The 103416-nt window shown below is 73.1% G+C and carries 99 protein-coding genes and 2 pseudogenes; 51 read left to right on the forward strand and 50 right to left on the reverse strand.

Going from position 1 to position 103416, the window contains the following annotated elements; all coding sequences use genetic code 11:
- Positions 1-428, reverse strand: a pseudogene (locus OO62_RS38330) (hypothetical protein); the annotation flags it as partial.
- 162 nt (positions 429-590) lie between these two features.
- Here OO62_RS38330 and OO62_RS26695 point away from each other — a divergent pair.
- The 4 genes from OO62_RS26695 (at position 591) to OO62_RS26710 (ending at position 3271) form a co-directional block, all read left to right on the forward strand.
- On the forward strand, positions 591-908 hold the full coding sequence (locus OO62_RS26695; RefSeq protein WP_033270150.1) for a hypothetical protein: 318 nt from the start codon (positions 591-593) through the stop codon (positions 906-908).
- 151 nt (positions 909-1059) lie between these two features.
- Positions 1060-1284: a hypothetical protein gene (locus OO62_RS26700; protein WP_051733620.1), complete on the forward strand. Its 225-nt coding sequence runs from the start codon at positions 1060-1062 to the stop codon at positions 1282-1284.
- Positions 1285-1381: 97 nt separating this feature from the next.
- On the forward strand, positions 1382-2629 hold the full coding sequence (locus OO62_RS26705; protein WP_033270151.1) for an SPFH domain-containing protein: 1248 nt from the start codon (positions 1382-1384) through the stop codon (positions 2627-2629).
- Between the two features lie 222 nt (positions 2630-2851).
- Entirely contained in the window at positions 2852-3271 is a 420-nt protein-coding gene (locus OO62_RS26710) for a PPOX class F420-dependent oxidoreductase (protein ID WP_033270152.1), read from the forward strand.
- A 13-nt stretch (positions 3272-3284) separates the two neighbouring features.
- Here the strand turns inward: OO62_RS26710 and dacB are convergent, their stop codons facing one another.
- The 3 genes from dacB to OO62_RS26725 form a co-directional block, all read right to left on the reverse strand.
- A complete protein-coding gene (gene dacB / locus OO62_RS26715) occupies positions 3285-4904 on the reverse strand; it encodes a D-alanyl-D-alanine carboxypeptidase/D-alanyl-D-alanine endopeptidase (RefSeq protein ID WP_051733621.1) in 1620 nt (539 codons plus the stop codon).
- Between the two features lie 153 nt (positions 4905-5057).
- Positions 5058-5489 carry a hypothetical protein gene (locus OO62_RS37110; protein WP_051733622.1) on the reverse strand — a complete coding sequence of 144 codons (432 nt, stop codon included), beginning with the start codon at positions 5487-5489 and terminating at the stop codon, positions 5058-5060.
- A gap of 158 nt (positions 5490-5647) precedes the next feature.
- Entirely contained in the window at positions 5648-6271 is a 624-nt protein-coding gene (locus tag OO62_RS26725) for a TetR/AcrR family transcriptional regulator (RefSeq protein WP_078617367.1), read from the reverse strand.
- Positions 6272-6387: 116 nt separating this feature from the next.
- Here OO62_RS26725 and OO62_RS26730 point away from each other — a divergent pair, with 116 nt between their 5' ends.
- Positions 6388-7578, forward strand: a complete 1191-nt coding sequence (locus OO62_RS26730; protein ID WP_033270153.1) for a cytochrome P450 — start codon at positions 6388-6390, stop codon at positions 7576-7578.
- Between the two features lie 6 nt (positions 7579-7584).
- Complete coding sequence (locus tag OO62_RS26735; RefSeq protein ID WP_033270154.1) at positions 7585-7800, forward strand: ferredoxin; 216 nt, start codon at positions 7585-7587, stop codon at positions 7798-7800.
- Between the two features lie 128 nt (positions 7801-7928).
- On the opposite strand, the gene OO62_RS26740 is transcribed toward OO62_RS26735, so the two are convergent.
- The 4 genes from OO62_RS26740 to OO62_RS26755 all read right to left on the reverse strand — a co-directional run bounded on the left by OO62_RS26740 (position 7929) and on the right by OO62_RS26755 (position 12394).
- On the reverse strand, positions 7929-9092 hold the full coding sequence (locus tag OO62_RS26740; RefSeq protein ID WP_051733623.1) for a serine hydrolase domain-containing protein: 1164 nt from the start codon (positions 9090-9092) through the stop codon (positions 7929-7931).
- Between the two features lie 207 nt (positions 9093-9299).
- Positions 9300-10562, reverse strand: coding sequence for an APC family permease (locus OO62_RS26745; RefSeq protein ID WP_033270156.1), 1263 nt, complete (start codon positions 10560-10562; stop codon positions 9300-9302).
- A gap of 49 nt (positions 10563-10611) precedes the next feature.
- A complete protein-coding gene (locus OO62_RS26750) occupies positions 10612-11133 on the reverse strand; it encodes a universal stress protein (protein ID WP_033270157.1) in 522 nt (173 codons plus the stop codon).
- Positions 11134-11137: 4 nt separating this feature from the next.
- Positions 11138-12394 carry an SLC13 family permease gene (locus OO62_RS26755; RefSeq protein WP_033270158.1) on the reverse strand — a complete coding sequence of 419 codons (1257 nt, stop codon included), beginning with the start codon at positions 12392-12394 and terminating at the stop codon, positions 11138-11140.
- Positions 12395-12520: 126 nt separating this feature from the next.
- Between OO62_RS26755 and OO62_RS26760 the strand changes: the two genes are divergently transcribed.
- The 5 genes from OO62_RS26760 (at position 12521) to OO62_RS26780 (ending at position 15693) form a co-directional block, all read left to right on the forward strand.
- Complete coding sequence (locus tag OO62_RS26760) at positions 12521-13465, forward strand: threonine/serine dehydratase (RefSeq protein ID WP_033270159.1); 945 nt, start codon at positions 12521-12523, stop codon at positions 13463-13465.
- A gap of 205 nt (positions 13466-13670) precedes the next feature.
- Complete coding sequence (locus tag OO62_RS26765) at positions 13671-14126, forward strand: cyclic nucleotide-binding domain-containing protein (protein ID WP_033270160.1); 456 nt, start codon at positions 13671-13673, stop codon at positions 14124-14126.
- Positions 14127-14374: 248 nt separating this feature from the next.
- Complete coding sequence (locus OO62_RS26770; protein WP_033270161.1) at positions 14375-14656, forward strand: peptidylprolyl isomerase; 282 nt, start codon at positions 14375-14377, stop codon at positions 14654-14656.
- A gap of 208 nt (positions 14657-14864) precedes the next feature.
- Complete coding sequence (locus tag OO62_RS26775; protein ID WP_143686405.1) at positions 14865-15215, forward strand: hypothetical protein; 351 nt, start codon at positions 14865-14867, stop codon at positions 15213-15215.
- A gap of 163 nt (positions 15216-15378) precedes the next feature.
- Complete coding sequence (locus OO62_RS26780) at positions 15379-15693, forward strand: GatB/YqeY domain-containing protein (RefSeq protein ID WP_033270163.1); 315 nt, start codon at positions 15379-15381, stop codon at positions 15691-15693.
- Between the two features lie 44 nt (positions 15694-15737).
- On the opposite strand, the gene OO62_RS26785 is transcribed toward OO62_RS26780, so the two are convergent.
- The 3 genes from OO62_RS26785 to OO62_RS26795 all read right to left on the reverse strand — a co-directional run bounded on the left by OO62_RS26785 (position 15738) and on the right by OO62_RS26795 (position 18000).
- The gene (locus OO62_RS26785; RefSeq protein ID WP_033270164.1) at positions 15738-16238 is read right to left on the reverse strand and encodes an anthrone oxygenase family protein; all 501 of its coding nucleotides are present in this window, start codon (positions 16236-16238) and stop codon (positions 15738-15740) included.
- 444 nt (positions 16239-16682) lie between these two features.
- Complete coding sequence (locus tag OO62_RS26790; RefSeq protein ID WP_033270165.1) at positions 16683-17594, reverse strand: helix-turn-helix domain-containing protein; 912 nt, start codon at positions 17592-17594, stop codon at positions 16683-16685.
- Between the two features lie 169 nt (positions 17595-17763).
- Positions 17764-18000, reverse strand: a complete 237-nt coding sequence (locus tag OO62_RS26795) for a DUF397 domain-containing protein (protein ID WP_033270166.1) — start codon at positions 17998-18000, stop codon at positions 17764-17766.
- A 214-nt stretch (positions 18001-18214) separates the two neighbouring features.
- Here OO62_RS26795 and OO62_RS26800 point away from each other — a divergent pair, with 214 nt between their 5' ends.
- On the forward strand, positions 18215-18784 hold the full coding sequence (locus OO62_RS26800; RefSeq protein ID WP_051733624.1) for an ATP-binding protein: 570 nt from the start codon (positions 18215-18217) through the stop codon (positions 18782-18784).
- 22 nt (positions 18785-18806) lie between these two features.
- Here OO62_RS26800 and OO62_RS26805 read toward each other — a convergent pair whose 3' ends face one another.
- A complete protein-coding gene (locus tag OO62_RS26805; RefSeq protein WP_033270167.1) occupies positions 18807-19649 on the reverse strand; it encodes an SAM-dependent methyltransferase in 843 nt (280 codons plus the stop codon).
- Positions 19650-19894: 245 nt separating this feature from the next.
- On the reverse strand, positions 19895-20056 hold the full coding sequence (locus OO62_RS39720; RefSeq protein WP_157850169.1) for a hypothetical protein: 162 nt from the start codon (positions 20054-20056) through the stop codon (positions 19895-19897).
- Positions 20057-20388: 332 nt separating this feature from the next.
- On the opposite strand from OO62_RS39720, the gene OO62_RS40030 reads away from it, so the two are divergent.
- Together OO62_RS40030 and OO62_RS26810 are read left to right on the forward strand one after the other, a co-directional pair.
- On the forward strand, positions 20389-20544 hold the full coding sequence (locus OO62_RS40030) for a DUF6131 family protein (RefSeq protein WP_099873229.1): 156 nt from the start codon (positions 20389-20391) through the stop codon (positions 20542-20544).
- A 169-nt stretch (positions 20545-20713) separates the two neighbouring features.
- A complete protein-coding gene (locus tag OO62_RS26810) occupies positions 20714-20953 on the forward strand; it encodes a DUF6480 family protein (protein ID WP_033270168.1) in 240 nt (79 codons plus the stop codon).
- A 52-nt stretch (positions 20954-21005) separates the two neighbouring features.
- Here the strand turns inward: OO62_RS26810 and OO62_RS37115 are convergent, their stop codons facing one another.
- Together OO62_RS37115 and OO62_RS26820 are read right to left on the reverse strand one after the other, a co-directional pair.
- Positions 21006-21443: a hypothetical protein gene (locus OO62_RS37115; RefSeq protein ID WP_051733625.1), complete on the reverse strand. Its 438-nt coding sequence runs from the start codon at positions 21441-21443 to the stop codon at positions 21006-21008.
- 99 nt (positions 21444-21542) lie between these two features.
- Positions 21543-21980, reverse strand: a complete 438-nt coding sequence (locus OO62_RS26820) for a cupin domain-containing protein (protein ID WP_033270169.1) — start codon at positions 21978-21980, stop codon at positions 21543-21545.
- A 128-nt stretch (positions 21981-22108) separates the two neighbouring features.
- Between OO62_RS26820 and OO62_RS26825 the strand changes: the two genes are divergently transcribed.
- Complete coding sequence (locus OO62_RS26825) at positions 22109-22555, forward strand: RrF2 family transcriptional regulator (RefSeq protein WP_033270170.1); 447 nt, start codon at positions 22109-22111, stop codon at positions 22553-22555.
- Positions 22556-22600: 45 nt separating this feature from the next.
- Here the strand turns inward: OO62_RS26825 and OO62_RS26830 are convergent, their stop codons facing one another.
- Positions 22601-23017 carry a winged helix-turn-helix transcriptional regulator gene (locus OO62_RS26830; RefSeq protein WP_033270171.1) on the reverse strand — a complete coding sequence of 139 codons (417 nt, stop codon included), beginning with the start codon at positions 23015-23017 and terminating at the stop codon, positions 22601-22603.
- Positions 23018-23126: 109 nt separating this feature from the next.
- Here OO62_RS26830 and OO62_RS26835 point away from each other — a divergent pair, with 109 nt between their 5' ends.
- Positions 23127-24071, forward strand: a complete 945-nt coding sequence (locus OO62_RS26835) for an NADP-dependent oxidoreductase (RefSeq protein ID WP_033270172.1) — start codon at positions 23127-23129, stop codon at positions 24069-24071.
- Positions 24072-24157: 86 nt separating this feature from the next.
- On the opposite strand, the gene OO62_RS26840 is transcribed toward OO62_RS26835, so the two are convergent.
- Positions 24158-24886, reverse strand: a complete 729-nt coding sequence (locus OO62_RS26840) for an HAD family hydrolase (RefSeq protein ID WP_051733626.1) — start codon at positions 24884-24886, stop codon at positions 24158-24160.
- Positions 24887-24933: 47 nt separating this feature from the next.
- On the reverse strand, positions 24934-26157 hold the full coding sequence (locus OO62_RS26845; protein ID WP_051733627.1) for a PucR family transcriptional regulator: 1224 nt from the start codon (positions 26155-26157) through the stop codon (positions 24934-24936).
- A 120-nt stretch (positions 26158-26277) separates the two neighbouring features.
- Between OO62_RS26845 and lysA the strand changes: the two genes are divergently transcribed.
- Positions 26278-27642 (forward strand): diaminopimelate decarboxylase, encoded by a 1365-nt coding sequence (gene lysA, locus OO62_RS26850; protein ID WP_051733628.1) that lies wholly within the window; start codon positions 26278-26280, stop codon positions 27640-27642.
- A 144-nt stretch (positions 27643-27786) separates the two neighbouring features.
- Positions 27787-28557, forward strand: coding sequence for a hypothetical protein (locus OO62_RS26855; protein ID WP_033270174.1), 771 nt, complete (start codon positions 27787-27789; stop codon positions 28555-28557).
- A gap of 323 nt (positions 28558-28880) precedes the next feature.
- Here the strand turns inward: OO62_RS26855 and OO62_RS26860 are convergent, their stop codons facing one another.
- Positions 28881-29180, reverse strand: a complete 300-nt coding sequence (locus tag OO62_RS26860; protein ID WP_033270175.1) for a zf-HC2 domain-containing protein — start codon at positions 29178-29180, stop codon at positions 28881-28883.
- Between the two features lie 49 nt (positions 29181-29229).
- On the opposite strand from OO62_RS26860, the gene OO62_RS26865 reads away from it, so the two are divergent.
- Positions 29230-29841, forward strand: a complete 612-nt coding sequence (locus OO62_RS26865; RefSeq protein WP_033270176.1) for a sigma-70 family RNA polymerase sigma factor — start codon at positions 29230-29232, stop codon at positions 29839-29841.
- Between the two features lie 213 nt (positions 29842-30054).
- On the forward strand, positions 30055-31527 hold the full coding sequence (locus OO62_RS36610) for a serine/threonine-protein kinase (RefSeq protein ID WP_157850170.1): 1473 nt from the start codon (positions 30055-30057) through the stop codon (positions 31525-31527).
- A 23-nt stretch (positions 31528-31550) separates the two neighbouring features.
- On the opposite strand, the gene OO62_RS26875 is transcribed toward OO62_RS36610, so the two are convergent.
- On the reverse strand, positions 31551-32789 hold the full coding sequence (locus OO62_RS26875; protein ID WP_033270177.1) for an FAD-dependent monooxygenase: 1239 nt from the start codon (positions 32787-32789) through the stop codon (positions 31551-31553).
- A gap of 80 nt (positions 32790-32869) precedes the next feature.
- Here OO62_RS26875 and OO62_RS26880 point away from each other — a divergent pair, with 80 nt between their 5' ends.
- Positions 32870-33430, forward strand: a complete 561-nt coding sequence (locus OO62_RS26880; RefSeq protein WP_277753320.1) for a TetR/AcrR family transcriptional regulator C-terminal domain-containing protein — start codon at positions 32870-32872, stop codon at positions 33428-33430.
- A gap of 109 nt (positions 33431-33539) precedes the next feature.
- Here the strand turns inward: OO62_RS26880 and OO62_RS26885 are convergent, their stop codons facing one another.
- The 3 genes from OO62_RS26885 to OO62_RS26895 form a co-directional block, all read right to left on the reverse strand.
- The gene (locus OO62_RS26885) at positions 33540-34166 is read right to left on the reverse strand and encodes a copper chaperone PCu(A)C (protein WP_078617369.1); all 627 of its coding nucleotides are present in this window, start codon (positions 34164-34166) and stop codon (positions 33540-33542) included.
- Positions 34163-36436 carry a heavy metal translocating P-type ATPase gene (locus OO62_RS26890; RefSeq protein ID WP_063739056.1) on the reverse strand — a complete coding sequence of 758 codons (2274 nt, stop codon included), beginning with the start codon at positions 36434-36436 and terminating at the stop codon, positions 34163-34165. Before OO62_RS26890 ends, OO62_RS26885 begins: the two co-directional genes overlap by 4 nt.
- Before the next feature lie 83 nt (positions 36437-36519).
- Positions 36520-36804, reverse strand: a complete 285-nt coding sequence (locus OO62_RS26895) for a hypothetical protein (protein WP_051733631.1) — start codon at positions 36802-36804, stop codon at positions 36520-36522.
- A 269-nt stretch (positions 36805-37073) separates the two neighbouring features.
- Here OO62_RS26895 and OO62_RS26900 point away from each other — a divergent pair, with 269 nt between their 5' ends.
- The 5 genes from OO62_RS26900 (at position 37074) to OO62_RS26920 (ending at position 41217) form a co-directional block, all read left to right on the forward strand.
- Positions 37074-38336, forward strand: a complete 1263-nt coding sequence (locus OO62_RS26900) for a cytochrome P450 family protein (protein ID WP_033270179.1) — start codon at positions 37074-37076, stop codon at positions 38334-38336.
- A 35-nt stretch (positions 38337-38371) separates the two neighbouring features.
- Positions 38372-39349 carry an L-tyrosine/L-tryptophan isonitrile synthase family protein gene (locus tag OO62_RS26905; protein ID WP_051733637.1) on the forward strand — a complete coding sequence of 326 codons (978 nt, stop codon included), beginning with the start codon at positions 38372-38374 and terminating at the stop codon, positions 39347-39349.
- 200 nt (positions 39350-39549) lie between these two features.
- On the forward strand, positions 39550-40287 hold the full coding sequence (locus OO62_RS26910; RefSeq protein ID WP_033270180.1) for an alpha/beta fold hydrolase: 738 nt from the start codon (positions 39550-39552) through the stop codon (positions 40285-40287).
- Between the two features lie 28 nt (positions 40288-40315).
- Complete coding sequence (locus OO62_RS26915) at positions 40316-40708, forward strand: helix-turn-helix domain-containing protein (protein WP_173675844.1); 393 nt, start codon at positions 40316-40318, stop codon at positions 40706-40708.
- Between the two features lie 98 nt (positions 40709-40806).
- The gene (locus OO62_RS26920; protein ID WP_033270182.1) at positions 40807-41217 is read left to right on the forward strand and encodes a VOC family protein; all 411 of its coding nucleotides are present in this window, start codon (positions 40807-40809) and stop codon (positions 41215-41217) included.
- Positions 41218-41303: 86 nt separating this feature from the next.
- Here the strand turns inward: OO62_RS26920 and OO62_RS26925 are convergent, their stop codons facing one another.
- The 4 genes from OO62_RS26925 to OO62_RS26940 form a co-directional block, all read right to left on the reverse strand.
- Positions 41304-42092, reverse strand: a complete 789-nt coding sequence (locus OO62_RS26925) for an ABC transporter ATP-binding protein (protein WP_033270183.1) — start codon at positions 42090-42092, stop codon at positions 41304-41306.
- The gene (locus tag OO62_RS26930) at positions 42089-43168 is read right to left on the reverse strand and encodes a FecCD family ABC transporter permease (protein ID WP_398742070.1); all 1080 of its coding nucleotides are present in this window, start codon (positions 43166-43168) and stop codon (positions 42089-42091) included. The genes OO62_RS26925 and OO62_RS26930 overlap by 4 nt, the downstream gene beginning before the upstream one ends.
- Positions 43168-44238, reverse strand: coding sequence for an ABC transporter substrate-binding protein (locus tag OO62_RS26935; RefSeq protein ID WP_206738462.1), 1071 nt, complete (start codon positions 44236-44238; stop codon positions 43168-43170). Before OO62_RS26935 ends, OO62_RS26930 begins: the two co-directional genes overlap by 1 nt.
- A gap of 153 nt (positions 44239-44391) precedes the next feature.
- Positions 44392-44802 (reverse strand): winged helix-turn-helix transcriptional regulator, encoded by a 411-nt coding sequence (locus OO62_RS26940; protein WP_033270184.1) that lies wholly within the window; start codon positions 44800-44802, stop codon positions 44392-44394.
- Positions 44803-44902: 100 nt separating this feature from the next.
- Here OO62_RS26940 and OO62_RS26945 point away from each other — a divergent pair, with 100 nt between their 5' ends.
- Positions 44903-45760 (forward strand): alpha/beta fold hydrolase, encoded by an 858-nt coding sequence (locus OO62_RS26945; protein ID WP_033270185.1) that lies wholly within the window; start codon positions 44903-44905, stop codon positions 45758-45760.
- Between the two features lie 127 nt (positions 45761-45887).
- Here the strand turns inward: OO62_RS26945 and OO62_RS26950 are convergent, their stop codons facing one another.
- The 5 genes from OO62_RS26950 to OO62_RS26970 all read right to left on the reverse strand — a co-directional run bounded on the left by OO62_RS26950 (position 45888) and on the right by OO62_RS26970 (position 52825).
- Positions 45888-46346, reverse strand: a complete 459-nt coding sequence (locus tag OO62_RS26950; protein WP_033270186.1) for a cyclic nucleotide-binding domain-containing protein — start codon at positions 46344-46346, stop codon at positions 45888-45890.
- Between the two features lie 83 nt (positions 46347-46429).
- A complete protein-coding gene (locus OO62_RS26955) occupies positions 46430-49309 on the reverse strand; it encodes an NHLP bacteriocin export ABC transporter permease/ATPase subunit (RefSeq protein ID WP_033270233.1) in 2880 nt (959 codons plus the stop codon).
- Between the two features lie 10 nt (positions 49310-49319).
- Positions 49320-51608, reverse strand: coding sequence for an NHLP family bacteriocin export ABC transporter peptidase/permease/ATPase subunit (locus tag OO62_RS26960; RefSeq protein WP_033270187.1), 2289 nt, complete (start codon positions 51606-51608; stop codon positions 49320-49322).
- Positions 51605-52411, reverse strand: coding sequence for a biotin/lipoyl-containing protein (locus tag OO62_RS26965; RefSeq protein WP_033270188.1), 807 nt, complete (start codon positions 52409-52411; stop codon positions 51605-51607). Before OO62_RS26965 ends, OO62_RS26960 begins: the two co-directional genes overlap by 4 nt.
- A gap of 201 nt (positions 52412-52612) precedes the next feature.
- On the reverse strand, positions 52613-52825 hold the full coding sequence (locus OO62_RS26970; protein WP_033270189.1) for a hypothetical protein: 213 nt from the start codon (positions 52823-52825) through the stop codon (positions 52613-52615).
- Positions 52826-53588: 763 nt separating this feature from the next.
- Between OO62_RS26970 and OO62_RS26975 the strand changes: the two genes are divergently transcribed.
- The gene (locus tag OO62_RS26975) at positions 53589-54620 is read left to right on the forward strand and encodes a PHP domain-containing protein (protein WP_033270190.1); all 1032 of its coding nucleotides are present in this window, start codon (positions 53589-53591) and stop codon (positions 54618-54620) included.
- Positions 54621-54631: 11 nt separating this feature from the next.
- Here OO62_RS26975 and OO62_RS26980 read toward each other — a convergent pair whose 3' ends face one another.
- From OO62_RS26980 to tdh, 4 genes are all read right to left on the reverse strand, one after another.
- Positions 54632-55984 carry a chloride channel protein gene (locus OO62_RS26980; RefSeq protein WP_033270191.1) on the reverse strand — a complete coding sequence of 451 codons (1353 nt, stop codon included), beginning with the start codon at positions 55982-55984 and terminating at the stop codon, positions 54632-54634.
- Between the two features lie 94 nt (positions 55985-56078).
- Positions 56079-56987: a LysR family transcriptional regulator gene (locus OO62_RS26985; RefSeq protein WP_033270192.1), complete on the reverse strand. Its 909-nt coding sequence runs from the start codon at positions 56985-56987 to the stop codon at positions 56079-56081.
- A 35-nt stretch (positions 56988-57022) separates the two neighbouring features.
- Complete coding sequence (locus OO62_RS26990; RefSeq protein ID WP_033270193.1) at positions 57023-58285, reverse strand: glycine C-acetyltransferase; 1263 nt, start codon at positions 58283-58285, stop codon at positions 57023-57025.
- Positions 58286-58327: 42 nt separating this feature from the next.
- Positions 58328-59356, reverse strand: coding sequence for an L-threonine 3-dehydrogenase (tdh, locus tag OO62_RS26995; protein ID WP_033270194.1), 1029 nt, complete (start codon positions 59354-59356; stop codon positions 58328-58330).
- A 359-nt stretch (positions 59357-59715) separates the two neighbouring features.
- Here tdh and OO62_RS27000 point away from each other — a divergent pair, with 359 nt between their 5' ends.
- Together OO62_RS27000 and OO62_RS27005 are read left to right on the forward strand one after the other, a co-directional pair.
- Positions 59716-61215: a S1 family peptidase gene (locus OO62_RS27000; RefSeq protein ID WP_063739055.1), complete on the forward strand. Its 1500-nt coding sequence runs from the start codon at positions 59716-59718 to the stop codon at positions 61213-61215.
- Between the two features lie 169 nt (positions 61216-61384).
- Positions 61385-64183 carry a type 1 periplasmic-binding domain-containing protein gene (locus OO62_RS27005; protein ID WP_033270234.1) on the forward strand — a complete coding sequence of 933 codons (2799 nt, stop codon included), beginning with the start codon at positions 61385-61387 and terminating at the stop codon, positions 64181-64183.
- 32 nt (positions 64184-64215) lie between these two features.
- On the opposite strand, the gene OO62_RS27010 is transcribed toward OO62_RS27005, so the two are convergent.
- Positions 64216-64995 (reverse strand): VOC family protein, encoded by a 780-nt coding sequence (locus OO62_RS27010; protein WP_033270196.1) that lies wholly within the window; start codon positions 64993-64995, stop codon positions 64216-64218.
- Positions 64996-65153: 158 nt separating this feature from the next.
- On the opposite strand from OO62_RS27010, the gene OO62_RS27015 reads away from it, so the two are divergent.
- Together OO62_RS27015 and OO62_RS27020 are read left to right on the forward strand one after the other, a co-directional pair.
- Positions 65154-67550: a SpoIIE family protein phosphatase gene (locus tag OO62_RS27015; protein ID WP_033270197.1), complete on the forward strand. Its 2397-nt coding sequence runs from the start codon at positions 65154-65156 to the stop codon at positions 67548-67550.
- A gap of 113 nt (positions 67551-67663) precedes the next feature.
- A complete protein-coding gene (locus OO62_RS27020; protein ID WP_033270198.1) occupies positions 67664-67855 on the forward strand; it encodes a hypothetical protein in 192 nt (63 codons plus the stop codon).
- Between the two features lie 62 nt (positions 67856-67917).
- Here the strand turns inward: OO62_RS27020 and OO62_RS27025 are convergent, their stop codons facing one another.
- Complete coding sequence (locus tag OO62_RS27025) at positions 67918-69708, reverse strand: glycoside hydrolase family 15 protein (protein ID WP_033270199.1); 1791 nt, start codon at positions 69706-69708, stop codon at positions 67918-67920.
- Positions 69709-69885: 177 nt separating this feature from the next.
- Between OO62_RS27025 and OO62_RS27030 the strand changes: the two genes are divergently transcribed.
- From OO62_RS27030 to OO62_RS27065, 7 genes are all read left to right on the forward strand, one after another.
- On the forward strand, positions 69886-70692 hold the full coding sequence (locus OO62_RS27030; RefSeq protein ID WP_033270200.1) for an SAM-dependent methyltransferase: 807 nt from the start codon (positions 69886-69888) through the stop codon (positions 70690-70692).
- On the forward strand, positions 70689-72830 hold the full coding sequence (locus OO62_RS27035; protein ID WP_051733632.1) for a putative bifunctional diguanylate cyclase/phosphodiesterase: 2142 nt from the start codon (positions 70689-70691) through the stop codon (positions 72828-72830). Before OO62_RS27030 ends, OO62_RS27035 begins: the two co-directional genes overlap by 4 nt.
- A 393-nt stretch (positions 72831-73223) precedes the next feature.
- Positions 73224-74054 carry a glycosyltransferase family 2 protein gene (locus OO62_RS27040; protein WP_051733633.1) on the forward strand — a complete coding sequence of 277 codons (831 nt, stop codon included), beginning with the start codon at positions 73224-73226 and terminating at the stop codon, positions 74052-74054.
- Positions 74051-75373: a glycosyltransferase family 2 protein gene (locus tag OO62_RS27045; protein WP_078617370.1), complete on the forward strand. Its 1323-nt coding sequence runs from the start codon at positions 74051-74053 to the stop codon at positions 75371-75373. Before OO62_RS27040 ends, OO62_RS27045 begins: the two co-directional genes overlap by 4 nt.
- Positions 75373-76707: a lipopolysaccharide biosynthesis protein gene (locus OO62_RS27050; RefSeq protein WP_051733634.1), complete on the forward strand. Its 1335-nt coding sequence runs from the start codon at positions 75373-75375 to the stop codon at positions 76705-76707. Before OO62_RS27045 ends, OO62_RS27050 begins: the two co-directional genes overlap by 1 nt.
- Positions 76704-79550, forward strand: coding sequence for a glycosyltransferase family 2 protein (locus OO62_RS38335; protein WP_228332384.1), 2847 nt, complete (start codon positions 76704-76706; stop codon positions 79548-79550). Before OO62_RS27050 ends, OO62_RS38335 begins: the two co-directional genes overlap by 4 nt.
- 57 nt (positions 79551-79607) lie before the next feature.
- The gene (locus tag OO62_RS27065; RefSeq protein ID WP_051733635.1) at positions 79608-80432 is read left to right on the forward strand and encodes a polysaccharide deacetylase family protein; all 825 of its coding nucleotides are present in this window, start codon (positions 79608-79610) and stop codon (positions 80430-80432) included.
- Positions 80433-80499: 67 nt separating this feature from the next.
- Here OO62_RS27065 and OO62_RS27070 read toward each other — a convergent pair whose 3' ends face one another.
- On the reverse strand, positions 80500-81330 hold the full coding sequence (locus OO62_RS27070) for a glycoside hydrolase family 16 protein (RefSeq protein ID WP_157850171.1): 831 nt from the start codon (positions 81328-81330) through the stop codon (positions 80500-80502).
- Positions 81331-81438: 108 nt separating this feature from the next.
- Here OO62_RS27070 and OO62_RS27075 point away from each other — a divergent pair, with 108 nt between their 5' ends.
- Complete coding sequence (locus OO62_RS27075) at positions 81439-81945, forward strand: DinB family protein (protein ID WP_033270202.1); 507 nt, start codon at positions 81439-81441, stop codon at positions 81943-81945.
- 137 nt (positions 81946-82082) lie between these two features.
- Here the strand turns inward: OO62_RS27075 and OO62_RS27080 are convergent, their stop codons facing one another.
- The 3 genes from OO62_RS27080 to OO62_RS27090 form a co-directional block, all read right to left on the reverse strand.
- Positions 82083-82913 (reverse strand): GNAT family N-acetyltransferase, encoded by an 831-nt coding sequence (locus OO62_RS27080; protein ID WP_106974903.1) that lies wholly within the window; start codon positions 82911-82913, stop codon positions 82083-82085.
- A 101-nt stretch (positions 82914-83014) separates the two neighbouring features.
- Complete coding sequence (locus OO62_RS27085; RefSeq protein ID WP_033270203.1) at positions 83015-84466, reverse strand: amino acid permease; 1452 nt, start codon at positions 84464-84466, stop codon at positions 83015-83017.
- Positions 84467-84670: 204 nt separating this feature from the next.
- Entirely contained in the window at positions 84671-85627 is a 957-nt protein-coding gene (locus OO62_RS27090) for a serine/threonine-protein kinase (RefSeq protein WP_077191715.1), read from the reverse strand.
- A gap of 908 nt (positions 85628-86535) precedes the next feature.
- On the opposite strand from OO62_RS27090, the gene OO62_RS27095 reads away from it, so the two are divergent.
- Positions 86536-87081, forward strand: a complete 546-nt coding sequence (locus OO62_RS27095) for a winged helix-turn-helix domain-containing protein (protein ID WP_228332385.1) — start codon at positions 86536-86538, stop codon at positions 87079-87081.
- 97 nt (positions 87082-87178) lie between these two features.
- On the opposite strand, the gene OO62_RS27100 is transcribed toward OO62_RS27095, so the two are convergent.
- A complete protein-coding gene (locus OO62_RS27100; RefSeq protein ID WP_033270204.1) occupies positions 87179-88888 on the reverse strand; it encodes a hydrogenase maturation protein in 1710 nt (569 codons plus the stop codon).
- A gap of 351 nt (positions 88889-89239) precedes the next feature.
- Between OO62_RS27100 and OO62_RS40035 the strand changes: the two genes are divergently transcribed.
- The 7 genes from OO62_RS40035 to OO62_RS27130 all read left to right on the forward strand — a co-directional run bounded on the left by OO62_RS40035 (position 89240) and on the right by OO62_RS27130 (position 95315).
- Complete coding sequence (locus tag OO62_RS40035) at positions 89240-89395, forward strand: hypothetical protein (RefSeq protein ID WP_164993248.1); 156 nt, start codon at positions 89240-89242, stop codon at positions 89393-89395.
- Positions 89396-89530: 135 nt separating this feature from the next.
- A complete protein-coding gene (locus tag OO62_RS27105) occupies positions 89531-90766 on the forward strand; it encodes a hypothetical protein (protein ID WP_033270205.1) in 1236 nt (411 codons plus the stop codon).
- A gap of 34 nt (positions 90767-90800) precedes the next feature.
- Complete coding sequence (locus tag OO62_RS27110) at positions 90801-91316, forward strand: glycine-rich domain-containing protein (RefSeq protein WP_033270206.1); 516 nt, start codon at positions 90801-90803, stop codon at positions 91314-91316.
- A gap of 47 nt (positions 91317-91363) precedes the next feature.
- Positions 91364-92635, forward strand: coding sequence for an MFS transporter (locus tag OO62_RS27115; RefSeq protein WP_033270207.1), 1272 nt, complete (start codon positions 91364-91366; stop codon positions 92633-92635).
- 93 nt (positions 92636-92728) lie between these two features.
- Positions 92729-93148, forward strand: a complete 420-nt coding sequence (locus tag OO62_RS27120) for a hypothetical protein (RefSeq protein WP_033270208.1) — start codon at positions 92729-92731, stop codon at positions 93146-93148.
- 92 nt (positions 93149-93240) lie between these two features.
- The gene (locus OO62_RS27125; protein WP_033270209.1) at positions 93241-93843 is read left to right on the forward strand and encodes a carbonic anhydrase; all 603 of its coding nucleotides are present in this window, start codon (positions 93241-93243) and stop codon (positions 93841-93843) included.
- A gap of 17 nt (positions 93844-93860) precedes the next feature.
- The gene (locus tag OO62_RS27130; RefSeq protein WP_033270210.1) at positions 93861-95315 is read left to right on the forward strand and encodes a SulP family inorganic anion transporter; all 1455 of its coding nucleotides are present in this window, start codon (positions 93861-93863) and stop codon (positions 95313-95315) included.
- Between the two features lie 76 nt (positions 95316-95391).
- Here OO62_RS27130 and OO62_RS27135 read toward each other — a convergent pair whose 3' ends face one another.
- Positions 95392-96873: an APC family permease gene (locus tag OO62_RS27135; RefSeq protein ID WP_051733636.1), complete on the reverse strand. Its 1482-nt coding sequence runs from the start codon at positions 96871-96873 to the stop codon at positions 95392-95394.
- Between the two features lie 190 nt (positions 96874-97063).
- Here OO62_RS27135 and OO62_RS27140 point away from each other — a divergent pair, with 190 nt between their 5' ends.
- A complete protein-coding gene (locus OO62_RS27140) occupies positions 97064-97513 on the forward strand; it encodes a nitroreductase family deazaflavin-dependent oxidoreductase (RefSeq protein ID WP_033270211.1) in 450 nt (149 codons plus the stop codon).
- A gap of 30 nt (positions 97514-97543) precedes the next feature.
- Here the strand turns inward: OO62_RS27140 and OO62_RS27145 are convergent, their stop codons facing one another.
- The 3 genes from OO62_RS27145 to OO62_RS27155 all read right to left on the reverse strand — a co-directional run bounded on the left by OO62_RS27145 (position 97544) and on the right by OO62_RS27155 (position 101041).
- A complete protein-coding gene (locus tag OO62_RS27145) occupies positions 97544-99544 on the reverse strand; it encodes an ABC transporter permease (RefSeq protein ID WP_033270212.1) in 2001 nt (666 codons plus the stop codon).
- A gap of 102 nt (positions 99545-99646) precedes the next feature.
- A complete protein-coding gene (gene modA, locus OO62_RS27150; RefSeq protein WP_033270213.1) occupies positions 99647-100444 on the reverse strand; it encodes a molybdate ABC transporter substrate-binding protein in 798 nt (265 codons plus the stop codon).
- Positions 100445-100645: 201 nt separating this feature from the next.
- Positions 100646-101041 (reverse strand): TOBE domain-containing protein, encoded by a 396-nt coding sequence (locus OO62_RS27155; protein WP_033270214.1) that lies wholly within the window; start codon positions 101039-101041, stop codon positions 100646-100648.
- Between the two features lie 213 nt (positions 101042-101254).
- Here OO62_RS27155 and OO62_RS39120 point away from each other — a divergent pair, with 213 nt between their 5' ends.
- The gene (locus OO62_RS39120; protein WP_106974904.1) at positions 101255-101395 is read left to right on the forward strand and encodes a TOBE domain-containing protein; all 141 of its coding nucleotides are present in this window, start codon (positions 101255-101257) and stop codon (positions 101393-101395) included.
- 55 nt (positions 101396-101450) lie between these two features.
- Here OO62_RS39120 and OO62_RS27160 read toward each other — a convergent pair whose 3' ends face one another.
- Positions 101451-101969 (reverse strand): molybdopterin-dependent oxidoreductase, encoded by a 519-nt coding sequence (locus OO62_RS27160; protein ID WP_033270215.1) that lies wholly within the window; start codon positions 101967-101969, stop codon positions 101451-101453.
- A 180-nt stretch (positions 101970-102149) separates the two neighbouring features.
- On the opposite strand from OO62_RS27160, the pseudogene OO62_RS27165 reads away from it, so the two are divergent.
- Positions 102150-102311 (forward strand): annotated as a pseudogene (locus tag OO62_RS27165) (helix-turn-helix domain-containing protein); the annotation flags it as partial.
- Positions 102312-102353: 42 nt separating this feature from the next.
- Here the strand turns inward: OO62_RS27165 and OO62_RS27170 are convergent.
- Together OO62_RS27170 and OO62_RS27175 are read right to left on the reverse strand one after the other, a co-directional pair.
- On the reverse strand, positions 102354-102761 hold the full coding sequence (locus OO62_RS27170; RefSeq protein ID WP_033270217.1) for a TOBE domain-containing protein: 408 nt from the start codon (positions 102759-102761) through the stop codon (positions 102354-102356).
- Positions 102762-102823: 62 nt separating this feature from the next.
- Positions 102824-103416, reverse strand: a 593-nt coding sequence (locus tag OO62_RS27175; protein WP_346009367.1) for a MarR family winged helix-turn-helix transcriptional regulator, incomplete at its 5' end; no start/stop codon positions are given.

The following is a 103416-nucleotide window of genomic DNA, read 5'->3' on the forward strand; positions in this document are numbered from 1 at the left end:
GCGGGGGCCTGGGGAGCGGGGGACGGATGTGCGGGGGCCTGCGGGGCGGGCGCGGCCGGCGCCTGGGCCGGGCCGGTGGGGTGGGCGGCGGCCGGGCCCGCCGGGGGCACCACCGGCTGCGGCGCCGTGGGCTGGTCGACCACGGGAGGCTGCTCGCGGGCCGGCTGCGCGAGCAGACTCTTGGCGACCGCGCGGGCGTCGTCCTTGCCCACCGTGCGGCGGGCCAGGCGCACTTCGCGTTCGTCGAGGCCGAGCAGGTCCGCCACCACCGCGTCGCTGCCCACAGTCACGGCGAAGGCGGCCAGGGTGCGCGACCGGCGGGCCTCCGCCTCGTCGAGGAGCCCCTGGGTCCGGCGGACCTCGTCATCGCTGCTGCAAAACGCCTGTGCGAGTACCGCATGGCGCTCCCACAACTCCCTCGGTTCCATGACAGCCACAACGTTTGTTCGTCCGGATTGAACCGCTTACCGGCAATAGATCACTGCATGAGGTGATATTCGAGGGAGTTGCCCCCATGCCTCCGGGGCGGATGCGGGCGGTGCCGTAAAAATACGCAGTGACCCCAGGCCGGAAGAATCGTTTCTACGTCCATGAGCGCCCCTACCTCCGGCACCGTCGCAGGTCACGGTCAGACTTTCCTCCCCGGGCCCGGGTCCACGCCCCGGTGGCTCACCGCGGAGATCGCCCGGCAGACCCCGGTCTTCGCGGGCCTGGTACGCCTCTGGAGCGAGCGCGCCGCCACCGTCCCCGGCGTCGCCGATCCCGAGTGGCAGCGGCTGGTCTCGTACCACTGTTTCGTGGAGGAGACCGAGACGGCACTCGCCGCGCTCCGGCCGCACCGGGCGCCGGACGTGCTGCCGTCGCGCAAACCCGTCCCGGCCGCCCGGCCGGCCCGCCTGGACATCTGAGCGGCCCGTACGCACCCGGTGCGGCGGCCCCGGGGCCGTCCGCCCCCGACGGCCTGAAGCGGCACCCGGCCCGGAGTACCGTTGAGTTGTCGAGACGTCCCGCTGTCCGGCATGAGCCCGGACAGCGGCTTCGACCAGCGACGGAGCCCGGGTGAGCGCGAGGGATGACACGGACTTCAGCCCGATCGGGTTGATCGGGCGGGTGACCGTGTCGATCCCGGCCGACGGGCCCGGCGAGGTGCTGCTGCCGGTGCGCGGCGGGACCGAGTCCTTCGCCGCCTGGTCCCGGGAGCCCATCGCGCGGCACACGCAGGTCATCGTGGTGGACCACACCTCGGCGCGGTCGGTGATCGTCGCGCCGCTGCCCGCCACCTGACGCGGCCCGGCCGCCTCGGTGGCCGGATGGGCGCCCCTCCTACCCCCGGCCGGCCCCGTACCACCCGGGGCGGCCGCACCGGACCAGGAGCGTTTCCATGCTGTTCTGGCATGTTCCCGCGCCGAACGAGGCGCTGTTGATCTCCGGCTCGAAGCGCCGGGCCGGGGACGCCCAATTCCGTATCGTCACGGGCCACGGCTGCTGGGTCCTGCCCGTCAAACAGAAGGCGAGCCTGCTGTCGCTGTCGCTGCGGGAGACCGAGATCTCCGAGGACTGCGTCACGCAGCAGGGCATCCGGCTCGCCGTGCGGGCGGTCGCGGTCTTCAAGGTCGGTGACGACCAGCCGTCGATCGCCAACGCCGCGCGACGGTTCCTGGACGAGCAGGCCAGCATGGAGGAGCTGGTGGGGCGGATCTTCGCCGGCCATCTGCGGTCGATCGTCGGCGGGCTGACCGTCGAGCAGATCATCCGGGAGCGGGACCGGGTGGCCCAGGAGGTCAAGGACGGCAGCCACTCCGAGATGGAGAAGCTCGGCATCGTCGTCGACGCCCTGCAGATCCAGGAGATCGGCGACACCTCCGGCTACATCACCAACCTGGCCGCGCCGCACGCCGCGGCCGTCGCCAGCGCCGCCCGGATCGCCCAGGCCAGGGCCGACCAGGAAGCGACCGAGCGGGAGCAGCAGGCGGCGGCGCTCAAGGCGGAGTACGAGCGGGACACCGCGATCAAGCGGGCCGGGTTCCGCGCCGAGACCGAGCAGTACAACGCCCGCGCCGCACAGGCCGGCCCGCTGTCCCAGGCCAGGGCCTCGCAGGAGGTCATCGAGGAGCAGACCTCGCTGGCCGAGCGGCAGGCCGCGCTGGCCGCCCAGCGTCTGGAGGCGGAGGTACGCCGCCCCGCGGACGCCGAGGCGTACCGGCTGCGCACCCTGGCGGAGGCCCAGCGCGACCAGGTCCGCTACGAGGCGGACGCCCGCGCGTACAGCGAACGGGCCGTCGCCCAGGCGCGTGCCGACGCGAACAACGCGCTGGCCTCCTCGCTGCGGGACGGCAATCAGGAGCTGCTCGCCGCCAACCGCACCGTCGAGAACCTCCCGGCGCTGGCCGAGGCCGCCGCCGAGGGGATCTCCGGCTCGCAGCTGACCGTCCTCAACGGCACCGACGGCCTGAACGAGATCGCCTCCGCCGTCGTCGGGCAGGGTCTGGCCATCCTCGACGCCCTGAAGAAGTCACCGGCCGCGGCCGGTGGCACGTCGGCCGCGGCTCCACCACTGGCCGACGGCGCCGGCTCGCTGCCCTCGAAGGTGACCAGGCTCAAGCAGGACGGCCCGGCCTCCGGGCCGTAGCGGGGGGGCGCCGACGACGGGCGGGGAACCCCGCCCGTCGTCCTTACGTGCGGAAATCCTGTCCCGGAGAGGTGACCGACGTGTGTGGACCGGGGCGGGCCGCCGCTCGCCTGCCGGGCATTCCGCCCCCGCCGCGTCATGATGCGGTCAGGAGCCGGGGGCGGTGACGGTGCATCACCGTCGCCCCCGGAAGGCAACAGCGACGCAGTGAAGGTGCCTCAGATGTCGAAACCACCGCTCCCCGAAGCCGCGACCGCCATGCTGGCCAAGCCCAACCCGTCCGTCATCACCACGCTGCGGCAGGACGGCCAGCCGGTGTCCACCGCCACCTGGTACCTCTGGGATGACGGACGGGTCCTGGTCAACATGGACGAGGGCCGCAAGCGACTGGAACACGTACGCAACGACCCCCGGGTGTCGCTCACCGTGCTCGACGACGGCGACTGGTACACCCACCTCAGCCTGATCGGCCGGGTCGCGGAGCTCCGTGACGACGACGATCTCACCGACATCGACCGGCTGGCCCAGCGCTATCTCGGGCGGTCGTACCCCCAGCGGGACCGCCGCCGGGTCAGCGCCTGGATCGAGATCGACCGCTGGCACGGCTGGGGCGGTCTGAAGGACAGCAGCCAGGCCGGCTGAGGACCGGCGCCGGTCAGCCGCCGCTCTTCTGCTGAAGGAGGGCGGCGGCATCGGCCACGTCGTCGCCGATGGTCAGCACGCCCTGGATGGCGGCGGTGGGGGTGGCGGCGCCGTTGACCCCGACGAAGAAGACGTCGAAGCGGCCCTTACCGGTCTCCAGGTAGCCGGCGATGGTCTCGGCACCGACGGCCAGCCGGTCGTTGAGGGCGTCGCCGCCCGCCGCGGTGCCGGTCTTCGCGAAGACCTTGCCGCGTGACGGGCAGTGCCGGCAGGAGTCCGCCAGAGTCCCGTCGACGCCCAGGACCGGCAACGCCTCGCGGAAGTTCCGGGCCTCGCCGGTGCGCTGCCAGTACGTCAGGATCTGCGCCAACGCCCGCGGCGTGGTCCGGTCGGCCGGGTTGCCGCCCCGGCCGTCGGCGAGCTGTACGGCCTTGCGGTCCACCTTCGCGGCGTCCAGGAACGCGGCGAGCACGGGGAATCCGTCCTCGCAGTCGGTGCTCCCGGCGGTCGTGGCCATCAGGCACACCCCGAGGTTCGCCCCGAGGTTGTGGCTCACCTTGAGGATGAGCTGGGCGTACTCGCGGTACGGCGGGGAGGTGTAGCGGGCCACCGCGGGCACGCCCCGGTAGGAGCGGGGCAGCCGGGCGACGGGGCGCGGGCCGACGGGGTTCGCGGTGACCTGGACCCCGGCCCGGCGCAGCGCCTCGATCAGGGCGGTCCGGCCGAACGCATCGGGGTCCTTGACCGGGGAGATCCGCAGGACGGGGGCGGAGCCGGCGGCGATGGTGCCGGACAGCTGGATCCGGGTGCCGTCGGGCGAGGTCTGGACGGCGATGGCGGTGGGTTTGCCGGGCGCGACGGTGCGGACGGACGAGGTGACCCGGTAGGGCGCGACTTTCGGACGCACCTCCAGGGCGGCGGGGCTGCCGGCGGCGCGCCCGGGTGAGGTCAGCAGATCGATGACGTTGTCGTTGACGATCATCGGGGTGGGCGTCGGGTCGAGATCCGGGTCGGGCCGGAACAGCCGGGCGTCGACGACGACATCGCCGTCAACCCGCCGGATCCCTGCGGCGCGCACCTGACGGGCGAGGTGGTCGAGGCCGGCCAGCGGGTTCTCCGGGGTGAGGGTGGCTCCGGGGACGTCGTTGGCGTAGGTGTGGTCGATGGGGGTGTAGGCGACGGTGCCGTCCTTGCGGGTCCGGCCGCCGAGGGTCAGGTCGCCCTGGGCGACCAGGACCAGGTCACCCCTGAGCGTCGCGTGACGGCGCTGCCCGACGGCGTACACCGGGGTGACGAAGCGGTGGTCGCCGCCGAGGGTGTGCCAGGTGCCGCTGACGCTGAACAGTTTGGCCGTCGAGCCGGGGATGAAGAACTGGTCGGCGAAGCGGGACTGCAGCACCCTGCCCGTCCGCGGGTTCTGCTGGAACAGCCCCCATTGGGCGTGCCGGTACGCGGGTTTGCCCATGACCGCCGCGAGGCGCGGGCCGAGGCCGCCGCGGGCCGGTGCGGGCGTCGGGGACGGTTGCGGAGCGGCCTGGACGAGGCCGGTGACGACGATACCGACGGACAGCAGGAGCGCCAGCGTGACGACGGCGCGCCGGGGGATCCTCCGGCGCCGGGCGGTTGGTGACATGCGGACTCCACCGATGGGTGTGTTCCCTCGTGCGGGTGCCGCCGCGGGCCGGCCGGTGCGACGCGCGGTGTGCTGCGGCAGGCGGCGTCCGGCGGCATGCGGTGGGCCCGGGTGCGCGTTCCCGGGCCCACCGCCTGATGGATCCGGCGGGCGTCAGAGGAGCCCGAGCAGGCCGAGGCCGAACAGGCCGCGGCCCGCGCCGTAGCCGTCGCGGCCGTAACCGTCGCGGCCGTAGCCGTCACGGCCGTACCCGTAGCCGTCGCGTCCGTACCCGTCGCGGCCGTACCCGTCGCGGCCGTAGCCGTCACGGCCGTAGCCGAAGCCGTCGCGGCGGCCGCCGTCACGGCCGAAGTCGTCATAGCCGTCGCGGCCGTTGCGGCGGTGGGCGTTGTGGCCGCCGTGGCCGGAGCGGCCGTGGGCCTTGTCCTGCCCCTTGCCGTGGTGGCCACGTTCGCAGCCGTGCGAGGAGCACACGGGGGTGGGCGTGCTGCTGGGGGCGGCGGTCGCGGCGCCAGCCGTCGGCAGCACCAGGGCAGCCGCGGTCAGGCCGGCCACCGCGAGGCCGCGAGGGATCGAACGGAGCATGTTTCCACCTTCACTCGACTTTGCAGAAAAGGAATATCCTCTGCAAAGGCGACGATAAGGCCGGTTTTGTCGGTATCGGCGCGACCCGCCGGGGTGTCACCGGAACGCAGCAGAACCACGCCGGCGCGCCGCCGGACCGCCCGTTCGCCGGGCCGTGTTCACCCCTCCGCCGAACCACCCTCCGCCGAACCGCCCTCCGGCAGGCTCTCCAGCAGGTGCCCCAGGGCGCCGGCGACGAGAGCGGAGACCGTGTCGGGGTCGGCGCTCGCCAACGGTTCCTTGCCGACCACCACTCGCATCAAGCCAATTCCCAGCAGCCAGGAAAGCGCCAGATCGGCACGCAACGGGCCGTTGTCGGACGGCGAGAGCGTGGCGAGCACCTCCGCGTACTCCTCCCCCAGGCCCCGCAGCGCGTCCGCGATCTCGTCACTGCCACCGATGGAGCGCAGACACACCTCCAGCGACCGGTCGCCGCCCGTGCGCCCGCCGGCGAGCATGCCGCGCAGCGCCACGTCGAACAGCTGCCCGGCGGGCGTGGTACGCAGCTGCTCCTGCCCGCCGCGCGCCATCACCTCTCCGAACAGGGCTTTCTTCGATCCGAAGTAGCGGAACAGCAGGGCCTGGTTGGCCCCGGCGCGGGCCGCGATGTCGCGCACCGTCGTCCGCTCGTAGCCGCGCTCGGCGAACAGTTCCGACGCGGCGTCGAGCAGCCGCAGCCGGGTGCCCTGGGCGCTGCGGCGGTGCTGTGCACGCACCGTGCCGTGCTGCGAGGTCTCCCCCACGTGTCGTCACGCTCCTCTCTTCCGGGCCGTCACCATGACGGCCGCAATGCGTCGTTGACCAGCCCGAGGGGGCGTCCTACCTTATGTAAGCAGGTGCTTACACAAGGGAGGTCACCTTGACCACAGCCGACACAGCACCCCTCTCCTACCCCTTCAATGTCCCCGAGAGCCTTGAGCTCGCCGACGAGTACGAGCGGGCCCGCAACCGCCCCGGCCTGCTCAAGGTGCGGATGGCGTACGGCGAGCCGGCCTGGCTGGTCACCCGCTACGCCGAGGCCCGCTTCGTCCTCGGTGACCAGCGCTTCAGCCGCGCCGCGAGCGCCCTGCACGACGAACCCCGGCAGTCCGAGGGCCGCCGCACCAGCGGCATCCTGGGCATGGACCCGCCCGACCACACCCGGCTTCGCACGCTGGTGGCCAAGGCGTTCACGGTCCGTCAGGTCGAGAAGCTCAGGCCGCAGGTCGTGGCGCTGACCCACGAACTCCTCGACGAGCTGGAGGCCGCCGGACCGCCGGCCGACCTGGTGGACCGTTTCGCACTGCCCATCCCCGTCGCCGTCATCTGCCGGCTGCTCGGCGTCCCGCCCGAGGACCGGCCGCGCTTCCGGGTGTGGAGCGACGCCGCCCTGTCGACCAGCTCCCTGACGTCCGAGGAGTTCGACGCCAACCAGGAGGAACTCCGCGCTTACATGCGGCAGTTGATCCAGGAGCACCGGGACGCACCGCAGGACGACCTGATGACCGCACTGATCGACGCCCGGGACGTCGGCGACCGGCTCTCCGAGCTCGAACTCGTCGACCTCTGCGTCGGCATCCTGGTCGCCGGGCACGAGACCACCGCCACCCAGATCCCCAACTTCGTCCTCGCCCTGCTGGACCACCCCGAGCAGCTCGCCCTGCTGCGCGAACGGCCCGACCTCATCGGCAACGCCGTCGAGGAGCTGCTGCGGTTCGTCCCGCTGGGCAGCGGCGCGAGCCAGCCCCGCTACGCCACGGAAGACATCGATGTCGGCGGCACGCTCGTACGGGCCGGTACCCCGGTCCTGGTCGCCGTCGGCGCCGCGAACCGCGACGCGCTGCGCTTCGACGCGCCCGGCACCCTGGACATCGCCCGGTCCGGCAACCAGCACCTCGGCTTCGGCCACGGCGTCCACCACTGCCTGGGCGCCCCGCTGGCCCGGCTGGAACTCCAGGAAGCGCTCGGCGCCCTGCTCACCCGCTTCCCGAAGCTGCACGTGGCCGGCGATGTGGAGTGGAAGAGCCAGATGCTGGTGCGCGGCCCGCGGGTCCTGCCGGTGGGGTGGTGAGCCGCAGTGACGTGGAAGGTGGAGATCGACCCCCAGCAGTGCATCGCCTCGGGCTCCTGCCCCGCCATCGCCCCCGACCTCTTCGTCGTGGACGGCGCGCACGCCCGGCCCCTGAAGGACGTGATCGAGGAGGACGAGCGGGCGCTGGACGCGGCCGATCTCTGTCCCGCGATGGCGATCACCGTGCGGGACGGCGAGCGGGTCGTCGGCCCCCGCCCCTAGGGCGGGTCCGCCGGGCGGGGTGACGGGCCCCACGGCGGTCGGCACCGGCGAGGGCGGCGGACGGCACACGGGACCGGGTCCCGCGTGCCGTCCGGGCCGCCGCGGATTCCCGGACGGCGCTGCGTGCTTCAGCGGCACAGGGCGGTGTCCACGACACCGTCCATGAGCTGCTTGGTCGCCCGGCCCGGCTGGACGGTCACGGCGACGGCGGCGGCGCGGCCGTCCTCGGTGGCGCCGCCGCGGGTCTCATACCCCGTCATGCTGCCGCCGTGGCCCCAGTAGACACCGCCGCACGAGAGCGGCGTGCTCACGAGTCCCAGCCCGTAGCGAGCACCGGCGGGGAAGGGGTAACCGGCGGGGACGGTGGTGCGCATCTGGTCAAGCTGAGCCTTCGGGAGGAGGCGGCCGGCCAGCAGCGCGGTGAAGAAACGGTTCAGGTCGGAGTTGGTGGACACCATCTGGCCCGCGGCCCAGGCCCAGGAAGGGTCCCATTCCGTGGCGTCGACCAGCGGCGCGCCTGCCGCCTCTTGGTAATAACCCTGGGGATGGCGCTCCCGGATCGTCACCTCGCCGGGGGCGGGGAAGTAGGTGTGGCGCAGTCCGATGCGCCGGACGACGCGCCGGTCGATCTCCTCGGCGAGGGGGCGGCCGGTGACCTTCTGCGCGATCAGACCGGCCACCAGGTAGTTCGTGTTGCTGTAGGCCCACTGCGTACCGGGGGCGAAGTCGGCCTTGTGCCGGAGAGCGAGGTCGAGGAGTTCGCGGGGGTCGTAGGAGCGGATGTCGTCGCTGAGGTAATTGCTGTAGTTGGGAAGTCCGCTGGTCTGCTGAAGCAGTTGGCGGACGGTGATGCGGCGTCCGTCGATCCCGTCCCCGCGGAGGAGGCCGGGCAGATAGCGTTCGACCGGGGCATCGAGCCCCACCCTGCCTTCACCGACCAGTTGCAGCACGACCACCGCGGTGAACGTCTTGGTGTTGCTGCCGATACGCACCTGCCCGTCCCGGGGCACCTTCGCACCGGTGGCCACGTCACCGACCCCCGCGGTGTAGGTACGCGTCCGGCCGTCACGGCCCTTGACGCTCGCCAGCGCGGCGGGCACGCCGTCGGTGTGCACCAGCGCGTGCAGGCCCTTCCGGACGGAGACCGGCCCGGTGGCGGCGGACGCCGCGGGCGGCGCCAAGGCGCCCGTCGTCAGGACGCCGAGGGCCACCGCGGCCGCCGCCTGCACGGCTCCACGCCGACCGCTCCACCGCCCGGACGAACAAAACGTCGTGCCTGCCTGCTCACGCATCAGCCCACTCCTACGGAAACTTCAGGAAATCAGCGGCATGTGCCGGACCCAGCGTCTCCGGAGGCGACCGCGCGGGACGATCGTGCTACCCGCCCAGCCGCAGGTAGGGCTACCCCCCGGCGCGCTCAGCCGGCGGAGAACCGGGGCCGGGCGCAGTCCCGTCGCGGGCCGGGTGTCAGGCCACGGGCGGGCGCGTACAGCCGTGCGTCATGCGGTGCCGCGCGCCGCGCGCACCCCGTACGCGGCCGCGCCCGCCGCGAGTACGGCGGCGCCGGCCACCACCGCGGTCGCCGGGAGGGCGAAGGCGAGGACCAGGCAGCCGGCCAGGCCGACCGCGGGGACGACGCGGGGCGGGCGGTGCTCCGCCGCGGTGAGGGTGAGGGCGGCCGCGTTGGCGACGGCGTAGTAGGCCAGCACGCCGAAGGAGGAGAAACCGATCGCGGCCCGGACGTCGGCGGTCGCGGCGAGCACGGCCACGACGGCGCCGACCGCGAGTTCCGCGCGATGCGGCACGTGGAAGCGGGGGTGGACGGCGGCCAGCACAACGGGCAGGTGCCGGTCGCGGGCCATCGCCAGCGTCGTACGGGAGACACCGAGGATCAGCGCGAGCAGCGAGCCCGCCGCCGCCGCGGCGGCACCGGCCCGCACCAGCGGCACCAACTCCGGTGTCCCGGCCGCGCGTACCGCCTCGGCCAGCGGCGCGGTGGCGCCGGCGAGCCGGGTGGGGCCGAGCACCGCGAGCGCCGCGACGGCGACCGCGGCGTACACCACCAGCGTGATGCCCAGGGCCAGCGGGACGGCGCGGGGGATGGTGCGCGCGGGGTCGCGCACCTCCTCGCCGAGGGTGGCGATCCGGGCGTACCCGGCGAAGGCGAAGAACAGCAGGCCGGCGGCGCGCAGCACCCCGCCGGCGGTGGCGCCGGCGCCGGGATCCAGGCGTACGGGGTCGGCGGCGCGGCTGGTCAGGCAGACCGTCACCACCACGGTCAGTACGGCGAGTACCACCGCGACCAGGGCCCGGGTGAACCAGGCGGACTTCCGCACCCCGGCGTAGTTCACCGCGGTCAGCGCCACCACCGCGGCCGCCGCCACCGCGTGCGCCTGCCCCGGCCAGACGTACAGTCCGACGGTCAGCGCCATCGCCGCGCACGAGGCGGTCTTGCCGACGACGAACCCCCACCCGGCGAGGTAGCCCCAGAACGCGCCCAGCCGCTCCCGGCCGTAGACGTAGGTGCCGCCCGACGCCGGGTAGCGGGCCGCCAGCCGGGCCGAGGACGTCGCGTTGCAGTAGGCGACCACCGCCGCGCCGGCCAGCGCCGGCAGCAGCCCGGATCCGGCCGCGCCGGCGGCCGGTGCCAGGGCCGCGAAGATCCCCGCGCCGATCATGGCTCCCAGCCCGATCGTCACGGCGTCGAAGAGCCCCAGCCGTCGTTTCAGCCCACCCGCACCGGCCGGGTCCGCCTGCGCCATCGTCCGCTCCTCCCCACGGCCGCCGCCGGCCCGGTCGCCGTCGGCGCGGTCAGTCTGCCGGGTCGGGCGGCGGGGGCGGCAGGGCACCCGTACGGGGAGCGGCGTGCGGCCAGACGAGGAGGACCGGGCAGGGGGCGTGATCGACGACGAACCGGCCCGCCGGGCCGAGGCTGTGCGGCCCGACTCGGGCGCGGTCGCCGTCCCGGGCGAGCACGAGCAGCTCCGCGTCGGCCGCGGCCGCCACGACCTCCCGCTCGACGCGCCCGACCCGCTCGCTGCGCCGGCAGGGCCGCCCGAGGCGCTCGGCCGCGGCGGCGAGCAACTCCCCGGCGGAGTCGGCGGCCAGGTGCTCCAGCTCCGTCCCCGGATCGCTGCCCCAGCGCCCGGCCGGGCGCCGCTCCCGGGGGTGGGCGCGGCCGAGCAGTCCGGCGTAGGCGGCGTGCGCGGCTTCGGGGACCTCGGGGTCGGTGACGTGCAGCAGGACGATCTCGCTGTCGTCGGGCGCCGCCCGGCGCGCCGCGTCCACGCAGGCGGGCCAGGTGCCCTCCACGATCCAGGCGATGACGGTCACGTGATCAGCCTCCGATGGCGGTCAGCGAAGCCCACAGTGCCAGCACCGACAGCACCAGGGCGGCAGGCACGGCCAGCAGGCCGAGCCGGGTGAACTCGCCCAGCTTCACCTGTGCGTCGTGCGCGTGCACCACGCGCCGCCACAGCAGGGTGGCCAGCGAGCCGGCGTAGGTGAGGTTGGGGCCGATGTTCACGCCGAGCAGCACCGCGAGCACGGCGCCCGGCCCGGTGGGGGCGGTCAGCGGCAGCAGCACCAGCACGGCGGGCAGGTTGTTGATGAGATTCGCCAGGACGGCCGCCAGCGCCGCGACGGCCAGCAGCGCCGGCAGGCCCGTACCGTCCGGCACCAGACGGCCCAGGGCGGCACCGAGTCCGTTGTCGACCACCGCGCGGACCACGATCCCGAGCGCCAGGACGAAGCCGAGGAAGGGCACCGCCGCCGCCCGGACCAGGGCCTTCGGGCCGGTACGGCGCCGGATCAGGGCGCGGCCGGCGAGCACCGCAGCCCCGGCGCCGGCCGCCCACGCGGGGTCGACGCCCAGGGCGGAGGTGAGGACGAAGCCGGCCAGCGTGCAGCCGACCGTCACCAGCGCGAACACCGGTACGGCGGGCGGCTCGCCGGGCGGCGGGGCCTGGGCGCCGGCGTCCAGGTCGGTGGCGAAGAACCGCCGGAAGACGACATATTCGGCGCCGATCGCCGCCAGCCACGGCAGCGCCATCAGGGCGGCGAAGCGGGTGAAGCTCAGCCCGCTGGCGGCGAAGGCCAGCAGGTTGGTGAGGTTGGACACCGGAAGCAGCAGTGAGGCGGAATTCGACAGATGGGTGCAGGCGTACACATGCGGTTTGGGACGGGCCCCGAGCCGGGCGGCGGTGGCGAACACCACCGGGGTGAGCAGCACGATCGTGGCGTCGAGGCTGAGCACCGCGGTGATCGCCGAGGCCGTGACGAAGACCTGCGCCAGCAGTCTGCGCGGCCGCCCGGCGGCACTCCGCGCCATCCAGGCCCCGCAGGCCCGGAACACCCCCTCGTCGTCGCACAGTTGGGCCAGCACGAGCACCGCCGCGAGGAAGCCGATGACCGGCCCGAGCCGCTCGGCCTCGGCACGCGCGTGCTCCAGCGTGATCGCCCCGGTGCCGATGACCACCCCGGCGGCCGGCACGGCGACGACCGCCTCCGGCAGGCCCCAGGGCCGCACCACCGCACAGGCGAGCACCACCATGAGCAGGGCGACGGAGAGCGTTTCGGCAAGCGGGGTGTTCAGGGCCGGGCCTTTCGGTGGGCGGGCGGATGACCTGCGGCGATGGTATCCGCCGGGGGCCGGGCGGCCCCGGCCGTAGGATGCGCGCGGACCCGTTACCGCGCGCGACCGTCACGGCAGGAGGCCGCAATGATCACCATGGTGGACGTCGAGGCGGCGGCCCGGCGGATCGGCGCGCGGGTGCGGCGCACCCCCGTCGTCGCGGTCACCCCGGAGGAGCCGGTATCCGACGCCGAGGTCTGGCTCAAGCTGGAGATGCTTCAGCACACCGGCTCGTTCAAGGCCCGCGGCGCCTTCAACCACCTGCTCGCCGCGGCCGAGCGGGGCCGGCTGCCCCGGGCGGGGGTGGTGGCCGCGTCCGGCGGCAACGCCGGGCTCGCGTTCGCCTACGCGGCGGGCCGGCTCGGCACCCGCGCCGAGGTGTTCGTGCCCACGACCGCTCCCCCGGTGAAGGTCGCCCGGCTGCGGTCGCTCGGTGCGGAGGTGGTGCAGGTCGGGGAGAAGTACGCCGACGCGTACCGGGCCGCGATCGAACGGGCCACGGAGCACGGCGCGCTGTTCTGTCACGCCTACGACCAGCCCGCGGTGTGCGCGGGCCAGGGAACGGTCGGCCTGGAGCTGCTGGAGCAGACGCGCGGCGAGCTGGACACCGTGCTCGTCGCGGTGGGCGGCGGCGGGCTGATGGCGGGGGTCGCCACGGCGCTGGAGGGCCGGGCGAAGGTCGTCGCCGTCGAGCCGGAGAACGCGCCGACGCTGCACGCCGCGCTGGCCGCCGGCCGCCAGGTGGAGGTGCCCGTCTCCGGGGTCGCCGCGGACTCGCTCGGCGCGAGCCGCGTCGGCGACATCGCTTTCGAGGTGGCCCGCCGCACCGGCGTGGCGTCGCTGCTGGTCCCGGACGAGGACATCGTGCGGGCGCGGCGCACGCTGTGGGACCGCTACCGGCTGGTCGTCGAGCACGGCACGGCCGCCGCTGCCGCCGCCCTGTTCACCGGCGCCTACCGGCCCGCGCCGGGCGAGCGCCTCGCCGTCCTCCTGTGCGGCGCGAACACCGACCCCTCGGACCTGGCCGGCTGACCGTACGGGCCGTGCCCGGCCCGCGCGCCGGGCCTGCGCGGCGCCCCTGACGCCCGGTGCTGCCGTATGCGTGCGGCGGCCCCCACGGCCCCGGCGTGCCCCGCGCGCCGAGCGCGGTTCCAATGGAAGGAGGTAGGACGGCCGCAGAGGCACCGCGCCCGCCGGCGCGACCCCGCGGCCTGCCGGCGGCGAGGAGGGCTCGGCCATGACCATCGCGACGCGACTGCTGACCGTACTCCCGGCCCCCGACCGTGAGCGCCTGATGGAGCTGGCCCGCGAGGTCTCCTTCGAGCAGGACACCCGGATCTTCGAGGAGGGCGGCACCGCGGACCGGTTCTGGGTACTGCGCTCGGGGTCGGTCTCGCTCGACATCACCGTGCCCGGCCGGCGCCCCGTGGCGGTCGCGACGCTCGGGCCCGGCGACCTGCTCGGCTGGTCCTGGCTGTTCGCCCCGCACCGGTGGGACTTCGGTGCGGAAGCGTTCAGCCCGGTGCGCGCCTACGAGTTCGACGGGGCCGCGGTGCGGGAGCTGTGCGAGAGCGAACCCGCTCTCGGGCTGCGGGTGGTGCGGGCCATCACCGAGATCCTCGCGCACCGGCTCCAGGCGACCCGCGCCAAACTCCTCGACCAGTACGCGGCCCGGCGGGCGGCGTCGTCCTAGGTGTGCTGGACGGCTGCGTCCCCCTCCCGGCGGGCGCACCGCTCGTCAGCTGTCTGGCCACAAGATCGATTACCGGCCGGCCGTGCGCGTGTGATCAGCTGTGAGATTCTGGGTCGGCGCATGCCTGACCTACGAAGGCGGCACGTGGACCTGCGGCGGGTCGGGATTGATGATCGCCACCACAGGCAAGTCCCCCAGGTGCGCGATCCCCGATGGCGTCGATATGGACTCGAAAGGACGTAAAAAAAATGGCTAGGGCTACCGCTCGTCACATCTTGGTCAAGACCGAAACGGAAGCGTTGAACCTGAAGGAGCAGATCGAGAACGGAGCAGACTTCGGCGAGCTCGCCAAGAAGCACTCCTCCTGCCCCTCGTCCCGCGACGGAGGCAACCTTGGATCGTTCGGTCCGGGACAGATGGTCCCTGAGTTCGACCAGGTCGTCTTCTCCGCCCCCGTCGGCGTGGTCCAGGGACCGGTGAAGACCCAGTTCGGGATGCACCTCGTAGAGGTCACCAGCCGCCAGGACTGACGCAAGGTGCCGCGGGGTTGCGCCGTTGCGGCGCAACCCCGTCCTGCGTCATGGCGCGGCCGGCGCACGCTGCGACCGCCCAAGGGCCTGTCCGGCCGGTCGTGCGCTTGTGGGAAGATGCTGCTCATGACTGATATCCGAAGGGGCCGTGCCGCGTAGAACGCCGGCTTCACTTCGATCGCCCGACCGCGGATGGCGGCGCCCCTGGGTGCGCTATCGCGATGTCCCCGGACTGTCAGGGGCCGCGAATGCGGCCGTTCGCACCCTCGAACGGGAACGGTTGACCCCGGGCATCGTGTCGGTCGCCCTGAGCGTGTGGTCTGCCCGCGTCCACGGCACCGAGCGCCGTTGGAAGCGCTGGGAGGCCGAGTTCACCTGTTCCTGCTGCGGTGCGGGCTGGGCTCGGGACAAGCTGCAAGAAGCTCTGAACCTGCTGCCGCCGAGAGCCGCTGCCGAGCTCCGGATGCAGGTCGAGCGCCTGGACGAGGTGTTCCTCGGGCGAACGCATCACGAGCCCATGGCAGATCCGGCGTTGGCGTGGTGGCATCGCAGATGCTGACCGTAATTATGAGTGGCGCCCGGCCATGAGTTGCCGAAGCTCGGCGTTTCAAGGTGGCGGGGAACCTGGAGCGCAGGAATATTCCGTTGGCGGGCCAGGAACACGCCCATAGGGTCCAGGCATGTCCCTACGTGTTCGCATGCGTCAAGCCCTCCCCGAAGCGATGCGCGCCCGCGACAAGGCCGCGGTAAGTGCCCTGCGGGCAACGCTCGCTGAGCTGGACAACGCGGAGGCGGTGCCCGTGGACGAAGCCGCCACCCGCGGCTCGGCCCTCGAACAGTCACCGGTCGGCGTCGGTGCCACCGAGGCACCGCGGCGCGAGCTGAGCGAGCGCGGTGTGGCGGACATCGTGCGCGCCGAGGCCACCGAACGCCTGGAAACCGCGGCGCAGTTGGCTGCGCCCGCGCACGCCGACCGAGTCGAGCGGCTACGCGCGGAGGCCGCGGTGCTGCTTCGCTTTCTCGACGACCACGGGTGAACAACCCGAGACCGCGCCTACGGCCACCGAATCCCTGGCTCGGATCACCAGGACCTGGCCACCCGATCAGGTCCGGCGTGGTCGGCCGCTCGCAGCCCGCCGACAGCGAGGACGATCAGCAGAACGAAGGCCGCGAAGGCGGTGAGCGTGCGGAGGTCGTTGAACAGTTCCCAGCGCCGTAGGGTCTCCGCGTGATCGGCCGGGGCCGAGGTGAGCGCCCACTGCTTGATCCGTCCGTTGATCGGCACATTGCCGAACCTGGTTATCAGGAAGGACGCGAGGGCCAGTAGAGCTGCCGCACCCGCGAGCAGTCGGGCGCGGCCCGCTGTCAGGACGGCGAGTGTCAGGGAACCCAGGATCGACGCACCCATCGCCGCCTGCATGGTGATGCCGTTCATCTTCATCAGTTCGGCGTGGAATGACAGCCGCATCTCCAGCGGTACCGCGTTGAAGGTGGGGACGAGGTTGGCCGCGCCGTAGCCGAACGCGCCGGCGAGGAGGCCGGTGCTCAGCAGGGCGAATCCGTGGACCAGTCTGATGCGCATGTTTGTCGGCTCCGGTGCGTTGGCTCGGTGCGGATGAGTGGCCCGTCGGGTCAGCTCCTCCAGGCGATGAGCCGGGAAACCGAGGCCGGTTTCAAGCGTGGTCGGATATCCACCAGAAGTCCAAGATCCTTCATTTCTGGCATCCAGAACCATCCGTTCTGGAGCATCAGTTGTGTGGCGAAGCGACACGCATGGAACTACCGGAGAACTTCTGACTCGGCGTGGCGGCCCGCCGAGCCGGCGCGTCCGGCGGCGCCGCAGGTCAGCTCCGCACCCGTGAGCCGGAGCGGCCGGCAAGAGCCGCCTCCAGGCCAGCGCGGACACTTGGTCATTGCTCGGGTGCGGTGCGTAATTGTGGTCGCCCCCCACGCCCGCACGCCCGGTCGGCCGTCGTGGCGGCCGGGCCGGGTCGTCGTCCCTCAGGGGCGTGAAGTGTGCGAGCGGTCAGGGCAGTTGGTCGAGGAGTGCCGTGAGGAAGGCGCCGGTCTCCTCCGGCGGATTGGCCGCGGTACACAGCCGTTCCATGATCAAGTTGTACTGGTCGACGGACTCCTGCTTGTCCAGATAGACCGCGCCGGTCAGCTGCTCCAGATACACCTTGTCGGGGAGTTCCGGCTCCCGGAAGCGCAGGATGGTGATCGGGGAGCCGGCGACCGCGTTCGCCCCCACGCTGAACGGGGCGATCTGCAGCGTCACGTTCGGCAGCTCGGCCACCTTCAGAAGGTGCTCCAGCTGTGCGCGCATCACGTCCGGGCCGCCGAAGGGGCGGCGCAGCACCGCCTCGTCGACCACGGCCCACAGCCGGGGCGCGCCCGGCCGGGTCAGCAGCTTCTGGCGCTCCATCCGTAGCGAGACCAACCGGTCGATCTTGGAGTCCGCTTCGTCGGGATACCCCAGACGAGTGACCACGTAGGCGTACGCCTCGGTCTGCAGCAGGCCGGGCAGGAACTGCACCTCGTAGGTGCGGATGACCTCAGCGGCCTCCTCCAGCCCGATGTGCAGTTCGAACCAGTCCTCCAGGACGTCGTTGTACTGGTGCCACCAGCCGGAGGTGTTGGCCTGCCGGGCCAGTTCGAAGTACTCCGCGCGCCGGGCCTCGTCATGCACCCGGTAGAGGGTCAGCAGGTCGGCCAAGTCCTTCTCCTTGAAGCCGACTTGACCGCGCTCCACCCGGGTGATCTTGGCGTGCGAGCCCCGGATCGCGTGCCCCGCGTCCTCCCGCGTGATGCCGCGCTCCTGCCGCAGCTTGCGAAGCTGGGCACCAAGGACGATCCGCACGACCGTCGGGCCGACCTGCGGCTGCTCCAGGTAGTGCCTTATCGACAGCTCGGCGTGCGGCCGCATCATGGCGGACATTCCAACTCCCGTAAGCGACAGTGCGGATACCTGCAGTATCCCATTCACCGGTCGCGGGGTACAGAAAGTCGTCATCACCAGGACGTGGTCAGGGCTCGCCGGTCCCGCGGTCGGCCGCGACGGACAGCAAGCCCTGGATCCAGGCGACTTGGGTACGCCCCGTCCCGGCTCAGCCCACCATCGCGTCGAACTCGCCGTCCTTCACGCCCGCCACGAAGGCGTCCAGCTCCGCCTGGGTGTAGATCAGCGCGGGGCCCTGCGGATCACGCGAGTTGCGGAAGGCGAAGCCGCCGTCCGGCAGCGCGGCGACCTCCACGCAGTTGCCACCCGGAGCGCTGTGCCGGCTCTTCCTCCAGACCACGCCCTCGATCAGATCGGCCTGCACTCCGTTGTCGAGCTGCTGCATCTCAACTCCTCACCTGCTCAAGTGCCTTATTCGCGGCACACACTGGCGCGACCAGGCATCATGCGCCTGTGTAATTGCATCTGTACTTACCGATGCAATTACGTTTCCTCTGACTGTAATTGCGGATGCACTTGCAGCACCAGCGACAGCCGGGGATAGTGGTCGCGAATCACCCGTTCGTGACGCAGGCCCGAGAGGCTCCACGGAGATCGTGATGACACCCCGCCCGGCAGGATCCCCCACCGCCGCCCGCCTGCTCGACGCACCTGCCGGCCACTGGCTTACGCAGGTCTCGCAGGACGCCCTCCGAGACGACGAGCGCAGCCGGGGCCCCGGCGGATGTGCCGTCCGCGCGCTGACCGGGGACCAGCGGGCGGCCGGCGAGGCCCGCCGCTTCACCTGGTCGATGCTCACCTACTGGGAGTTGACCCCGCTCCTCGACGACGCCGCGCTCGTCGTCACCGAGCTCCTGAGCAACGCTCTGCGCCACGGACTCGCGCGGCCCCCGGCCCGCGACGCCTCCCCGCACCCACTCCGCCTGGGTCTGCTGCGCCGCGGAGCCCTCGTGGTGTGCGGCGTCCGCGATCCCAGCAACCGCGTCCCCGTACTGGGCACCCCCGGCCGTCTCGCGGAGTCCGGCCGCGGCCTGCACCTGGTCAACTGCCTCAGCAGGGCCTGGGGTTGGACCGCCCCTACCGCCGCGGGGAAGGCGGTGTGGGCGGCGCTGTCGTGCTCCCCGCCGGCCGTCGCGGGCGGCGCGCCGGGCCGGGAGGCCGTGCACTGACCGCGCCGTCACCGGCGGCGTGTCAGTTCTTCCGGGCGACCCCCGCGTAGAGCGGGATGTCGGTCTCGCCGAACGCGTCCGCCCCCAGCTCCACGGGGTCCGGCCGCCACTGCTGCACCACCTGGAGGCCGGGCTCCACCATCTCCAGTCCGTCGAAGAAGCGCTGCACCTCGCCCTTGCCGCGCGCGTTCACATGTGACCCCTTGGCCTGGAAGTTCTCCGAGACCTCCTCCAGCGCGTCGGGCTCGAAGTCGTCGGTGACGTGGGTCAGGGCGAGGAAGCTGCCGGCCGGGAAGGCGTCGAGCAGCTCGCCGACGATGGCGTAGGGATCGTGGTCCGAGGGGAGCCAGTGCAGGACGGCCACCAGGGTCAGCGCGATCGGCCGGTCCAGGTCGAGGGTCCGGCGCAGCTGCTCGTTGCGGAGGATCTCCCGCGGGCGGCACAGGTCGGCCTGGATGTAGGCGGTCCTGCCGTCGCGATGGCTGGTGTGCAGGGCGCGCGAATGGGCCAGCACGATGGGGTCGTTGTCGGCGTACACGATCCGCGACTGCGGGGCGATGGCCTGCACGACCTCGTGGAGGTTGGGCGAGGTCGGGATGCCGGTGCCGATGTCCAGGAACTGCCGGACACCGGCCTCGGCCGCCAGATAGCGCGCGGCCCGCTGCATGAACGCCCGGTTCTGCCGGGCGATCATGGCGGCGTTGGGGAGGGCGGCCAGCGTCTGTTCGGCCGCGGCGCGGTCGGCGGGGTAGTTGGTCTTGCCGCCGAGGAGGACGTCGTACACGCGGGCGGCGTGCGGCCGGTCCGTGTGGAGTTCGACCGGCGGAGCGGCCCTGACCGCCATCCAGTCCTCCGGCTCCACCATGCCCCGCGCCCCCTCCCCGCCCGGCGGCGAACACCGGACGACCCGTCAATTCCTGTGGTCACATTAGCGGTTGAACGACGGGCGGAGCGCCGTGCGGACACCGACCGCTGCCAACGCGCCGACGCGCCGGCACAGTACGGCAGCACCGAGCATCGCGGGTCGGGGCCCGGCACGGGGAAGCCCCTTCCGCGTCAGGACGTCGCATGCGAGGAGCGGAGTCGCTGCGGGCCGTCGGCCACCATCGGCTACGGAGGCGGGCTTTCCGACCGCCGACCGTCGTGCGGCTTGAGCTTTTCCATCGTTTGCTTGGCTTTCCGTTTCGCCATTTCGGCGATCTTCATCGGTTTCCCGCTTTCGCTTTCCCGGTCGCCGACTCGTGGTTCCTCAGGAGTTTCGGGGCGGTGCATCTCGGCCTCCTCTTCCCTTGTTGCCACACCCCTACTTCACCGCGTAGGGCGGCCGTGCGCGACTCGGGCCGGGGTGCGGCGTACGACGGGGAAAGGCGCCTTCTGACGCCTGGAGAGCGGGCGCCGCAGCACGTACCGACTGGTCGGTACGGAATCCCGGGTCACCCACGACACGGCAGGCCAGGGCCTTCGGACGCCGTCCGCCGGCAATCCGCCGGCAATGCCGCTCCCTCGCGGCTTTCCAGCAGCGGGAGAGTGGCCAGCAGTTGCCCTTGTGCCCGGCGAGGATCACAGTTGAGAAGGAAAAACCGTTTGCGAGATCGGAGCGCATCGTGATCGTTCTCGGAATTATCTTGCTCGTCGTCGGCTTTTTGACCGGCATCGGCATCCTGTGGACCATCGGGATCATTCTCGCCGTGATCGGTGCGATCCTGTGGATCCTCGGCTCGATGGGGCACGCGGTCGCGGGACGACGGCACTACTGGTAGCCGGCGTCGATCGAAGTCCGACGACGGGCGTCGTGACCGTGCGGGGCGGCCTCCCCACACACCCCGGCCACGTGTCACGTCGGGCCGCATTCCGCGGCAGGTGAGCAGCCACGCCGGAGAGGGAGCGGGAAGAGCTGGCTGCTCGGGGTAGCCAAGAGAGGTTTCCGGTATGGGCAACGGCAACCAGCACCCGGCGCCGACCCCGGACGAAACTCCGGGCCTCGGCGCCGCCGGTGGCGTGCCACCGGGCGAAACGCCGCCGGGCGAGGACAGCACGGGCTCCGAGACCGGCCCCCGTGACACGCAGTCGCGCGGCTGGGCCAAGGGCCCGGCCGTCATCCTCGGCATCATCGTCGTGCTCTGCGCGGCCTTCTTCATCGCCTACGCAGTGATCATGGCGAGCCGCTGACGGGCGGCGCGCACGGAAACGGGATCGCCGCGCGCCGGGCACGGAGACGGCGTCACCACTCGTCCGCCGGGCGCTCGTCGGCGCCCGGCGGAGTCTCGTCGGCGTCCGGAAGCGTCTCGCTGCGCAGGAAGCGTTCGCTCTCCCACGACAGGGCGTGCTCGATCTGGATGAAGTTCAGGCCGGTGGCCTGGACGAGATGCTCGTCGTCGAGGCCCTCGGGGTGCGCGCGCAGGGCGCGGGCGATCTTCCCGGACCAGAGTTCCTCGTTGACATAGGGGCGCCGCCGGTAGCGCTGCTGGAGATCGGACAGATGCTCGGGACTGCAGGCCGCCAGGAGCCGTTGACCGTCCTGGTCCGGATCCTCGGGATGGATGACGGAGGAATCCGGCACCAGGGAGAAGATCTGCAAGCTGGGCGGGATGGGGCCGCCGCAGAGATCACACGGACCGGGATCGGGTTCGGGGGCCACCGCTTCGTCGCTGTCGTGCACGCCGCCCTTTGTAGCCGCCAGCCCCGGACCGGGGCGTCCGGCTCGCCGTAGGTCCTCCGCTCCGTTGCCATCCGGCGCAATGCGGTCCCGGGCCCGGCCTCAGCCCCGGCCCTGCTCCTCGTCCCGGCTCCGGTCCCGGGGCGTTCCGTGGGAGCGGATCCGCATGCCGGGGCGGCGGGGGTGGACGGTCATGTACGCCAGGCCGTCCCCGCCCGCGGTGAGGCTGCGGGACGAGCCGCGCGGCAGCCAGAGCAGGCTCCCCTCGGCGAGCGGTACGGGGCCGTCCGTCGCGCCCAGAACACCGCCCCCCGCGACGACGAGGAGCAGGACGTCGAGGTCGGGATCGGTGTGGGCGTCGATGCTCTCCCCCGGTCGGATGTGCACGACATTGGCGTCGAGTTGCCGGCCGGGCTCGGCGAGCCGCCACCGTGCTCCCGCCGGTGCCGGGTCGAGCGCGGCGAGCGCCTTGACGTCGCACAGCAGCCGCGGGACCGGGTCTCCGCTCGCGGCACTGGGGTCTGAGTGTCCGTCGGCCATCGCTTCCACCGTCCGATGCGTACCTGTCACTGCATTCAACACCCCCCGGCACACCCCTCCCGGCACCCCCACGGGAATTCCGGCCCCTCAAATAGGAATCTAACATCCGTATTTGCTAGCGTCGGCACGTGCGGTTGACGAAGTTCACCGACCTGGCGCTGCGAGCGGTGATGCGCCTGGCGGTCTCCACGCAGGACGTTTCCATGACGACGCGTGAGGTGGCGGAGGCGATGGAGGTGCCCTACGCCCACATGGCGAAGGCCGTCACGCGGCTGCAGCACCTCGGCGTGGTGGACGCGCGGCGGGGTCGCGGCGGCGGACTGGAACTGACCGAGCTCGGGCGGCAGGCGTCGGTCGGCTGGCTGGTGCGGGAGTTGGAGGGCGACGACGAGGTCGTGGCCTGCGAGGGCGGCCCGCCGTGCCCGTTGCGCGCCGCCTGCCGGCTCCGCGGGGCCCTGCGCGCGGCGCAGGAAGCCTTCTACGCCACACTCGACCCGCTGACCGTGGGCGAGCTGGTCGCCTCCCCGACCGGTCCGGTCCTGCTCGGCCTCGTGGGCGGCCCCCGCACCCCCTGAGCCGCCTCCGTTCGCCCCGGCGACTGCCGGTCGCGTCCGCAGCATCTAGCGAAGGGGTTCCGGTGCCGTTGCGGCCTGATCGTCGAAGTTCTGGCGGGCTGTCAGGATCTGCTGGGCGTGCACCACGGACCATGCGCCGATGGCGCTGGTCAGCTGTCCGGCCTCGACCCCGAGGTCGGTCAGCCCGTACTCCACGCGAGGCGGAACGGTGGGGTAGACCGTGCGGTGCACGAGGCCGTCCCGTTCCAACGCGCGCAGGGTCTGGGTCAGCATCTTCTGGGTGATCCCGTCCAGCAGTCGCCGCAGTTCACTGAAGCGCATCGGGCGGTCGTGCCGGCGGAGGGCCCCCAGGACGTACAGCACCCACTTGTTGGCCAGCGCCTCGACAACGGTGCGCGAGGGGCAATCGCGGCGGTAGGTGGCGGCCCACTCGTCAAAGGCTTCACTTGAGGTGGTTTCCATGAGGTACCTAGATATCAATCAGGTGCCTACTTCACAAGAGGTACCAGCGGTGTCGAAGATGGTGACCGCAACCCGCCGAGCGAGTCAACACCCCAGGGAGAGAGCTCACATGACCACCCAGATGCGCGCGGTCAGCCAGCGCCGCTACGGCGGCCCGGACGTTCTCGAGATCGTCGAGACCGACCGGCCGACGCCGGGTCCGGGGCAGGCGCTGGTACGCGTCCGGGCCGCCGGAGTGAATCCGGCCGACTGGAAGATCCGTTCGGGAACGGTGCGGAAGTTCGGCGAGCCGCCGATCACCCTGGGGCTCGACCTGTGCGGAGTGGTGGAGGCCGTCGGCGAGCAGGCGGCACGATTCCGGCCCGGCGACGAGGTGTACGGGTGTGCCTTCCCGCCGCACGGCGCCTACGCCGAGTACGTCGTCGTACCGGTGGCGGCGCTTGCCGCCCGGCCTGCGAGCATCGACGACGTACACGCCGCGGCACTGCCGGTCGCGGCCCTCACCGCCTGGCAGGCGCTGGAGCGGGTCGCCGCCGTCCGCCCCGGACACCGGGTGCTCATCCACGCGGCAGCCGGGGGGATCGGCCATCTCGCCGTGCAGATCGCCACCGCACGCGGTGCATACGTCATCGGCACCGCCCGGGAGAGCAAGCACGCGTTCCTGCGCGACCTGGGTGCCGACGAACTCATCGACTACACCACCACCGACTTCGCAGCGGCCGTCCGCGACGTCGACGTCGTCCTGGACCCGATCAGCGGCGGCTACGGGCCCCGGTCGCTGGACACGCTCACACCGGGCGGAATCCTCATCGACGTGCGGGGCACCGGTCCCGACCGGGCCGCTGTCCGGGAGCACGCCGAGGCGCGTGGCCTGCGGTTCGTCGAGTTCGGATTCACCCCGTCCGGCATCGATCTGGAGAGCGTCACCAACCTGGTGGAACGCGGCAGTCTCCGCGTCGCCGTCGATCACGTCCTGCCGCTGGAAGACGTGGCCAAGGCGCACGAACTCAGCGAGACCAACCGCATGAAAGGAAAGATAGTTCTCACTCTCTGATGCCCTGAAGGTGCGCCGGTAGGTGTGCGGGCGGACGCCGGTGGTGCGTTTGCGTACGCGGAGCGGCAGGTGTGGCCGTCCGGGACTCAGTCCCGTCCGGCCAGCCGCAGTACGGCGTCCAGTCCGCGGTGGGCGCCGGGCGCCGCGCCCGCGGGCAGCACGTACGCACGCAGTCCCGCGCCGGCCGCGCCGCCGTCCTTGGCCGGGTGGTCGCCGACCATGAGCGTCTCGGCCGGTGCCACGGCCAGCTCGTGGCAGGCGTGGTGGAAGAGCAGCGGGTCGGGCTTTTCGGTGTGGTGCTCGTAGGAGTGCACCCAGGAGGAGATGTAGGGGGCGAGGCCGTGCCGGGCGAAGGTGGCCCGCAGGTCCCAGCCCACGTCGCTGACCACGCCGACGGCCACGCCGTGGCTCCGCAGGCGGGCGAGGGTGGGCTCGGCGTCCGCGTAGGGCACCCAGTGCTCGGGCGTCTTGAGCTGCTCGTAGAGCACCCCGGCGACCGGCGCCAGTTCGGCGACCGAGGCGTACCAGGTGGTGAAGGCGTGCCGGTGCGCCCGCGCGGAGACGTCCCTTGCGCGCTGTGCCGCCACGACGGCAGGGTCCGAGAGGCCGGCTTCGAGGCCGTCGAGCAGGCGGTCCATCGTCGCGTCGTCCACCGGCCGCGCCAGTGCCGCCCGAATCCTGTCGGCGTACGGGGCGATTTGGAACAGCGTCCCGGAGAAGTCGAAGAGCACGGCCCGTACGGGAGCGGGCGGCGCCGAGGGGGCCGACGGGACACGGAGGGGCCCTTCCGGACCGCAGACAGGTAACTCACGCATCCGGTCTTTCTACCGCAACCCCGGTGCGGGGGTGGGCCGTTGGGTGGCTACGGGGCGCCCACTGGCGGGAGGCGCAGCTGGAGCCAGCAGGAGAGGCGGACGTCGGGGTCGTCCAGGGCGAGGCCGAACAGTTCGCGGGCGCGGCGCAGGCGGTACTTGAGGGTGTTGGGGTGGACGGTCAGCCGTTGCGCGGCTTCGGCGATGTTGCCCACAGCGTCCAGCCAGGCCAGGACCGAGGCGGCGTACGCGGTGCCGCGGCTGCGGTCGTGGACGCGCATGGCGTCGATGGCGGGGTGGCGCAGGGCGGGGCGGCGGGCCAGTTCGTCGGCGCAGTGCAGCAGCAGGACCTGGGCGTGGACATCGGTGAGCGCCGCGACGTCCGGTGCGTCCGGGGAGGCCGTGGTGACCCGGAGGACGTCGTCCACCTCGGCGCGCAGCGCGGGCAGTGCGTCCGGGTCGGTGGCGGGGCGGCTGACGGCGGCGCGCAGCGGTGCCGCGAGGGTGCGGCCGAGCGCGGCCACGGCCTGCTCGGCCAGCCGGCGGGCCTCGTCCGGGCCGGCCTGGGGCAGCAGCGCGTAGACGGTCTGCCCGACGGCGGCCACGGCTGCGTCGGCGCGCACCGCGGCCCAGTGCCGGGCGGCCGCCGCGGCCAGCCGGACGGCGCCGGGGCCCAGCGTGTCGGGTCCGCCGGCGGCCGGTGCGAAGCCGAGCAGGGTCAGCCGGGGCCGGTCGGGCAGACCGAGTTGGAAGCGGATCTCCGACGCCGTTCCGTCGCCGCGCAGCGCGGCCCGCAGGGCGTCCTCGCGGGCCCGCAGGCCGAGCTCGGCCGAGCTGCGGTGGCGCAGCATGTGCAGCGCCGCCAGTCGTGCGCCGTCCAGCAGCGCCCGGTCGCCCGCCTCGTCCGGCCGGGCCTCCCCCTCGATCGCCCACAGGGTGCCCAGCGGCAGGTCGCCGGCCCTGATGGCCGCGGCGGCGCGCGGGAGCTCGTCGGGCGCGAGGACCGGCAGCCGGACGACGCCCCGTGCACCGAGCACCTCGCGGTACTGGCGCAGCTGCTCGGGGTCGTCGGGTACCCGGCGCTCCAGGATGCCGCGACGGCGCAGCTCGTCGATCCGCTGGCCGGGCAGCGACGAGTAGGCCAGCACCCGGTGGTCGAGGTCCTCGATCGCCACCGACCCACCGATCACCGCCGCGACGGCGTTGGCCAGGGCGAACAGCTCCTCGCTGGTGCCGTCGAGGCCGGGCGGGTTCGGCGTATCCGTCAGATCCATGGCCGGACCCTAGGCGATTTCGCCAACGACGAGCAGTGACGTGGGCCTCAGCATGGTGGGACCGCCGGGCGCGATGTGCCCGAACGCCCTCCCCGATGCCGCCCCGCAAGGAGCCCTGCCATGGCCGTCCGGCCCCCTGCCGCCGCACCCGCCACGACCACCGCCGCTTCCCACCCCTCCGCCGACGCCCTGCTGGGGCTCTTCCCGCCGGGCACCTCGACCGCGCCCGACGGTGCGCTGCGCATCGGCGGCTGCCACGTCGGCGAACTGGCGGCGCGCTACGGCACCCCGGCGCTGCTCGTCGACGAGGGGGCATTGCGGGCCCGGGCCCGCCGGTATGCCGACGCGCTCGCCGTGCGCCGGCCGGGCTCGACGGTGGCGTTCGCCTCCAAGGCGTTTCCCTGCACCGCCGTCTACCGGCTGCTCGCCGAGGAGGGCCTGGGCGTCGATGTCGCCAGCGGCGGCGAACTGGCCCTCGCGCTCGCGGCGGGCACCGACCCGGCGCGGGTGATCGTGCACGGCAACGCCAAGACCGACGAGTTTCTCCGGGCGGCCGTCGAGGCCCGCGTCGGCCTTGTCGTCATCGACAACTTCGACGACATCGACCGCCTGGAACGCCTCCTCGCCGCTCCGGCGGCGGCAACGGGCTCCGCCGCCCCGGACGCCGGCACCTACCGGCAGCCGGTGCTCGTGCGCGTCACCCCCGACATCCGTCCCGACACCCACGCCGCGGTCTCCACCGGGCAGCGCGACTCCAAGTTCGGCCTGCTGGTGCCGCAGGCGCGCGAGGCGATCGCCCGGCTGCGCGCCAGCGACCGGCTGCGCCTCGACGGACTGCATGTGCACATCGGTTCGCAGATCCTCGACACCGAGCCGTTCGTGCGGGCCGTGGCCGCGGTGGCCGAGCTCGGCACGTTCCCGGTGTACGACCTCGGGGGCGGGCTGGGCGCCCGGTACACGTACGACGACCGGCCGCCGAGCGTCGAGGCGTACCTGGACGCGCTGACCGCGGCCGCCGACGCCCTGCTGCCGGCCGGCGCGCGGATCGTCATCGAGCCCGGCCGGTCGCTGGTCGCCGGGGCGGGCGTCTCGCTCTACCGCGTGGTGACGGTCAAACGGGCGCACGGCGAGACCTTCGTCGCGGTGGACGGCGGGATGGGCGACAACCTCGAAGTCTCGCTGTACGGCCAGCGGTTCGAGGCGACGGTCGCCACCCGGCCGGGCGGCGGCGCCGACGGCGAGCTGTGCCGGGTCGTCGGACGGCACTGCGAATCCGGCGACGTGCTCAGCGCGGGCGTGCTCCTCGACGACCCGCGGCCGGGCGACCTGATCGCCGTCCCGGTCACCGGCGCGTACACCTACTCGCTCGCCAACAACTACAACGCCGCCCGGCGCCCCCCGGTCGTCTTCTGCCGCGACGGCCGCTCCCGCCCCGTCGTCCGCCGCGAGACCTACGCCGACCTGATGCGCCGTGACCTGCCCTGACGGCGCCTGAGGTCGCTCACCGGACGGCCGGCGGCCCGCGGAGGGAGGGGCGCCGAGGAGCGGCGGCGCCCGCTCCCCCGCCGCCGGCCGGATCGGGTGACCCTCACGTTCCGTCGTCGAGGCGGGGTGGGACGATGGGGCGTCATGGATGCGGGGCGGGTACTCAGGGGGCTGCGCGCCGCGGTGTTCGCGGTGGTGTGTGTGCTGCTCGCCGCGCTGGGGCACGTGGTGATGTCGGATGCCACGGTTCCCGCGTGGATGCTGCTCTCGGCCGGGGCGGCCACCGCGGCCGGTGCCTGGTGTGTCGCGGGCCGGGAACGCGGCCCGGTGCTGGTGGGGTTGCTGACCGTCGGTACCCAGGCGGCCCTGCACAGTGCCTTCTCGCTCGGCCAGGTGCTGGCCGCCGGCGCCGGTGGGCGGGGCACGCAGCTGTCGGTACGGCAGTGGGCGGCCGCCTGGATGTGCGGCGCCCAGGAGATGCCGGTCTCCGGCGGTCATGCGGACCGGATGCTGGAGCTGATGCGTCAGCAGATGGCGGATGTCCAGGGCATGACGAGCATGCCGGGCATGGCGCATCCGGCGCCGCACGGGGACATGGCCGGCATGGCGCAGCACGGCAGCGCGGCCGGCATGGTCGCCGCGCACCTGCTGGTCGCCCTGCTCGGCGCGGTGTGGCTGTGGGGTGGCGAGCGGGCCGCGTTCCGGCTCGTACGGAGCGTGTCGGTGCGGCTGTTCGCGCCGCTGGTGCTCGTCCTGCGGAGGGTGCTGCCCGAGGCGCGGCCCGTCGTGCGCGCCGCCCGGCAGGAGCCGCGGCGCGCGGTGCAGAAGTTGCTGCTGGCCCACGCGATGTCGCTGCGGGGTCCGCCGCGTGAGCCGGCTGTCGGCCTTCGGCTGACAGCAGGGGCGAATACCTGAGCCGAGGACATCTCCTTCCGGGCGCCGCGCGCCGGGTGCGGTCGCGCACCGGGTGCCGTCGGGCGCTGCGCCGGGTGCGGTGGGCTGCGCGCGTACGTGCGTACGTGCATACATGGCCACCTGCTCACGCGCGGCGGAGGGGGCCTTGGCTCCGACGTCACCGGGCGCCGTCGAAACGAGGCGGCGGCCGGCTCATGCGAAGGACTCCAGTGGACTCCAAGAGACTCCAGATGAAGCAGGCTGCCCGGATGCGGGTGGCGCCGCTGACCGCCTCCGCCGGCGGAACCCGCGCCGGTGCGGGCCGGTGCCCGTACGGCGGGCGGTCAGCCGGCCGGCTCGTCGCCGGTGTCCGGCGCGCCGGCGCCGGGAACCGCTGCGGCGGGCCGGGCGGTGGCCGACCGCAGCCCGGCGAGCAGCGCGTCGACGGACGCCGCGGCGTCCTCCTCGGCGCGCGCCGCGGCACGGTCGAGGTGCCTGGTCAGGGCCCGGGCGTGCGCTTCCCAGCGCCGGCAGTCCGGGCAGCCGGCGAGGTGGTCGTCGAGCCGCCGGGCGGTGAGGCCGGGGGGCAGTTCCTCCCCGTCACACCGGGCGGAGAGGGCCGTACGGGCGCGCGAGCAGTGCATGCGTCCATCCTCCCCGAAGCGTGCGCGGGCGGCGAGGGGCGGTCGTGGCATGCGGGATGACGAAGCGGTGACGGGCTGGGCGCTGGCCGCGCGCAGCGGCGACGAGCGGGCCGTCGAGCAGTTCGTGCGGGCCACGCAGCTCGATGTGCGGCGCTATGTGACGCATCTCAGCGGCGACCCCCAGGCGACCGACGACCTGATGCAGGACACCTATGTGCGGGCACTGCGCAGTCTGCCCCGGTTCGAGGGCCGGTCCTCGGCGCGGACCTGGCTGCTGACCATCGCCCGGCGGGTGGTGGCGGACCGGATCCGGTCCCACTCGTCCCGGCCGCGGCTCGCCGCGACCGATGACTGGCAGTCGGCCGCGGAGCGGGTGCAGCCGCGCGGGGTGCCGGGCTTCGACGAGGGCGTCGCGCTGGCCGAGCTGCTCGCGGCGCTGGTGCCGGAGCGGCGGGAGGCGTTCGTGCTCACGCAGTTGCTGGGGCTGCCGTACGCGGCGGCGGCCGGGGTGATGGGCTGCCCGGTGGGGACCGTACGGTCCCGGGTGGCGCGGGCCCGGGAGACGCTGGTCGCGCTGGTGACGGATGCCGAGCGGGCGGAGCCCGGCCGGCCGACGCGGGCGCTGGCGGGCGCGGCTGCCGGAGCGGGCGCGGTGGCCTGACGGATGCCGGCCGCGTTCCCGGTCCGACGACCGGGGCGCGGCCGGCGCCGTGCGGGGCCCGTGGACGGCCGGTGCCGGTGGCCCGGGGGCAGCCCGCCGTGGCCGTACGCGAACGGGCTTGCCACTGGCGTTCGGGGCCGTGGTGGAGGGGCGGGCGGCCCATTACGCTGTCTTCTCGCCGGGCTCGACGTCGGGCGGGGGGACGGTGGCACTGTGACACAGCCGGGGCAGGTGATCGGCGGCCGTTATCGGCTGGCCGAAGAGCTGGGGGCCGGAGGGTTCGGCCGGGTCTGGAAGGCACACGACCAGACGCTCCGCACCGACGTGGCGGTCAAGGAGCTGTGGCTGCCGCCGGCGATGGCGGCCGCCGAACGGTCCGAGCGGCTGCAGCGCGCCCGACGCGAAGCGCTCAACGCGGTGAAGCTGCGCGACCATCCGCACATCGTCAGCGTCTACGACGTCGTCATCGAGGACGACGCCCCGTGGATCGTCATGCAGCTCGTCGTCGGGAGGTCGTTACAGGAACACCTCGGCAGGCGCGGCCCGCTGCCGCCGGACACCGCGGCGAAGATCGCGACGGCGCTGCTGAAGGCGCTCGGCGCGATGCACGCCGCCGGGATCGTGCACCGCGACCTCAAACCCGCCAACGTCATGCTGGCCGACGACGGGGACGTGCTGCTCACCGACTTCGGGATCGCCGTCAGCAGGACGGATCCCCGGCTGACCGCGTCGGGGGCGGTCATCGGTTCGGTGGGGTACCTCGCGCCGGAGCGGGCCCGCGGCGAGAACGGCCGGGCCGCCAGCGACCTGTTCTCGCTCGGCGCGACCCTCTACGAGGCCGTGGAGGGCGTCGCGCCGTTCAGCCGTGACACCCCGGCCGGTTCGCTCCACGCGGTCGTGTACGAGGAGGCTGCCCCGCTGCGGCGGGCGGGACGGCTCGCGCCGCTGATCACCGGCCTGCTGGCGAAGGACCCGGACGAACGCCTCACCGTCGCCGCGGCGCTGGCGCTGCTCAACTCCCCGTCGGGCCCGGCCGGTTCCGCCGCCGACGCCTCTTCCAAGACGTCCGAGGCGCCGGCCGCACCGCGGCAGCCGCAGGTGCCCAGGACGCGGAAGATGCCGGAGCAGCCGAAGCCGGGCAAGAGGGCCGAGGCACCGAAGCCGCGGGCGACACCGCAGGCGCCGAGGCCGCGGAAGGCCGCGTCCGGGGGCGGGCCGGCCGCCGCGCACCGTACACCGCCGCCGAAGCCCGCCAGGCCCAAGACAGCGGCCGGGGCGCAAGGGGCGAAGGCGGCGCAGTCGGATTCCTCCGGGGGCACGCTCGGCCTGCTCGCCGTCATCGCCCTGATCCTCGGGGTCCTCTACGCCGACAACCAGGACTTCGCCAACTGGGTCAGCTCCACTGCGCACGGGGATATCGCCAAGGCCCAGACCGGCGACTGCGTCCACGACATCCCCGCCCACGACAAGGACCCCGGCGGCTGGGTCACGGTCCCGTGCTGGTCGGCCGCCACCCGGTACACCGTCCTCGTCCGGCTCGGCCCCTCGAGCTCCAGGCTCGCCACGGGCTGCCAGCTCATCAGCCCTTCGTGGAAGGTCACCTACGGCCACCAGCAGGTCACCTTCCTCGACGACAGCAATCAGTCCGCCACCCTGTGCGTGGTGCCCAAGCACGACGACGAGTAGGCAGTTTCGTTTGGATCAGCCGATCAGCTGTGTCGTGCTCGGGGGAGCTGCCAGTCGCCGCCGCGGTCCTCCTTCGACCAGCGCGCGACGAGGTCGGGGATGTGCAGGAAGCAAGCCAGTGCGGTGACTGCCTGGAAGGCGTCGATGGCGCGCCGGGTCATCGGCATGCCCAGGCGCAGGAGTCGCGGATTGACCTCGGCCTGGATGTGGTTGACGAAGGGCCGCAGCACGGTGTCGTAGTTCGCCAGTGCGGTCGGGAGATCGTCCGGGTGCCGATTGATCTCGTCGGCCAGGACGTAGGCGCCGACCAGGCCGCCGGAGATTCCCATGCCGCTGTAGGGGGAAGCACAGTGCGCGGCGTCCCCGGCCAGGACCACGCGGCCCTTGGACCAGGTGTCGGTGCGCACCTGGGCGATCTCCTGGGAGTAGAAGAAGGGGCTGGTCCTCATGCCCTCGATGAAGCGCTCGGTCTGCCATCCGGCGTCGCGGAACCTGCTCGCCCAGAACTCCTGCTGCCGCCCGACGGGGTCCCGGTGGATCGCCGAGGCTTCCTCGGATTCTTCCCGCAGCACGAAGTAGACCTGGGTCTCGGTCGGATTGTGGCTGCGGCGCATGATCTGACGGCCGCCCGGGACCATATAGGTGTCCCGGATGTCGCTGTCGGAATCGATGCGCGGGACGAACCAGTACGCCATGTGGATGCCGACCCGCCAATACGGGTCGAAGCCCTCCGGGAGGATCGCCCGGCGGATGCGTGATCCCTGTCCGTCCGCGCCGACCATGAGGTCGAACTCGCCGGACGACCCGTCGGAGAAGTGCGCGACGACCTTGTGCTCGTCCTGCTCGAAACCGTCCACGCTCTTGCCGAAGACGTACGCGGCGTCGTGCCTGGTCGCCTCGTTGAGGATGCGTACCAGGTCGCCGCGCATGATCTCGTACTCGGATGTCAGTGTCTGGCGGCCCTGCCCGGAGGTGTTGGCCATGATCGTCGCTTTGGCCTTGCCGTGGGCGTCGACGAAGGCGACGCCCTTCTCGTCCACGAGCTTGCCCCGGACGGCGTCGAGGAGTCCCATGCGGCGGACGGCCTCGATGCCCTGACCCCGGAGGTCGACCTGGGCGCCGGTGGCCCGCAGGGCGGGGAAGCGTTCGGCGACGGTCACCCGGTGGCCGCCCCGCGTCAGCCAGAAGGCCAGCGCCTGCCCCGCGACTCCGCCGCCGGCGATGAGGACTCGTAAGGATCGCGTTCCCGAACCCTGTGTCATGATCCACCACCTCAAAATCTATCGGTGAATGATTCCTTTCGAGAGTTATCTATCAGCGATAGATTGTCAATGTGACGAAGATGAACCGTGAGACCGTGGTCGCCGAGGCGCTCAACCTGCTCGACGAGGTCGGCCTCGATGCCGTCAGCACGCGGCAACTTGCGAAGCGACTGGGCGTCGAGCAGCCCTCGCTGTACTGGCACTTCCGCACCAAGAAGGACCTCCTGGCCGCCATGGCGCAGGCCGCGATGGCGCCCCATGCGAACGCACCGCTGCCGACGCCTGGGGACGACTGGCGCGAATGGTTCCTGGAGAACACCCGCAGCTTCCGGCGCACCCTGCTGATGCGCCGCGATGGCGCACGCCTTCATGCCGGCTCCACGCCGACCGCGGACCTCGACCGGATCCGCCACAAGATGTCTTTCCTCGTCGACTCCGGCGTGCCCGAGCACGACGCACAGATGGCGATGCTGACGGCCGGCCGCTTCACGGTCGGCAGCGTCCTGGAAGAACAGGCGGACGCCGGCCCCGGCGACGGCCCGGACCTACCGGCCGACACGCCACTCATCGATCCCGAATCGGCGTTCGAGGGGGGACTTTCCCTCATCGTGGACGGCTTGACCCCGCGCATCACGGCATAGCAGCCGCACCTGCCCGAGTCTGCCGCGTCCTGCCCGCGCGAGCCCGCCCTACCTCCGCGGGCTCGCGCGCGGACCCTCACCAGGGCCGCCTCTCCCCGACCCGCAACCCCTAAGGGGCGCCGGGTGGTTCGAGGGCGGGGCCGGGGCGGGTCGCGACGGCTCGGGCGGTCAGCGGGGGGCTGTTGCGGAAGTGGAGGGTGAAGGTGAGCCGGTCGCCGGGGGCGAGGGCCGGTGCGGGGCTGAGCATGAGGTCCAGGGTGGTCGGGGTCATCCGCAGCGCGCCGCCGGCCGGGACAGTGGCGGAGCGGACCATCGCCATGCGGCGGGCGTTGCGTCCGATGTCGACGGTGCGGCTGAGCATCACCCGGTGCCCGGCGGGTCCGGTGACGCCGGTCAGGACGTCGTCCGCGCCGCCGGAGTTGCGGACGGTGAAGAACGCGGCGGTGGCCTCGGTGCGGCCGCCCGGGGCGGGCAGGAGCAGGGCCCGGCCCTCGGTGACGCTGAGCCGTGCGGGGGTCCCGGCGTTTCCGGTGGCGGTCCAGAGGGTCAGCGTGCCGAGGGTCGCCAGGCAGGTGAGGACGGGGACGGCCACGGCGGCGACCGGCAGCCGGCTCCGGCCGTCCCGGCGCGTCGGCGCTCCGTCCCCGCGCGCGCCGTCCCGGCGCTCCCCTTCCCCGCGTGCTCCGTCCCCGCGCGCCCCGTCCGTGCGCTCACCGTTCACGGCGTCGTGGTTCATGCGGTCTCCCAACGCGGCTGGTGGTGCGGGGTGTTCGGGCGGCGGCCGGGTTTCCTCGGGCCGCTGCCCGCTTGCCAGGCACACAGGCGCAGGCTGTTCCCCACGACGAGCAGGGAGCTGACGGACATGGCGGCGGCCGCCAGCATCGGGGTGAGCAGGCCGACTGCGGCGAGCGGCACGGTGACGAGGTTGTAGCCGAACGCCCAGGCGAGGTTGGCGCGAATGGCGCCCAGCGTGCGGCGGGCCAGGCGTACCGCGTCGGCGATGGCCTGGAGGTCCTCGCGTACGAGGGTCACGTCGGCGGCGCCGATCGCGGCGTCGGTGCCGCTGCCCATGGCGATGCCGAGGTCGGCGCGCGCGAGGGCCGCCGCGTCGTTGACGCCGTCGCCGACGACGGCGACCCGGGCGCCCTGTTCCTTCAGGGTGGTGACCAGGGCGGCCTTGTCCTCGGGACGGACCTCGGCGTGCACCTCGGTGACGGCGAGGTGGTCGGCCACCGCGCGGGCGGTGGCGGCGCGGTCGCCGGTCGCCAGGACCGGCCGCAGGCCCAGCCGGCGCAGATGCTCGACGGCGCGGTAGCTGTCCGGGCGCAGCGCGTCGCCGACGGCGAGCACGGCCTCGGGTGTGCCGTCGACGGTGACCTGGACCGCCGTGTGCCCGGCGGTCTCCGCGGCGCGTACGGCGTCGGCGAGCGGCGCCGGCAGGCCGGTGAGGTCGCCTGGGCGGGTGATCTCCACGCGGTGGCCGTCCACCGTGCCCCGTACGCCGTGACCGGCCTCGGCGCGGAAGTCGCTTGCCACGGGCGGCAGTTGACCGGGTTCCGGGTGGCGTTCGCGGGCGTGGGCGGTGATCGCGCGGGCCAGCGGATGCTCGGAGCCCTGCTCGACGGCGGCGGCCAGCCACAGCGTCCGGTCGGGGCCGGGGCCGCCCGGGCGGGCGGTGAGGGCGGTGACGCTCATCCGGCCGGTGGTCAGGGTGCCGGTCTTGTCGAGCACGACGGTGTCGATGCGGCGCAGCCGCTCCAGCGCCTGCGGGCCGCGGACCAGGATCCCGAGCTGTGCGCCGCGGCCGGTGGCGGCCAGCAGCGCGGTCGGGGTGGCCAGCCCCAGCGCGCACGGGCAGGCGACGACGAGGACGGCGACCGCGGCGGTGAGGGCGGCCTGCGGGTCGGCGCCGGCGCCGAGCCAGAAGCCGAGCACGGAGACCGCGACGGTCAGCACGGCGGGGACGAACACCGCCGCCACCGTGTCGGCGAGCCGCTGGATGTGCGTCTTGCCGGTCTGGGCCTCCTCCACGAGCCGGGTGATCCGGGCGAGTTGGGTGTCGGCGCCGACCGCGTCGGCCCGTACCTCCAGCAGGCCGCCGGAGTTGACCGCGCCGCCGACCACCGCCGAGCCGGGCCCGGCCTCCACCGGGCGGCTCTCGCCGGTGATCAGGGAGAGGTCCAGGGCGGAACTGCCGTCGACGACGGTGCCGTCGGTGGCGACGCGTTCGCCGGGCCGCACCAGGAAGTGGTCCCCGGCGCGCAGCCGGTCCACCGGGATGCTCCGTTCGCCGTCGGCGGTCCGTACGGCGACGTCCTTGGCAGCGAGTTCGGCCAGCGCCCGCAGCGCGGAGCCGGTGCCGCGCCGGGCCCTGGCCTCCATACGGCGCCCGGCCAGGACGAACAGCGGTACCCCGACGGCCGCTTCGAGGTAGAGGTGCGCACTGCCGTCGCCCCTGGTGGGCAGCAGGCTGAACGGCATCGTGATACCGGGCGCCCCGGCCCCGCCGAGGAACAGCGCCCAGGCCGACCAGGCAAAGGACGCGGCGACGCCGAGCGACACCAGGGTGTCCATGGTCGCGGCGCCGTGCCGCAGGCCGCGCAGCGCACGGGTGTGGAAGGGGGCGGCGCCCCAGACGGCGACGGGCGCGGCGAGCACGAAGCACAGCCACTGCCAGTTCCGGAACTGCCAGCCGGGCACCATCGACAGGGTCAGGACCGGGAGCGCCAACAGGGCGGTCACCAGCAGCCGGTGGCGCTCGGAACCGGCGTCGCCCTGGTGGGTGCCGGCCGGCTCCCCGGTGGGGCGGGGCGGGTCCTCGGCCGGCGGTGCGGGGAGTTCCGCGGTGTACCCGGCGGCCTCGACCGTGCCGATCAGGTCGCCGACGGACACGGCTTCGGGGTGGCTGACCGTCGCCCGGCCGGTGGCCAGGTTCACCGAGGCCGCCACGCCGTCCAGCCGGCCCAGCTTCTTCTCGACCCGGCCCACACAGGCCGCGCAGGTCATCCCGCAGATGGTGAGGGTGGTGGTGAGGGAGGGCGACGGCTCCGCCGTGGCGTCGTGCGGCCGTGGCCCGGACCGGGGCTGGCTCATCGGGTCGGCGTCCCCTCCGTCACCGGGCGGGGCGCGCCGGCGCCCATGCCGTGCATCCCACCCATGTCCCCGCCGCCGGACGGTTCCGGGCCGTCCGCGGGGGAGCCGCCGGCCGGGCGCAGTCCCGGGGCGACCGGGCCGGCGAGGGATCCGGCGGTGTACGACAGGGCGAAGAGCACCGCCAGCAGCGCGACGAAGCCGAGGACCGGCCGGGCCGGCAACAGCCGTGCCAGGGCCTGGCGGAACGGGGGCCGACTGCGGTCGGCCGAAGAGCTGGTCATCGCGTCATCGTGGCAGGCGCGGACGGCGGGGAACCGGCGATCGGGGGCCCGCCGGTGCGTGAGGTTTGTCCCCTTCCGTCGCCGGAACCGGGCGGCTCCCCGGCCCGACTAACTGGGTTTGCGCCCTGCCGGCGACCCGCCCGGCACTCCCCCGGCTCCCGGCCTTCCGGGCGGGTGGCGGGAACTCGGCGCCCCTCGCGCCCGACCTCTCCAACGCCGCGCCGTTCGACCGCGGTTCGTCGCAGACCAGCGCCGTTTGAGGAGGACGTATGTCCGCACTGCCCGATCCCGTCGAGCTGTACGGGACGGAGTACACCCGCGATCCCTATCCGCTCTACGCCGAGCTGCGGGCACGCGGCCCGGTGCACCGGGTGCGCTTCCCCAGCGGGGTGTGCGCCTGGCTCGTCACCGGGTACCGGGCCGCGCAGCAGACGCTGACCGACCCGCGGCTGGGCAAGCACCATGCGCGGGGCAACGCCGCCTGGCGGGCCCGGGCCTCGATCATGCCGGAGCCGCAGCGCTCCCGGCTGCAGGTGCATCTGCTCCACCAGGACCCGCCCCGGCACACCGTGCTGCGCCGGCTGATCACCGACGCCTTCGCGCCGCAGCGGGTGGCGGCGCTCGCGCCGCGCTTCCAGGAGCGGGCCGAGGCGCTGGCCGACGCGCTGCCGGAGCGCGCGGCGGATCTCGTCGAGGCGTTCGCCGCCCGCTTCCCGTTCGCCGTGCTCGCCGAGGTCATCGGCCTGCCGGCGGAGTTCGCGGACCGCTTCGACCGGGACTGGGGCAAGGTGGTGCAACCCGTGGGGCCCGGCGAGCCCGGCCGCCCGGCGTACGAGGCGCGGCTGCGGGGGCTTCAGCGGTACATCGCCGACCTGGTCGTCCACAAGCGCCGGGAGCCGGCCGGGGATCTGCTCTCCCGGCTGGTGGCCGCGTGCGACGGCGGCGACATCGGGCCGGCGGAGCTGGATTCGATGATCTTCCAGCTGCTGGTCGCGGGCCAGGAGCCGGTCACCCATCAGATCAGCACCGCGCTGGTCGCCCTGCTGCGCCACCCGGAGCGCCTCGCCGAACTGGCCGCCCGCCCGGAGCTGCTGCCCCGCGCCGTGGAGGAACTGCTGCGGTACGACAGTGCCTTCGAGCTGACGACCTGGCGGTTCTTCGCCGAGGACGCCGATCTGCACGGCACCCGGGTGCCAGCGGGCGACTCCGTGATCGTGTCGCTGTGCGCGGCCAACCGCGACCGGGAGCGCTTCCCCGACGCGGACTCCCTGGACCTCGGCCGCTCCCCCAATCCGCATCTCGCGTTCGGGCACGGCATCCACTTCTGCCCCGGTGCCGCGCTCGCCCGGCTCGAACTCCGGATCGCGCTGGAGACCCTGCTGCGGCGGCTGCCGGGCCTCCGTCTGGCCGTTCCCGATGCCGGGCTCCGGTGGATTCCGGCGGTGCTCGCGCGGGGCGTCGACCGGCTGCCGGTGTCCTACGGAGCCGGCGGCGGCTGCCCCGTGGCGGACGGGCCGGTCGCCGCGTGCTGACCACTCCGACCAGCCCGCTCCGCCCCACCGGCCCGATCGGCCCGGCCGGGCCGCGCCCCGGCCCGCCCGCCGGCCACCGGGCCGTCTGCGCCGCGGTGCTCGCCGCGCTGCTCCCGTACCGGCGGGCACTGGACACCGGCCGCGGGGAGCGTCCGGACGCCTTTCCGGTCCAGCTCCGGCAGCTCGCCGGGCCGGTGGCGGCCGGGCAGCCGATCGTGTTCACCCTGCCGGGCTTCCCCTGCAAGTCGCCCAACCCGGCGAAGGTGCTCGGCCACCTCCCCGACGAGGGGGAGCGGCTGGCGCTGCGCTTCCTGGACGCGCTGTGCGCGCGGGTGGCGGCGGTGCACCCGCCCGGTGCCCGGGTGTTGATCTGCTCGGACGGACACGTCTTCAGCGACCTCATCGGGGTGCCGGACCCCGCCGTCGATGCCTATGCGGACGCGCTGCGCGCCCTGATCCGCGCCGAGGGCCTGACCCGGCTGGACGTCTTCGACCTGCGCGAGGTGTACGGGGACGGGCTGTCGTACGACGAGCGTCGGGCGCTGGCCGAGGCACGGCACGCCCCGTCCTTGGAAAGCCTGCGGTCGCTGACCCGCAGCGACGATCCGACCCGCCGGCTGTACCAGGGCATCACGCGGTTCCTCTTCGAGGACACCGCCGCCTTCCCGGGGACCCGTTCGGCGCTGCAGCGCGACTGCCGGCGGCGGGCGTACGGCGTGATGCGGCGCAGCGTCGCTTGGGGCGGGCTGGTGGCCGCGCACCACCCGGGCGCGTTCCGGCTCTCCATCCATCCGCAGCCGCGGGGCTCGGCCAAGTTCGGGATACGGCTGCTCGACGCGCCCGATGTGTGGATGACGCCCTGGCACTCCTGCGTGCTCGAACATCCCGACGGACGGCGGGAGTTGATGCACCGGGCGGACGCCGAGCGGCTCGGCCGGCTGGTGCTGCGCGAGGGCCGGCCGAGCCACTTCGTGGCGGACCAGGGCCTGTCCGACGATTCGCGTGACTGCTGAGCGGTGCTGATCGTTCCGGTCGGCGCGGGGTGGGGTGGCTCATCGAAGCACCCTGACCCCATGGCTGCCGTGCGTCTCTGGCTCCGCCGTGACTCCCGCGTCCCCCCGTGACTGCGCAGCTGGAATCTAGGACAGCTGGTGTCCGCCATCGCGCCTAGCCTGACGTCCGGCACAGCAGACAAGCACGAAATGAGGCGACCATGGCAGAGATCGTTCTGGTTCCCGGGTTCTGGCTCGGAGCATGGGCATGGGACGAGGTGACACCGGCACTGAGAGCGGCGGGACATGACGTCTACCCCCTCACGCTGACCGGCCTGGCCGACCGCGCAGCCGAGGCCACCCCCGATGTGGACGTCTCCACACATACGGACGACATCATCCGCCTCGTCGAGGACAACGGTCTGCGGGAGGTGGTGCTGGTCGGGCACAGTGGCGCCAACCAGCCGGTCACCGGCGCCGCCGACCGGATCCCGGAGCGCATCGCACGGGTCGTGTACGTGGACGCCGGCCCGTTGCCCGCCGGCATGGCCCTGATCGACTTCAACGAGCCCCAGAAGCAGGAGGAGTGGCGCAAGCAGGTCGCGGAGAAGGGGGACGGCTGGCAGTTGCCCGTACCGCCGTTCGACCCGGCAGCAGATCCGGATAACCTGGTAGGACTCACCGGTGAACACCTCGCGCGCATCGCCGAGTTGGCCACCCCCCAGCCCTTCGCGACCGCTACTCGCCCCCTGGACCGTCCCACGCCGCCGCCGGACACGCCCTGCTCGGTGATCGCCTCAACCTTTACTCCCGAACAGGTACGCATGCTGGCCGACAGCGGCAACCCGGTCTTCGCGCCGATGGCCGCGATGGACCTGCGCCACCTGCCGACCGGCCACTGGCCGATGTTCTCCCGGCCGGTCGAACTGGCCTCACTGCTGGACGAGATCGCCCGCTGACCAGGGCTGGCTGTGGTGGGATGGCGTCGTGAGTCGCGCCGCAGAGGAGACCAACCGCCGCATGCTTCGGGCACGGGACGCGATGGACCGTGCCTATGCGCAGCCGCTGGACGTGGCGGCCCTGGCCCGGATCGCCCATGTGTCGGAGGCGCATTTCTCGCGCGTCTTCCGGGCCACCTTCGGTGAGACGCCCCACCGCTACCTGCAGCGCCGTCGGGTCGAGCGCGCGATGTTCCTGCTGCGGGAGACCGATCGCCGGGTGACCGACATCAGCTTCGAGGTGGGCTTCAACAGTCCTGGGACCTTCAGTCGCACCTTCCATGACATCGTCGGCCGGTCGCCGAGGGAGTACCGCAAGCAAGCGGCGGCCACGGGCGTGCCCACCTGCTTCATGATGACGTGGTCGCGACCGAGTACCTGACCCTCCGCGCCGGCCGACGACTCCCCGTGCGCGCGACGTCCGTCGACCGATCAGTTTTGGATAAGTTTTCGCCCCGCGTGCCCAGTAGCGTCAGGGACATGTTCAACGCCATCACGCACTCGCAGATATACGTCCTGGACCAGGACGAGGCCCTCGACTTCTACGTCGGCAAGCTCGGCCTCGAGGTCACCGCCGACGTCGACATGGGTTTCATGCGCTGGCTGACCGTCAGCGTTCCCGGACACCCCGAGCGCCAGATCCTGCTGGAGAGGCCCGGCGCGCCGGCGATGTCCGAGCAGACCGCTGAGCAGGTACGGGAACTGGTCACCAAGGGCGCGATGGGCGGCTGGCTCATCTTCACCACGGACGACTGCCGCAAGACCTACGAGACGCTGCTGGGCCGGGGCGTGGAGTTCACCGAGGAACCCACCGACCGTCCCTACGGAACCGACTGCGGCCTCCGCGACCCCTTCGGCAACCGCCTTCGCTTCACCCAGCCGAGAGCCTGAGCCGCGACCGATGGGGGTGGCACCTCCCGGCGCCGGCCGGGGGGCGTCGCGGGCCCGGGCTGGGCCAAAGGCCCGCCCCGGGTCCCTCACCCGTCCCCGGTGGGCAGCACCTCCCGGTGGTCGTAGGCGATCAGCACCTCGCCGGTGAGCGGATGGTCCGTCACCGCGGCGCGCACCCCGAACACCTCGGCGAGCAGCCGGGGCGTGAGCACCTCGCGCGGCGGGCCGGACGCCACCACCCGCCCGGCGTGCAGCACGTGCAGCCGGTCGCAGAGCGAGGCCGCGGCGTTCAGGTCGTGCAGCGAGATCAGCGTCGTCCGGCGCCGGGCGCGCAGCAGCGCGAGCAGCTCGACCTGGTGCCGGACGTCGAGGTGGTTGGTGGGCTCGTCCAGCACCAGGACGTCGGGGTCCTGGGCGAAGGCCCGGGCCAGCAGGGCCCGTTGCCGCTCGCCGCCGGAGAGTGCGGCGAACCGGCGGCCGCCGTGGCCGGCCAGGCCGACGGCGGCCAGGGCGTCGGCCACGGCCTCCCGGTCGGCCCGGCCCTCTCCGGCGAAGGCCCGCTGGTAGGGCATACGGCCCATGGCCACCACCTCGTGCACGGTCAGCTCGAAGTCGCTGCCGCGCTCCTGGGGCAGCGCGGCGACCCGGCGGGCGGTCTGGCCGGGGGTGAGCGTGCGCAGGTCGGTACCGGCGAGCAGTACCCGTCCGGCGGTGGGCCGCAGATGGCGGTAAACGGTGCGCAGTACGGTCGACTTGCCGCTGCCGTTGGGGCCGACCAGCCCGGCGGTCTCCCCCGCCGCGGCGATCAGCCGCACTCCGGAGACGACGTCACGGCCCGCGTAGCCGACGTGCAGGTCCTCGATCGCGACGTTCACCGGCCCACCGCCGTCCGCCGGTCCAGGACGAACAGCAGCGCGGGCGCCCCGATCATCGCCGTCACCACGCCGACCGGCAGCTCCTGGGTGTCCATGGCCGTACGGCACACGAGGTCCACCACGACCAGCAGCAGCGCCCCGGTGAGCGCGGACAGCGGCAGCAGCCGGCGGTGATCGCCGCCGATGACCAGCCGGCACAGGTGCGGCACCATCAGGCCGACGAAGCCGATGGCGCCGGAGACCGCCACCAGGACGCCGGTCAGCAGGCCGGTCACCACGAACAGTTCCCGGCGCAGCCGGGTGACGTCGACGCCGACGCCGGCCGCGGTCTCCTCGCCCATGAGCAGCGCGTTCATGGGGCGGGCGCGCGCCATGAGGGCGAGCAGCCCGGCGGCGAGGGCGAGCGCCGGCGGCCCCAGCACGCTCCAGGTGGCCCCGCTCAGGCTGCCCATCAGCCAGAACAGCACGCTGCGGGTCTGCTGTTCGTCGCCGGCCTGCAGCACCAGATAGCTGGTGAAGCCGGACAGGAACTGCCCGATGCCCACCCCGGCCAGGACCAGCCGCAGCGGGGAGAACCCGCCGCCGCGCCGCGCGACGCCCCACACCAGCGCGAACGAGCCGAGCGCCCCGGCGAACGCGGCGGCCGGCAGGCCGAGCCCCGACGACCCGCCGGCGCCCAGCACGATCGCGGCGACCGCGCCGAGCGAGGCGCCGTTGGAGATGCCCAGCAGATACGGGTCGGCCAGGGGGTTGCGCACCAGCGCCTGCGCGGCGGTGCCGACCAGGCCGAGCCCGGCACCGACCAGTGCCGCCAACAGCGCCCGGGGGACGCGTAGTTGCCAGACGATCAGGTCGTCGGTGCCGGGCCGGGGCGGTGTGCCGCCGAGGCGGCGCAGCACCACCGACCACACCTGGCCGGGCGCGAGGTCGGTCGGGCCGAGACAGACCGCGGCGGTGAGGGCCAGGACCAGCGCGAGTCCGAGTCCCAGGGCGAGCAGCCCGGCGCGCGGGGTGCGCGGCCCGGGCGGCGCGGCCGGCTCCGCACGTCGGAGCGCGTCCTCCCGCAACGGGCCCACTAGCGGGCCGCCTTGAACCGCGTCGGGTGGAGCGTGTGCGCGATCTCCTCGACGGTCTCCGCGTTACGGACCCCGGCGATCGTCGTACGCTCCGAGCCGATCCGCAGGAAGCGTCCCTTGCGCACGGCCGTCAGCTCCTTCGTGGCGGGGAAGCTCTTGAGGAAGGCCGCGGCCCGGTCGTACGCGGCGTCGTCGGCGGCGGCGTCGCCCCGGTTGCGTACCGCGAGCTGGATCCAGTCCGGATCCTTCGCGACCACGTCCTCCCAGGAGACCGCCTTGAAGTCCCCGTCGCAGCCGTCGAAGACGTTGCGCGCCCCGGCCAGGGTGATCACGGCGTTGGCGAGCTGCTTGCGGCAGACGGCCATCGGCTGCTTGGTCCCGGCGTCGTAGTCGAAGAAGAAGTACGTGGGCCGCTCGTCGGCCGCGAGGCCGCCGACCGCCTCGCGCACCGTGGAGAGCTTCGCGCGCATGCCCGCCACCAGGGCGTCCGCGCGTCCGGCGGTCCCGGTCACCGCGCCGAGCCGCCTGATGTCGCCCTCCACCGCGGACAGGTCGCGCTGCGGCTTCCCGTTCGTCGGGGCGCAGGCGGTGGACGCCAGATAGAGGTGCTTGATCCCGGCCGCGCGGAACTCCTCGGGGGTCGGCGCGTCGCCGGCGCCGCCCATGGCACCCATCGACGCGAAGGTGTCGATGTAGAGGTCGGCGCCCGAGGCGAGCAGTTTCTCCTTGGGGATGATGTGCTTGCCCAGCACCGGCACCTTGCGGGCCCGCTCGCCCAGTTCCCCGGGCAGGGCGCCCTTGCCGGGCGGGAATCCGGTGCCGATGACCCGGTCGCCCGCGCCGAGCCGGAGCAGCATCTCCAGGGCAGCGGCGTTGCTGGTGACGATCTTGCGGGGCGGGGCCGTGAAGGTGGTCGTGTTGCCCTGGCAGTCGGCGATCCGCACCGGGAATCCGGAGCCGCGCCCGGAGGCGCCCGGACCGTCGCCGGGTCCGCTGTCGCGTGCGCCGCCGCAGGCGGTCGCGGCCAGCGCCACCACCACCGCCAGACCGCACAACTTCCCAGGACGCATGGTGCCTCTCCCTACGCATCACCGGCCGGTCCCCCGGCCCGTTCACCGGCCCACTGGCGGGCCGGCGGGGCCGCGGGCGCGACCCGGCACAGGTAGTCGGCCGGGCCCGGGCGGCGGTTCCGGGGCGGTGCGTCCTTTTCCGCCCGCGGCTGCCTACCCCTCGTCGGCCTCCTGGTCGGCTGCTTCGTTGGCGCGGTCGATCTCGGCCATGTGCTCCTCCGCCCAGGTCCGCAGCCCCGCAAGCGCGGATTCCAGGGACAGGCCGAGTCCGGTGAGGTGGTAGAAGACCCGCGGCGGCACGGTCGGTTCGACCCGGCGCGACACCAGCCCGTCGCGGGTCAGGCTGCGCAGCGTCACGGACAGCATCTTCTGCGAGACGCCGGGCATCCGGCGTCTCAGCTCCGCGAAGCGCACCTCGTCCGGTGCGGCATCGGCGAGCGTCTTGACGGCCATCGATGTCCACTTCGTACCGATGCGGTCCAGCAACTGCCGTGTCGGGCAATGGGGATCGAACAGATCGCCGCGTACCCCGCGACCGGCGGCCCGGGCCCCTCGGGTGGTCACCTGTGGCTCACCACCTTCCGTGAAAGTGCCCTCTGGGAAGCGGTCGGGCAGTTACCTATCGTTGTGTGGTCACCAATGGTAACCACCCGGAGGAGCCGTCATGCCCGTCACCACCGCACTCCACCTGCGCCGCATCGCGACGAACGGCGTCCGGCTCAATGTCGCCATCGCCGGGGACGGACCCGCGGTTCTCCTGCTGCACGGCTTTCCGCACACCTGGCAACTCTGGAGCGGCATCATGGGCCGACTGGCCGGGCGGTACCGGGTCATCGCCCCGGACCTCCGAGGCTTCGGTGCCAGTGCACGTGCCACCGAGGGGTACGACGCAGGCACCCTCGCCGCCGACGCCGAAGGGCTTCTCGACGCACTCGGCGAGCCCTCGGCAGCGGTGGTCGGCATCGACGCGGGCACCGCCCCCGCCGTCCTGCTCGCGCTGCGCCGACCCGGCCTGGTCCGGCGCCTGGTCGTGATGGAGGCACTGCTCGGCCGACTGCCCGGAGCAGAGCACGTCGTCGCCGGCGGCGCCCCGTGGTGGTTCGGCTTCCACGCCGTCCCCGGCCTCGCCGAGACCGTCCTGACCGGCAACGAGGCCCCGTACATCGACTGGTTCCTCGACTCGGGGACGCTCGGGCGAGGAGTGCCCGACGCCATCCGTGCCGCCTTCGTCCACGCGTACACCGGGAGTGCGGCCCTGCGCTGCGCGTTCTCCTATTACCGGGCCCTGCCCCTCAGCGCGCAGCAGATCCAGGACGCCGTCGCGACGGCTCGGCTGACCATGCCCACCATGGCCGTCGGCTCTCACCCCGTCGGCACCGGGCTCGAACGCCAGCTCCGTCCCTTCGCCGATGACCTGGTCGGACACCATCTCCAGGACTGCGGCCACCTCATCCCCCTCGACCGCCCCGACGCGCTGTTCGCGCTCCTTGCTCCCTTCCTCTCCGCCGACCTGCCGAAGTGACCGGAGCGGGGCCGGGGGATCACGGTCGGCGGTGCGGGCGTTCGTCCCAGCGGTGACGTCCAGGACCGCCGGGGCGGGCTGCGCACGGTGCGGAGTGCCGGTGTCCGCCGCCTGTCCGCGCGCCCTCTCAGTCGTCGGGCTCGACGCCCTGGGGGCCGTAGAGGTCGAGCAGCCGGGTGCGGGTGCCGTGCAGCCGGTCGGCGACCGTCTCGGCCACATAGCGGTACATGGCCCGGCCGAGCACCGCGTCGGACTCGCACAGCGCGCGGACGAGGGCGGCGTCGAACTCCACCGCCTCGACCGGGCCGACGGTCTGTGCGCCCAGGTGCCACAGGTAGGGCGGGAACAGCCAGGACCAGCCGAGGAGTTCGTCACGGCCGAGGGTCTCCACCACCAGCGCGCGCCGGCCGGGGACGTGCTGGTCGAGCGCGACCTGTCCGCTGCGGATGATCCAGAACCGGTCGGCCCGCCGGCCCTCCTCGAAGAGGCGGGTGGCCCGCGGCAGCGACACCTCGCGGGCGAGGTCGGTCAGCCGTTGGCGCCGGTCGGGTGGCACCGCCTCGAAGAGATTTCTCGCTGTGGCCATCTCATCCTCCGTCCGCTGGCTGCTGTGCAACATATGCGGTGATTTACGGGGACGGTGGGACCGGCTCGGCCGGGCGGGCCGGGTCAGGTCATCTGACGTCGCACCAGGTCGTGCAGCCGGCCGCCGGCGTCGGCGAGCAGCTCGGCCGGTGCGCCCTGTTCGACGATCCGGCCGTCCTCCATGACGATCACCCGGTCGGCGTCCATGACCGTGGACAGCCGGTGGGCGATCACCAGCCGGCTGGCGCTGAGCTGGCGGGTGCTGTCGATGACGATGCGCTGGGTCTCGTTGTCCAGGGCGCTGGTGGCCTCGTCGAAGAAGAGGATCCGGGGACGGCGGACCAGCGCCTGAGCGATCATGAGGCGCTGCCGCTGGCCGCCGGAGATCGCGCCACCGCCGGAGATCATGGTGTGCAGCCCCATCGGCATCCGCTTGATGTCCTCGGCCAGGCCCGCCATCTCGGCGGCCGCCCACGCCTCCTCCTGGGTGAAGGCTTCGGCGCCGCAGATGCAGTCCAGGATGGAGCCGGTCATCGGCTGGGCGTTCTGCAGGACGACGCCGCACTGGCGGCGGACCGCGGCCTGGTCGAGCGCGGCGAGGTCCTGGCCGTCGTAGACGACGCTGCCCGAGGTCGGCTTGTCGAAGCCGATGAGGAGCCGCAGCAGGGTGGACTTGCCGCAGCCGCTCGGGCCCACCACGGCGACGAACTCGCCGGGCCGGACCTGGAAGGAGACGTCGTCGAGGACGAGGGGGCCGTCGTCGGTGTAGCGGAAGGAGAGCTTCTTGGCCTCGATGCCGCCGGAGAGGACGCCGGGCTGGGCGCTGGCGCCGCGGACCTCGGGTGCCTCGTCCAGCACCGGCTTGATCTGCTCGAACATCGGCACCGCGGCGGCGGCCGCGACACAGGCACCGGTGATCTGGGTGACCGAGGTCAGCAGCATGGTCACCGCGGTGTTGAAGGTGAGGAAGGAGCCGGCGGACATGGTGCCGCGGGCCGGCCCGGCCAGCAGCATGAACATGGTGAGCGAGCAGATCGGCAGGTAGACCGCGTTGAGGACGGTGGTCAGGTTCTTGATCCGGCCGGCCTTCTGCTGGAGTTCCCGGGAGCGTGCGAACTCCCTCGCCCAGGCCGCGTAGGCGAAGCTCTCGGCGGCGGCGACCCGCAGTTTGGGCAGCCCGCGCAGGGTCTGGAACGCCTGGTTGTTGAGCTTGTTGCCGAGCTTGACCAGCCGTCGCTGCCAGCGCAGCTCCCACAGTCCCATGGCGAGGAAGACCGCGCCGATGACGAGCAGCATGGCGAGCGCGGCGAGTGCCAGCGGCACGCTGTAGACGAGCAGCAGGACGAGGTTCATCGCGCCGATCGTCGTGGACTGCACGGCCACCGGCCCGATGCCGGACAGCACCCGCCGGATGGCGCTGATGCCCATCGCGGCACTGGCCAGCTCGCCGGTGGAGCGCTCGGTGAAGAACTTCGTCGGCAGCCGCAGCAGCCGGTCCCAGACGGCCGGCTGGAGCGCGCTCTCGATACGGCCCTCCATCCGCAGCACGGTGAGGTTCTGCAGCAGCATGAAGGCGGCCGAGACGATGCTGGTGACGATGACGGCCAGGGACACCTGGACGATCAGGCTCCGCTCGGCGGCCGGTACGTACACGCCGAGCACCTTGCCGGTCGCGATCGGGACGAGCGCTCCGAGGCCGACCGCCACCAGGCCGCTGAGCGCCAGGTTGCGGACGTCCTTCCGGCTGCCGCGCAGGCTGAAGCGCATCAGCCGCCACATGCTCATCGGCCGCTCCGGCAGCGGGCGGTAGAACATCACCGCGCGCGACTCGAACTCGTCGGCGTTGTCCTTGCCGACGCGGATGCGCAGCCCGGACGCGGGGTTCACGGCCTCGTAGCGGCCGCGGCGCCACAGCAGCGCGACGGGGGCACCGGACTTGGCGCGATGGCCCACCAGCGGGCCGGCGTCCGTCCGCCACCAGGAGCCGGTGAGCCGCACCGCGCGGGTGCGGATCCGCGAGCTGACCGCGATCCGCTCCACGGGGCTGACCCGGTCGTTGACGGCCCCGCCCCGCGGGGGTGCGGTGAGCGTGATCCCGGCCGCCTCGGCCACCGCCCGGCAGACCTCGAAGGTGGCGTCGTCACCGGCCCGGTTGGTGGCGTCGCCGCCCCGCCCGGAGCGGTCCTGGCGGCCGATGGACGCCAGCAGGGCCTGGTCGGCGCGCTCGCGGACCGCCTCGCCGGCCTTGATGCCGGCCGCCGCGCGGTCCTCGTGGGCACGCTCCAGCTGCTCGATCCAGCGGTCGACGGCGGACAGCAGCCGGTACTGCTGATTGACCATCCGCTGCCACAGGTCGGGGTCCATCAGCAGATCGGCGGCCGCCTCCGCGCTGTAGGAGGCGCCGTACTGCACGCTGCCGGGCGGGACCGGCATCCACAGCACGTCGTCGTCGGCGACCGCCTCGTCGCCGGGCCGGCCGTCCAGGGGCGCCTCGAACAGCACCCCCAGGCTGCGGGCGGTGCCCAGGGCGACGGCGTGCTCCAGCGCGGAGGGCTGCTCGGCCTGGGTGGCGTACTGCGGGTAGGACCCGGTGTCCCCGTACTCCCCGTAGGCGCCGTAGTCGTGGCGGGGCAGCTCGCGCAGCGGGATCCGGCGCAGCCCGCAGTCCTGCGAGGGGCGGCCGAGCAGGGTGTGCTGGGGGCCGTCGACCGGGCCGAGCAGCAGGGTGCCGGCTTCGAGCCGGCCGAGGAAGTGCCAGTGCCCCTCGGCGGCGGCGTCGACCGCGAAGAGGTCGAGCGCGCCCCCGGTGACGAGCCAGAGCACGTGCGGCCCCTCCAGGGGGACGCTGCGCAGACCGGCGCAGTGGACGGGCGCGCCGAGGCCGCCCAGGGCCTGCGTCACCGCGTCCGTCCCGCCGGGCCCCGCGGCGGGGACCGGCGACGGGGACGACGGGGACGACGACATGGCTGCCACGTCAGTGCTCCTTGACCAGCTCGGCGTACGCGCCCCCGGCGGCGACCAGGTCCTCGTGCCGGCCTCGTTCGACGACCACGCCGTGGTCGAGGACCACGATCTCGTCGCTGTCGCGGACGGTGCTCAGCCGGTGGGCGATGACGACGCAGGCGCAGCCGCGCCGCCGCAGGTTGTCCATAATGATCTGTTCGGTCCGGGCGTCCAGGGCGCTGGTGACCTCGTCGAGGACCAGGATGCTGGGGCGCCGGACCAGGGCGCGGGCGATCTCCAGTCGCTGCCGCTGTCCGCCGGAGAAGTTGCGGCCGTCCTGCTCGACGCGGCTGTAAATGCCGTCGGGACGCCGGGCTATGACGTCGTCGTAGAGCGCGGCGTCCTTCAGGGCGGTGATGACCGCGTCGTCCGGGATCGAGGGGTCCCACAGCGCCACGTTGTCGCGGACGGTGCCCTCGAAGAGGAAGACGTCCTGGTCAACGAAGGACACCGAGGCGGCGAGCGCGCTGCGGGAGAGGTCCTCCAGGCGCCGGCCGTCGATGCGGATGGTGCCTTCCCAGGGGCTGTAGAGGCCGGAGATCAGCCGGGAGACGGTGGATTTGCCGCTGCCGGAGCCGCCGACGAGGGCCACCTGCCGGCCGGGGCCGACGGTCAGCGAGAAGCCGCTGAGCAGCGGTTTGTCCAGCGGGCTGTAGCCGAAGGTGAGGTCCTCCAGCGTCACGTGGCCCTTGAGCCGGCGGGTGTCGGCGTCCGAGCCGGGGCGGGCGTAGAGACTGTCGGCGGGGAAGGACTCGACGTCCTTGAGGCGGGCCACGTCGGCGGCGAAGTCCTGGATTCGGCCGGCGACGCCGTTGAGCCGGGTCAGCGGCGCGGTGAAGCGGGTCACCAGCGCCTGGAAGGCGACCAGCAGGCCGATGGATATGTGGCCCTCGACCGCCCGCATGCCGCCGATCCACAGGATCAGCGCGCTGTTGAGGGTCGCGAGGGTGGGGGCGACCACGGCCAGCCAGGCGCTCGGAACGCCGAGCCGCTGCTGTACCTCCAGCGTGGTGGCGTGCTGGCCGGCCCAGCGGCGGAAGTAGCCGTTCTCCCCGCCGGTGGCCTTCATCGTCTCGATGAGCTGGAGGCCGGTGTAGGCGGTGTTGGTCAGCCGGGCGCTGTCCGCCCGCAGCTTCGCCGTGTGGGTGGCGCGCAGCCGCACCACGATGCGCATCGCGACGACGTTGAGCAGCGCGATGCCCACGCCGATGACGGTCAGTTGGGGGTCGTAGCTCCACAGCAGGAAGGCGTAGAGGACGACGACGATGCCGTCGACGCCCGCCGCGGCCAGGTCGCGGGCCAGGGTTTCGGCGACCGCGTCGTTGGACTGCAGCCGCTGGACGAGGTCGGCCGGGCTGCGCTGGGCGAAGAAGGTGACCGGGAGTCTGAGCAGGTGGCGCAGGAAGCGGGCGCTGGTCAGGGTGGAGGAGATGATCCGGCCGCGCAGCAGGTTGGCCTGTTGCAGCCCGGTCAGTACGGCGGTCAGCGCGACCATCGCGGCCATCGACGCGAAGAGCGGCCCCAGCAGCGACGTCTGGTTGCCGATCAGGAACATGTCGATGTACGTACGGCTCAGCGCGGGCACCGCGGCGCCGACCGCGACCAGCAGCAGGCTGGCGAGCAGGGCGGCGAGCAGGGTGCCGGTGGTGCCGCGCATCCGGGCGGGCACCGCGCTCAGCACGCCGGGCTTGCGGCCGCCCTTGCGGAAGCTCTCGGACGGCTCGAAGACCAGCGCGACACCGGTGAAGCTGGTGTCGAAGTCCTCCGTCGGGACGAAGCGGCGGCCCTTGTCGGGGTCGTTGATGTACACGCCGCGGCGGCCGAAGCGGCGGCCGGTGCCGTCGTAGACGACGTAGTGGTTGAACTCCCAGAAGAGGATGGCGGGGGCCTGCACCTCGGCGAGCGCGGCCGGTTCCATCTGCATGCCCTTGGCCTGGAGCCCGTAACTGCGGGCGGCCTTGAGCAGGTTGCTGGCGCGCGAGCCGTCGCGGGAGACGCCGCAGGCGATCCGCAGCTCCTCCAGCGGCACATGGCGCCCGAAGTGGGCGAGCACCATGGCCAGGGAGGCGGCGCCGCACTCCACGGCCTCCATCTGGAGGACGGTGGGGGTGCGGACGGTCCTGGCCTTCTTGGGCTTGGGGGCGGGCGGCGCGGCACGGCGGGTGCGGCGGGCGCCGGGCGCGGGCTCGGGGCGGTGGCGGCCGCGGCCGGGCGGCGGCAGCTGCGCCTGCGGGGCCGCGGAGTCGTTCGGTGCGGTCACGGCAGCAGCCAATCGATCGGGTGCTGCGCGGCCAGGTGGACGGCGCCGCTGGCCAGCGTCATGGAGTCGACGGCGTAGGGCGGGCCGCCGGAGGTCGACCAGGCGTAGCCGGACTTGTTGTGCGGCGCCGGTTCGAGTTGCACCAGGACCGCGACGGGCGGCCCGGACTTCGAGAACTGCTCACCGAGCTGGCTGCTGCCGAGGTAGGCGCCGATCCGCTGGCGGGTCTGGGCGGTGCGGCCGACGGCCTTAACCCGCCCGCGCAGCACGCCGTACTGCTGGCTGGGCACGGACTGCACGGTGAGGTCGACCGAGCCGCCCACGGGGACGCTGGCGCCGTTGTCGGCGGGGACGTACAGGGTCGCGGTCAGCGGGTCGCCGCGGTGCGCGACGCGCTCGACGGAGGCGACGTCCGCGCCGGTCGTGACGACGGATCCGATGGTGGCGACCATGGTGGTCAGCCGGCCGGCGGCGAGGCTGCGCACGACGGTGGTGCCCCGGTCGGTCCGGACCCTGAGCAGCGGGGTGTTGGCGGCCACCCGCTGGCCCTCTTCGGCGAGGACGGCGGTGACCTGGCCCGCGACGGGGCTCTGCAGGATGTAGCTGCCCTGGCCGTGGGTGAGGATGCCGGGGGCGTTGAGCGTGGAGGAGACGGTGCCGGTCACCGCCCAGAAGGACGCGCCGATCAGCACGGCGACCGTGACGATCAGTACGAGCCAGCCCTGGGGGCGGGCGAAGCGCACCGGAAGATCCATTTCCTCCGGCGACTGCAGCTTGGAAAGGGCCTGTTGACGGAACTGCACGACACTCTTCCCTCAACTGCAACGATCTGTCAGGACACCGCGGACGGGGCGGCTCGCCCCGGTTGCCGCGGTGGAGCCGAGCCTACGGCGGCCTGTCCGGGGCTCGGCAGCCGGGTGCCCCGGAACCCGGCGAAGGCCAGGCGGTTCCGGGGCAGCCGGCCGGCATGTCGGCAAGGAGGGGATGCCGACCTGCCGTGGGTCTCAGAGACCGGCGACGAGGCCCGTGACCTGGCCGGTGTTGACGCCGGTCAGACCCTCGACGGTGCCGGTGACGGTGCCCAGGGTGCCGCCGACGTTGAGGCCGGTGGCGCCGTCAACGGTGGAGGTGGCGGTGCCGGCCAGGTTGCCCACGAGGCCGCCGGCCACGTTGTCGAGCTCGCTGTCAGCGATTTCCTGGGTCTGAATCTCGCGCATGGTGATTCCTTTCGGATACATATCTCAAAATAGCTGCGACCGAGTCGCCCGGCAGGGCGGTCCGGCCGCGGCAGCGGTCGCCGGGACCCTCAAGACTGAGAACCCCAGTGCGACTTCCGCGGTGTGAAGGATCAAAGCATGCAGGCCCGTTGCCCTGCTAATCGGACAACCGTCGATCCGGGTGTCATCGCACCATTGAATTACGTGTCGTGCACGCACATCCATGAATCGGTGGCAGCTTCTTCACAACTTCTTCGGTTTCACTTCCACCAAAGCGTCCCGGCCACCTTCGGCGAACTGGACATTCCCGCACCAAACCGATGAGGCGCAGGTCAGCAGGGGGAACCGTCTCCGACAGCCGTGCCCTGACTGAGCATTCGATGTGGAGGTTTTTTGAAGGCCGTCAATTTTTACGGCACCGATTCACCCGATGGCCGGAAGATCGGCGCGCCCGCTACCCGACGCCCTTCATCGAATGTTGCGGGAGCTTTGCGCGAGTTTTAACCGCGCCCGATTCATCCGAAGTTCCCGGGGCGGTATTACACGCCGTGCACACCTTGCAGGGAATGATCAGCACTAACCGTGCGTCTTTCCGAAGCAATCGGATCGACCGGCCCGAGAACGGACATAACCGCATAACGGCACGGCTTCCGACTCGGCGGAAATAGGTGATTTACCGCCGGTACCACCCCCGGTGGCAGCCGTCCCCCGGCTGGGGCACCGTGAAAGAGACCTGGGCCGGCGCACCGGGAAGGAGCCGCACGTGGAGCCCGTCGAGGCGCTGGAGCGGATCGCCTTCCTGCTGGAGCGGCAGGGGGCGGAGACCTATCGCGTACAGGCGTTCCGTACGGCCGCCGCGGCGATCCGGGAGCTGTCCGACGACGAGCTGCGCGGGCGCGCCGAGGACGGCACCCTCACCCGCCTCAAGGGGCTCGGCCCCAAAACCACCCGGGTGGTCGAAGAGGCGTTCGCGGGAGTGCGCCCGGTGTATCTGGCCCGCCTGGAGGACGAGGCGGGCGGGCCGCTGGTCGACGGAGAGCAGGGGCAGCGGCTGCGGCGGGCGCTGCGCGGGGACTGCCACACGCACTCGGACTGGTCGGACGGCGGCAGCCCGGTCGAGGAGATGGCCAGGACCGCCCGCGACCTCGGCCACGCCTGGTGCGTGCTGACCGACCACTCCCCCCGCCTCACCGTCGCCCGCGGGCTGTCCGCCGACCGGCTGCGGGAGCAGCTGGCGCTGGTCGCCGAGGTGAACGAAGCGCTGGCGCCGTTCCGGCTGTTAACCGGGATCGAGTGCGACATCCTCGACGACGGCACGCTCGACCAGGAGCCGGAGCTGCTGGACCGGCTCGACGTGGTGGTGGCCTCGGTGCACTCCAAACTGCGGATGGACAAGGGCCCGATGACGCGGCGGATGCTCGCCGCGGTGCGCAACCCGCTGGTGGACGTGCTCGGGCACTGCACCGGACGGCTGCTCACCCGCAAACCGCGCCCCGAGTCGCAGTTCGACGCCGACGAGGTGTTCGCGGCCTGCGCGGAGCACCGCACCGCGGTGGAGATCAACTGCCGCCCGGAGCGGCTGGACCCCCCGCGCCGGCTGCTGCGCCGTGCCCTGGACGCGGGCTGCCTGTTCTCCATCGACACCGACGCCCATGCGCCGGGCCAGCTGGACTGGCAGTTCTACGGCTGCGCCCGCGCCGAGGAGTGCGGCGTCCCTGCGGAGCGGGTCATCAATACCTGGACGGAGCGCCAGCTGGCCACCTGGACCCGTACGGGCCGCACCCCGCACGGCTGAGCCCGGACCGGTCAGCCGGCGGACGGCGCGGGCGCGGCCGGTGCCGTCGCCGGGGTGAGCCGCAGCGCGGCGACGTGCGCCACGACCACGGCGACGATGACCAGCGGCATGACGGTCAGTCCGTTGCTGCCCATCAGCAGCGTGGCCAGCAGCACCGAGGTCATCGGCAGTCTGAGCATCGCCGCCCCCAGCGCGCCGACGCCCATCGCGAAGCCCGCGGTGAGCGACAGTCCGGGCAGGTGGGACAGGATGACCCCGCCGGCCGCGCCGAGGAACAGCGCCGGGAAGATCGGGCCGCCCCGGAAGGCGCTGAGCGACGCACAGTAGGCCAGGCCCTTGCACACCACGAGGAGCAGCAGCGCCCCCACCGAGTAGCCGGCGCTGTCCCGGAACAGCGACCCGAGCGCCGACTGCCCCGAGTAGAGCATCTCGGTCGCGGGCTTGCCGGTGGCCAGGGCGAACCCGGCCGCCAGCGCCCCGACCACCAGGCCCATCGCCACCGTCATCGGCACCCGGTGCCGCCCCACCCGCTCCTTCAGCAGCAGCGAGAGCCGCCGTACGCCGCCCCCGAAGCAGGCCGCGGCCAGCCCGATGACCAGCGCCCAGCCGAACTCCGAGAGCGTCGGTCCGGAGGCCCTGGGGATGTCGTGCAGCGCGAGCGAGTACGTACCGAGTCCGGTCCAGTCCCCCAGCCCGGTGAAGATCAGCGCGCCGACGCCGGACGCGAGCAGGCCGGGCAGCAGCAGCGCGCCCAGCATCGGGCCGACCGGCGCCGCCACCTCCATCAGCAGGAACGCGCCCAGCAGCGGGGAGCCGAGCAGCGCGCTGACCGCCGCGAAGCTGCCGGCGGCCGCCACCGCGGCGACGGTCCGCTCCGGCAGGCCCCGGCCCACCAGCCGTGCGGCGCCCGCGGACAGCCCGCCGCCGAGCGCGATCAGCGGCGCCTCCGGCCCGAGCACCGCACCGAAGCTGAGGGAGGCCAGGGCCGCGAGGACGATGCCGGGGAGCGCGGAGAGTGCGGGCGCGCCGCCGAGCGCCAGCCCGTCGGCCGGCTCATGGCCGCCGTGGCCCGGCAGGTGGCGGACCGTCAGCCCGACCAGCAGGCCGGCCACCACCAGCATCGGCACCGGCCACCACCACGGCGTCCCGGCGAAGCCCAGCGCCCGGGGCAGCGCTTGCATGATCAGCGGTTCCAGTTCGTGCACCAGCGCCAGAAAGCCGAACGCCACCGCGCAGACCGGGACGCCGATCACCGCCGCGATCAGCAGCAGCTTCAGATAGCCGCGGGTGCGGGCCGGCGCGTAGGGGTCCTGGGGCACACCGGGAGGTGTCCCGCCGCCCGGGCCGGTGGGGCCGACCGCCATCGCCTCGCCTCCTCGCCGCCGCCACGAGGAGCGTGCCACGGCCGGACCCGGCCGGTGCGCAGGACGCGGTCCGCGCCACCCGAACGCCGTCGCGTCACCCCTGCGGGGCCGCCGCCTCCCGCAGCGCGGCCAGCACCGGGCGGAACAGCGGATGGTCCTCGGCTCCCCGGCGTACCGCGGCGAACACCCGGCGGGTGGGCGCGACTCCGTCGACGGGCCGGACCACCACTCCCGTGAGGTCCACGTCGCGCAGCGCCGAGCGCGGCACGAGCGCCACGCCCGCCGCGGCCGAGGCGAGGGCGACGACCGCGCGGAAGTCGTCGGAGGAGTGCTCCAGCCGCGGCTGGAAGCCGGCGTTCTCGCAGGCCAGGACGACCACGTCATGGCAGGGGTTGCCGGGGTAGGGGCCGATCCAGAGGTCGTCGGCGAGCGCGGCGACCGCTACCTGAGGCGTCGCGGCGAGCCGGTGCCCGGTGGGCAGGACCGCGTCGAACGGCTCCGCGTAGAGCGGGACGCGGGTCAGCCGGGGGTCGTCCGCGCGGGGCGCGCCCCGGTATTCGACGGCCACCGCCACATCGACCTGCCGGTCGAGGACCATCCGCAGGCTGGCGTCGCCCTCGGCGTCCTGGACGCGGACCCGGATGCCGGGCGCGGAACGGGCGAGCGCGGTGAGCGCGGGCGCGACCACCAGGCCGATGCCGGTGGCGAAGGCCGCGACGGTGACCGTGCCGGCCTCGCCCGAGCCGTAGGCGGCGAGCTCGGACTCGGCGCGTTCCAGCTGGGCGAGGACGGCGTTGGCGTGGGTGAGCAGGATGTCGCCCGCGGCGGTCAGCCGCACACCGCGGGCGCTGCGGTCGACGAGGCGGTGCCCGGTCTCCTGCTCCAGCGCCGCCAGCTGCTGGGAGACCGCTGACGGCGTGAGGTAGAGCGCGGCGGCCGCGGCGGTGACCGTGCGGTGGTCGGCCACCGCACGGAGGATGTGCAGCCGGCGTGCTTCGATCATGTGGCTATTTTCGCAGGCCGGCCGCGCGGGTGGCGTCACCCCGCGGCGGCGGCCCCCGTCTCGGCCGCCATGGCGGTCCGCGCGGCCACGAAGGCGTCCACCGCGCGGTTGACGTCCTCGGTGGAGTGCGCGGCCGACAGCTGGACGCGGATCCGCGCCTGGCCCTGCGGGACGACCGGGTAGGAGAAACCGATGACGTACACCCCGCGCTCCAGGAGCAGCTCCGCCATGCGGGCCGCCTCGGCCGCGTCGCCGATCATGACGGGGGCGATGGCGTGGTCGCCGGGGAGGACGTCGAAGCCCTCCGCGGTCATCCGGGAGCGGAACAGCGCGGTGTTGGCCTGCAGCCGCTCGCGCAGCTCGCCGGCCGACTCCAGCAGGTCGAGCACCTTCAGCGAGGCGGCGGCGATCACCGGGGCGAGCGAGTTGGAGAAGAGGTACGGGCGCGAGCGCTGGCGCAGCAGGGCGACGATCTCGGCGCGGGCCGCGACGTAGCCGCCGGAGGCGCCGCCGAGGGCCTTGCCGAGGGTGCCGGTGATGATGTCGACGCGGTCCATGACGCCGTGCAGCTCGGGGGTGCCGCGGCCGCCGGGGCCGACGAAGCCGACCGCGTGTGAGTCGTCGACCATCACCATCGCGCCGTGGCGGTCGGCCAGATCGCAGATCTCGTCCAGGGGTGCCACGTAGCCGTCCATCGAGAAGACGCCGTCGGTGACGATCAGGGTGCGGCCGGCGCCCCCTTCGGTGGCCTCCTTCAACTGGCGTTCCAGGTCGGCCATGTCGCGGTTGGCGTAGCGGTAGCGGCGAGCCTTGGACAGCCGGATGCCGTCGATGATGGACGCGTGGTTGAGGGCGTCGGAGATCACCGCGTCGTCCGGGCCGAGCAGGGTCTCGAAGACGCCGCCGTTGGCGTCGAAGCAGGAGGAGTACAGGATGGTGTCCTCCTGGCCGAGGAACCCGGAGATCCGCTGCTCCAGCTCCTTGTGGACCTCCTGGGTGCCGCAGATGAAGCGGACCGAGGCGAGGCCGTAGCCCCAGCGGTCGAGCGCCTCGTGGGCGGCGGCGACGACCTCGGGGTGGTCGGCGAGGCCGAGGTAGTTGTTGGCGCAGAAGTTGAGGACCTCGCCGGGGCTGCTCTCCCCCGCCTCTCGGCTTCGCTCGAGCAGGGGAGACCCCATCGCGGTGACCGCGACGGTGGCGGACTGCGGGGTGCTGATGACGCGCTCGGGCTTGTGCAGGCCGGCGGCGCGGATCTCGTCGAGGGTGGTGCGCAGTTCGTCACGCACGGCGTCAAACATGGGGTGCTCCTTGGGTGGCGGTAGGGCGAACCGAGCCGGGAATCAGGCGGTCCAGTCGAGGATGATCTTGCCGCTGCGGCCGCTGGCGGCGTCGTCGAAGGCGGCGTCGAAGTCCTGGTAGGAGTAGCGGCCGGTGATCACGGGCGCGAGGTCGAGACCGCCTTCGAGCAGTACGGACATCGCGTACCAGGTCTCGAACATCTCCCGGCCATAGATGCCCTTGATCGTGATCATGGAGGTGACGATCCGGGACCAGTCGACGGGGAATTCCTGCGCGGGCAGACCGAGCATGGCGATCCGGCCGCCGTTGGTCATGTTGGCGATCATGTCGCGCATCGCCTCGGGCCGGCCGGACATCTCCAGGCCGATGTCGAAGCCCTCGCGCAGGCCCAGTTCGCGCTGGCCGTCGGCGATGGTCGCCTCGGCGACGTTGAGCGCGAGGCTGACGCCGACCTTGCGGGCCAGGTCCAGGCGCTCCTCGCTGACATCGGTGATCACGACGTTGCGGGCGCCGGCGTGCCGGGCGACGGCCGCCGCCATGATGCCGATCGGTCCGGCGCCGGTGATCAGGACGTCCTCGCCGACCAGCGGGAACGACAGCGCGGTGTGCACGGCGTTGCCGAACGGGTCGAAGACCGCGGCGATGTCGAGGTCGACGGGGACGCGGTGCACCCACACATTGGTGGCGGGCAGCGCCACGTACTCGGCGAAGGCGCCGTCCCGGCCGACGCCGAGGCCGACGGTGGCGCGGCACAGATGGCGGCGCCCGGCGAGGCAGTTGCGGCACTTGCCGCAGACGAGGTGGCCCTCGCCGCTGACCAGATCGCCGGCCTTGATCTCGGTCACGTCGCGGCCGGTCCCCACCACCTCGCCGACGAATTCGTGGCCGAGGGTCAGCGGGGTGTGCACGGCCTGCTGGGCCCAGCCGTCCCAGGCGCGAATGTGCAGATCGGTGCCGCAGATGCCGGTGCGGAGCACCTTGATCAGTACGTCGCCCGGGCCGACGGACGGCTCCGGCACCTCCGTGAGCCAGAGTCCCGGCTCCGCCTTCTGCTTGACCAGTGCCTTCACCGCGACGGCTCCCGTACGTAAAAGTGACCTGCCGGGGGCGCATACCGGCCACCCGATCTTCGTTCAGGAAATCTTCCGTACCTCGACCGCCAGGTCCATCGAGGTTTTCTTAAATGCGGTCACAGCTGACCTTTACGCCCGTCTCGTGCGCGGGTGGGGAGCGGGCGGGCCGGGAGTGTAGGACGTCGCAGCCGCGAACGACGGAATTCATCACAGCTTGAGTGCCCCTGAGACCGGGGCGGACGGCGCTACGTAGGACTGGATGCAACCTCACACGGGTGCTGACGCGACGCACCTCGGCTTCCCGTGTGCATCGTTCCTGTGCGTCCCTGGAGGTCAGTGAATTGAGCCACCGACATGTGAACAAGCGGACGGGCGCCATCGCCGGCGCGGCCGCGGCCGCCATCGCGGGCGCGGCGATCCTGCTCCCCAACGCCAACGCGAGCACGGACCGGCCCGCGGCCCTGCGGACCTTCAGCGCCCCTGCGGCCACCCAGGTGGCGACGGCTCTCAAGGCCGATCTCGGGGACCAGGCCGCCGGCTGGTACCTGGACGGTGCGAACGGTCACCTGGTCATGAACGTCCTTTCCGAGGACGACGCGACGAGCGTGCGGGCCAAGGGCGCGGTCGCCAAGGTCGTGCACAACAGCTTGACCGCGCTCAAGGCCGGTGCGCGGACGCTGCGGAACAACGCCTCGGTGCCCGGCACGGCGTGGTCGATCGATCCGAAGACCAACAAGATCGTGGTGCTGGCCGACAAGACGGTCACCGGCACCAAGATGGCCACGCTCAGCAAGGTGACCGACCAGATGGGTGCCGGCATGGTCACCGTCAAGCGGTCCCGTGGCGAGTTCAAGCGGTTCGACGGGGGGGCGATGGGCGGCGCGGCGAACGGCGACGCCAACGGCAACGCGAACGGCAATGCCAACGGGAACGCCAACGGTTCGGCCGACTCCAACGGCGGAGCCGGCGGGAGCGCGGCGAACAGCGGCGGCCAGGGCGGCGGCCAGGGGGGCGGTGCGGCGGCCGGGCCGGTGGGCGGCAGTGCCATCTTCGGTGGCAACGCCCGCTGTTCCCTCGGGTTCAACGTGACGGTCAAGGGCGCGCCCGCCTTCCTGACGGCGGGTCACTGCGGCAACGACTCCAAGACCTGGTCGGCGGACCAGGGCGGTGGGCAGCCGCTGGGCACGGTGGCCGACTCCCAGTTCCCGAAGACCGACTTCGCGCTGGTCACCTACGACGACCCGGGGGCCCAGCCGCAGAGCGCGGTCGACCTCGGCAACGGCAGCACCCAGGCGATCACCAAGGCCGCCGAGGCCGCGGTCGGCATGAAGGTGCAGCGGTCGGGTTCCACCACCGGTCTGCACGACGGCACCGTCACCGGCCTGGACGCCACGGTGAACTACGGCAACGGCGACATCGTCAACGGCCTGATACAGACGGACGTCTGCGCGGAGCCCGGCGACAGCGGCGGCTCGATGTTCTCCGGTGACTCGGCCGTCGGTCTGACCTCGGGCGGCAGCGGCGACTGCACCCAGGGCGGCGAGACCTTCTTCCAGCCGGTCACCGACGCCCTGCAGGCCACCGGGGCGGAGATCGGCGCCGGCGGCGGTGGCGGCGGTGACGCGGGCGGCAGCGCCGCGGGCGGCGGGGACCAGGGCGGCGGCGCCGCGGGTGCCGCGGACGGCGGCGCCGGCGACGCGGGTGCGGGCAGCGCGGGCGCCGGCGACGCGGGGGCGGCGAACGCGGGCGCCGGGGACGCCGGTGCCGGCGACGCCGGCACCCAGGACCCCGGCACGGAGGCTCCGGGCACCGGCGCCCAGGACCCCGGTGCGGCGGCCGGCGACTCGCTCAACTGACCGCAGGAAAAAGGAGGTTCGCACTCCGCACGGTCCCGCCCGTCCCCCTGACGACGGCGGGCGGGGCCGGCGGGGAGTACGGGGCCCCTGAGTGCGGCGGAACCATAGCGACCGCCGGCGGAGCGGTGTCAGAATACCGGCCCTACTCCGACCCTTGCTCAGGGGCACCATGGCGTCGAACGAACTCGATTCCCCCATCCCCGTCTTCCGCGGAGCCGGGCATCTGCTCCGTCTGACAGCCGATCTGGTGCGCAGGCCCCGGCGTCGCGAGTGCCCCGAACCAGTGCGGCACCGTGGCGTGGCGCAGGGGCGCGAAGGGCTGCCGGTGGTCTGCCTGGTGGCCGGGGACGACCACACCCGGCTCGCCAAAGGGATCAGCTACTTCCTCAGCCACGCCGACCCCCGCCGGGTACCGCACGTCCTGCACGACCTGGAGTCCGGCCCCGACCCCGCCGCTCCCGCTCCCCCCGACTCCGTCGAGGCGGTGCGGCGCACCCTGGAGCGGCTGGCGCAGGGCTTCGCCCTCGGCGTCAACGGCAGCGACGGGCGGGTCCGGTTCCGCCGCTTCGGCCTGGTCAACTGGCTGACGCAGGTCGGCGCGGGCGGCGGGCCCAGCCACCCCGGCGACGTCGAGGGCAACGACCACTCGCTGCTCCAGGCCCTGCGGGAGCGGGAGTTCCGGCGCCGGCGGCTGTTCGGGCTGCTGCGCTCCCCGGAGACCGAACTCGCGGTGGACGGCAAGGTGCCCTGGTGGGTGTGGCTGTTCGCGGTGCACGTCTTCCCGCTCGCGTGGTTCCGGGTGCGCCGCGGGCTGGGCTGCGCGTACCGCTGGCTGCTCAACCAGCCGTATCTCGCACCGCGCGACCCGGGCACCTTCACCGGGTTCGCCGAGCGGCTGACCACCCCGCACAACCAGGTCGAAGACCCCGAGCAGCTGCGGAAGTTAATGGTCAACGCGTTCCTGGAGGACCTGCGGGTCGCGTTCCGCCGCCGCTTCTGGCGGCCCCGGACGGCCCGCCGGACCGCTTACTGCGTGGCGCTGCTGGACGGTCTGGGCCCCGACAACTGCGGCTATCCGCTGCTGCGGACGATCATCGACGTGCGCAACGAGACCGGCGCCTTCGACCCGCTGCTGGTCATCGCCTGCGGTGCCGAACCGCCCGCCGAGGGCTCCGAGGTCCGTGAGGACTGGGGGCACAGGTCCCTGTGGGAGCTCACCGACCGGCTGTACGGCGGCTGGCGGGAGACCTTCCTGCACCAGGGCCGGGCCCGGAACCGCGCGCCCTGGTACCTGCCGGTCAGCATTCCGCCGCTGATGCCGTCGTCCCATGAGACCTACGAGCTGACGCGGCGGCTGGAGGTCGCCCAGGACGCCCGGCTGCGGATCCCCGAACCGCCGCTGTGGGCGCGCCGGGTGACGTCCGTGGTGGCGGCCTGCGCGGTGACCGTCGCGCTGCTGGGCGCCGCCGGTCTGGTGCTGCGCACCGAGAGCGGCTTCCGGGACGCGCACTGCGGCCTGGGCCGCTTCGACGACGACGCGCAGACCCTGCGCACCGCACCGACCGGCGAGTGCATCGGGGTGGCGCGGTACGGCTTCACCTTCCACTCCCCCGACCCGTCGCTCGACAACACCCTGCAGACCGTCTACGCCCAGAACGCCCGCGCCGACGAGGCCCACAAGGCGTCCCCGGAGCGCCCGTTCGTCACCCTGGTCCACCTCTCCGCGCTGCTCAGCGTCTCGGGGAAGCCGGCCGGCCAGCTCGCCTACGGGCGCGAGGCGCTGCAGGGCGCGGCGAGCGCCCAGTCCCGGCAGCTGCGCAGCACCGGCGCGACCGAACCGATCCTGCGGATCTTCCCCGCCAACGCCGGTTCGGGGATGCGTTTCGGCACCCAGGTGGTGGACATCCTCGACGCGCTCAAGCAGCAGGACCCGTCGATCGTCGGGGTCACCGGGCTCGACCAGAGCCGCGAGGCGACCAACCGGACGATCCGCAAGCTGACCGCGGTGGGACTGCCGATGGTGGCCACGACCCTGTCCGCGGATTCCCTGGTGCGGCAGTCACCCATGTACTTCCAGGTGTCGCCGCAGAACACCCGGGAGGCGGACGTCGCCGCCGCGTACGCCGATCACGTGGTGGCCCGGGACGGGAGGAAACCGGCCCGCCAGGTGCGGATCATCGGCTCGGCCGACCCCACCGACACCTACAGCAGGACCCTCAGCGACGATGTCGCACGGCGTTTCAAGGCCCGCGGGTTCGCGGTGGAGCGGACCCCGTTCACCCCGCCCCCGCCGCCGGGCCGGGAGCCCTCGTCGGACGCCCCGGGGCCGGGGACGGTCGGCCAGCGCAGCTGCTCCTACCGGGGTGTGGTGTTCTTCGCCGGGCGCGCGGAGGACTTCGAGTCGCTGCTCGGCGGGATCAACGAGTCCTGCAACTCCGCTCCGCCGGCGCTCCTCGGCGGTGACGACGTGGCGCGGCTGGCGGCCGACGCGGACCGCCGCGAGCACTACCCCGGGATCCCGTACGACTTCCTGGACTTCACGCTCGGCTCGGCGCGCTGCGACGGCAGCAGCGAGCTGTACGCGGAGCTGAGCCGGATCTTCCACGACGAGTGCGCGAAGATCCCCAACTCCTCGTTGGACGGCCATGCGGCGCTCGGCTTCGACGCGGTCAAGCTGTACGTCAACGCGGTCAAGCAACTGCGGGAGGAGGCCGCGCAGATGCCGCTGACGCCGCCCGCGGTGTGGCATGCGATCAGCGGGGTGCACGGCGACGAGGCGCTCGACGGGGCGAGCGGCATCATCAGCTTCGGCGGGGACGTGGACCGCCAGGTCCCGCTGGACAAGCTGCTGTCGGTGCAGCACATCGACGGGACCGGCCACCCGACGCAGGCCGGGTTCTGCGGCCGGGTCGGCGGGCGGACGCAGTCGTCGTGGTGCCCGCCGCTGGAGCCGGAGAAGGGCCGCTGACCGAGAGGTGACACACCGTCAGGCCGGCGCGGTCAGGTCGAGGTGACGGTGAACAGGCCGCCGTCGGGGTCGCGGACGACGGCCTGCCGGCCCTCGCCGTCGGCCGTGGTGGTCACCGGGGTGACGGTGCCGCCGGCGGCCACCGCCACGGCCGCCACCTTCTCGATGTCGCGGACCGGGAAGTGGACGTCCCAGCGGGGCCGTACCCGCGGGTCGGGGGCGGACTCGACGGCGCCGCCGCGCAGCGTGGCGACGGTGTGCGGACCGTCGTGGACGACCACCTGGTCGTGCTCGTAGGTCACCTCGCAGCCGCCCGGCTCGCCCGAGGCCCAATCGAAGACCTCCGCGTAGAAGATGGCGGCCTCGAAGGCGTCCCGGGTGCGCAGTTCCAGACGGGCGGGGGCATTGCCCTGCCCGACCGACCAGGCCAGCCGCTGGCCCTCCCAGAAGCCGAATGTGGCGCCGTCGCGGTCGGCTGCCAGGGCGGCGCGTCCGGGGCCGAGCTTCAGCGGGCCGACCGCGACGGTCGCGCCGCGCTCGCGGATCCGGTCCGCGGTGAGGTCGGCGTCGTCCACCGCGAAGTACGAGGTCCAGGCCACGGCGATCCGGTAGCTCTGGGCGAGCGCGCCGATGCCGGCCACCGGCTGCCCGTCGGCCACGGCGACGGAGAACTCCTCGCCGAGGCTGGCCGGCCGGAACCGCCAGCCCAGGACGGCGGAGTAGAAGTCCTGCGCGGCCCCCAGGTCACGGGCCAGCAGGCTGACCCAGCACGGAGCACCGCGGCCCGGCGTCGCGAGGCCATGGGCCGACATGACATCTGCCTCCTGTTGCTTCGCCCCCTTCGCGCCCCTCCCACTGTGCCAGCGACCCCGCGGGGCCGCACCAAGGGCGCACCCCGCGGGGCAGCGCAGTTGTGCCGGTCTTGATCAGGATCGATGCTGTACATACGGAACCGGGCTGGGTTGATGCCATGAACGCATGGAACGCGGTGGAGAGCGCCGAATTCCGTGGTCCCCTCGACGTCACCAGGGCGGCCACTGCGGTTCTGGACGCCCATGACGTGGTCATCGGGTGGAGCCCGGCGGCCCGGCAGCTGCTGGGCTACCCGCCGGAGGAGGTCCTCGGACGTCCGCTGCGGACCTTTCTGCCGGCCGCCGAGGTATCCGGTCGGGCGGGGGCCGGACGGCCGCCGGAAGCCTCGCTGAGCGGCATCGAGGTCCGGACGGCCCGGCACCGCGACGGCCGGCTGCTGGAGGTGGCGCTCACCACCTGCCGGCTGAACATGCCGGAGTCCGGTACCGAGGGCGTGCCGGCCCGCATCGTGGTGGCGGCCCCGCTGGCCGAGCAGCAGCTGTGGGAATCCCAGCAGTCGATGCTCGGCGGGCTGGCCACCCAGTCCCCGGTCGGTCTGGGCATCTACGACACCGACCTGCGGCTGACCTGGGGGAATGCCGCGTTCATCCGGGAGATCGGGCTGCCGCTCAAGGACTTCCTGGGCGTCCGGGCCGAGGCGCTGTACCCGGGCGGCGAGTTCGTGACCGAGGGGTATCCGCGGACGCTGGACGGGGTGATGCAGCAGGTCCTGGACACCGGTGAGCCGGTCCTCGATCTGCACTTCGTGGGGCAGCAGCCCTCCGAGCCGGGCCCCGAGCACGTCTGGTCCTGCTCCTACTACCGGCTGCTCGACGCCCGCGGGCAGGTGCTCGGGGTGTGCGAGGACGCCTTCGACATCACCGACCGCTATCGGGCCCAGCGCCGGCTGAACCTCCTGGTGGCGGCCGGCCGCCGGATCGGCACCACCCTCGACATGACCGTCACCGCCCGGGAGATGACCGAGGTGGCGGTGCCGGACTTCGCCTCCCTGGTGGCCGTCGACCTGGTGGAGTCGGTGCTGGCGGGCGAGGAGCCGGGGCCGCGCGACGGCGCCCTGCCCACCCTCGTCCGCGTCGCCACCCGCTCGGCCGGCGACCCGCCGGACGCGTCGCCGCACGACCCGTACCGCCTCGCGTACCCGCCGGGCTCGCTGCCGTACCGCAGCCTGTCGTCCGGGGGGATGGTGCGCGGGGAGAGCACCATGGTCGTGCCGCTGCGGGCGGGCGGCGCCGCGATGGGGCTGGTCACCTTCACCCGCGAGGGAGAGCCGGCGTTCTTCGACAAGGGCGAGATCGCACTCGCCGACGAGCTGGTGACCCGCACGGCGGTGTCCCTGGACAACGCGCGCCGCTTCGCCCGCGAGCACACCGCCGCACTGACCCTCCAGCGCAATCTGCTGCCGCAGCACCTGCCCGAGCAGTCCGCGGTGGATCTGGCCTACCGGTACCTGCCCAGCGACGACCGGGCCGGGGTGGGCGGTGACTGGTTCGATGTGATCGGACTGTCCGGTACGCGGGTCGGACTGGTCGTCGGGGACGTGGTGGGCCACGGCCTGGAGGCGGCGGCGACGATGGGGCGGCTGCGGACGACCGTGCGCGCGCTGGCGCAGCTGGACCTCTCCCCCGACGAGCTGCTGAGCCGGCTGGACGACCTGGTCGGGCAGAGTGCGGACGCCGGCCCGGACGATGTGGCCACCGGTGTGACCTGCCTGTACGCGGTCTACGACCCGGTCTCGCGGCGCTGCACCATGGCGCGGGCCGGCCACCTTCCGCCGGCCGTCGTCGAGCCGGGGGGCGGCCTGTCCTTCCCGGAGCTGCCGGCCGGCCCACCACTGGGGCTCGGGGGCCTGCCGTTCGAGTCGCTGGAGATCGAACTGCCGGTGGGCAGCCTGATCGCGCTGTTCACCGATGGGCTGGTCGAGGGCCGCGACCGGGACATCGAGCGGGGGCTGCGGACGCTGGGCCAGGTGCTGACCGATCACGACAGACCGCTGGACGAGCTGTGCGACCGCGCGCTGGCCGAACTGCTGCCGGACGGGCCGGGCGCCGACGACTCGGCGCTGCTGCTGGTGCGCACCCGCGAGCTGGGCGTCCGGCAGGTGACGGCCTGGGAGCTGCCCGCCGAGCCGGCGGCGGTCGGCCGGGCCCGGGAGCTGGCCACCCGGCAGCTGCGCGAGTGGGGCCTGGAGGAGCTGACGTACACCACCGAACTTGCGGTGAGCGAGCTGGTCACCAATGCAATACGGCACGCGTCGGGGCCGCTGCACCTGCGGCTGCTGCGGGACCGGACGCTGCTGACCGAGGTCTCGGACACCGGGCACACCTCGCCGCACCTACGGCACGCGGCCAGCGACGACGAGGGCGGCCGGGGCCTGTTCATCGTGGCGCAGCTGGTGCAGCGCTGGGGGACGCGCTACACGCCGTACGGCAAGACGATCTGGACCGAGCAGGCGTTTCCGCCGGACTATCCCGGTGCCCCGCGGACGGGCGGCTGAGGGGGTGCACGGGGCCGGGTCCGGCGCACGTCGTGCGGGTGTTCGGAGGCAGTCCCATGATGGAACCAAGCGAGGTCCCGGCGACTCGGCGGGCGCGGACACGAGGAGGACCTGTGACGAGCAATGGCAGGGAGCATGCGGCCGAGAACCGGCCGGCCGAGCTGTACACCGGCAGCGAGCGGCCCTACGACCCGGAGGACCTGGTGAAGGTCTCCGGCCGCGAGCCCACCCCCAGGGCCCTGGAGTGGGCCAGGCGCCTCATGGCGGAGGAAGGCCAGGGCGCCATAGAGCGGTATCTGCCGTGAGGCCCGCGCCTCGGTGAGGGCGGCCGGGCCGGCCCGGGGACGTGCCCCGCGGGGACACGTCCTCAGGCCGGCGTGGCCGCCGCGGTCGTCTCGGTGAGCAGGAACGCCGTGTTGACCAGCGCGACGTGGGTGAACGCCTGCGGGGTGTTGCCCAGTTGGCGCCGCTCGGCGGGGTCCCACTCCTCCGAGAGCAGCCCCACGTCGCTGGCGGAGGACAGCACCTGGCCGAACAGCTCGCGGGCGGCGTCGGTGCGGCCGGTCGCGGCCAGCGCGTCGGCGAGCCAGAAGGAGCAGGCCAGGAACGTGCCCTCGGTGCCGGGCAGTCCGTCGATCCCGGCCTCGTCGGCGTAGCGGCGGACGAAGCCACCGTGGTCGAGTTCGTCGCGCACCGCGTCGACGGTGCGGATCACCCGTGGGTCGTCCGGTGGCAGGAAGCCGGTCTTGGCGACGAACAGGGTGGCCGCGTCCAGCTGCTGGCTGCCGTAGTGCTGGACGAAGACCCCGCGCTCGGGGTCGTAACCGTGCGCGCAGACGTCGGCGTGCACCGCGTCGCGCATCGCCCGCCAGCGGTCGACGGGGGCCGGGAGGCCGGTGGCCCGGGCCATCCGGACCGCGCGGTCCGCGGCGACCCAGGACATGACCTTGGAGTGCACCCAGTGCCGGCGGCCGCCCCGTCCCTCCCACAGGCCCTCGTCGGGCTCCTGCCAGTGCGTTTCGAGGAAGGACATCAGGATCCGCAGCAGGACCCAGACATGACGCTCCATCGGGATGCCGGCCCGCAGCGCGAGGTAGAGGGTGTCGACCACCTCGCCGTAGATGTCGAGCTGGAGCTGGTCGACCGCGGCGTTGCCGAAGCGGACCGGCACGGAGTTCTCGTAGCCCGGCAGCCAGTCGGCGGCGACCTCGGGCAGCCGGCGTTCACCGGCGACGCCGTACACGCTCTGCAGGTCCCGCGGGTCGCCGGCGATGGCGCGGACCAGCCACTGCCGCCAGGCCGCCGCCTCCTCACGGAAGCCGCCGCGCAGCAGGGCGGACAGCGTCATGCTGGAGTCGCGCAGCCAGCAGAAGCGGTAGTCCCAATTGCGTTCCCCGCCGATGCGTTCGGGCAGGGAGGCGCTGGCCGCGGCGACGATCCCGCCGGTCGGCCGGTAGGCGAGGGCCTTGAGGGTGATCAGCGAGCGCAGTACGGCGTCGTGCCACGCCCCGTCGTAACGGCATCCCGCCGTCCAGCGCTGCCAGCCCTCGGTGGTCTCGCGCAGGGCGCGGTCGGGGTCGACGCGGTGGGTGTTGGGCTGGTGGGAGGGCTGCCAGGTGAGGACGAACGGCACCCGGTCGCCGGCCCGCACGGTGAACTCCGAGCGGGTGACGCCGTCACGGCCGTAGGTGTGCACGCCGGGGGCGAGCCGCAGCCAGGCGGAGTCCGGCCCGGCCACCGCGATGCGGTGGTGCTCGGTGCGCCGCACCCAGGGGGCGATCCGGCCGTAGTTGAAGCGCAGCCGCAGGTCGCTGCGCATCTCGACGCTGCCGCGCAGCCCTTCGACGAGGCGTACCAGGCGCGGTGGGTGGTCGCCGCGCTGCGGCATGAAGTCGATGACGCGTACCGCGCCGTCCGGTGTCTCCCAGGTCGTCTCCAGGACCAGGGTGTCGCCGCGGTAGGCGCGGTCGGTGCACGGCCCGGCGTCGGTCGGGGCGATCTGCCAGCGGCCCTGCTGCTCGTCGCCGAGGAGCGCCGCGAAGCAGCTGGGCGAGTCGAAACGGGGCAGGCACAGCCAGTCCACCGAGCCGTCCCTGCCCACGAGCGCGGCGGTCTGCAGATCGCCCAGGAGGGCGTAGTCCTCGATGCGTCCCGGCATTGGTGGCTCCCTCGGACTTCCATTCTGCGAGCGGACGGCGGTCGGCGCGACCGCCGTCGTGCCGGTCCCGTCCCGCGGGGCCCGGGGCCGCCGCCAGCTGGTCCGCTTGCGGCGGGTATGGGATAGTAGGAGGCTTTTTCTGGAGCGTGGGATCCCTCGTGAGGGGAGGACCGCTCGATGTCGCGTGAGCAGTGGGTGCCCGAGGGGACGGACCAGGAGACACCGAACGTCGCCCGGGTCTACGACTGCTATCTGGGCGGTTCGCACAACTTCGCGGTGGACCGGGACCTGGCGCGCAAAGCCGTCGAACTGTGGCCCGACCTGCCGTTGATCATGCGCGCCAACCGCGCGTTCCTGCGCCGTTCCGTGCAGTATCTGGCCGGCGACGGCATCACCCGCTTCCTCGACCTCGGCTCCGGCATCCCGACGTTCGGACCGGTCCACGAGATGGCCCGGCTGATCCAGCCGACGGCCCGGGTGGTCTACGTCGACATCGACCCGGTGGCGGTGCAGCACAGCCTGCTGCTGGTGGCGGACGACCCGCTGTGCGCCGTGGTCCAGGCGGACCTGCGCGACACCGAGACGCTGCTGAAGCAGCCCGCGGTCGCCGAATTGCTGGAACCCGGCGAGCGGGTCGCGGTGTTGCTGCTGGCCGTACTGCACTTCGTGACGGACGAGGAGGACCCGGCGCGGATCGTCCGGGTGCTGCGTGAGGCGATGCCGCCGGGCAGCGCGCTGGCGCTCTCGCACGGCACGCTGGGCGGCCGGCCGGAACTGGCACGTCAGCACCAGGAGCTGTACGCCCAGGCGTCGGCGCCGCTGACCATGCGCTCGCGGGACCGCATCGTGGCGCTGTTCGAGGGCTTCGAGCTGATCGACCCGGGCGTGGTCTACCTCCCGCAGTGGCGGCCGCAGCACCCGGAGTCGGTGGGCCCGCACCCCGAGCTGGTCACCGGCCTCGCGGGCGTGGGGATACGGCCGTGAGCGGCCCGCCGGCCGGCCGGGTGGACCCCGCCGCGGTCCGCTTCCGTGACTCCTGGTCCCGGCTTTTGCGGGACGGTCACGGCACGGTGGTGAGCCCGGCGATCCTGGGCCCGTTGGTGTACCGCACGGCGGAGTTGCTGGCCCGGGCGCACGGCGAGGACCCGTTCGACGCCTCGCTGGCCGAGCAGGCCGGGGCGCTGCTCGTCGATGCCCAGTTCACCGATCCGGTGGTGCTCGCGCGGGCCGTCGCGCTGCTCCAGCAGTGGCCGCCGGCGGACGACCGGGGACCGGCGCTGACCGGGGCGTTCGCCGCGGGCTGGTCGGCCGCGCTGCGCGACCGGACGCTGCGCGAACAGGAGGCGACCCGGCTCGCGGTGGACCTGGCGCGGCGCGGCGCGGAGCGGGCGCTGTACGCGTCGGAGGCACGGTTCCGGGCGATGTTCGAGCGGGCCGCGGTCGGCATCGGGTTCGCCGATCTGGAGGGGAACGTCCTGACGGTGAACAGCGCGCTGCAGGAGATGTTCGGCGCGACCGTCGAGGAGTTGCGCCACCTGAACATCGCGACGATGGTGCACCCCCAGGACGCGCCCCGGATCTGGGAGATGTACCGCGACCTGATCGGGGGGAAGCGCGAGCAGTTCCAGTGCGACAAGCCGTACTACCGGCAGGACGGCGAGGTGATCTGGACGCATCTGACCGTGTCACTGATCCGCGACGAGGACGGAACGCCCCGTTACCAGGTGGCGATGCTGGAGGACATCACCGACCAGCACCGGCTCCAGGAGCGGCTGCGCTATCAGGCCACTCACGATCCGCTGACCGGCCTGTGGAACCGGACGGCGTTCTTCGAACGGCTGGAGGCGCTGTTCGCCGACCCCGAGCCGGAGGCGCGGTTCGGCCTGTGCTCGGTGGATCTGGACGGCTTCAAGAACATCAACGACAGCCTCGGCCACGCGACCGGCGACCAGCTGCTGAGTTCGGTGGCGGACCGGCTGCACTCCAGCCTGGCGCCGCTGGGCCACATGGTGGCCCGGCTGGGCGGCGACGAGTTCATCGTGCTGCTGGAGAACTGCCGCGGGCAGCAGGAGGGCATCGCGGCCGCACAGACGGTACTGGCGGCGCTGGCGCCGCCGTTCCTGATCGACGGCCAGCAGCTGGCGGTCCGGGCGAGCGTCGGGGTGGTGGAGCAGCCACTCTCGGCGACCACTCCGGGTGCCGCGATGCGCAGCGCCGATCTGACGCTGTACCGGGCGAAGAGCGAGGGCCGCGGCCGGTGGACGCTGTTCGACTCCCGGCGCAACGCGGTGGCGGTCAGCCAGTACGCGATGTCGATGCGGATCCCGATGGCGCTGGACCGCGGGGAGTTCTTCCTGGAGTACCAGCCGCTGTGCACGCTCGACGACGGTGCGATGGTGGCGGTGGAGGCGCTGGTGCGCTGGCGGCACCCGGAGTTGGGGGTGCTGGGCCCGGAGGAGTTCATCGCGACGGCCGAGGACAGCGGGCTGATCATCCCGCTGGGCCGGTGGGTGCTGGGGAAGGCGTGCCACCAGGCGGCGCGCTGGTCGGCGCGGTTCGGTGCGGCGGCGCCGCGGATGAACGTCAATCTGGCGGTGCGGCAGGCACGGAACGCCGAGCTGATCGCGGACATCGACCGGATCCTCCAGGAGAGCGCTCTGGAGCCGGGAAAGCTCCAGTTGGAGATCACCGAGAGCGCGATGCTCGGGCCGCGGGACCCGGCGCTCCAGGCGCTGCGGGAACTGGTCGGCATGGGGGTGTCGCTGACGGTGGACGACTTCGGCACCGGCTGGTCGAATCTGGCGTACCTGCGGACGCTTCCGGTGGCCGGACTGAAGATCGCCGGGGCGTTCGTCTCGGACCTGCACTCGGCCGGTGAGGACCCGCTGGGCTGGCGGATCATCGGCGGGATGGTGTCGCTGGCGCACCAGCTGGGGCTGACGGTGACGGCGGAGGGCGTGGAGACCGCGGCGGACGCGGACCGGCTGCGGTCGATGGGCTGCGACTGCGCCCAGGGCTGGCACTACGGGCGGCCGGCGCGGCCCGGTGACATCACCCGCCGGATCGTCGAGGCCGCGGGCGGAACGCGTCGTGGCCCCGACGGGGCGGGTCGCGACACCTAACGGTAAATAAACCGCAAATTGCTGTTTTCCGGACAAATACTCTTGACCTGGCGTTGACGACCTGCCCATGATGGGGCCCTGGCACCGCAGGCAATCGCGAACATCCAGTTCCGCGGCCGCAGCGGAAAGCACATCGCCAGTTGTGGTGGTCGACGCTTCACGCGTCCGAGAACGAACGACGCCTCGCGTCCGAGGCCCGGCGATCAGAGCGCACAGGGGTACCTCTTTCCGTACCCCGCGGCCTCGTTGCACGTTCTCCATTGCCTCGCGGGTGTACCGCGCCTTCTCCACAGGCCCCGACGGCCCGGCCGCCGGTGTACACCCCTACACCTCCCGGGTCTGCCCACGGCCCCGGCCCTGGGCCCCCGTTGCCTCTCGTAAGGCAGTCAGCCCATGAGTACCACCCTGCCTTCGGGCACCATCCAGCGCACCGTGGACGGCGGCCGACCGCTGCGCCGCGCCAGCGACCGCTTCGCGGCCCCGCTGCCGGCCCGGCGCGCCACCGACGTCCCGCCGGTCCGACACTCCGTCAGTTTGGTGATCCCCGCGCACAACGAAGCACGCAACGTCCCCTGGGTCTTCGAACAGATCCCGCCCAGCATCGACGAGGTGCTCCTGGTCGACGGCGCCTCCGACGACGCGACGGTCCGCATGGCGGCGCACTGCCTGCCGTCCGTCCGCGTCGTCCAGCAGACCGGCATCGGCAAGGGCGATGCGCTGCGCACCGGCTTCGAGGCCGCGACCTGCGACTACGTCGTCATGATGGACGCCGACGGCAGCATGTGGCCGGGCGAGATCCCGCACTACGTGCACTTCCTCGACAACGGCTTCGACTTCGTCAAGGGCTCGCGCTTCATCGCCGGCGGCGGCTCGCTCGACCTGACCCCGGTGCGCTCCCTGGGCAACCTGGCCCTGCTCACCGTCGTCAACCGGATCTACCACGCCACCCTGACCGACCTGTGCTACGGCTTCTGCGCGTTCCGCCGCAGTTTCCTCGACGAGCTCGACCCGCACGCCCCGGGCTTCGAGATCGAGGCGGAGCTGATCGCCCACGCACTGCGCCTGGGACTTCGCATCGCCGAGGTCCCGAGCCTGGAACTTCCCCGCCGCAGCGGGCGCTCCCATCTGCACGCCGTCTCCGACGGCCGGCGCGTGCTGCGGACCCTCCTCGCCGAGCGCCCCAACGGCCGGCACTCGGCAGCCGCGGGGGCGGGGAAGCGATGAACGACGTCGGCCGACGCCCCGCAGCGGCCTGCCCCGGTCTTGCCGCCCGCGACTCGCTCTACACCCCCGCTCATGTCGTCGAGCTGGACCTGGCGGTGCCCGGTGAGCTGCGCTCGCCCGGCGGCGCTGCTGCCGGCGCCCCGGGCGGACGCGTGTTGGCGTTGGTGCGGCTGCACGGACACCCGCTCGGCATGGTCAGCGTCCCCGGTGCCCCGGGAGACACCGCGGACCTGTACCGCGCGCTGGCCGACGCCGCACATCGTCAACTGGCCGCCACAGACGCCCGGGAGGCGCCAGGGCCCGGTTCCGGTCCGCCGGGCCGGGCCCCTGGGCGGGGCACCGGGCCCGCGGTCAGCGTCATCGTCGCCACCCACAACCGGCCGGTGATGCTCCGCCAGTGCCTGGACGCCCTGCTGCGCAGCGAACACTCCTCGTACGAGATCGTGGTGGTCGACAACGCTCCGCGCGACGACGCCGCCGAGCGGCTGGTGCGCGCGCACTACCCGTCCCGGGTCAGATATGTGAGGGAACCCAAGGCGGGTCTGGCCCGGGCGCACAACCGCGGGCTGACGACCGCCCGGGGGCGGATCTGCGCCTTCACCGACGACGACACCCTGGCCGACCCCGGCTGGCTCGCCGCGCTGGAGCGCGCCTTCGACGACGGTGCCGCCCCGGACGGCGGCCCGGCGGTCGGCTGCGTCACGGGGCTGATCCTGCCCGCCGAGCTGGAGACCCCCGCGCAGTCCGCGCTGGAGGGGCACGGCGGCTTTGCCAAGGGGTTCGCGCCGCGCAGCTGGTCGTCGGCCGAGCCGCCCGCCGATCCGCTCTTCCCGTTCACCGCGGGCCGGTTCGGGTCCGGCGCCAACATGGCCTTCCGCACCGACGTACTGCGCGGGCTCGGCGGCTTCGACCCCTCGACGGGCACCGGCACCCCGGCGTACGGCGGTGACGACCTGCTGGCCTTCTTCCTCGTGCTGGCCGCCGGACACCGCATCGTCTACCGGCCCGACGCGCTCGTCTGGCACCGCCACCGCCGCGACCTCGACGCGGTGCCGGCCCAGGCGTTCGGCTACGGCGCCGGCTTCGGCGCCTTCCTGGCCGCCGCGATCCGGCACCGCCCGGCCGCGCTGCCCGCACTGCTGCGCCGCCTGCCCGGCGGCATCCGGCACGCCGCGGCCCGGACCCGCGCCCGGCCGGCCACGCCCGGCCGGTGGCCGGACCGCCTCGCGCTGCTGGAACTCCGCGGCCTGCTCTACGGACCGGTCGGCTACCTGCGCAGCGTGTACGACACCCGCCGCCACTCCCCGAGCGTGACGTGATGGCCTCGCAGACCGCCGCGTCCGGCACCGTGACACTGCCCGCCGCGCCCTACACGGTCGTCCTGCGCCGGCGGCTCAGGTCGCTGTGCTCGTACGAACCGCTGCTCCGCAACGGCCATGTCCTGGTGGCGAGTTCGGTGATGACGGCGGGGCTCGGCGCGGTCTACTGGGTGCTCGCCACGTCCTGGTACCGCCCGGAGACCGTCGGCCGCAGCTACGCGGTGATCTCCGCGGTCACGCTGCTGGGCGGGATCGGGCAGCTCAACCTCGCCGACGTGCTGATGCGGTTCGCGCCGTCGGCCGGCCGGCACACCAGGCGGCTGCTGCTGCGCAGTTACGCCGCCTCCGGGCTGTGCGCCGGCGCGGGCGCGGCCGCCTTCCTCGCCCTGGTCCCGCTCGTCGCCCCCGGCCTCGGCTTCCTGCGCGGCCCCCTGGTCGCTCCGTTCTTCATCGCGGGCACCATCGGCTACGCGTGGTTCATCGTGCAGGACGGGGCACTCACCGGCGTACGGCGGGCCAACTGGGTGCTGGGCGAGAACACGATCTTCGCGGTCGTCAAGACGCTGGCGCTGGCGCTGGCCGCCGCCTGGGCCCTGAGCTCCGGGATCCTGCTGTCGTGGGCCGGGGCGCTGGCCGTCTCGCTGACCGTCGCCAACTACGTGCTGCTGCGGCGCGCGGTCCCCGCCCACCAGCGGGCGCACGCCGACGGCACGATGCCGCCCAGGCTGCTGGGCTACGCCGCCACCGACTACAGCGGCGCCCTGTGCCGGCTCGCCGCCTACAACATCGTGCCGCTGATCGTGCTCAACACCCTCGGCGGGGCCCGCAACGCCTACTTCTCGCTGTCCTGGGTGATCGCGTACACGCTGTACCAGGCCGCGTACAACATGGGCAGTTCGCTGTTGGTGGAGACCGCCCACGATCCGACACGGATCAGCGAACTGGGCCGCAGGGTGCTGCGGCACACCGGCCCGCCGCTGACCGTCGCCGTGATCCTCCTCGTCGTCGTCGCCCCCTGGCTGCTGTCGGTCTTCGGCGCCGAGTACGCCCACGAAGCCACCGGGGTGCTGCGGCTGCTGGCCCTGTCCGCGCTGCCCAACCTGCTGCTCAACGTGGCCATCGACGTGGCCAGGGCACACCGCCGGCTGGCCTGGGCCGTCGCCCTCCAGGCGACGCTGTGCGCCCTGGTGCTCGTCCTGACGCTCCAGCTGATCCCCCGCTTCGGCCTCAACGGCGTCGGCGCCGCCTGGCTGCTGGCCGAATGCGCGCTCGCGCTGCCGCTGCTGCTGACGCTGCCGCGCTGGCTGCCCTCCCCCGCAAGGAGCTCCCGATGAACGCCCTCGGATTCCCCGGCGGCACCGGCGTGCGACAGGCCGTCCGCTCGGCCCTGGGCGCCTGGCGCCGCGTCACGACAATGACCACCCTGAACCCCGCCGCGGCGACCGAGTGCTCCGCCGCGGCGGCCAAGCCCACGACGACGGGCCCGGCCACCCCGAGCCTGACCGTCGTCATCTGCGCCTACACCCTCGACCGCTGGGACCAACTCCTTGCCGCGGTCGGCTCGGTGCAGCACCAGCACCCCGCCCCCGACGAGGTCCTCCTTGTCGTCGACCACTGCCCCGAGCTCGCCCGGCGCGCCGCGGACGCCCTGCCCGGCGTGCGCGTCCTGCCCAACGCCGAGGCGCAGGGCCTGTCCGGCGGACGCAACACCGGGGTGCGCGCCGCCCACGGCGACATCGTCGCCTTCCTCGACGACGACGCGGCGGCCGACCCGGACTGGACCGCCCGGCTGCTCGCCGCCTACCGGGACCCGCTGGTGCTCGGCGTCGGCGGACTGGTGCGCCCGCTGTGGGAGACCGGCCGTCCCGGCTGGTTCCCGCGCGAGTTCGACTGGGTGGTCGGCTGCTCGTACCGCGGACTGCCCGAACACCCCGCGCCGGTACGGAACTTCATTGGCGCCAACATGTCCTTCCGCCGCGCCGAGATCCTGGCCGCCGGCGGCTTCCGCACCGACCTGGGCCGCATCGGCACCCGCCCGCTGGGCTGCGAGGAGACCGAACTGTGCCTGCGCGTCGCGGCCCGCAATCCCGGCTCGACGCTGCGGTACGAGCCGTCCGCCGCGGTCCGCCACCACGTGCCGGCGGCCCGCACCACCCGCAAGTACTTCCGCGCGCGCTGCTACGCGGAGGGGCTCTCCAAGGCTGCCGTCGCCCGGCACTCCGGTTCCGGCCCGGCGCTCGCCAGCGAACGCACGTATCTGCGCCGAACCCTCCCCGCCGCCGTCGCCGAAGGGCTGCGACCCAGCGGTGCGGCGCCCACGGGCACGGTGCCGGCACTCGCCACCGGCGTGGCCGCGACCGTCCTGGGCTACGCCGTCGGCCGGCTGCACCAGGCGGTGGAGCGGGCCCGGGGCTTCGCGGCGCGGAGCCCCGGGAAGGCCGCGCTGCGCGCGCTGGCCGTCCTCGGGCTGCCCGCCGCCCTCGTCCTGTGGGCGGTCTCGCTGCGCGGGGTGAACCTCGGTGCGATGGGCGACCTCGGCCTGGTGCACGTCCTGCCGGTCACCTACTGGGCCGGCCTCGGCCTGCTCGGCCTCGGGGTCTGCGCCGCGCTCACCAACCGCCGCACCCGCGGCATCCACTACGCCGGCTACGTCCTGGCGCTGATCACCTTCCTGCACGCCACCCCGCTCGCGCTCTACCCGGAGCTGCGGTACTCCTGGGCCTGGAAGCACGTGGCCGTCACGGACGTGCTGCTGAGCAGCGGCACCCTGCCCACCAAGGCCGGCCTGCTGGCCGTCTACGCCCGGTGGCCCGGCTTCTTCTGGCTGAACGACCTGTTCGTCCAGCACTGGGGCCTGCGCTCCCCCGGGTCCTACGCCAGCTGGTCGCCCCTGCTGATCAACGCGGCGCTGGTGATCCCGCTGCTGGTGCTCTACCGCTCCTTCACCCGCAGCCGGCGGCTGGTCTGGGGCGGGGTGTTCCTGTTCTTCACCTGCTCCTGGGTGGGCCAGGACTACTTCTCGCCGCAGGCGTTCGCCTTCCTGCTGTACGTGTGCGTCATCGCGGCCGTGGTGCGCAAGCTGCCCCGCCCGGGCCGGCCGAAGCCGACCCGGCCGAGCGTGGGCTGGTGGGTGCTGCTCGTGCTCGCCCTGGTCATCATCGTCTGCTCGCATCCGCTGACGCCGGTGCTGCTGACCGGCACACTCGTCCTGCTGGCCCTGCCCCGCCGCAACCGCGCGGTGGTGGTGCCGGTGCTGCTGGTCGCGCTGGTGCTGACCACGGCCTGGGACATGACCGTGGCACGGCCTTATCTGGAGCAGAATCTGCACAGCATCCTGACCGGCCTGAGCCAGCCGGAGGCGAACGCCGGTTCCGGGCTGCTCGGTCTCTCCGGCGCCACGTCCGGCCAGGTCGCGGTGGCCTGGGCCGACCGGATCCTGTCCGCCGTGGTCTTCCTCTTCGCGGGCCTGGCGGTGCTGGTGCGGCCCTCGTTGCGGCGCACCGCCCTCCCGCTGCTGGCGATCGCCCCGCTGCCCTGGGCGGTGGCCAACAGCTACGGCGGTGAAATGATCTTCCGGGTCTATCTGTTCGCGCTGCCCGCCACGGCGTTCGGCGCCGCCGCGCTGCTGCTGCCGCCCCTCCTGGCCACCGCCCACGGTCACGGCCTGCACCGCCCGCTGCGGCGCCTGCGGGCCGCGGCGGTGCCCGTCGTCGTCGTGACGCTGTTCGCCGCGCTCTCCCTCGCCTACTTCGGCAAGGAGAACGTCAACTACTTCACCCCGTCGGAGACCGCGGCCGCGAAGTGGCTCGCCGGGCACGCCCCGGAGGGCTCCCTGGTCGTCGGTGCCTCCGACAACTTCCCGTACGCCTACGCCGATTACCCGTACCACGACCGGATCTGGCTGTCCGAGGCGGCGCCCGAGGACCAGCGGCAGGTCAACCGCGACCCGGTCTCCGAACTGCGTGTGCTCACCGGCGCCGGGCCGCCGCGCCCCGTCTACCTGATCCTCAACCGTGCCCAGGAGGCCCAGGTCCTCGCCACCGGGGCGCTGCCGCCCGGCACTCTCGCACACATCAAGCACGCGCTGGCCCACCGCCGCGACTTCCCCGTCGTGCACCGTACCGCCGACGCCGTCGTCTACCGCATCCTGCCGGAGGGCGCCCCCGGTGGCCGCTGAGGCACCCGAGGGCACCTACCGGCACATGCACCGCACGGGGGTCCGAAAGGACCGATCATGACCGCCGTCCCCGTCTTCGTCTACCACTCGGTCAACACCGACCCGCCGCCCTGGATCGCGCCGTACACGGTCACCCCGCGGGTCTTCGCCGAACAGCTCGACCGCATCGCGGACGCCGGGCTCACGGTGGTGCCGTTGCGGCGGCTGGTCGCGGCGATCCGGGGCGGCCCGCCGCTGCCCCCGCGCTGCGCGGTCCTCACCTTCGACGACGGCTTCGCCGACTTCTACTGGACGGTGGCGCCCCTCCTCACCGAGCGCGCCCTGCCCGCGACGCTGTACGTCACCACCGGCGCCGTCCATCCACCCGGCGGCCGCCCCGAGGGCAGTCTGCTGCCGGCCGCCGCGATGCTGAGCTGGCGGCAGATCGCCACCCTCGACGCGCTCGGCTTCGAGATCGGCGGACACACCGTCACCCATCCGCAGCTGGACACCGTGCCCGCGCAGCGCGCCTGGCGCGAGATCGTCGGCTGCAAGCGGCGGCTGGAGGACGCGCTCAGCCATCCGGTGTACGCGTTCGCCTATCCGCACGGCTACTCCAGTGCGGCGGTCCGCCGCACCGTACGCGAGGCCGGGTGGACCTCGGCCTGCGCGGTGGCCAACGCCTTCGCCTCGGCCGACGGCGACCCGATGCGCATCCCCCGGCTGATGGTTCAGGCAGACACCCGGCCGGAGCTGTTCACCCAGTGGACGCGCGGCGGCGGCGCGCCCACGGCACCGGTGTCCGAGTCCCTGCGGACCAAGGGCTGGCGGCTCTACCGCCGGTCCCGGGCGCTGCTCGGCCGCCCGGTCGGCGGCCCGCCCGGGTCCGGCACGCTGTCCTGAGCGGCCGCCTCCCGGCTGCCGTACCGCCGTGTGCCTCCGGCGCCCCGGCCCGGTCCGTGGTGCCCCGTCAGTGCTGCCAGACCCGCACCCAGTCCACCGACATCCGGGCGTGGTCCACCCCGGGCGGCGGCACCGTCGGGTAGCCGACCGCGAGGGTGAACAGCAGCTCCATCGGGACGTGCGGGATCTTCGCGGGATCGGTGACCCGGAAGCGGACCTCGCCGTCCACGTACCAGGTGAGCGCGTCCCGCTCCCAGTTCAACGCGAAGACGTGGTGGCCGGCGGGGAAGTCCACCGGCCCGAACCGCCCCGCGGCGGTGCGTTCCTCGCCGGCCGGCCCCTTCCAGTGCACCGTCATCTCGATCCGGTCGGTGCTGCCGAGCCCCTCGGCGACATCGAGTTCCGGGGGCGTGTGCCGGGACGCCGGCATCAGCCAGAAGGCGGGCAGCATCCCGGCCTGCGGGGGGATCCGCACGGCCGCCTCGAAGTAGCCGTAGGTGAAGACGAAGCGCGGCCGGGCGTTCCACGAGCTGCGGCCGGTGGAGACCATCCCGGACGTCCACGGATAGCGGCGGCCGTCCGTGCCCCGGGTCGTCCGGCGCCGGGCGGTCAGCGTGAGCTTGCCGTCGCCGACCGACACCTGCTCCGGGCGGTACCACTCCAGCTCGTTGTTGCCGCGGTTGGTGCAGCCGCCCTGGTTCCAGTCGTAACAGGTCGTCCAGCGGGCCGGGTTGAGCCGGGTGCCGCCGAAGTCGTCCGCGAAGACCTCACGCCAGTGCCCCGGCACCGGCGGGCTCGGTGGCGGGGTGGGCGAGCGGGTGCCCGACGCGCAGCCGGTGGCGGCCGCGAGCGCGAGAAATCCGCTTGCGGCGGCGCGCGCCAGTCGGCAAGATCCCATCGACCGCCTCCCGGGGCGCGCTCCGGAACACCTCCGGTGATCATCTCCCATCCCCCGGCGTCCCGCTACTTCCGGCCCTTCGCCACTCCTCAGAGGAACCCCCACCCCATGACCATCGAACGCGTCTCGCCGCCCGTCCGCGGCGGCGAACGGGAGACCCTGCGGGCCTTCCTGGACTTCCACCGCGCCACGCTCGCCCTGAAGACCGAGGGCCTGACCGACGAGGAGCTGCGCCGCCGCTCCATGCCGCCCTCCACGCTCTCCCTGCTCGGCCTGGTCCGGCACATGGCGGAGGTGGAGCGCACCTGGTTCCGCCGGGTGATCAACGGCGAGGACATCCCGCTGGTCTGGTCGGCCGAGGGTGACTTCCAGGCGGCGTACGACCCCGACGGGTCAACCGGCGCGGAAGCCTTCGCCGCCTGGCAGGAGGAGGTCGCCCAGTCCCGCCGCATCGAGCAGGCGGCCCCCTCCCTCGACGTCACCGGCTACCAGCCCCGGTGGGGCGAGCACGTCTCGCTCCGCCTGGTCATGCTCCACCTCATCCACGAGTACGCGCGCCACAACGGCCACGCCGACTTCCTCCGGGAGGGCGTCGACGGCACGGTGGGAGCCTGAGCGCAGGCTCCCGGGCCGCTGTGTCTTGTGGCTCAGGTCCGGCACCAGCCGAAGGACACGACTAGGGGCTGTCGTTTGGATCAGGCCGGATCAGGGAGCGGGGTCTGGTGCCGTGCATCGCAAGGCGGAGGAGGGAGTCAGGGCGGAGCCCTGGCGACCGGGGTCAGACCGCGGGAGGCGGCCAGCGCGACGGCGGCGCGCCGGGGCTCGGGGATGTCCAGGAACACCTCGTCTTCCGGGTCCACACAGGCCGTCAGGGCGTCGAAGAGCGCCTCGGCGGCCTGCGGGCTGTCGGCGAAGAGCGGACCGATGCGGTGGCCCGTACGGGCCGGGCGGATCACCCCGTAGCCGGCGATCGCGCCGTCGCGGAGGTAGACGCGGGCGGTGTGGCCGGGGGCGGTGACCCAGCGGGTGACGAATCCGCGCCGGCCTGCGGGGAAGCACAGGCGGTCGTAGGCGGCGAGCGCGTCGAGGTGGGTGCCGGCCACCGGGACGACCTCCGGCCGCGGGGTGTCGCCGCCGGTGGGGCGACCGCCGTAGCGGGCGGTGTCGTAGGCGGGGGTGAACCCGGCGCGCCGGTAGGTGGCTTGCTGGGCGGGTACGGCGTCCAGGCCGACGGTGCGCACGCCCGCGTGCGGGAAGGCCGCCCGCCAGGTGGCGAGGCCCAGGCCCTGTCCCCGGTGGTCGGGGTGGACGAGGTAGTAGCCGAGGAAGGCGTAGGCGTCGGAGTAGTTGACGACGGAGACCGCGGAGACCGGGTGGCCGGCGCGGCGGCCGAGGAAGAAGCCCGCCGGGTCGGTGGGGTGGAAGCAGTCGGTGTCGCCGCGGCCGGGGTTCCATTCCTCGTCGGCGGCCCACCGGGCCACCTGGTGCCAGTCCTGTGGTGAGGCCGTGGTGACGGTGAGGGGGTCGGCCGCGGAGGTGTGCCGGGGCGCGTCCGGGCGGGCGTCGTCGCTGGGGGGAGGCATGCCGGTGGTCGTCCCTTCTGTTGGGGGGCAGGGGGCGTACGGTGCGGGTCCTGGTGGTGCGGGGCGGGGCGGCGCGGGGCCGCCCGTCCGTGGCCGGGTTTCTAGATCAGGTCCATGGCGGCGACCTCGTCGGGGCGGCCGTAGCTGACCGGTCCCTGGAAGCGCCTCCGGGCGGTGGCGAACCACCAGACGGTGGCGATGATCAGCACCACGGCCAGGGCGATCGGCGCGTAGTTGAACGAGTCGGAGGTGATCGGGGATGCCTGGGGCAGCATGAACAGCACGTTGCTGACCAGGATCCAGGCCACCGCGACGGCCGCGACGGGCCGGCCGTAGCGGCCGAGGTTCCACGGCCCGGCCTGGAAGTCGTCGAGCCGCAGCCGCAGGAAGATCGGCACGGCGTAGGCCAGGAACAGCCCGACGACGTTGACGCTCACCACCGCGGTGAACGCGGTGTGCGACCACCAGCCGGGCAGCACCAGCACCAGCGGGCAGGCCGCCGCGAGCCAGACGGCCTTGACGGGGGTGCGGGTACGCGCGGAAACGGAATGCCACCAACGGGAGCCGGGCATCGCGCCGTCGCGGGAGAAGGCGAAGATCTGCCGGGTATTGCTGGTCATGTTGGCGAGGCCGCAGAAGAGCATGGCGCCGATAACGATCAGCAGCAGGAACTGCGCGGTGCCGGGGCCGAGCGCGTCGATGAGAATCTGCACCGGCGGTGCCTCGGCGCTCGCGGCGTGCCCGTAGTCACGGATCGCGTACACCAGCGCGAGCATCAGGATGAGTCCGGTGATCGCGGAGCAGGTGATGGCCCGCATGATGCCCCTGGGCGCATTGACCGTTGCCTTCACCGTTTCTTCGGACATGTGGAAACTGCCGTCGAAACCGGTGAACGTCCAGCTGGTGACGAGCAGGCCGAGCATTCCGCCGTACACCGCACTGGTGAAGCCGGTGTTGTTGACGAAGTGGGTGGCGAAAGAGGGTGATTGGTGATGGTCGGGTATGAACGTGAGCGCACCGACGATCACCACCATGCCGATCAGCAGCCACCACACGGAAATGCGGTTCACCAGCGCGACCAGCCGCACGGTATAGGTGTTGGCCAGCGCCTGGAGCAGGAGGATGACCGCGGTGATGCCGACGGTCTGCTGCGGGGTCGGCTCGTAGGACGGCCACTGCATCGCGAGGAACGCCTGGATGAAGGTGGCGGCCGCGAAGTTGGTGGCCGCGGTGCCGCCGACCTGGCCGACGAAGTTCAGCCAGCCCGTGTACCAGGACCAGGCGCCCTGGTGCCGCTTGGCCAGCTTGCCGGCGGAGAAGTAGAGCGCGCCGCTGGTCGGGTAGGCGGAGGCGATCTCGCCCATCGCGGCACCGACGAACAGCACCATGACCGAGACACCGACCCAGCCGAGGACCAGGATCCGCGGGCCGCCGGCGTTCATCCCGAACCCGAACGAGGAGAAGATGCCGGAGATGATGTTGATGATGGTGAAAGAGATGGCGAAGTTGTCGAACGCGCGGAATCTGCGGGTGAGTTTCCGCGGGTATCCCATGGCATGCAGCGTGGCATCGTCGTCGAGGGTGACGGGATCTGCCGGGTGGGGGGATTTCGAGCGAGTGAGAGACGTGCGCTCGGACACAACCGCAACCTTTCTGGGGGCACAGGGGGGAAATGGCGGATCGGGTTGAGCGTTCGGAGGCGGAGCGGATGCGGAGAATCCGTGAGCCGCTTTCACATTCTTTTGTGCGACGCGAATTCAGGACCCGTGCGGCACGGGCAGCCCGCAGGAGCGTCTGGCTCTGCTCAATTGTTCGGCGGGATCTCCGAACGCACTCCACGGCATCCGCGCGGCAAAGGGGCCCATGGCGGTGAAGACTTCCCGGGCCTCGAATTCACGTTTCGCCATGAACAGCGCATGCGCCAGATACGACAGGTCCAGCACCGGTGTGAAGCGGTAATCGGCCACCCGCGGGAACCAGTTGCGGTGGATGCTCGTCGCGGTGGTGATCCACTGGGGTTGCTCCCATGTGCGGTCGGCGAGCAGGGCGGTGGGGTCATAGTCCTCGACCAGCGCCACCAGCGGCAGCAGCCGCAGCGGGGAGGTGGCCGGCGCCCGCTGGCTGAGGAAGGCGGCGACGTCCCAGCTCGCGCTGGAGGAGCCGCCGTAGCGGGTGAAGAAGTACGACAGGAAGCGGTGGTGCGCCTCGCGGTGCCAGGCGTCGAGCCGGAGGATGTGCGCGAAGAGGTACCAGGGGCCGGCCGGTGCGGTCAGCAGGCCCTGCGGCGCGGGGTCCCGGGGGCGGTCGAGGCGGGTCAGCGCCAGTTGGGCCACCCACGGCGTGGGGTCCTCGGGAAGTTCCTTCGCGGCCCGGTCGCAGGCGGACCGCGCTATCCGGGCCAGCGCGCCCTGCCGCCGGTCGCCGGCGTCGGCCATCCGCAGCGCCCGCAGCATGGCCACCCGCGCCCAGAGCAGCGCGGCCTCCGCGCCGGGTTCCTCGGCCAGCCAGCGCTCGGCCAGGTCCGAGTCGGCCGCCACGGACGCGAGGACGAGCGAGCGGTGGGCCCGTACCTCGAAGTCGTCCCGGGTCTCCTTGAGCACCTCGTGGGCGCTCAGGTAGCGGCCGGCCCGGACGTCCATGCACGCTCGCGCCAGCGCCCGGTCATCGGCCGCCGGACTCCACACGTACTGCCCCTCGAAAGAGCCGGCCGCCATGGTCCCTCCCGGTCACGAAGGCGTCTTCCCCACACCGCATTCCAGCCGCACCGAATTCAGCTGAGTTGCCGCCCTCGGTCAAGTGGCAGCGGAGCACACCCTACTCATCATCAACTCCTTGCGAAAACAGTGGTCTGGAATATCTGGTTCCGCACCTTTTCGCCGCGATGAGATTGAAGAGGAAACAACTTTTCGGCCGATCTCCCGAAGCCCCTCCCCTTTGCCTCTCCGGCAGTCACAGGACAACACGCGCCATTTATTTGGCATATTCACCGGCGCACGGGACCTCCACAACCGGACCTCACCGGTCGGCCACTCCCCCGTTTCTCCGCTCCCCGTACACCGCGGAGCTGATATCGGACGCCGGGAACGGCGGCGGCAGGCCCTCGACCGGCGCGAGCGGCACCAGAGCATCACAGCATCGCCCTTGCGGTCCAGACCAGTTGGCCGGCGCCGGGGGTCCGGGCTCACCCAGCGACACTTTCCGGCCAAAACCAGTCGGTGGTTGTGCACTCGCGAACACCGGAAAGACTCTCCCCTGGGCGCCAACTGCCGCACTTCACGGGGCACTTGGCACGCCCCCAGCACGGAATCGGGTCAAGAGCAACCGAAATTAGCGGAAGCTACTTTCCGGAACCGCGCGATCACATGTAGCGTTCGACTCGACCGGAGGCCGTGACTTCGCACCACGTCATGGCCGAGTACGGGCATGGGCGCGAGCGTTCTTACGGCACGGACGGAGCGGTTGCCCCCGATGGGCGCACCCGCATTACGAGTGCCTGTTCGCCCCCTACGCCCAGCACCGGACTGCGTCGCATCACCTGCGCAGCACCTCAGCACCCTTGAACGTCGAGCACCGCCATGTCTGTCCGTACACGCCTGCTTTGCAAGAGGAATGGGCCCAGATCATGTTTATGAACTCCTCGACGACCCCGCTTGCGTTGCGACCGGAAGCCGACTTCGGCCGCACGGTGACAGCCGGGCCCGGCGAAGGGCCACCGCTGGCGGTCGACCGGCTCCCCGACGGCACGTGGCAACTGACCCTGCACGACCTGGAACCGGTATCGGTGCACCGGCTGCCCTCGGACGAGGTCCACATCATCCTGGCGCCGCCGCGGGAGGATCCGGCACACCCCGACGGGCCCGCGGCTCCGGCCGCCCCGCCCCGGCCGGAGCCGATCCAGATCGACACCGCGGCCCGGACCGTCTCCATCCAGGGCCGCCAACTCAGCCTGCCACGGCTGGAATTCGATCTGCTGGCCCACCTCGTGCTGCACCCCCAGCGGGCCTTCACCCGGGAACAGCTGATGGCCGCGGTCTGGCCCAGCTGCCAGTCCAGCACCCGTACCGTCGACGTCCACATCGCGCGGCTGCGCCGCCGCCTGGGGCCCGGCCTGCGCGACTCCATCAGCACGGTGTTCGGCATCGGCTACAAGTACCTGCCCGCCCTGTAACCGGCGGACGGTTGACGCGCGGGCACGGCGGCCGGGGGAAGCCGGCGACCGGGCCCGCGGAAGCGACGGACGCGGCAGTCCGGCGGCGGGGGACGCCTCACACCCCGGCCGCCCCGGGGTTGAGGTGCGCCGGGGTGCCGGCGGCGGGTTCCTTGCGCACGAAGGCCCGCCGCAGGGCGTGGTAGGGGTGGTCCGGGTCGAAGAAGATCTCGCGCATACGGGCCAGTTCGTGCTCCCGGTAAGCGGCGAGCGGCCGCTCCGCCTCGTCCTGCTCCCGCCCGGCCTTCTTCGTGGCGATCCGGGCGTGGACGGCCGGTGAGGACGCCAGCCGCACGGCCAGGTGCGCGGTCTGCGGACCGAATTCCTGCGGATCGCAGTCGACGATGCGGTCCACGAGCCCGAGCCGCTGGCCGGCCGCCGCGGTGAGCGGCAGGGCGCGCCGGGTGAGCTGCTCGGCGACCTCGGGGCCGGCCCGCCCGGGCAGGGTGTACGTCCAGTACTCCGAGCCGTACAGCCCCATCAGCCGGTAGTGCGGGTTGAGCACCACGGCGGCGCGGCACCACACCTCGTCGGCGGCGAGCGCCAGCATCACCCCGCCGGCCGCGGCGTTGCCGCCGAGCGCGGCGACCACCAGCCGGTCCGTGGTGGTCAGGACGGCGTGTACGAGGTCGTCCATGGCGTTGATGTTGTCCCAGGACTCCGCGGCCGGGTCCGCGGCGGCCTCGATCACGTTCAGATGGATGCCGTTGGAGAAGAAGTCCCGGCGGCCGCCGAGGACCAGGACGGAGGTGGGCCGGGCGCAGGCGTGCCGGTAGGCGGCGAGCAGCCGGCGGCAGTGGTCGGTGCTCATCGCACCGCCGGGGAACGAGAACTCCAGGAATCCGGCCGGGCCCTCCTCGCGGTAGCGGATGTCGGCCCAGGTCCGGGGGGTGTCGGGGGCCTCGAGCGGGGCGGGCACCTCGGGGAGCGGGGGGAGGCGGTCGCCCAGCGCCAGGGTGGCGGGCAGTTTGACGGGGCGGGGCTCCCCCGGGCGGCGTGCGGGCCGGAGTTCGGGGATCCACACCGCGCCGTCGGCCGTCGCCCGGCAGACCGCGCCGCACCGGGTGGCGAGCAGGTCCCCCGGCCGGCCGGTCAGGGTGTCCTCGGGGTGACCGCCGTGCAGGAACCAGGTGCCGCCGAGGAGTTCGTCCCGGACGCCGGGCTGGGAGTCGGCGGCGCGCAGCTTGCTCAGGACGGTGCCGGTGGGGTCGCGCTGCCAGTCGATCCGGCGCAGGTCCTGACGCAGGGGCGGCCGGGGGCGGCCGGTTCTGGCGGTGGCCGGCAGGGTGTCCTGCGGTTGCGGGCGGTGGGTACCGGACGCGACCCGGTCGACGGCCGTCAGGACCGCCTCGACGGCGGCGTCGGCGATCTCGTTGCGGTAGAGGTCGCTCTTGCCGACCTCGGGGACGGCGCACTCGGCGGTGGCCCAGATGTCGCCGGCGTCCATCTCGTCGTTGGCCTGGAAGACGGTGACGCCCCACCGGTCCGCGCCCAGGTGCACCGCCCAGTCCACCGAGGAGGGGCCGCGGTCGCCGACCGGGCCGGGGTGCACGATCAGGCAGGTGTACGCCGACCACACCTCGCGGGGTACCGCCGTCTTGAGCATCGGCGCCACGACGAGCTCGGGGTCATGACGGCGGACGACCTCCGGCAGCGGCGTCTCCCGCGTCACCAGCTCGACGTTCACCTGGTGCCCGCCGTCGCAGAGTTCGGCGTGGACGCGCTGCGTCAGGCTGTTGAACGCGCCGGCGATGAGCAGAATGCGCACAGCGGACTCCTCCGGGGCTGGGCGGTGGCCGATGCCCGTGAGCGTTCCCCGGGCGGGCCGGGCGGCCCCGGAGTCGCCCGGCAGGTCACCCGGCCGGCCGCCGCCGTACGGCCCAAGGCACCGGGTCCGCACCGGCGCGCACGCCAGGAACTGACGGCGCGTCACTTGGTTCCGCCGTTGATCATCTCGACGGGATCCCGCCAAAGTTGGCGCGCCGGGCCCACTTCACCCCGCACCGGCATTGCCTTTCATTGACATTCACTTGGTCATACTTTTACCTTCATGGTGCGGCATCGGCGCAGGTCAGCGTCGTGTGCCCGGCATCTTTCCGCACTCTTCCCGGAGGTCCCGATGGAGCAGCTCATCAAGAAGATGGCCCAGGACACCGTCTGGCAGAACTGGCTCGCCGCCAACTCCGCACAGCAGGCCGCGAAGAACGGCTGCATCAGCGCGGCACCCAAGGCCGGTTGCATCAGCGCCGCGCCGAAGGCCGGCTGCATCTCCTGAAGCCCGGTACCCGCCGAGTGATCCGGGGGCGGGCGACGGCGGCGCTTCCCCGGCCGCCGACCACCGCCCACCCCCGGGCACCCCGCCCCGCACCGCCCCCACGGGCGCCGTTCTCCGAGCCCTGACGAGGAATCCATGGATGGTCAGCCGACCGCCGAGGTCATCGAGCAGCTGCGCGACATACCGCTCTACCGCGAGTCGCTCGCGCAGGGGTACTTCCCCGTACTGGACAAGCCGGAGATCGCCCGCGGCTTCCCCGAGAACTGGATGACGCCCCGGCTGTCCGCCGCGCTGGCGGCGGGCGAGGCGGAGTACGTCCTGTCCACCGGCACCAACCACGCCCGGATGCAGCTCATCCGCCCGCCGTACTTCCTGCTGCACTCCTACTACCGGCTGTGGCGCACCCACCCCGACATCTCCGGCACCTGGGAGTCCGGCTGCCGGCGGGTCTCGCTGACCACGGTGCTGGCGACGGAACATGTCGCACGGGTCAACGCGGCCCGCAGCGGAGTGCCGCCGCAGGCGGTGCCCACCCTCGACGACCGGTGGCTCGACGACCGCACCTGCTATCTCAACCTCCGGCTCGACCCGGCGCTGTGGGAGCGCGACGAGGTCGTACGGATGCTCCGGGAGATCGAGGCCGCCCGCCGGACCCACCGACGCGGCGAGTACCACCTCGACTGCTCCGGCTACCACCTGGCGCACCTGGTGCGGAAGGTCGGCGAAGAAGGACTGTGGGATGAGTTCCCGCCGCCCGCCAGCATCATCCACGCCTACGAATACACCCCGGTGAACGTCCGGCGCTTCCTGCGGCAGCATTTCGACTGCCCGCTGATCGACCTGTTCGGCAGCACCGAGCTCGGCTATCTCTACTACAGCGACCGCCGCGGCACCTATTGGCCGCACCTGGACGACATGAGCGTCGAACTCCACCCGGTCGCCCCCGGGAGCACGATCTTCGAGCTCATCGTCTCCAGCGTGCGCAACCCGTACATGCCGCTGATCCGCTACCGCTCCGGTGACTGCGTACGCACCCAGGACGGGACGCCGGATCCCTCGAAGATCACCCAATTCTGCGGCCGGCAGAAGGAGTTGCTGAGCACGCCGCACGGGCCGGTGGCGCAGGGCGATCTCGACCGGTGCATCGGCGAGGCCACCGCACGCGTCTTCCTGCACCAATTGCGGCTCGCGGGCCCGGCCGAGGCGCGGCTGGCGTACACGACATTCGACGGCGCACCCCTCGACGCGACCGAGTGCGCGGCGCTGGAGCACGGCGTCGGTGAACTGACCGGCCGGCACTGCCGGCTGGAGCACCGTGCGCACCTCCCCATCGGGCCGTCCGGGAAGTACGCCTGGCTCGCCGCCGCCTGACCCCGCCCACCCCGCCCACCTGCACAGGAGCGCCATGACCAGCCGCCCGCCGCTGTCCGCCGACGACCTGAGGGAGCTGCTCGGGGAGACCCTGCACACCGAGGTCGTCGACCATTTCGCCGTCAAGAGCCCGGACCTGCCACGGGAATACGTGCTTCGGCAGGTCACCGAATGCCTGCGGTACCTGTATCTCGTTTCCCGGCACCGCGAACAGCTCGGCGGGCTGTTCCTGCCCGTCGAGCAGGACATCGACGAGATCTGGCACTACCTGATCCTCCAGACCCGCGAATACCGGGCACTGTGCGAGGAACGGCTGCCGGGGCGGTTCTTCATCGAGCACCGCAGCATCGCCTACGAGGAATACCAGCAGGAACCGGGCCGCGAACAGGCGGTCGAGGAAGCGCTCCGCTGGATTCCGCTGTACTGCCGGGAATTCGGGGCGTTCGACGAGGGGGCCCTGCCGCACTGGACCATCGTGCGTTTCCTGCACGAGCAGATGGACCTGTCGCTCACCGACATCTCGGCGCTGGAACCCATGGCTCCGGCGTAACACCCACCGCCCCCGTCCGCGCTCCGCGGTTCGATCGGAAAGGAATCATGACGGCTCGGAACGGCGCGCCGGCCACGCGCGACATACCGGAACAGCGGCGGGTTCTCGCGGTCCTGGTCCTCGCCCAACTCCTCAGCGGCGCGGGCCTGGCCGCGGGCATCACCGTCGGCGCGCTGCTCGCCGAGGAGATGCTCGGCTCGACCGGTCTGGCGGGGGTGCCCAGCGGACTGTTCACGGCGGGCGCCGCGCTCGGCGCGGCCGGCATCGGCCGGATCTGCCGCCGCTGGGGCCGGCGTCCCGGGCTCGCGCTCGGCTACGCCACCGGGGCGCTCGGCAGCCTCGGGGTCGTCGTGGCGGCCACCAGCGGCAGTGTCCCGCTGCTGTTCCTGAGTCTGCTGGTCTACGGCGCCGGCACCGCCACCAACTTGATGGCGCGCTACGCGGGAGCGGACCTGGCGTCCCCGGCGCGGCGCGGCCGTGCGGTCAGCACCGTGCTGTTCGCCACCACGCTCGGTGCGGTGGCCGGTCCCAACCTGGTCGAGGTCACCGGCGAGCTGGCGCTCTCCTGGGGCGTACCGCGCCTGGCCGGGCCGTTCCTGCTGGCCACCGCGGCCTTCGGCGCGGCCGCGGTCGTGCTGGCGGCCCTGCTGCGGCCCGATCCGCTGCGGCTGGCCCAGGCGCTGGCGCGGCGCCCGGCCGCGCCCGCCGGCCCGCCCGCACCCGCGGCCGGGGAGGAGCGGCGGCCGGCCACCGGACCGTACCGGCGCGGAGTCGTCGGAGGCACCGCGGTCGTGCTCGTCGGCCAGCTCGTGATGATCTCCGTGATGACGATGACGCCCGTCCACATGCAGGCGCACGGCCATGACACCGGGGCCGCCGGACTCGTCATCGCGCTGCACGTGGGCGCGATGTTCCTGCCGTCCCCGCTCACCGGTCTGCTCGTCGACCGGCTCGGCCGGCGGTGGGTGGCCGCGGCGTGCGGCCCGGTACTGCTGGCCGCCGGTGCGCTCGCGGCCACGGCGCCGCCGCACTCCGTCGCGCTGCTCGCCACGGCGCTCGTACTGCTGGGCCTCGGCTGGAACTTCGGGCTGGTCAGCGGTACCGCCATGGTCACCGACGCACTGCCGCCCGAGCGGCGCGCGCCGGTGCAGGGGCTGGTGGACGTGGGCATCGCGCTGGCCGGCGCGTCCGGCAGCCTGGCCTCCGGTCTCGTCGTGATGCTGGGCGGCTACCCGGCGCTGGCGCTGGCCGGCGGGCTCCTCGCGCTGACGGTCGTCCCGCTGGCCGTGTGGGCGGTACCGCAATCGGAAAAATCTTGAAACTTGGCGTCATTTCTCGTTATCACACCGGAAACCTGGATGCTGCACTCTAAGGGCAGGATCGTCGTCGCATGGACTGCCCACGGGGGAAGCATGAGGAAGGACATCGGCACCGCCGGCACCTCGCTGCTGCGCCGGTGCCGCGTTCCGCTGCTCGCCGTCGGCATCGTCCTGGCGTTCCTGCTGGGCGCGGCGGCGACCGGCGCGAGTGCGACCACCGCGTTCGCCGCGCCGGCCGCCGCGAAGCCGGCGGGCGCCCCGCCCGCCGCCAAGCCCGGTAACGACCCCGACGAGGAGAAGAGCAAGCGCGAGGCCGAGCACGGCCAGCCCCGCGGCACCGCGCGCCGCTCCGTCGGCGTCCCCCGGCACACCGGCCGTCCGCTACCGCCCTACGACGTTCAGGGCTCCACGTTCCCGGCCGACGGCCCGGAGGGGCCCACCACGCACCGCTCCACCAGGGCCGCGTCGAGACCCGCCGCGCTGCCCGTCCTGCACTGCGTCTTCCGCTGCTGAGCGCGGCGTGGTGGCCTGCCCCACCAGCCGCACCGTCCGACGTCAGCCACCACCCCCACAGTGGCACCACTCATCAGCAGGAGCCCTCCCTCATGGAGACCTTCATTCAGCATGCCCGCGGCCTGACGGCCCGGATCGCCGACCGGCGCGAGGAGCAGGAGACCTACGGCCGGTTCGCCGCCGGCCAGTCGCCCCTCGCCCTGTTCATCACCTGTTCCGACTCCCGCGTCGTACCGTCCCTGATCACCGGCGCGCGGCCCGGCGAACTCTTCGAACTGCGGACGGCCGGCAACGCCGTCCCCGTCCACCGGGAAGGCATGGCGGCCTGCGCCGAGGCCGCCACCATCGAGTACGCGATGCGCGTACTGAAGGTGGCCGACATCGTGGTGTGCGGTCACTCGCACTGCGGCGCGGTCGGCGCCAAGGTCCGCGGCGAGGACCTGACCGGCGCGCCCGCCGTGCGGGACTGGCTGGCGCAGGCACTGTCCGACGAACTGCCCAGGGACGAGGAGCCGACGGTCTCCGCGGCCGTCCAGCAGCACGTGCGCCAGCAGCTCGCCCGGCTGCGCGACTACCCCTGTGTACGGGAGCGGCTGGACACCGGTGAGGTGAACCTGCACGGCTGGTTCTACGAGGTCCACACCGGCATGGTCGCGGCACACCACCCGGCCTCCGACCTGTTCCTCCCCCTGTGAAGGCGCGGGTACCTCTCATGAAGCGACTCACCTCCTTCCGGGCGGACTTCACCGCCTCCCTCGTCGTGTTCCTGGTCGCCGTCCCGCTGTGCGTGGGCGTGGCCGTCGCCTCCGGCGTCCCGGCCGAACTGGGGCTGGTCACCGGTGTCGTGGGCGGACTGCTCACCGGTCTGCTCCCCGGCAGCAGCCTGCAGGTCAGCGGCCCGGCCGCGGGCCTGACGGTGCTGGTCTTCGAGGCCGTCAAGGAGTACGGCATCGGAGCGCTGGGCGCGCTGGTGCTGGCCGCCGGCGTACTTCAACTCGCCATGGGCGCACTGAAGTTGGGCCGCTGGTTCCGGGCGATCTCGGTCGCCGTCGTCCAGGGCATGCTGGCCGGCATCGGCCTGGTGCTGATCGCCGGGCAGCTCTACGCCCTCGCCGACGCCAAGGCGCCGGGCACCGGCCTCGCCAACCTCGGCTCGCTGCCGAGGCTGGTCACCGACACCCTGGGCTCCGGGACCGCGCTGTCCGCCCTGGCCATCGGCACCGGCACCATCGCCGTACTGGTGCTGTGGCCCCGCTGGCGGCGCGCCGCGCGGGTCCTGCCCGCGCCGCTGGCCGCGGTGGCGCTCGCCACCACCGCGGTCTGGGCACTGGAACTGCCGGTCGCCCGGGTCCGGGTGAGCGGGCTGCTGGACGCGATCCAGCCACCCGGCCTCGCCGATCTGGGCCGGCTCACCGAGGTCGGGGTGCTGGGCACGGTCGTCGCGTTCGCGCTGATCGCGTCCGCCGAGTCGCTCTTCAGCGCCGCCGCGGTCGACCGGCTGCACGACGGGCCGAAGACCGACTACGACAAGGAGCTGATCGCGCAGGGCGCGGGCAACGCCGTCTGCGGTGTGCTCGGTGCGCTGCCGATGACCGCGGTGATCGTACGCAGTGCCGCCAACGTCCAGGCGGGCGCACGGACCAAGGCGTCGCGGGTGCTGCACGGCGTCTGGCTGCTGGTGTTCGCCGCGGCGTTCCCGGCCGCGCTGGGCGTGGTGCCGGTCGCCGCGCTGGCGGGTGTCCTGGTGCACGCCGGCTGGAAACTGATCCCGCTGCGTGAGCTGCGTCCCCTGTGGCGTGAACACCGCGGGGAGGCCGTCGTCCTGCTCGTCACCGCCCTCGCGATCGTCACGGTCAACATGTTCGAGGGTGTGCTCATCGGTCTCCTGATGGCCGTGGCGAAGACCGCCTGGGAGACCTCGCACGTCCACCTGGAGGTCCGTACGCCGGACGACGCGGACGCGCCGGTGCTGGTGCGCGCCGTCGGCAACGCCACCTTCCTGCGGTTGCCGAAGATCCTCGACCAGCTCGACGCGCTGCCCGCCGACCGGGACGTGGAGCTCGACCTGAGCGGGCTGCGGCACCTGGACCACGCCTGCGGCACGGCGCTGACGAACTGGGCCGAGCAGCACCGCCGCAGCCGGCGGGCGGTGGAGCTGGTGTCCTGACGGCCCTTTCCTGCCCGCACATCCACCGGGTGTGCGGGCAGCCGGCCCGGCCGGCGGGCCCGGCACCGCGGGCGCCTCAGCCGCGTTCCGCGTCCACCGTCGTCAGCCGGTCGTACGCCTCCGGAGCGCGGCGCCGGATGCGCAGCGCCACGGCGAGTCCGAGGGCGAAGACGAGCGGCAGGGGCACCAGCAGCGCCAGGTTGACGCCGGCCGGGGCGTTCGTCAGCAGGGCGAAGTGCCGGCAGACCAGCACGAGCAGCACGGCGAGACCGGCGCAGGCGGCCAGCGGCGCGGCCACCACCCGCCAGGCGGGCAGACCGCGGCGGTCGCGGCGGAAGAAGCCGACGACGGCCAGGGCGGCGAGCGCCTGGAGCAGCATGATGCCGACGATGCCGGTGCCGTTGCTCCACAGAAAGGTGACCGTGTACGGGTCCTGGCCGGTGAGGACGGTGGCGAGGACGACGAGGAGGGCGAGCGCCGACTGCAGGACGACCGCGGCGGCCGGGGACCGGGTCCGTGCGGTGACGGTGCCGAGGCGGCGGGGCAGCAGGCGTTCCCGTCCGAGCGCGTAGAAGTAGCGGGTGGCGCCGTTGTGGAAGGCGAGGGTGGCGGCGAAGGCGCTGGTGACGAGGAGGAGTTGCATGGCGTCGGCGGCCCGGGCCCCGGCGAAGCGGCGGGTGGCGGCGAAGACCATGTCGGTGCCGCCGGGGCCGTTGGCGACCGCCTGCGCGGCCCCTGCCCCGTAGGCGTTGACGACCGTCCAGACCGTGAACGTGTAGAAGACCGCGAGGAAGCCGACGGCCACGCAGGTGGCGCGGGGCACCGAGCGCTCCGGGTGCCGCGCCTCCTCGGCGTAGAGGGCGGTGGCCTCGAAGCCGACGAACGCGCCGACGGCGAGCACGAACATCCCGCCCACGCCCGCGCCGCCGAGGTGCCCGGGCGACAGCGCCCCGAACTGCGGTCCGGCCGGCCCGCCGCCGTGCGCGTACACCGCGGCCTCGAAGACCAGCAGGATCAGCACCTCCAGCGCCAGTGCGACGCCGAGCACCCGGGCGCTGAGGGTGACCCGCAGCAGGCCGAGGACCCCGATGGCGACGAGGCCGGCGAGCGCCCAGACCCACCAGGCGAGAGGAAGCCCGGTCAGCTCCGCGACGGCGGACTCGGCGAACCGGCCCAGCCCCGCCAGCAGACCGACCTCGATCGCGTTGTACGACAGCAGCGCGACGTACGCCGCGCCGACGCCGGTCGCCCTGCCCAGTCCCCGTCCGACGTACGCGTAGAAGGCGCCGGCGTTGCGCACGTAGCGGCTCATCGCGGTGAACCCCGCGGCGAAGACGATCAGCAGCACCCCGGACAGCAGGTAGCCCAGGGGCGCCGCCGGTCCTGCCATGCCGATGGCCACCGGCGCCGCGCCGGCCGTCACGGTCAGCGGGGCGGCCGCCGCGACGACGAAGAACACCAGCTCACCGGTGCCGATGGCGTGGTGCGCGAGACCGCTGCGGGGGCCGGCCGGGGACGGCGGGGCAGCGGTGGGAGGCGCGGGCCGCGGGGTGCTCATGGGCGCGACCGTAGGCGCGGAACGGACCGGTGGGTAAGGGCGCACGGTGCCGCGGCAGGCGCGCGGGACACGACGGCCGCGCCGGGATGATTGCGTGCGCCGCGGTTGTTGAGCGAAGGTCAGGGCGGTCGCGGCGCCTTCGTCAGGCCCGGGCCGACACCACAGCCGTCTTGCAGAGGGGACACACCGCATGCCTCTAGAGGGTGAGTACGAGCCGAGCCCGACGCCGTGGGTGCGCGAGCAGGTCGAACGGTACGAGAGCTCCGGCGGCACGGAAGGGACGACGATGCGCGGGCTGCCGGTCATCGTCCTCACCACGCGCGGCGCGAAGACCGGCAAGCTCCGCAAGAGCCCCCTGATGCGGGTGGAACACGACGGGAAGTACGCCGCGGTGGCTTCCCTGGGCGGCGCGCCGCAGCACCCGGTCTGGTACCACAACGTCGTCGCCGATCCCCGGGTGGAGCTCCAGGACGGCCCGGTGCGCCAGGACATGACGGCGCGTGAGGTGACCGGCGAGGAGAAGGCCCGGTGGTGGGCGCGGGCGGTCGAGGCGTTCCCCGACTACGCCGACTACCAGGAGAAGACCGAGCGGGTGATCCCGGTGTTCGTCCTGGAACCGGCGGCCGGCGCGCACGACTGACGCCGCTCCGGTTCACGCCGCCCGCTCCGGTCACAGCGTCACGAGCGACACCTCGGTGGCCTTGACGCTGGTCCACACCGGCACCCCGTCGGCGAGCCCGAGTTCGAGGGCTGCCGAGGGGGTGATTTCGGCCACCAGATCCGGCGCGCCCGGCGAGGTGACCAGGACCCGCAGCCGGCTGCCGGCCGACGTGATCTCCCGTACGGTCCCGGGCCAGACGTTGCGCGGGCTACCCGCCGGCTTGTCGAGGTGGACGGACACCGCTTCGGGCGCGATGACCGCCAGCGCCCGGCCGCCGTCGGGGAGGAGGTCGGCGACGACCAGCCGGCCCCCGCCGTCGAGCGCTAGGCCGTCGTCGGTGGCGGTGCCCGGCCAGGCGTTGCGGCCCAGCATCCGAGCCACCCAGGGTGAGCGGGGGTGGCGGGTGACCTCGGCCGGCGGGGCGTCCTGCAGGAGGTGTCCGCCGTCGAGGACGAGGACCCGGTCGGCGAGCGAGACCGCCTCGACCGGGTCGTGGGTGACGATCAGGCAGACGCCGCCGAAGTCCGCGAGATGCCCGCGCAGGGTGTGGCGGACGTGGGCGCGGGTGGTCTGGTCGAGGGCGGCGAGCGGCTCGTCCAGCAGCAGCAGCCGGGGGCGGGCGGCCAGCGCCCTGGCCAGCGCGACGCGTTGGGCCTGTCCGCCGGAGAGCTGGGCGGGCCGGCGGTGGGCGAGGTGGCCGACGCCGAGGCGGTCGAGCCACTGCTGAGCGGTGCGGCGGGCCTCGGCCCGCGCCGTGCCGTGGGCGCGCAGCCCGTAGGCGGTGTTGGCCAGGGCGGTCAGATGCGGGAAGAGCGCACCGTCCTGCGGGACCCAGGCGACGCCGCGGCGGTGCGGGGGCAGCGGGGTGACGTCGGTGTCGCCGAGCCGCAGCACGGCGCGGGAGCGCGGGGTCAGCCCCAGCAGGGCGCGCAGCAGGGTGGTCTTCCCCGCGCCGTTGGGGCCGACGACGGCGAGGGTGGTGCCCGGTTCGGCGTCCAGGGTCAGCTGGTTGAAGCCGGTGACCTCGGCGCGCAGCGGCCAGCGTTCCTGGTGCGGGACGACGGCGGCGGGCGGTCCGGTGGCCGGGGCGGGCTCGGTGCGGTCCTCGGTGACCGGGGCGGGCGGGGCCGCCGGGCCGGTGTCGTCCGCGGCCGGTGCGGCGCGTCCCGACCGGCCGGCTGCGGCGCCGGTCCAACGGCCGCGCAGGCAGATCAGCACGGTCATCGCGATGCCGAGCAGCAGCAGGGAGACCGAGGTGGCGGCCTCCGGGGAGTCCTGAAGCAGCAGGTAGACCTGGAGCGGCAGGGTCTGGGTGGTGCCGGGCAGATTGCCGGCGAAGGTGATCGTGGCGCCGAACTCCCCGAGCGCGCGGGCCCAGGTCAGTGCGGCGCCGGCGGCGAGGCCGGGGGCGACCATGGGGAGGGTGACGGTGCAGAAGACCCGCAGGGGTGAGGCGCCGAGGGAGGCCGCGGTCTCCTCGTAGCGGGGACGCAGTCCGGCGAGGGTGCCCTCCAGGCTGATGACCAGGAACGGCATGGCGACGAAGGTGGCGGCGACCACCGCACCCGAGGTGTGGAACGGCAGCACGATGCCGAAGGTGTCCTCCAGCCAGGGGCCGAGCAGGCCCCGGCGGCCGAAGCCGAGCAGCAGCGCGACGCCGCCGACGGTCGGCGGCAGCACCATCGGCAGCAGCACCAGGGAGCGGACCAGCGCCTTGCCGGGGAACCTCACCCGGGCCAGCAGCCAGGCCAGCGGTACGCCGAGCAGCAGCGACAGGCCCAGCGCCCAGCAGGACACCAGCATCGAGAGGCTGAGCGCCTGGGTGACGTCCGGGCTGGTCAGATGGGTGCCGATCTGGCTCCAGTCGGTCCGGGCGAGGATGCCGAGGAGCGGCATCAGCAGGAACCCGACGGCGAGCAGCGCGGGGACGGCGAGCGCGGCGGGGGTGCGGGCCCCGGGCGTCCGGGGCCCGACTGCCGGGGCCGTGGCGCGAATGCGGGGGCGTCTCATCGGGGTTCCTGGGATCGGGAGGCGGGGTCGGCCGGGTAACGGCGGCGCGCACGGGGCTGTCCGCTCCCCCGAGCCGGGCAGTCCCGTGCGCGCCTTGCCCCGTTACGGCTTCTGGAAGCCCGCGCCCTGGAGGATCTTCTGCGCCTCGGGCGTGCTCAGCCACTTCACGAACGCGGCCGCGGCCGCGGCGTTCTTGGAGGTCTTCAGGGTGGCGGCCGGGTAGGAGGCGACGGCGTTCTGGGCGTCCGGGATGTCGACGGCGTCGACCTTCTTGGGCGCGGTGGCGGCGTCGGTCCGGTAGACGAGTCCGGCGTCGGCCTCACCGAGTTCGACCTTGCTGAGCACGGCGCGGACGTTGGGCTCCTGGGAGACCGGCTTGACCTTGATCTTCTGGGCGTCCAGCACCTGCTTGCCGTAGCGGCCCACGGGCACCTCGGAGGCGGCGAGAACGACCTTGAGCTTGCTGTCGGCGAGGTCCTTCAGGCCGGAGATCTTCTTGGGATTGCCCTCGCCGGTCGCGATGACCAGGCGGTTCTTGGCGATGACGGTCGGGGTGCCGGCGTCGGCCTTCAGCCCGTCCATGGTCTTGGTGTCGGCGGTGACCAGGGCGTCGGCGGGGGCGCCCTGCTTCACCTGGGCGGCCAGCTCCTGGGATCCGGCGAAGGAGAAGTGCACCTTGGTGCCCTGGTGTTCCTTCTCGTAGACCGCACCGGCCTTCTTGAAGACGTCGGTCAGCGAGGACGCGGCCAGCACGGTGAGTTCCGTCGTGGCGCTGCCGGCGGACTTCCCCGCGCCCTCGTCCTTCTTGCTGTCGCCGTTGCCGCAGGCGGCGAGCGGGACGAGGAGGGCGGCGGTGACGAGCGCGGCGGCGGCGCGGCGCGGGGTGACCAGCTGGGACATGGGGCGGGACTCCTTGTGACGCAGGACGACGGGGTCGTCCGAGCGGATGGGAAAAGCCGCGCCGGTTGGGGCCTCCCCTGCTCGAGGACGTTTCGAGAGCCAGGGGAAGGGCGACGCCGCTGGGTTGAGGCAGCAGCCGACGTGGGGACGGTGGGGGCGGTCCGGCTGTGGCGGGTGCGGGGCGGGACGCCCCGCGGGGTGTCAGGTGCGGTCGATGTGCACGCTGGTGGACTTCACGCGGGCGGTGGCCTGCATGCCGACCTCCAGCCCCAGTTCCTCCACCGCTTCCCTGGTGAGCAGGGACACCAGGCGGTGCGGACCGGCCTGGATCTCGACCTGGGCGGCGACGTCGCCGAGGGTGACGGCGGTGACGATGCCCGGGAAGGCGTTGCGCGCGGAGGTGTACGAGGCGTCGTCCTCGCCGGTGCCGTGCTGCGCCACCTCGATGGAGAAGGCGGCGAGGTCACGGCCGTCGATGAGGCGGCGGCCGCTGTCGTCGCGGTGGGTCGCGACCTTGCCGGCGTCCGCCCAGCGGCGGGCGGTGTCCGGGCTGACGCCCAGCAGCCGCGCCGCCTGGCCGATCGTATAGGACTGCATGTGCGACAAGATATGCGTCCTGACCTGGCATTTGCAATCCATAAGGCGAAGCTCTATGGCAGATGCCAGGGGCATTGGAGGAAAGGACGAAGGATTTCCTGACGCGTGCGACAAAGGCGGCGAGCAGGGTGGGGAGAGCGCCGGTCCCCGTACGGAAATCCCGGCATCGCACGGCGAATTCCCCTTTCCCCGGCATTCTGCGAGGTATTTCCGATGAGCCCGAGCATGCGCAATCAGATGTCCGGCGCCGCGCCGGCGGTGACGGCCGGCGCGGTCGAGGACCTGGGCCTGATGCCCGGCTCCGAGGTCACCGCACTGATCAAGTCGACCGAGATCGCGCTCGCGGCCGGCTGAGCGACGACCGGACCCCGGAGGCCGGCGCGCCACCCCTATACGGGCCTGGGCGGGGCTATACGGGCCCGGGCGGGGCGCAGGTGCCGAGCCAGATGCCGGTGACCGCGCTGATGTAGCGCGCCCCGCAGCGGTCGGAGGGCACCACCAGCTGACTGCCCGCCGCCTCCAGGCCGCGCCCGTCCATGGCCGTGGCCAGCAGGATCGGCGCGTCGCCGAAGTCGGCGTCGATCTCCGCCCAGGACAGCACCGTGTGGTGCCCGTCCCCGCCGGCCACCGTCAGGACGTAGCGGGAGCGGTCCTTGCGCCGACGGGCGTCGAAGGCCGGCTCGGCCGCGTCGAGGACCTCCCGCAGCAGCGGGCCCTCGAAGGTGTGGTGCTGCGGACCGTTCTTCGCGCAGCCGAAGACCACCGCGGCGCGCCGCTGCGCCCACCGCTGCCGCAGTTCCGCGACGGTCAGCGTGAGCGGGCGGCGGACCTGACCGCGGATCACCAGGCGCCCGGGCCCGGCCCGTTCGACGCCCTCGGGTGCCGGGCGTACGGCGGTGGTGCGGGACGTCGGGCTGAGACGGCTCATTCGAGACCCCCTTGAGGCGCTCCGCGCTGCGGCTGCCTCCCTGTGATGCCCGACCGGCACGCCGCTGAACCACGGATGCCACCCCGATAGCCGCTTTCGCCTCGCTGGTGTGAGACAAAAGGGGCCATCAGGGCGGCAGATCCACAGGGAAATCAGGCCATGGGCGCCGCTGCCCCCCGCTTCCTCGCGCAGCACGGTTCCTGGGCGCGTACCGCCGAGGCGCTCCCTCTGCACGTGAACACGGTCCACTACCGCATCCAGCGGATCGAGACGCTCACCGGCCGCGACCTGTCCCGGCTCGACGGCACACTCGATCTGCACGCCGCGCTGCTGTGCCGCTGAGCGGTGCCCGTGTCGCCGGGCCGGGCACCCGGCCCGGCCCCGTCAGCTCCGGCCGTCCGCCCGGTCGATGTGTACGTTGGTGGACTTCACCCGGGCCGTCGCGGTCACCCCGACCGCCAGGCCCAGCTCCTCGACCGCCTCCCGGCTGACCACCGACACCAGCCGGTGCGGCCCGGACTGGATCTCGACCTGGGCGATCACGTCGTCCAGCAGCACCCTGGTGACGATCCCCGCGAACGAGTTCCGCACGGACGTCTGCACCTCGCCGGGCACCGGATGCAGCCCGGCGCCGCGCTCCTTGGCGAACGCCGCCAGGCTCACCCCGTCGAGCACGCGGTTGCCCGCACCGTCCCGGTCCATCCGCAGCTGCCCGCCGTCGGCCCACCGGCGAACGGTCTCCGTACTCACTCCCAGCAGCCCAGCTGCCTGACCAATGCTGTACGTCGGCACCCCCGCACTCTAGGGCAGCGACGGGGGCGGACGGGACGGCGGGGCGCCCGCATGACGTGCCGTCAGCCGGCGTCGTCGACGAGCTCTTCCAGGGCGGGGAGCGCCGCGTGCAGCAGGTGCTGCCGGTCGGGGGGCAGCCGGCCGATCCGTTCGGCGAGCAGGCCGGTGGTCTCCCGGCGTACGGCGCGCAGCAGCGCCCGGCCGGCGTAGTTGAGGCTGATCAGGCTGGCGCGCTGGTCCACGGGGTCGGTGCGGCGGGCGATCCAGCCGCGGTCGTCGAGCAGGTCCACCATGCGGGAGGTGGTGGACAGCGCGATGTTCATCCGTGCGGCGAGTTCGCTGACCCGCAGTGGCCCGTGGGCGTCCAGCATCGCGAGGGCGGCCGTGCGGCTGGGGGTCAGCTCGCGGTGGGTGCTGTGGCCGCGGAGCACGGGCAGCAGGTGCTGGATCACCGCGCGCAGCCGCCCGGCCAGCTCGGCGGGGTCGGCGGAACCGGCGGCCGCGGACCCGTCGCACAGCTCGGCCGGCCCGGGCCGTTCGGGCGCCGGTTCCGGCGGGTGCCCGGTCGTGGTGTCGGACGGCGCCATCAGGTGCTCCTCGGGTTCAGCGCGGGCGGTGGCGGGGGTGCGGGCGGGGGCGGGCCGGGGTGTCCGGC

This window comes from Streptomyces lydicus, assembly GCF_000717345.1.
Classification (GTDB): Bacteria; Actinomycetota; Actinomycetes; order Streptomycetales; family Streptomycetaceae; genus Streptomyces; species Streptomyces lydicus.

What these genes read in the sequence shown, in the direction of transcription:
- OO62_RS26695 (WP_033270150.1), top strand. Translation starts at nt 591, where the DNA reads ATGAGCGCCCCTACCTCCGGCACCGTCGCAGGTCACGGTCAGACTTTC.
- OO62_RS26705 (WP_033270151.1), top strand. Translation starts at nt 1,382, where the DNA reads ATGCTGTTCTGGCATGTTCCCGCGCCGAACGAGGCGCTGTTGATCTCC.
- OO62_RS26710 (WP_033270152.1), top strand. Translation starts at nt 2,852, where the DNA reads ATGTCGAAACCACCGCTCCCCGAAGCCGCGACCGCCATGCTGGCCAAG.
- dacB (WP_051733621.1), bottom strand. Translation starts at nt 4,904, where the DNA reads ATGTCACCAACCGCCCGGCGCCGGAGGATCCCCCGGCGCGCCGTCGTC.
- OO62_RS37110 (WP_051733622.1), bottom strand. Translation starts at nt 5,489, where the DNA reads ATGCTCCGTTCGATCCCTCGCGGCCTCGCGGTGGCCGGCCTGACCGCG.
- OO62_RS26740 (WP_051733623.1), bottom strand. Translation starts at nt 9,092, where the DNA reads ATGCGTGAGCAGGCAGGCACGACGTTTTGTTCGTCCGGGCGGTGGAGC.
- OO62_RS26745 (WP_033270156.1), bottom strand. Translation starts at nt 10,562, where the DNA reads ATGGCGCAGGCGGACCCGGCCGGTGCGGGTGGGCTGAAACGACGGCTG.
- OO62_RS26760 (WP_033270159.1), top strand. Translation starts at nt 12,521, where the DNA reads ATGATCACCATGGTGGACGTCGAGGCGGCGGCCCGGCGGATCGGCGCG.
- OO62_RS26765 (WP_033270160.1), top strand. Translation starts at nt 13,671, where the DNA reads ATGACCATCGCGACGCGACTGCTGACCGTACTCCCGGCCCCCGACCGT.
- OO62_RS26770 (WP_033270161.1), top strand. Translation starts at nt 14,375, where the DNA reads ATGGCTAGGGCTACCGCTCGTCACATCTTGGTCAAGACCGAAACGGAA.
- OO62_RS26780 (WP_033270163.1), top strand. Translation starts at nt 15,379, where the DNA reads ATGCGCGCCCGCGACAAGGCCGCGGTAAGTGCCCTGCGGGCAACGCTC.
- OO62_RS26785 (WP_033270164.1), bottom strand. Translation starts at nt 16,238, where the DNA reads ATGCGCATCAGACTGGTCCACGGATTCGCCCTGCTGAGCACCGGCCTC.
- OO62_RS26790 (WP_033270165.1), bottom strand. Translation starts at nt 17,594, where the DNA reads ATGTCCGCCATGATGCGGCCGCACGCCGAGCTGTCGATAAGGCACTAC.
- OO62_RS26795 (WP_033270166.1), bottom strand. Translation starts at nt 18,000, where the DNA reads ATGCAGCAGCTCGACAACGGAGTGCAGGCCGATCTGATCGAGGGCGTG.
- OO62_RS26800 (WP_051733624.1), top strand. Translation starts at nt 18,215, where the DNA reads ATGACACCCCGCCCGGCAGGATCCCCCACCGCCGCCCGCCTGCTCGAC.
- OO62_RS26805 (WP_033270167.1), bottom strand. Translation starts at nt 19,649, where the DNA reads ATGGTGGAGCCGGAGGACTGGATGGCGGTCAGGGCCGCTCCGCCGGTC.
- OO62_RS39720 (WP_157850169.1), bottom strand. Translation starts at nt 20,056, where the DNA reads ATGCACCGCCCCGAAACTCCTGAGGAACCACGAGTCGGCGACCGGGAA.
- OO62_RS26810 (WP_033270168.1), top strand. Translation starts at nt 20,714, where the DNA reads ATGGGCAACGGCAACCAGCACCCGGCGCCGACCCCGGACGAAACTCCG.
- OO62_RS26820 (WP_033270169.1), bottom strand. Translation starts at nt 21,980, where the DNA reads ATGGCCGACGGACACTCAGACCCCAGTGCCGCGAGCGGAGACCCGGTC.
- OO62_RS26830 (WP_033270171.1), bottom strand. Translation starts at nt 23,017, where the DNA reads ATGGAAACCACCTCAAGTGAAGCCTTTGACGAGTGGGCCGCCACCTAC.
- OO62_RS26835 (WP_033270172.1), top strand. Translation starts at nt 23,127, where the DNA reads ATGACCACCCAGATGCGCGCGGTCAGCCAGCGCCGCTACGGCGGCCCG.
- OO62_RS26840 (WP_051733626.1), bottom strand. Translation starts at nt 24,886, where the DNA reads ATGCGTGAGTTACCTGTCTGCGGTCCGGAAGGGCCCCTCCGTGTCCCG.
- OO62_RS26845 (WP_051733627.1), bottom strand. Translation starts at nt 26,157, where the DNA reads ATGGATCTGACGGATACGCCGAACCCGCCCGGCCTCGACGGCACCAGC.
- lysA (WP_051733628.1), top strand. Translation starts at nt 26,278, where the DNA reads ATGGCCGTCCGGCCCCCTGCCGCCGCACCCGCCACGACCACCGCCGCT.
- OO62_RS26855 (WP_033270174.1), top strand. Translation starts at nt 27,787, where the DNA reads ATGGATGCGGGGCGGGTACTCAGGGGGCTGCGCGCCGCGGTGTTCGCG.
- OO62_RS26860 (WP_033270175.1), bottom strand. Translation starts at nt 29,180, where the DNA reads ATGCACTGCTCGCGCGCCCGTACGGCCCTCTCCGCCCGGTGTGACGGG.
- OO62_RS26865 (WP_033270176.1), top strand. Translation starts at nt 29,230, where the DNA reads ATGCGGGATGACGAAGCGGTGACGGGCTGGGCGCTGGCCGCGCGCAGC.
- OO62_RS26875 (WP_033270177.1), bottom strand. Translation starts at nt 32,789, where the DNA reads ATGACACAGGGTTCGGGAACGCGATCCTTACGAGTCCTCATCGCCGGC.
- OO62_RS26880 (WP_277753320.1), top strand. Translation starts at nt 32,870, where the DNA reads ATGAACCGTGAGACCGTGGTCGCCGAGGCGCTCAACCTGCTCGACGAG.
- OO62_RS26885 (WP_078617369.1), bottom strand. Translation starts at nt 34,166, where the DNA reads ATGAACCACGACGCCGTGAACGGTGAGCGCACGGACGGGGCGCGCGGG.
- OO62_RS26890 (WP_063739056.1), bottom strand. Translation starts at nt 36,436, where the DNA reads ATGACCTGCGCGGCCTGTGTGGGCCGGGTCGAGAAGAAGCTGGGCCGG.
- OO62_RS26895 (WP_051733631.1), bottom strand. Translation starts at nt 36,804, where the DNA reads ATGACCAGCTCTTCGGCCGACCGCAGTCGGCCCCCGTTCCGCCAGGCC.
- OO62_RS26900 (WP_033270179.1), top strand. Translation starts at nt 37,074, where the DNA reads ATGTCCGCACTGCCCGATCCCGTCGAGCTGTACGGGACGGAGTACACC.
- OO62_RS26910 (WP_033270180.1), top strand. Translation starts at nt 39,550, where the DNA reads ATGGCAGAGATCGTTCTGGTTCCCGGGTTCTGGCTCGGAGCATGGGCA.
- OO62_RS26920 (WP_033270182.1), top strand. Translation starts at nt 40,807, where the DNA reads ATGTTCAACGCCATCACGCACTCGCAGATATACGTCCTGGACCAGGAC.
- OO62_RS26935 (WP_206738462.1), bottom strand. Translation starts at nt 44,238, where the DNA reads ATGCGTCCTGGGAAGTTGTGCGGTCTGGCGGTGGTGGTGGCGCTGGCC.
- OO62_RS26945 (WP_033270185.1), top strand. Translation starts at nt 44,903, where the DNA reads ATGCCCGTCACCACCGCACTCCACCTGCGCCGCATCGCGACGAACGGC.
- OO62_RS26950 (WP_033270186.1), bottom strand. Translation starts at nt 46,346, where the DNA reads ATGGCCACAGCGAGAAATCTCTTCGAGGCGGTGCCACCCGACCGGCGC.
- OO62_RS26955 (WP_033270233.1), bottom strand. Translation starts at nt 49,309, where the DNA reads ATGTCGTCGTCCCCGTCGTCCCCGTCGCCGGTCCCCGCCGCGGGGCCC.
- OO62_RS26970 (WP_033270189.1), bottom strand. Translation starts at nt 52,825, where the DNA reads ATGCGCGAGATTCAGACCCAGGAAATCGCTGACAGCGAGCTCGACAAC.
- OO62_RS26980 (WP_033270191.1), bottom strand. Translation starts at nt 55,984, where the DNA reads ATGGCGGTCGGCCCCACCGGCCCGGGCGGCGGGACACCTCCCGGTGTG.
- OO62_RS26985 (WP_033270192.1), bottom strand. Translation starts at nt 56,987, where the DNA reads ATGATCGAAGCACGCCGGCTGCACATCCTCCGTGCGGTGGCCGACCAC.
- OO62_RS26990 (WP_033270193.1), bottom strand. Translation starts at nt 58,285, where the DNA reads ATGTTTGACGCCGTGCGTGACGAACTGCGCACCACCCTCGACGAGATC.
- OO62_RS27005 (WP_033270234.1), top strand. Translation starts at nt 61,385, where the DNA reads ATGGCGTCGAACGAACTCGATTCCCCCATCCCCGTCTTCCGCGGAGCC.
- OO62_RS27010 (WP_033270196.1), bottom strand. Translation starts at nt 64,995, where the DNA reads ATGTCGGCCCATGGCCTCGCGACGCCGGGCCGCGGTGCTCCGTGCTGG.
- OO62_RS27015 (WP_033270197.1), top strand. Translation starts at nt 65,154, where the DNA reads ATGAACGCATGGAACGCGGTGGAGAGCGCCGAATTCCGTGGTCCCCTC.
- OO62_RS27025 (WP_033270199.1), bottom strand. Translation starts at nt 69,708, where the DNA reads ATGCCGGGACGCATCGAGGACTACGCCCTCCTGGGCGATCTGCAGACC.
- OO62_RS27030 (WP_033270200.1), top strand. Translation starts at nt 69,886, where the DNA reads ATGTCGCGTGAGCAGTGGGTGCCCGAGGGGACGGACCAGGAGACACCG.
- OO62_RS27040 (WP_051733633.1), top strand. Translation starts at nt 73,224, where the DNA reads ATGAGTACCACCCTGCCTTCGGGCACCATCCAGCGCACCGTGGACGGC.
- OO62_RS27045 (WP_078617370.1), top strand. Translation starts at nt 74,051, where the DNA reads ATGAACGACGTCGGCCGACGCCCCGCAGCGGCCTGCCCCGGTCTTGCC.
- OO62_RS27050 (WP_051733634.1), top strand. Translation starts at nt 75,373, where the DNA reads ATGGCCTCGCAGACCGCCGCGTCCGGCACCGTGACACTGCCCGCCGCG.
- OO62_RS38335 (WP_228332384.1), top strand. Translation starts at nt 76,704, where the DNA reads ATGAACGCCCTCGGATTCCCCGGCGGCACCGGCGTGCGACAGGCCGTC.
- OO62_RS27065 (WP_051733635.1), top strand. Translation starts at nt 79,608, where the DNA reads ATGACCGCCGTCCCCGTCTTCGTCTACCACTCGGTCAACACCGACCCG.
- OO62_RS27070 (WP_157850171.1), bottom strand. Translation starts at nt 81,330, where the DNA reads ATGGGATCTTGCCGACTGGCGCGCGCCGCCGCAAGCGGATTTCTCGCG.
- OO62_RS27075 (WP_033270202.1), top strand. Translation starts at nt 81,439, where the DNA reads ATGACCATCGAACGCGTCTCGCCGCCCGTCCGCGGCGGCGAACGGGAG.
- OO62_RS27080 (WP_106974903.1), bottom strand. Translation starts at nt 82,913, where the DNA reads ATGCCTCCCCCCAGCGACGACGCCCGCCCGGACGCGCCCCGGCACACC.
- OO62_RS27085 (WP_033270203.1), bottom strand. Translation starts at nt 84,466, where the DNA reads ATGGGATACCCGCGGAAACTCACCCGCAGATTCCGCGCGTTCGACAAC.
- OO62_RS27090 (WP_077191715.1), bottom strand. Translation starts at nt 85,627, where the DNA reads ATGGCGGCCGGCTCTTTCGAGGGGCAGTACGTGTGGAGTCCGGCGGCC.
- OO62_RS27095 (WP_228332385.1), top strand. Translation starts at nt 86,536, where the DNA reads ATGTTTATGAACTCCTCGACGACCCCGCTTGCGTTGCGACCGGAAGCC.
- OO62_RS40035 (WP_164993248.1), top strand. Translation starts at nt 89,240, where the DNA reads ATGGAGCAGCTCATCAAGAAGATGGCCCAGGACACCGTCTGGCAGAAC.
- OO62_RS27105 (WP_033270205.1), top strand. Translation starts at nt 89,531, where the DNA reads ATGGATGGTCAGCCGACCGCCGAGGTCATCGAGCAGCTGCGCGACATA.
- OO62_RS27110 (WP_033270206.1), top strand. Translation starts at nt 90,801, where the DNA reads ATGACCAGCCGCCCGCCGCTGTCCGCCGACGACCTGAGGGAGCTGCTC.
- OO62_RS27115 (WP_033270207.1), top strand. Translation starts at nt 91,364, where the DNA reads ATGACGGCTCGGAACGGCGCGCCGGCCACGCGCGACATACCGGAACAG.
- OO62_RS27120 (WP_033270208.1), top strand. Translation starts at nt 92,729, where the DNA reads ATGAGGAAGGACATCGGCACCGCCGGCACCTCGCTGCTGCGCCGGTGC.
- OO62_RS27125 (WP_033270209.1), top strand. Translation starts at nt 93,241, where the DNA reads ATGGAGACCTTCATTCAGCATGCCCGCGGCCTGACGGCCCGGATCGCC.
- OO62_RS27130 (WP_033270210.1), top strand. Translation starts at nt 93,861, where the DNA reads ATGAAGCGACTCACCTCCTTCCGGGCGGACTTCACCGCCTCCCTCGTC.
- OO62_RS27135 (WP_051733636.1), bottom strand. Translation starts at nt 96,873, where the DNA reads ATGAGCACCCCGCGGCCCGCGCCTCCCACCGCTGCCCCGCCGTCCCCG.
- OO62_RS27140 (WP_033270211.1), top strand. Translation starts at nt 97,064, where the DNA reads ATGCCTCTAGAGGGTGAGTACGAGCCGAGCCCGACGCCGTGGGTGCGC.
- OO62_RS27145 (WP_033270212.1), bottom strand. Translation starts at nt 99,544, where the DNA reads ATGAGACGCCCCCGCATTCGCGCCACGGCCCCGGCAGTCGGGCCCCGG.
- modA (WP_033270213.1), bottom strand. Translation starts at nt 100,444, where the DNA reads ATGTCCCAGCTGGTCACCCCGCGCCGCGCCGCCGCCGCGCTCGTCACC.
- OO62_RS27155 (WP_033270214.1), bottom strand. Translation starts at nt 101,041, where the DNA reads ATGCAGTCCTATACGATCGGCCAGGCGGCGCGGCTGCTGGGCGTCAGC.
- OO62_RS39120 (WP_106974904.1), top strand. Translation starts at nt 101,255, where the DNA reads ATGAGCCCGAGCATGCGCAATCAGATGTCCGGCGCCGCGCCGGCGGTG.
- OO62_RS27160 (WP_033270215.1), bottom strand. Translation starts at nt 101,969, where the DNA reads ATGAGCCGTCTCAGCCCGACGTCCCGCACCACCGCCGTACGCCCGGCA.